This is a genomic window from Streptomyces sp. NPDC019396, assembly GCF_040632375.1.
GTDB lineage: Bacteria > Actinomycetota > Actinomycetes > Streptomycetales > Streptomycetaceae > Streptomyces.
In genome coordinates this window covers 57,672-169,701 of sequence record NZ_JBEYBS010000004.1, presented here as the reverse complement: position 1 = coordinate 169,701, position 112,030 = coordinate 57,672, and the positions used below count along the sequence as shown (strand labels likewise).

103 protein-coding genes, 1 tRNA gene and 4 pseudogenes (1 of these 108 running past the window's edge) are annotated in these 112,030 nt (G+C 70.9%); 49 read left to right on the top strand and 59 right to left on the bottom strand.

Translation table 11 applies throughout. The features are described 5' to 3' along the window. Together ABZ532_RS06220 and ABZ532_RS06215 are read left to right on the top strand one after the other, a co-directional pair. Positions 1-825, top strand: the 3' end of a protein-coding gene (locus ABZ532_RS06220) for a transporter (protein WP_361279937.1). It extends 831 nt beyond the left edge of the window; the window shows 825 of its 1,656 coding nt (coding positions 832-1,656); its start codon lies off the left edge, out of view; it ends in the stop codon at positions 823-825. A 478-nt stretch (positions 826-1,303) separates the two neighbouring features. Beyond that, on the top strand, positions 1,304-1,735 hold the full coding sequence (locus ABZ532_RS06215; protein WP_361279936.1) for a subtilase-type protease inhibitor: 432 nt from the start codon (positions 1,304-1,306) through the stop codon (positions 1,733-1,735). 112 nt (positions 1,736-1,847) lie between these two features. Here ABZ532_RS06215 and ABZ532_RS06210 read toward each other — a convergent pair whose 3' ends face one another. Both ABZ532_RS06210 and ABZ532_RS06205 read right to left on the bottom strand, forming a co-directional pair. Beyond that, positions 1,848-2,717 (bottom strand): alpha/beta hydrolase, encoded by an 870-nt coding sequence (locus ABZ532_RS06210; protein WP_361279935.1) that lies wholly within the window; start codon positions 2,715-2,717, stop codon positions 1,848-1,850. Between the two features lie 481 nt (positions 2,718-3,198). Continuing rightward, complete coding sequence (locus ABZ532_RS06205) at positions 3,199-3,891, bottom strand: metal-dependent transcriptional regulator (RefSeq protein ID WP_361279933.1); 693 nt, start codon at positions 3,889-3,891, stop codon at positions 3,199-3,201. A 185-nt stretch (positions 3,892-4,076) separates the two neighbouring features. Here ABZ532_RS06205 and ABZ532_RS06200 point away from each other — a divergent pair, with 185 nt between their 5' ends. Further along, positions 4,077-4,832: an SIS domain-containing protein gene (locus ABZ532_RS06200; RefSeq protein ID WP_361279931.1), complete on the top strand. Its 756-nt coding sequence runs from the start codon at positions 4,077-4,079 to the stop codon at positions 4,830-4,832. A 112-nt stretch (positions 4,833-4,944) separates the two neighbouring features. Here the strand turns inward: ABZ532_RS06200 and ABZ532_RS06195 are convergent, their stop codons facing one another. Further along, on the bottom strand, positions 4,945-6,336 hold the full coding sequence (locus tag ABZ532_RS06195) for a PAS domain-containing protein (RefSeq protein ID WP_361279929.1): 1,392 nt from the start codon (positions 6,334-6,336) through the stop codon (positions 4,945-4,947). A 422-nt stretch (positions 6,337-6,758) separates the two neighbouring features. Next, positions 6,759-7,451 carry a pyridoxamine 5'-phosphate oxidase gene (gene pdxH, locus ABZ532_RS06190; protein WP_361279927.1) on the bottom strand — a complete coding sequence of 231 codons (693 nt, stop codon included), beginning with the start codon at positions 7,449-7,451 and terminating at the stop codon, positions 6,759-6,761. A gap of 237 nt (positions 7,452-7,688) precedes the next feature. Between pdxH and ABZ532_RS06185 the strand changes: the two genes are divergently transcribed. Beyond that, positions 7,689-8,789, top strand: a complete 1,101-nt coding sequence (locus tag ABZ532_RS06185; RefSeq protein ID WP_361279925.1) for a citrate synthase 2 — start codon at positions 7,689-7,691, stop codon at positions 8,787-8,789. Between the two features lie 26 nt (positions 8,790-8,815). On the opposite strand, the gene ABZ532_RS06180 is transcribed toward ABZ532_RS06185, so the two are convergent. From ABZ532_RS06180 to ABZ532_RS06135, 10 genes are all read right to left on the bottom strand, one after another. Then, the gene (locus ABZ532_RS06180; RefSeq protein ID WP_361279923.1) at positions 8,816-9,859 is read right to left on the bottom strand and encodes a 2-oxoglutarate and iron-dependent oxygenase domain-containing protein; all 1,044 of its coding nucleotides are present in this window, start codon (positions 9,857-9,859) and stop codon (positions 8,816-8,818) included. Positions 9,860-10,190: 331 nt separating this feature from the next. Then, complete coding sequence (locus ABZ532_RS06175) at positions 10,191-10,769, bottom strand: TetR/AcrR family transcriptional regulator (RefSeq protein WP_361279922.1); 579 nt, start codon at positions 10,767-10,769, stop codon at positions 10,191-10,193. Then, on the bottom strand, positions 10,757-11,500 hold the full coding sequence (locus tag ABZ532_RS06170) for an enoyl-CoA hydratase family protein (protein WP_361279921.1): 744 nt from the start codon (positions 11,498-11,500) through the stop codon (positions 10,757-10,759). The genes ABZ532_RS06175 and ABZ532_RS06170 overlap by 13 nt, the downstream gene beginning before the upstream one ends. Continuing rightward, complete coding sequence (locus tag ABZ532_RS06165) at positions 11,497-13,101, bottom strand: 4-coumarate--CoA ligase family protein (RefSeq protein ID WP_361279920.1); 1,605 nt, start codon at positions 13,099-13,101, stop codon at positions 11,497-11,499. Before ABZ532_RS06165 ends, ABZ532_RS06170 begins: the two co-directional genes overlap by 4 nt. A gap of 68 nt (positions 13,102-13,169) precedes the next feature. Then, positions 13,170-14,333 carry an acyl-CoA dehydrogenase family protein gene (locus tag ABZ532_RS06160; protein WP_361280111.1) on the bottom strand — a complete coding sequence of 388 codons (1,164 nt, stop codon included), beginning with the start codon at positions 14,331-14,333 and terminating at the stop codon, positions 13,170-13,172. A 14-nt stretch (positions 14,334-14,347) separates the two neighbouring features. Beyond that, a complete protein-coding gene (locus ABZ532_RS06155; RefSeq protein ID WP_361279919.1) occupies positions 14,348-16,261 on the bottom strand; it encodes a biotin carboxylase N-terminal domain-containing protein in 1,914 nt (637 codons plus the stop codon). Between the two features lie 52 nt (positions 16,262-16,313). After that, a complete protein-coding gene (locus ABZ532_RS06150) occupies positions 16,314-17,912 on the bottom strand; it encodes a carboxyl transferase domain-containing protein (protein ID WP_361279918.1) in 1,599 nt (532 codons plus the stop codon). Between the two features lie 49 nt (positions 17,913-17,961). Further along, positions 17,962-19,656 (bottom strand): acyclic terpene utilization AtuA family protein, encoded by a 1,695-nt coding sequence (locus ABZ532_RS06145; RefSeq protein WP_361280110.1) that lies wholly within the window; start codon positions 19,654-19,656, stop codon positions 17,962-17,964. A gap of 72 nt (positions 19,657-19,728) precedes the next feature. Then, positions 19,729-20,517 carry a TIGR03084 family metal-binding protein gene (locus ABZ532_RS06140; protein ID WP_361279916.1) on the bottom strand — a complete coding sequence of 263 codons (789 nt, stop codon included), beginning with the start codon at positions 20,515-20,517 and terminating at the stop codon, positions 19,729-19,731. Between the two features lie 96 nt (positions 20,518-20,613). Beyond that, positions 20,614-21,546, bottom strand: a complete 933-nt coding sequence (locus tag ABZ532_RS06135; RefSeq protein WP_361280108.1) for an EamA family transporter — start codon at positions 21,544-21,546, stop codon at positions 20,614-20,616. A gap of 196 nt (positions 21,547-21,742) precedes the next feature. Between ABZ532_RS06135 and ABZ532_RS06130 the strand changes: the two genes are divergently transcribed. Together ABZ532_RS06130 and ABZ532_RS06125 are read left to right on the top strand one after the other, a co-directional pair. Continuing rightward, positions 21,743-22,600 (top strand): LysR family transcriptional regulator, encoded by an 858-nt coding sequence (locus ABZ532_RS06130; protein WP_361279915.1) that lies wholly within the window; start codon positions 21,743-21,745, stop codon positions 22,598-22,600. A gap of 138 nt (positions 22,601-22,738) precedes the next feature. Continuing rightward, complete coding sequence (locus ABZ532_RS06125; RefSeq protein ID WP_361279913.1) at positions 22,739-23,293, top strand: hypothetical protein; 555 nt, start codon at positions 22,739-22,741, stop codon at positions 23,291-23,293. A 159-nt stretch (positions 23,294-23,452) separates the two neighbouring features. On the opposite strand, the gene ABZ532_RS06120 is transcribed toward ABZ532_RS06125, so the two are convergent. From ABZ532_RS06120 to ABZ532_RS06110, 3 genes are read right to left on the bottom strand one after another with little or no spacing between them, the layout of a single operon-like run. Beyond that, complete coding sequence (locus ABZ532_RS06120) at positions 23,453-23,935, bottom strand: hypothetical protein (RefSeq protein WP_361279912.1); 483 nt, start codon at positions 23,933-23,935, stop codon at positions 23,453-23,455. 8 nt (positions 23,936-23,943) lie between these two features. After that, positions 23,944-26,001 (bottom strand): Hint domain-containing protein, encoded by a 2,058-nt coding sequence (locus ABZ532_RS06115; RefSeq protein ID WP_361279911.1) that lies wholly within the window; start codon positions 25,999-26,001, stop codon positions 23,944-23,946. Next, positions 26,001-26,558: a hypothetical protein gene (locus ABZ532_RS06110; protein ID WP_361279909.1), complete on the bottom strand. Its 558-nt coding sequence runs from the start codon at positions 26,556-26,558 to the stop codon at positions 26,001-26,003. The genes ABZ532_RS06115 and ABZ532_RS06110 overlap by 1 nt, the downstream gene beginning before the upstream one ends. 171 nt (positions 26,559-26,729) lie before the next feature. On the opposite strand from ABZ532_RS06110, the gene ABZ532_RS06105 reads away from it, so the two are divergent. The 3 genes from ABZ532_RS06105 to ABZ532_RS06095 all read left to right on the top strand — a co-directional run bounded on the left by ABZ532_RS06105 (position 26,730) and on the right by ABZ532_RS06095 (position 31,352). Then, a complete protein-coding gene (locus ABZ532_RS06105; RefSeq protein WP_361279908.1) occupies positions 26,730-29,729 on the top strand; it encodes a BTAD domain-containing putative transcriptional regulator in 3,000 nt (999 codons plus the stop codon). 86 nt (positions 29,730-29,815) lie between these two features. Next, the gene (locus tag ABZ532_RS06100) at positions 29,816-30,619 is read left to right on the top strand and encodes a Cof-type HAD-IIB family hydrolase (protein ID WP_361279907.1); all 804 of its coding nucleotides are present in this window, start codon (positions 29,816-29,818) and stop codon (positions 30,617-30,619) included. A gap of 139 nt (positions 30,620-30,758) precedes the next feature. Continuing rightward, positions 30,759-31,352 carry a hypothetical protein gene (locus ABZ532_RS06095; protein WP_361279906.1) on the top strand — a complete coding sequence of 198 codons (594 nt, stop codon included), beginning with the start codon at positions 30,759-30,761 and terminating at the stop codon, positions 31,350-31,352. Between the two features lie 359 nt (positions 31,353-31,711). Here ABZ532_RS06095 and ABZ532_RS06090 read toward each other — a convergent pair whose 3' ends face one another. Then, positions 31,712-34,600, bottom strand: a complete 2,889-nt coding sequence (locus tag ABZ532_RS06090; RefSeq protein ID WP_361279905.1) for an FAD-binding and (Fe-S)-binding domain-containing protein — start codon at positions 34,598-34,600, stop codon at positions 31,712-31,714. Between the two features lie 238 nt (positions 34,601-34,838). Here ABZ532_RS06090 and serC point away from each other — a divergent pair, with 238 nt between their 5' ends. Together serC and ABZ532_RS06080 are read left to right on the top strand one after the other, a co-directional pair. Continuing rightward, positions 34,839-35,957 (top strand): phosphoserine transaminase, encoded by a 1,119-nt coding sequence (serC, locus tag ABZ532_RS06085; RefSeq protein ID WP_361279904.1) that lies wholly within the window; start codon positions 34,839-34,841, stop codon positions 35,955-35,957. 300 nt (positions 35,958-36,257) lie between these two features. Continuing rightward, entirely contained in the window at positions 36,258-36,923 is a 666-nt protein-coding gene (locus ABZ532_RS06080) for a DUF4360 domain-containing protein (RefSeq protein WP_361279903.1), read from the top strand. A gap of 417 nt (positions 36,924-37,340) precedes the next feature. On the opposite strand, the gene ABZ532_RS06075 is transcribed toward ABZ532_RS06080, so the two are convergent. Further along, positions 37,341-38,360: a WD40 repeat domain-containing protein gene (locus ABZ532_RS06075; RefSeq protein ID WP_361279902.1), complete on the bottom strand. Its 1,020-nt coding sequence runs from the start codon at positions 38,358-38,360 to the stop codon at positions 37,341-37,343. Positions 38,361-38,430: 70 nt separating this feature from the next. On the opposite strand from ABZ532_RS06075, the gene ABZ532_RS06070 reads away from it, so the two are divergent. Then, positions 38,431-39,132, top strand: a complete 702-nt coding sequence (locus tag ABZ532_RS06070) for a GDSL-type esterase/lipase family protein (RefSeq protein WP_361279901.1) — start codon at positions 38,431-38,433, stop codon at positions 39,130-39,132. On the opposite strand, the gene ABZ532_RS06065 is transcribed toward ABZ532_RS06070, so the two are convergent. After that, the gene (locus ABZ532_RS06065) at positions 39,099-39,371 is read right to left on the bottom strand and encodes a DUF2087 domain-containing protein (protein WP_361279900.1); all 273 of its coding nucleotides are present in this window, start codon (positions 39,369-39,371) and stop codon (positions 39,099-39,101) included. The two genes, ABZ532_RS06070 and ABZ532_RS06065, sit on opposite strands and share 34 nt — an antisense overlap. A gap of 114 nt (positions 39,372-39,485) precedes the next feature. On the opposite strand from ABZ532_RS06065, the gene ABZ532_RS06060 reads away from it, so the two are divergent. Then, positions 39,486-39,692: an antitoxin gene (locus tag ABZ532_RS06060; protein WP_361279899.1), complete on the top strand. Its 207-nt coding sequence runs from the start codon at positions 39,486-39,488 to the stop codon at positions 39,690-39,692. 36 nt (positions 39,693-39,728) lie between these two features. Next, the gene (locus ABZ532_RS06055; RefSeq protein ID WP_361279898.1) at positions 39,729-40,169 is read left to right on the top strand and encodes a CBS domain-containing protein; all 441 of its coding nucleotides are present in this window, start codon (positions 39,729-39,731) and stop codon (positions 40,167-40,169) included. A gap of 81 nt (positions 40,170-40,250) precedes the next feature. Here the strand turns inward: ABZ532_RS06055 and ABZ532_RS06050 are convergent, their stop codons facing one another. Then, on the bottom strand, positions 40,251-41,309 hold the full coding sequence (locus ABZ532_RS06050) for an FAD-dependent monooxygenase (protein WP_361280106.1): 1,059 nt from the start codon (positions 41,307-41,309) through the stop codon (positions 40,251-40,253). Between the two features lie 249 nt (positions 41,310-41,558). On the opposite strand from ABZ532_RS06050, the gene ABZ532_RS06045 reads away from it, so the two are divergent. Together ABZ532_RS06045 and ABZ532_RS06040 are read left to right on the top strand one after the other, a co-directional pair. Continuing rightward, positions 41,559-42,551, top strand: coding sequence for a GntR family transcriptional regulator (locus ABZ532_RS06045; protein ID WP_361279896.1), 993 nt, complete (start codon positions 41,559-41,561; stop codon positions 42,549-42,551). Continuing rightward, complete coding sequence (locus ABZ532_RS06040) at positions 42,551-42,991, top strand: NUDIX domain-containing protein (protein WP_361279895.1); 441 nt, start codon at positions 42,551-42,553, stop codon at positions 42,989-42,991. The genes ABZ532_RS06045 and ABZ532_RS06040 overlap by 1 nt, the downstream gene beginning before the upstream one ends. A gap of 39 nt (positions 42,992-43,030) precedes the next feature. Here ABZ532_RS06040 and ABZ532_RS06035 read toward each other — a convergent pair whose 3' ends face one another. The 3 genes from ABZ532_RS06035 to ABZ532_RS06025 all read right to left on the bottom strand — a co-directional run bounded on the left by ABZ532_RS06035 (position 43,031) and on the right by ABZ532_RS06025 (position 45,933). Beyond that, positions 43,031-43,738 (bottom strand): class F sortase, encoded by a 708-nt coding sequence (locus tag ABZ532_RS06035; RefSeq protein ID WP_361279894.1) that lies wholly within the window; start codon positions 43,736-43,738, stop codon positions 43,031-43,033. A gap of 122 nt (positions 43,739-43,860) precedes the next feature. Then, positions 43,861-44,985 carry a hypothetical protein gene (locus ABZ532_RS06030; protein WP_361279893.1) on the bottom strand — a complete coding sequence of 375 codons (1,125 nt, stop codon included), beginning with the start codon at positions 44,983-44,985 and terminating at the stop codon, positions 43,861-43,863. Positions 44,986-45,402: 417 nt separating this feature from the next. Then, positions 45,403-45,933 (bottom strand): carboxymuconolactone decarboxylase family protein, encoded by a 531-nt coding sequence (locus ABZ532_RS06025; RefSeq protein WP_361279892.1) that lies wholly within the window; start codon positions 45,931-45,933, stop codon positions 45,403-45,405. Between the two features lie 15 nt (positions 45,934-45,948). Here ABZ532_RS06025 and ABZ532_RS06020 point away from each other — a divergent pair, with 15 nt between their 5' ends. Both ABZ532_RS06020 and ABZ532_RS06015 read left to right on the top strand, forming a co-directional pair. Then, complete coding sequence (locus ABZ532_RS06020; protein WP_361279890.1) at positions 45,949-46,488, top strand: MarR family winged helix-turn-helix transcriptional regulator; 540 nt, start codon at positions 45,949-45,951, stop codon at positions 46,486-46,488. Between the two features lie 99 nt (positions 46,489-46,587). After that, positions 46,588-47,577 (top strand): aldo/keto reductase, encoded by a 990-nt coding sequence (locus ABZ532_RS06015; RefSeq protein ID WP_361279888.1) that lies wholly within the window; start codon positions 46,588-46,590, stop codon positions 47,575-47,577. A 226-nt stretch (positions 47,578-47,803) separates the two neighbouring features. On the opposite strand, the gene thpR is transcribed toward ABZ532_RS06015, so the two are convergent. Further along, a complete protein-coding gene (thpR, locus tag ABZ532_RS06010; RefSeq protein WP_361279887.1) occupies positions 47,804-48,373 on the bottom strand; it encodes an RNA 2',3'-cyclic phosphodiesterase in 570 nt (189 codons plus the stop codon). Between the two features lie 39 nt (positions 48,374-48,412). Then, the gene (locus tag ABZ532_RS06005; protein ID WP_361279886.1) at positions 48,413-49,024 is read right to left on the bottom strand and encodes a DUF2867 domain-containing protein; all 612 of its coding nucleotides are present in this window, start codon (positions 49,022-49,024) and stop codon (positions 48,413-48,415) included. Positions 49,025-49,134: 110 nt separating this feature from the next. On the opposite strand from ABZ532_RS06005, the gene ABZ532_RS06000 reads away from it, so the two are divergent. After that, the gene (locus tag ABZ532_RS06000) at positions 49,135-49,692 is read left to right on the top strand and encodes a TetR/AcrR family transcriptional regulator (RefSeq protein ID WP_361279885.1); all 558 of its coding nucleotides are present in this window, start codon (positions 49,135-49,137) and stop codon (positions 49,690-49,692) included. 27 nt (positions 49,693-49,719) lie between these two features. Here the strand turns inward: ABZ532_RS06000 and murQ are convergent, their stop codons facing one another. Next, positions 49,720-50,676 carry an N-acetylmuramic acid 6-phosphate etherase gene (gene murQ, locus ABZ532_RS05995; RefSeq protein ID WP_361279884.1) on the bottom strand — a complete coding sequence of 319 codons (957 nt, stop codon included), beginning with the start codon at positions 50,674-50,676 and terminating at the stop codon, positions 49,720-49,722. A 35-nt stretch (positions 50,677-50,711) separates the two neighbouring features. Continuing rightward, on the bottom strand, positions 50,712-51,623 hold the full coding sequence (locus ABZ532_RS05990) for a MurR/RpiR family transcriptional regulator (protein WP_361279883.1): 912 nt from the start codon (positions 51,621-51,623) through the stop codon (positions 50,712-50,714). Positions 51,624-51,689: 66 nt separating this feature from the next. Between ABZ532_RS05990 and ABZ532_RS05985 the strand changes: the two genes are divergently transcribed. After that, positions 51,690-52,046 (top strand): hypothetical protein, encoded by a 357-nt coding sequence (locus tag ABZ532_RS05985; RefSeq protein WP_361279882.1) that lies wholly within the window; start codon positions 51,690-51,692, stop codon positions 52,044-52,046. 25 nt (positions 52,047-52,071) lie between these two features. Next, positions 52,072-52,353, top strand: coding sequence for a DUF4031 domain-containing protein (locus ABZ532_RS05980; RefSeq protein WP_361279881.1), 282 nt, complete (start codon positions 52,072-52,074; stop codon positions 52,351-52,353). Between the two features lies 1 nt (position 52,354). Here ABZ532_RS05980 and ABZ532_RS05975 read toward each other — a convergent pair whose 3' ends face one another. Then, positions 52,355-53,017 (bottom strand): HD domain-containing protein, encoded by a 663-nt coding sequence (locus tag ABZ532_RS05975; protein WP_361279880.1) that lies wholly within the window; start codon positions 53,015-53,017, stop codon positions 52,355-52,357. Between the two features lie 153 nt (positions 53,018-53,170). Here ABZ532_RS05975 and ABZ532_RS05970 point away from each other — a divergent pair, with 153 nt between their 5' ends. Continuing rightward, a complete protein-coding gene (locus ABZ532_RS05970) occupies positions 53,171-53,593 on the top strand; it encodes a DUF6479 family protein (protein WP_361279879.1) in 423 nt (140 codons plus the stop codon). 12 nt (positions 53,594-53,605) lie between these two features. Beyond that, a pseudogene (locus ABZ532_RS05965) lies at positions 53,606-54,311 on the top strand (copper homeostasis protein CutC). A 38-nt stretch (positions 54,312-54,349) separates the two neighbouring features. On the opposite strand, the gene ABZ532_RS05960 reads toward ABZ532_RS05965, so the two are convergent. After that, positions 54,350-56,296, bottom strand: a complete 1,947-nt coding sequence (locus ABZ532_RS05960; RefSeq protein WP_361280105.1) for a UvrD-helicase domain-containing protein — start codon at positions 56,294-56,296, stop codon at positions 54,350-54,352. Between the two features lie 385 nt (positions 56,297-56,681). Here ABZ532_RS05960 and ABZ532_RS05955 point away from each other — a divergent pair, with 385 nt between their 5' ends. Next, on the top strand, positions 56,682-56,873 hold the full coding sequence (locus ABZ532_RS05955) for a hypothetical protein (protein WP_361279878.1): 192 nt from the start codon (positions 56,682-56,684) through the stop codon (positions 56,871-56,873). 164 nt (positions 56,874-57,037) lie between these two features. Here the strand turns inward: ABZ532_RS05955 and ABZ532_RS05950 are convergent, their stop codons facing one another. Together ABZ532_RS05950 and ABZ532_RS05945 are read right to left on the bottom strand one after the other, a co-directional pair. Next, positions 57,038-58,549 carry a membrane-associated oxidoreductase gene (locus tag ABZ532_RS05950; RefSeq protein WP_361279876.1) on the bottom strand — a complete coding sequence of 504 codons (1,512 nt, stop codon included), beginning with the start codon at positions 58,547-58,549 and terminating at the stop codon, positions 57,038-57,040. Positions 58,550-58,604: 55 nt separating this feature from the next. Next, complete coding sequence (locus ABZ532_RS05945) at positions 58,605-60,251, bottom strand: DNA repair helicase XPB (protein ID WP_361279875.1); 1,647 nt, start codon at positions 60,249-60,251, stop codon at positions 58,605-58,607. A gap of 435 nt (positions 60,252-60,686) precedes the next feature. Here ABZ532_RS05945 and ABZ532_RS05940 point away from each other — a divergent pair, with 435 nt between their 5' ends. The 5 genes from ABZ532_RS05940 to ABZ532_RS05920 all read left to right on the top strand — a co-directional run bounded on the left by ABZ532_RS05940 (position 60,687) and on the right by ABZ532_RS05920 (position 64,515). Continuing rightward, positions 60,687-60,992: a WXG100 family type VII secretion target gene (locus tag ABZ532_RS05940; protein ID WP_361279874.1), complete on the top strand. Its 306-nt coding sequence runs from the start codon at positions 60,687-60,689 to the stop codon at positions 60,990-60,992. Then, positions 60,992-62,767 carry an RNase A-like domain-containing protein gene (locus tag ABZ532_RS05935; protein ID WP_361279872.1) on the top strand — a complete coding sequence of 592 codons (1,776 nt, stop codon included), beginning with the start codon at positions 60,992-60,994 and terminating at the stop codon, positions 62,765-62,767. Before ABZ532_RS05940 ends, ABZ532_RS05935 begins: the two co-directional genes overlap by 1 nt. A 76-nt stretch (positions 62,768-62,843) precedes the next feature. After that, positions 62,844-63,518 (top strand): hypothetical protein, encoded by a 675-nt coding sequence (locus ABZ532_RS05930; protein WP_361279871.1) that lies wholly within the window; start codon positions 62,844-62,846, stop codon positions 63,516-63,518. A 28-nt stretch (positions 63,519-63,546) separates the two neighbouring features. Beyond that, positions 63,547-63,846, top strand: a complete 300-nt coding sequence (locus ABZ532_RS05925) for an RNase A-like domain-containing protein (protein WP_361279870.1) — start codon at positions 63,547-63,549, stop codon at positions 63,844-63,846. A gap of 12 nt (positions 63,847-63,858) precedes the next feature. Then, positions 63,859-64,515, top strand: coding sequence for a contact-dependent growth inhibition system immunity protein (locus tag ABZ532_RS05920; protein WP_361279869.1), 657 nt, complete (start codon positions 63,859-63,861; stop codon positions 64,513-64,515). Positions 64,516-64,519: 4 nt separating this feature from the next. On the opposite strand, the gene ABZ532_RS05915 is transcribed toward ABZ532_RS05920, so the two are convergent. Continuing rightward, the gene (locus ABZ532_RS05915; protein ID WP_361279868.1) at positions 64,520-64,948 is read right to left on the bottom strand and encodes a WXG100 family type VII secretion target; all 429 of its coding nucleotides are present in this window, start codon (positions 64,946-64,948) and stop codon (positions 64,520-64,522) included. A 358-nt stretch (positions 64,949-65,306) separates the two neighbouring features. Here ABZ532_RS05915 and ABZ532_RS05910 point away from each other — a divergent pair, with 358 nt between their 5' ends. Then, positions 65,307-65,954, top strand: a complete 648-nt coding sequence (locus ABZ532_RS05910) for a hypothetical protein (protein WP_361279867.1) — start codon at positions 65,307-65,309, stop codon at positions 65,952-65,954. Positions 65,955-66,138: 184 nt separating this feature from the next. Here ABZ532_RS05910 and ABZ532_RS05905 read toward each other — a convergent pair whose 3' ends face one another. The 3 genes and pseudogenes from ABZ532_RS05905 to ABZ532_RS05895 all read right to left on the bottom strand — a co-directional run bounded on the left by ABZ532_RS05905 (position 66,139) and on the right by ABZ532_RS05895 (position 67,755). Next, positions 66,139-66,333, bottom strand: a complete 195-nt coding sequence (locus ABZ532_RS05905) for a hypothetical protein (RefSeq protein WP_361279866.1) — start codon at positions 66,331-66,333, stop codon at positions 66,139-66,141. 112 nt (positions 66,334-66,445) lie between these two features. After that, a pseudogene (locus tag ABZ532_RS05900) lies at positions 66,446-67,045 on the bottom strand (AAA family ATPase); the annotation flags it as partial. 2 nt (positions 67,046-67,047) lie between these two features. Continuing rightward, positions 67,048-67,755 carry a response regulator transcription factor gene (locus tag ABZ532_RS05895; RefSeq protein ID WP_361279864.1) on the bottom strand — a complete coding sequence of 236 codons (708 nt, stop codon included), beginning with the start codon at positions 67,753-67,755 and terminating at the stop codon, positions 67,048-67,050. Positions 67,756-68,059: 304 nt separating this feature from the next. Between ABZ532_RS05895 and ABZ532_RS05890 the strand changes: the two genes are divergently transcribed. After that, on the top strand, positions 68,060-68,887 hold the full coding sequence (locus tag ABZ532_RS05890; protein ID WP_361279863.1) for an ATP-grasp domain-containing protein: 828 nt from the start codon (positions 68,060-68,062) through the stop codon (positions 68,885-68,887). Between the two features lie 149 nt (positions 68,888-69,036). On the opposite strand, the pseudogene ABZ532_RS05885 reads toward ABZ532_RS05890, so the two are convergent. After that, a pseudogene (locus ABZ532_RS05885) lies at positions 69,037-69,306 on the bottom strand (leucine zipper domain-containing protein); the annotation flags it as partial. 101 nt (positions 69,307-69,407) lie between these two features. After that, a complete protein-coding gene (locus ABZ532_RS05880) occupies positions 69,408-70,607 on the bottom strand; it encodes a sensor histidine kinase (RefSeq protein WP_361279862.1) in 1,200 nt (399 codons plus the stop codon). 177 nt (positions 70,608-70,784) lie between these two features. On the opposite strand from ABZ532_RS05880, the gene ABZ532_RS05875 reads away from it, so the two are divergent. Further along, complete coding sequence (locus tag ABZ532_RS05875) at positions 70,785-71,741, top strand: SAM-dependent methyltransferase (RefSeq protein ID WP_361280104.1); 957 nt, start codon at positions 70,785-70,787, stop codon at positions 71,739-71,741. A gap of 58 nt (positions 71,742-71,799) precedes the next feature. Further along, a complete protein-coding gene (locus ABZ532_RS05870) occupies positions 71,800-72,942 on the top strand; it encodes an NADH-quinone oxidoreductase subunit D (RefSeq protein WP_361279860.1) in 1,143 nt (380 codons plus the stop codon). 84 nt (positions 72,943-73,026) lie between these two features. Here the strand turns inward: ABZ532_RS05870 and ABZ532_RS05865 are convergent, their stop codons facing one another. After that, the gene (locus ABZ532_RS05865; RefSeq protein ID WP_361279859.1) at positions 73,027-74,025 is read right to left on the bottom strand and encodes a hypothetical protein; all 999 of its coding nucleotides are present in this window, start codon (positions 74,023-74,025) and stop codon (positions 73,027-73,029) included. Between the two features lie 156 nt (positions 74,026-74,181). Beyond that, positions 74,182-75,294, bottom strand: a complete 1,113-nt coding sequence (locus ABZ532_RS05860; RefSeq protein WP_361279858.1) for an alpha/beta hydrolase-fold protein — start codon at positions 75,292-75,294, stop codon at positions 74,182-74,184. Positions 75,295-75,530: 236 nt separating this feature from the next. Here ABZ532_RS05860 and ABZ532_RS05855 point away from each other — a divergent pair, with 236 nt between their 5' ends. The 6 genes from ABZ532_RS05855 (at position 75,531) to ABZ532_RS05830 (ending at position 80,501) form a co-directional block, all read left to right on the top strand. Next, positions 75,531-77,366, top strand: coding sequence for a phosphatidylglycerol lysyltransferase domain-containing protein (locus ABZ532_RS05855; protein ID WP_361279856.1), 1,836 nt, complete (start codon positions 75,531-75,533; stop codon positions 77,364-77,366). 53 nt (positions 77,367-77,419) lie between these two features. Continuing rightward, entirely contained in the window at positions 77,420-78,283 is an 864-nt protein-coding gene (folP, locus tag ABZ532_RS05850) for a dihydropteroate synthase (protein WP_361279854.1), read from the top strand. Further along, on the top strand, positions 78,280-78,765 hold the full coding sequence (locus tag ABZ532_RS05845) for a nuclear transport factor 2 family protein (protein ID WP_361279853.1): 486 nt from the start codon (positions 78,280-78,282) through the stop codon (positions 78,763-78,765). The genes folP and ABZ532_RS05845 overlap by 4 nt, the downstream gene beginning before the upstream one ends. Positions 78,766-79,002: 237 nt before the next feature. After that, entirely contained in the window at positions 79,003-79,362 is a 360-nt protein-coding gene (gene folB / locus ABZ532_RS05840) for a dihydroneopterin aldolase (RefSeq protein ID WP_361279852.1), read from the top strand. Beyond that, complete coding sequence (gene folK, locus ABZ532_RS05835) at positions 79,359-79,946, top strand: 2-amino-4-hydroxy-6-hydroxymethyldihydropteridine diphosphokinase (RefSeq protein ID WP_361279851.1); 588 nt, start codon at positions 79,359-79,361, stop codon at positions 79,944-79,946. Before folB ends, folK begins: the two co-directional genes overlap by 4 nt. A gap of 57 nt (positions 79,947-80,003) precedes the next feature. Continuing rightward, positions 80,004-80,501, top strand: coding sequence for a DUF3180 domain-containing protein (locus ABZ532_RS05830; protein WP_361279850.1), 498 nt, complete (start codon positions 80,004-80,006; stop codon positions 80,499-80,501). A 64-nt stretch (positions 80,502-80,565) separates the two neighbouring features. Here the strand turns inward: ABZ532_RS05830 and folE are convergent, their stop codons facing one another. The 6 genes from folE to dacB form a co-directional block, all read right to left on the bottom strand. Further along, positions 80,566-81,171 (bottom strand): GTP cyclohydrolase I FolE, encoded by a 606-nt coding sequence (gene folE, locus ABZ532_RS05825; RefSeq protein ID WP_361279849.1) that lies wholly within the window; start codon positions 81,169-81,171, stop codon positions 80,566-80,568. 125 nt (positions 81,172-81,296) lie between these two features. Then, the gene (gene ftsH / locus ABZ532_RS05820; protein ID WP_361279848.1) at positions 81,297-83,333 is read right to left on the bottom strand and encodes an ATP-dependent zinc metalloprotease FtsH; all 2,037 of its coding nucleotides are present in this window, start codon (positions 83,331-83,333) and stop codon (positions 81,297-81,299) included. A 172-nt stretch (positions 83,334-83,505) separates the two neighbouring features. Beyond that, positions 83,506-84,045, bottom strand: coding sequence for a hypoxanthine phosphoribosyltransferase (gene hpt / locus ABZ532_RS05815; protein ID WP_361279847.1), 540 nt, complete (start codon positions 84,043-84,045; stop codon positions 83,506-83,508). Positions 84,046-84,121: 76 nt separating this feature from the next. Continuing rightward, positions 84,122-85,183 carry a tRNA lysidine(34) synthetase TilS gene (tilS, locus tag ABZ532_RS05810; RefSeq protein WP_361279845.1) on the bottom strand — a complete coding sequence of 354 codons (1,062 nt, stop codon included), beginning with the start codon at positions 85,181-85,183 and terminating at the stop codon, positions 84,122-84,124. Between the two features lie 154 nt (positions 85,184-85,337). Then, a complete protein-coding gene (locus ABZ532_RS05805) occupies positions 85,338-86,471 on the bottom strand; it encodes a zinc-dependent metalloprotease (RefSeq protein ID WP_361279843.1) in 1,134 nt (377 codons plus the stop codon). Positions 86,472-86,563: 92 nt separating this feature from the next. After that, positions 86,564-87,970 (bottom strand): D-alanyl-D-alanine carboxypeptidase/D-alanyl-D-alanine-endopeptidase, encoded by a 1,407-nt coding sequence (gene dacB, locus ABZ532_RS05800; protein WP_361280103.1) that lies wholly within the window; start codon positions 87,968-87,970, stop codon positions 86,564-86,566. A 241-nt stretch (positions 87,971-88,211) separates the two neighbouring features. On the opposite strand from dacB, the gene ABZ532_RS05795 reads away from it, so the two are divergent. Further along, complete coding sequence (locus tag ABZ532_RS05795; protein ID WP_019888410.1) at positions 88,212-88,706, top strand: inorganic diphosphatase; 495 nt, start codon at positions 88,212-88,214, stop codon at positions 88,704-88,706. Positions 88,707-88,808: 102 nt separating this feature from the next. Then, a complete protein-coding gene (locus ABZ532_RS05790) occupies positions 88,809-90,458 on the top strand; it encodes a threonine/serine exporter family protein (protein ID WP_361279842.1) in 1,650 nt (549 codons plus the stop codon). A 75-nt stretch (positions 90,459-90,533) separates the two neighbouring features. On the opposite strand, the gene ABZ532_RS05785 is transcribed toward ABZ532_RS05790, so the two are convergent. Next, positions 90,534-91,244, bottom strand: coding sequence for a VTT domain-containing protein (locus ABZ532_RS05785; protein WP_361279841.1), 711 nt, complete (start codon positions 91,242-91,244; stop codon positions 90,534-90,536). 166 nt (positions 91,245-91,410) lie between these two features. Between ABZ532_RS05785 and ABZ532_RS05780 the strand changes: the two genes are divergently transcribed. Then, a complete protein-coding gene (locus ABZ532_RS05780; protein WP_361279840.1) occupies positions 91,411-91,779 on the top strand; it encodes a YbjQ family protein in 369 nt (122 codons plus the stop codon). A gap of 102 nt (positions 91,780-91,881) precedes the next feature. Here the strand turns inward: ABZ532_RS05780 and ABZ532_RS05775 are convergent, their stop codons facing one another. Beyond that, positions 91,882-92,643, bottom strand: coding sequence for a MerR family transcriptional regulator (locus ABZ532_RS05775; protein ID WP_361279839.1), 762 nt, complete (start codon positions 92,641-92,643; stop codon positions 91,882-91,884). Positions 92,644-92,771: 128 nt separating this feature from the next. On the opposite strand from ABZ532_RS05775, the gene ABZ532_RS05770 reads away from it, so the two are divergent. Together ABZ532_RS05770 and ABZ532_RS05765 are read left to right on the top strand one after the other, a co-directional pair. Continuing rightward, entirely contained in the window at positions 92,772-94,043 is a 1,272-nt protein-coding gene (locus ABZ532_RS05770; RefSeq protein WP_361279838.1) for an ion channel protein, read from the top strand. A 27-nt stretch (positions 94,044-94,070) separates the two neighbouring features. After that, on the top strand, positions 94,071-95,498 hold the full coding sequence (locus tag ABZ532_RS05765; protein WP_361279837.1) for a glutamate decarboxylase: 1,428 nt from the start codon (positions 94,071-94,073) through the stop codon (positions 95,496-95,498). Between the two features lie 352 nt (positions 95,499-95,850). On the opposite strand, the gene ABZ532_RS05760 is transcribed toward ABZ532_RS05765, so the two are convergent. From ABZ532_RS05760 to ABZ532_RS05745, 4 genes are all read right to left on the bottom strand, one after another. Further along, entirely contained in the window at positions 95,851-96,084 is a 234-nt protein-coding gene (locus ABZ532_RS05760) for a hypothetical protein (RefSeq protein WP_361279836.1), read from the bottom strand. A 111-nt stretch (positions 96,085-96,195) separates the two neighbouring features. Beyond that, entirely contained in the window at positions 96,196-96,744 is a 549-nt protein-coding gene (locus tag ABZ532_RS05755; RefSeq protein WP_361279834.1) for a DinB family protein, read from the bottom strand. 109 nt (positions 96,745-96,853) lie between these two features. After that, positions 96,854-98,311 carry an aldehyde dehydrogenase family protein gene (locus tag ABZ532_RS05750; protein ID WP_361279833.1) on the bottom strand — a complete coding sequence of 486 codons (1,458 nt, stop codon included), beginning with the start codon at positions 98,309-98,311 and terminating at the stop codon, positions 96,854-96,856. An 86-nt stretch (positions 98,312-98,397) separates the two neighbouring features. Beyond that, on the bottom strand, positions 98,398-99,231 hold the full coding sequence (locus ABZ532_RS05745) for a helix-turn-helix transcriptional regulator (RefSeq protein WP_361279832.1): 834 nt from the start codon (positions 99,229-99,231) through the stop codon (positions 98,398-98,400). A gap of 371 nt (positions 99,232-99,602) precedes the next feature. Here ABZ532_RS05745 and ABZ532_RS05740 point away from each other — a divergent pair, with 371 nt between their 5' ends. Further along, positions 99,603-100,112, top strand: coding sequence for an ATP-binding protein (locus ABZ532_RS05740; protein WP_361279831.1), 510 nt, complete (start codon positions 99,603-99,605; stop codon positions 100,110-100,112). Positions 100,113-100,164: 52 nt separating this feature from the next. Here ABZ532_RS05740 and ABZ532_RS05735 read toward each other — a convergent pair whose 3' ends face one another. Continuing rightward, positions 100,165-100,446, bottom strand: a complete 282-nt coding sequence (locus tag ABZ532_RS05735) for a DUF397 domain-containing protein (protein WP_361279830.1) — start codon at positions 100,444-100,446, stop codon at positions 100,165-100,167. Between the two features lie 618 nt (positions 100,447-101,064). Here ABZ532_RS05735 and ABZ532_RS05730 point away from each other — a divergent pair. Beyond that, entirely contained in the window at positions 101,065-101,592 is a 528-nt protein-coding gene (locus ABZ532_RS05730; RefSeq protein WP_361279829.1) for a hypothetical protein, read from the top strand. A gap of 345 nt (positions 101,593-101,937) precedes the next feature. Here the strand turns inward: ABZ532_RS05730 and ABZ532_RS05725 are convergent, their stop codons facing one another. Further along, complete coding sequence (locus ABZ532_RS05725; RefSeq protein ID WP_361280102.1) at positions 101,938-103,122, bottom strand: DUF2786 domain-containing protein; 1,185 nt, start codon at positions 103,120-103,122, stop codon at positions 101,938-101,940. Between the two features lie 317 nt (positions 103,123-103,439). Between ABZ532_RS05725 and ABZ532_RS05720 the strand changes: the two genes are divergently transcribed. Together ABZ532_RS05720 and ABZ532_RS05715 are read left to right on the top strand one after the other, a co-directional pair. After that, a complete protein-coding gene (locus ABZ532_RS05720) occupies positions 103,440-104,000 on the top strand; it encodes a sugar O-acetyltransferase (protein ID WP_361280101.1) in 561 nt (186 codons plus the stop codon). 176 nt (positions 104,001-104,176) lie between these two features. Continuing rightward, entirely contained in the window at positions 104,177-105,874 is a 1,698-nt protein-coding gene (locus tag ABZ532_RS05715) for a bifunctional 3'-5' exonuclease/DNA polymerase (RefSeq protein ID WP_361279827.1), read from the top strand. Between the two features lie 35 nt (positions 105,875-105,909). On the opposite strand, the gene ABZ532_RS05710 is transcribed toward ABZ532_RS05715, so the two are convergent. From ABZ532_RS05710 to ABZ532_RS05700, 3 genes are all read right to left on the bottom strand, one after another. Beyond that, the gene (locus ABZ532_RS05710; protein ID WP_361279826.1) at positions 105,910-108,042 is read right to left on the bottom strand and encodes a VCBS repeat-containing protein; all 2,133 of its coding nucleotides are present in this window, start codon (positions 108,040-108,042) and stop codon (positions 105,910-105,912) included. A 448-nt stretch (positions 108,043-108,490) separates the two neighbouring features. Next, complete coding sequence (locus tag ABZ532_RS05705; RefSeq protein WP_361279825.1) at positions 108,491-108,700, bottom strand: hypothetical protein; 210 nt, start codon at positions 108,698-108,700, stop codon at positions 108,491-108,493. 332 nt (positions 108,701-109,032) lie between these two features. Further along, entirely contained in the window at positions 109,033-109,761 is a 729-nt protein-coding gene (locus ABZ532_RS05700; protein ID WP_361279824.1) for a hypothetical protein, read from the bottom strand. Between the two features lie 98 nt (positions 109,762-109,859). On the opposite strand from ABZ532_RS05700, the pseudogene ABZ532_RS05695 reads away from it, so the two are divergent. After that, positions 109,860-110,284, top strand: a pseudogene (locus ABZ532_RS05695) (tyrosine-type recombinase/integrase); the annotation flags it as partial. A gap of 47 nt (positions 110,285-110,331) precedes the next feature. Here the strand turns inward: ABZ532_RS05695 and ABZ532_RS05690 are convergent. Next, positions 110,332-110,405 (bottom strand) — tRNA-Thr (locus ABZ532_RS05690). A gap of 99 nt (positions 110,406-110,504) precedes the next feature. Next, positions 110,505-111,989 (bottom strand): alpha/beta hydrolase, encoded by a 1,485-nt coding sequence (locus ABZ532_RS05685; RefSeq protein ID WP_361280100.1) that lies wholly within the window; start codon positions 111,987-111,989, stop codon positions 110,505-110,507. Positions 111,990-112,030: the final 41 nt, after the last annotated feature.

Below are 112,030 nucleotides of genomic sequence, written 5' to 3'. Positions count from 1 at the left end.
CGGCTGATGACCGCCCCCGACGGCTCCACCCTCGCCGCGGCGTCGGAGCCGAGCCGCCGTCCGGGCTCTTCGTCCGCCACGGGGTGGCAACGGCTGCTGCCGGTCGGCCGTACGGGCGCCGCGATGCAGCGCTCCCTGCGCTACATCCGGCGTGATCCCAAGACCAAGGCGGCGTGGGTGACGTCGCTGGCCATCGGCCTGATCGTGCCGCTGTTCAACGCCCTCCAGGGCACGGGTTCGATCTACTTCGCCTGTTTCGCCTCGGGCATGCTGGGCGTGCAGATGTACAACCAGTTCGGGCAGGACTACTCCGCGTTCTGGATGGTCGCGCAGACCATCTCGACGCCTCGGGACGCGTACCTCGAACTGCGCGCCCGGGCGCTGGCATCGCTCCTGATCACGCTCCCGTACACCGTCCTGGTCACGGTCATGACGGCAGCGGTGCTGGACAACTGGCAGGCGCTGCCGGAGGCGCTGGGGCTCGCGCTGGCGCTGCTGGGCACGATGATCGGGACGGGTGCGGTGGCCTCCGCGCGATTCCCGTACTCGATTCCGCAGGAGGGGCACAAGAACGTCGCCGCGGGACAGGGCGGGCTCGCCTGGATCTCCATCGTCGGCGGAATGTTCGGCTCCGCGCTGCTGTGCGCACCGGTGATCGCCCTCACGATCTGGCTGAACGTGGCCGACGCCGAGTCCGCGCTGTGGCTCCTGCTACCGCTGGGTCTCGTATACGGCGCGGTGATGACGTGGGGCGGCCTGCGGCTGGCCGGACCGCGGACGGCAGAGCGGCTGCCCGAGATCCTGGCGGCGGTCAGCAAGGGTTGAGTCGCCATGGGGTGAACTGCCGTGCGAGTGGCGTTCTGTGAAGACTTCACCCGTCATCTACCCACGGGCGGACCCGCGTTCACGCGGGTCCGCCCGTGTGCGTGTACGAGCCCGTGACTCCGCAGCCGCGAACACCCGGGCATCACCGGATCCCGCGGGGGTCGCCTTGGCACGTGTCGAACGAGCCTGCGGCCGACGGTTTCCGGTCGAACGGGCCCAGGGAGGGTTAGTCTCGTTCGAGAACCATCTTCACCAAGTAGCAGGTCATACGGTTGTTTTCGATTGGACCACCTGAATAAGTCCAGATACCGGACGGCCGTTCACCCTCCCCGCGCACCCCTTCCGAGCTGCCCGAACGACCATTCGGTTGAGTAATCGGATCGTATGCGGCCGGAAACGGGTCATCGATGTGCGATCACTGTGCGCATCAGCAAGACTCCCGACCGCAATCACCGCTCAAGCGAAAGGGAATTCACCAATGCGTTACACCGCCACCACAATCGGCGCCACGGTCTCCATCGCCGCCCTCCTGCTGGCCGCAGGCGCCGCCAACGCGGCGCCCACCTCGCCGACGTCGCTCTACGCGCCTTCGGCTCTGGTGCTCGCGGTCGGCCACGGCGACGATGCCGCGACCGTCACCGTCGAGCGCGCGGTGACCCTCAGCTGCGCGCCGACCCCGACTGGCAGCCACCCGGCCCCCTCCGCCGCCTGTGCGGAACTGAATGCGGTCGACGGCGAGTTCGGTCTGATCGGCAGCACTCCCACCACTCCCTGCACCCGCCAGTGGGACCCGGTCACGGTCACCGCGGCCGGAGTCTGGAAGGGCAAGCAGGTCAGCTGGTCGACCACGTACGGCAACTCCTGCGAGATGCGCGCGCGTCTGGCCGACAGCGCGGTCTTCTCGTTCTGACCGGCCTGATCGGCCCGACGAGGCGCCGACCAGGGCCTGCTACGCCGGGGGAAGCCGGGTCACTCGACGACCCGGCTCCGCCCCGGCGGGCTCACGGTCACGGCCGGCCCGCTCAGGACCGGGCCGCCAGCACACCGTCCAGGAACGGCTCGATCGCGGCGCGCCAGGCGGCCGGCTGGTCGTAGTGCACGAGATGACCGGCGTCCGCCACCTCCGCGTACTGTCCGCGCGGGAGCACCCGCACCATCTCCTGCGCCTCCGCCCGCCCCAGCTCTCCGTCGAGACCACGCACCACCAGGGTCGGGCACTGCACCTGCGCCAGGGAGTCCCAGTGCGCGTCATGGACCCAGGTCTCACGGGAGACGAGCATCTGGCGACGGGAGAACACCGGACGCCAGCCGTCCGGGCCCTCGGCCATCACCTCGGCGAAGAACTCACCGCGGCCAGGGCTGGGCCGCTCCACCCAGGGGTCGTCCGCACCGAACCACCGGCGCACATCGGCGAGCGTCGCGAACGGAAGAGGCCAGGTGCGGAACCAGTCCTCCCACTCTCGCTGGGAGGCCGCGCCCAACGCGGAGGCCCGCATGTCGCAGATGACCAGCGCCTGCACCAGGTCCGGCCGCTCGGCGGCCAGCTGCCAGGCCGTGAGCGCGCCCATGGAATGCCCGATGAGCGTCACCGGGGCGAGGCCCAACTGCTCGACGGCGGCAGCGGCGTCGTGTACGTACGCCTCGCGTACGAACAGATCGTCCGCGGGCTTCTCACTGCGGCCGTGCCCGCGCTGGTCGAGCGCCACGGCGCGATGGCGTCCGGCGAGCCAGCGGGCCGTGGACGCCCAGTGCGCGGCGCGGCCCATCAGCCCGTGCAGCAGTAACGCACCCGGCACGCGGTCCGTTTCACCGCGATCCTTGGGTGGATCGGCGAACTCCCACGCAGCGAGGCGCAGTCCGCCCGCTCCGGTCACGTCGACGCGCCGCACCATGGTTGGCACCCCCTTGGATCCCCCACGGGTCTTCGAATGATGCGAGAGACTATCGAACTTCTATTCGAAAACGCGGCCGCACCCAAGACCCCTCGTTCGAGTGACCGCGCTCAAGGATTGACGCCCTTCGAGGCGGGGAGATCTTCAGCGGGAGGCGGGCCGCTCGGGGAAGACGGTCCGAGGGGATTGACCCTGGGAGCTCGGGGCTCCGGGTCAGCACCGGGGAGGACAGGCCCCGGCGCCCTTCGGCGCCGGGGCCCCTTGTGTGCGACATGCCGCACACGTGCGGGACGGTGTGCGTGCACGACGGGTACCGGCGCGGTTCGCGGACGTACGACATCTGCCCACCCCCAGTCATATGCCTCAGCCACAGCGTGGCACGCGCAGCGCCCGGGCGCTGCCGTTCCGGCCGGAAAACGCCCGCAAGAGGCTGACTCAGGAGGTCAGTACAGGAGGTCGGTGACAGAGGGCCCGGAAGACCTCAGCGCTTCGCCACGAACACATGCGAGGCGACCTCCGCCTCCAGCTCCGCCGCCTCACCGCCGCTGCCCACCAGCACTCCGCCCGCGGACTCCGTCACGCTCACCACCGAACCGGGCTGCACACCCGCCCGGCGCAGCGTGTACATCAGCTGGGCGTCGGTCTGGATCGGCTCACCGATCCTGCGGACCACGACCGTCTTGCCCTCCGTGCCCGCGTCGAGCTCGGCAAGGCTGACCATGGAGTCGTCCAGGAACGGATCGGCCTCCGTCTTCTCGCCCAGCTCCTCGAGACCCGGGATCGGGTTGCCGTACGGGGACTCCGTCGGGTGGCGCAGCAGCTCCAGCACCCGCCGCTCGACGGCCTCGCTCATCACGTGCTCCCAGCGGCACGCCTCGGCGTGCACCTGCTCCCACTCCAGGCCGATCACATCGACCAGCAGGCACTCGGCCAGCCGGTGCTTGCGCATCACACGGGTGGCGAGCCGACGGCCCTCGTCGGTCAGCTCGAGGTGCCTGTCCCCCGCGACCGTCACCAGACCGTCGCGCTCCATCCGGGCAACGGTCTGGCTGACCGTCGGGCCGCTCTGGTCCAGGCGCTCGGCGATCCGGGCGCGCATGGGGACCACGCCTTCCTCTTCAAGCTCGAGGATGGTGCGGAGGTACATCTCCGTGGTGTCGATCAGTCCGGACATACATGCCCCTCGATGCTGTGGCAAAAAAAATCGTGCGATGGCCCTGACTCAATTCTGACGCATGCCGCTGACAACCGGGCCCACCCGGGCGAAGCCCGTATTGACAGAGCAATGGTCCAGACCTCACCGTGATCCGCGAGACGACGGGAAGACCACGGGCACACAACGAGATTGGGGCCACCGTCATGGGCGAGACCACCCCCGCGGGGCAGTTCCTCGACGCCGCGATCGGCCTGCTGGAGCGGGTCCGTGAGGAGGAGGCGGCCACGGTGGCGGCCGCGGGTGCCGCCGTCGCGGACACCGTCGCGGCAGGCGGCCGGCTCTTCGCCTTCGGCGCGGGCCACTCCTCGCTCGCCGCACAGGACGTGGTCTACCGTGCGGGCGGCTTCGCCCTGATGAACCTGCTGACGGTGCCCGGCACCGTCGGCGTCGACGTCATGCCCGCGACCCTCGGCTCCGCGCTGGAACGGGTGGAGGGGCTCGCGAGCGCCGTCATCGAATCCAGCCCGGCGCGCGCGGGCGACCTGCTGATCATCGTCTCCCTCTCGGGCCGCAACGCCCTCCCGGTCGAGATGGCGATGAAGGCCCGGGCTCTCGGGCTCACCGTGATCGGCGTGACCTCGGTGGCGTACGCGAGCGGGACAGGCTCACGGCACGCCTCGGGTACGTACCTCAGGGACCACTGCGACATCGTCCTCGACTCCAAGATCGCGATCGGCGACGCGGAACTGACGGCGGACGGCATCGGGGCGCCCTTCGCCCCCGCGTCGACGGTCGTCACCAGCGCGCTGATGCAGGCGACGATGGCCTCGGCGGCGGTGGAGCTCGCCTCGCGGGGCCTGGAACCGCCGCTGTTGCGGTCGGGGAACGTGGACGGGGGCCACGAGTGGAACGAGCGCGTGATGTCGGATCACGCGGCCCGTGTCTTCTACCGGTCGTAGCGGACCGTGCCTTCTTCGGGTCGTAGGGGTCTCCGGCGTGCCGCGCCCTGTGCGCCTCTGACCTCCCTGACCTCGTAGCGGGCCGTGACGGGCCGGGCAACCGGGGCTGCCGTCAGCCCCGCTCGCCGCTCACCCCCGCGAGGTCCAGCGCCGCCGCCACGCGCATCGCGACGTTCTCCGCGTACACCGCGTCCGGGCGTTCGAACGCAGGACGGTTCACGGCGCGGACGAAGGTGAGCACGCCGAGGGTGCGGCCACGGCTGCGGAGCACCGTGCACAGGGCGTGCACCGCGTCGCGGGGCCACTGGCGTTCCGCTGCCCAGGTCTCCGCGCGGGCGTTGGCACTGGCGCTCACCAGAACCGTGCCGACGCGGTCCAGTGCCTGGAGGGCCGGGTGTCCGGGGGTGTAGCGCACCGGGATGCCCGCCCCCGCCACCCGCGCGACCGGTCCCGGTGCGCCGGACGGGGTCGCGGCGGCGCGTACCAGCCGCTCGCCAGCCGCGACATCGAACAGCGCATGGTCCGCGAAGCCCGCCAGGGCGAAGTCCACCTGGGCCGTCGCCGCCTCCATCGGGTCCTCGCACTCGGCGACCGCACGCGCCGCACGGTGCAGCTGGCTGTAGCGGAATCGCAGCCGGTCCGCCTCCTGTTCCCTGAGCTTGTCCTCCGTCACGTCCTGGAAGAGCCAGGCGGCACCCAGGGGCACGGGTTCCTCGGCGAGCGGCGAAGCCAGCCGCAGGAAGCCGCTGCGCCAGCACCGCCTGCGCTGCTCGCCCGAGCGCAGGGTCACCCACAGTTCGGCCGGGGCGCCGGGGGCACCCTCGGCGAGCACATGGTGCAGGGCGCCTTCGAGTTCCTCCACGCCCTGGACGATGAGCTCGCCGAGCGGCCGGCCGAGCGACGCGGTCCGCCCACCGGTGTCGAGCATCCGTGCCGCGCGCCGGTTGACGACCGTCGGCCGCAGATCCACGTCCACCAGGACGACCCCCCACGAGGCGTCGTCGAACAGGGCCTCGCTGAGCGCGATCGAGCGCTCCAAGTCGATCTGCGCGTGGACCTCGCTGAACGCGCAGTACACCCCGGCCGGCCCGCCGTCCGCCCCGCGTACCCCCGCGGACTGGGTGCGTACCAGCACCCGCCCGCCGTCCTTGCGCAGCAGCGCGAACTCGTGCACCTGACGCCCGGGCGCGTGCATCGAGGCCATCAGCCGCCCCTGCACCTCGTCGGCATCGGCGCTACGGACCGCCCAGCCCGCGAATCCGGGACGTCCCACGGCCTCCGCAGGCGACCACCCGAGGATCCGTTCGGCCTCACGGTTCCAGTGGGTGAGCACGCCTTCCGCGTCGAACGCGCACAGCGCCGCGTCCATGCCGTCCAGCAGCGCGGCGAGCAGATCCGAGCCAGGTCCGGGTCCGTCCCGTTCGGGTCCGCGGGCGCCCGGGCCGTCCCGCCCTGGCCCGTCAGGTCCCAACGCGCTGGTGATCTCGCTCCTGGAAGCACTCATCCTGGCCCCCTGCCGGACGTGTCCGCGCGTGTCCGCGGTCCGTTGCCGCTCCGTGGGCGGCACCCCGGCCATTCAACTGGAACGTGACACACGACACATGAATTTCGGGGAAATCGATGTGCCGTGCAGCCGGTCTCAAAAATGGGTTGAGCGTGGCTCCGGAGGTTCCTAATGTGGGTCACACGTTGGAAAGGAGGTGGTTCGGAAGTGATTTCTTACCGGACAAGCGAGGTGGCTGCGGGCTGACAGCCCGTTGTCGCACTCAGTGCACCGCGGCGGGTAGTCCTGCCGGAATCCAAGCAGTCACCGACCCGCGGGCTCGCCGGTATGTCCGGCCGGCCTCCTCCACGGAGGAGACCAGAGCCCGCGGGTTTCTGCGTTTGCCGCCGTCTCACCATCCCGCGGTCAGGAGCGGGCCGGGGTCAGGGCGCCAGGCGTTCCACCCGCCAGCGCGGACCCCTGAGCGGGTCTTCGCCCGAGGGCGACCCCGCCTCGCGCACGTACCGCAGCCGGTCGTGCAGCCGGTTCTCGTGCCCCTGCCAGAACTCCACCGTCTCCGGGGTGACCCGGTAGCCGCCCCAGTCCGTCGGTACCGGCACCTGCTCTCCCTCCGGATAGCGCGCCGCCAGCTCCTCGTAGCGCCCCAGCAGATCGGCGCGGGAGGGGATCACTGAGGACTGGGGGCTGGCCCAGGCTCCGAGCTGGGAGCCGTGCGGCCGGGTGCGGAAGTACGCGGCCGTCTCGTCGCGGCCGACCCGGGCCGCGGTGCCGCTGACGATGACCTGGCGGGTGAGCGGATGCCAGGGGAAGAGCAGCGAGACCCGCGGGTTGGCGTCGAGGTCGCGGCCCTTGTGGGAACCGTAGTTCGTATAGAAGACAAAACCGCGGTCGTCGAAGTGCTTGAGCAGCACCGTGCGGGACGAGGGACGGCCGTCTGGGGTGGCCGTCGACACGATCATGGCGTTCGGCTCGTGCAGATGGCCGGCCGCGGCGTCCTTGAACCAGCGGACGAACTGTTCCATCGGTTCCGCGGGCAGGTCCGCCTCTTCGAGGGGCGTCGAGCGGTAGTACTCACGCATGGCTGCGGGGTCCAGAGCGTCGGTCACGGAAGTCATCCTGCCGCAGCGGCGCAGTTTGCCCGGCACCGAGTGCCGCTAATCCTAGGATCCAAATCGGCGCGGTGTGCCGGATGTCACGCTTCCCCGCGCCAGGGTGATCGATCAAAATCGGATGCTGGGCCGCTGAGGCCTCCCTACGACGCGGTGCGGGTGACCACCCACCGCGCGGGGCATCACCCGGGTGACCCTCCCGGGCCGAATCCTGTCTCGCACAACCTCATGAGGAGCCGCCTGATGTCCGACTTCGTACCCGGACTCGAAGGAGTCGTCGCGTTCGAGACGGAGATCGCCGAACCCGACAAGGAAGGCAGCGCGCTCCGCTACCGAGGTGTGGACATCGAGGACCTCGTCGGCCACGTCTCGTTCGGAAACGTCTGGGGCCTGCTGGTCGACGGGGCGTTCAACCCCGGCCTCCCGGCCGCCGAACCGTTCCCCATCCCGGTCCACTCCGGTGACATCCGTGTGGACGTCCAGTCGGCGATGGCCATGCTGGCACCGGTGTGGGGCCTGCGGCCCCTGCTCGACATCGACGTGGAGGAGGCCCGCGACGACCTGGCGCGTGCCGCCGTGATGGCCCTGTCGTACGTGGCACAGAGTGCACGCGGCCAGGGGCTGCCGATGGTGCCGCAGCGCGAGATCGACAAGGCCGAGTCCGTGGTCGAGCGCTTCATGATCCGCTGGCGCGGCGAGCCGGACCCCAAGCACGTCAAGGCCGTGGACGCGTACTGGACGTCCGCCGCCGAGCACGGCATGAACGCCTCCACGTTCACCGCCCGGGTCATCGCCTCCACCGGCGCGGACGTGGCCGCCGCCCTCTCGGGTGCCGTCGGCGCCATGTCGGGACCGCTGCACGGCGGTGCGCCGTCCCGTGTGCTCGGCATGATCGAGGAGATCGAGCGCACCGGTGACGCCGTGGCGTACGTGAAGAAGGCCCTCGACAAGGGCGAGCGGCTGATGGGCTTCGGTCACCGTGTGTACCGCGCGGAGGACCCGCGTGCCCGGGTGCTGCGCCGTACGGCCAAGGAGCTCGGCGCGCCGCGCTTCGAGATCGCCGAGGCGCTGGAGAGGGCGGCCCTGGAGGAGCTGCACAACCGCCGTCCGGACCGGATCCTGGCGACGAACGTGGAGTTCTGGGCCGCGATCATGCTCGACTTCGCCGAGGTCCCGGCGCACATGTTCACGTCGATGTTCACCTGCGCGCGTACGGCGGGCTGGTCGGCGCACATCCTGGAGCAGAAGCGCACCGGGCGGCTGGTGCGGCCCTCCGCCCGGTACATCGGCCCCGGCTCCCGCGACCCCCGCGACATCGAGGGCTACGCCGACATCGCCGGCTGAACCCGGCGCTGACACCCCGACGGGTTCTACGCCGCCCGCTCCACCAGCTCCGCGTGGTGGCGGGCGGCGACCAGCGGGTGCGCCCGCAGCTTGCCCTTGAGCTCGTTGCGCCCGTACTCCGCGAACAGCGGATTGGCCGGGTCCGCCGTGACACCCGGCGCGCCCGACGCGTACGGGAACGGCAGCGGGGCGATACGGGCGTCGAGCCGCGGGTTGTAGAAGAACGGCACCGAGTAGCGCTCGACGGCGCCGGGCGGGCTGACCACCCGGTGGTTGGTGGCGATCAGATAGCCGTTGGTGGCGACTTCCAGCAGCTCGCCGAGGTTCACGACGAACGCGCCGGGCATCGGCGGTACGTCATGGAAGGCACCGTCCTCCCGCTGCACCTGGAGGCCACCGACCCGGTCCTGGTGCAGCAGGGTGAGGAAGCCGTAGTCCTTGTGGGCGCCCACGCCCTGATCGGCCCCGTCGCCCGAGCTGCCCGGGTAGCGCACCAGCTTGAGGTGCAGATGGGCCTGGTCGCCGAAGATGTCGTCGTAGAAGTCCGGCGGGGCACTGATCGAGGCGAGCAGCTCGTGCAGCAGCTTGTGCGCGACACCGCTGAGCCGGTCGATCCACCCGAGCGCTGCGGTCCGCAGCCCGGGCAGCGCGTCGGGCCACTGGTTGGGTCCCTCGAGCCACCAGTACGCGGGCTCGCCGGGCGCCGGTACGTGCGCGGGCCGCTCCGCGCCGATGTCCATCTGGTCCCGCCAGTCGCGGCTGCCGCCGGTGCGCTCGTCGCCGATGCGGGTGTAGCCGCGGAAGTGCGGCGAATTGACGTTGTCGATGGCGAGCCGGTCCGCCTCGGGCAGCGCGAAGAAGGCTTGCATGGCGTCCGTCAGCGCATCGGTCTCGGCCTGGGTCACCCCGTGCCCGACGAGCTGGAAGAAGCCGACGTCATGGGCCGCACGGTGCAGCTTGGCGTGCAGCCCGGCGCGGGCTTCGGGGCCGCGGTCGGCCGCTGACAGGTCGATGACCGGGAGCTGCGCGTAGTCCTGGGAGCTCTGCGAGTGGATCAGGGAGAGAGACATGGGTGCGTCCGCTGTGGTGTGTTCCGGCCACGGTCCCGTGATGTCGGGTGACTCGTACGACCGGCGGCGCCAGGATGTGGCGGGGCCGGAGGGCCGGAGAGGGTGGAGAGGGGCTTGGATCAGGCTGGGTCAGAGGTAAGCCCGACAGCCCATGCTCGTGACGCGGAGGAAGTCCACGTGGCGGCGTCGTACGAGCGGAAGCATGCGGCAAGGATACGCCGTGCCCGGGGCGCACGGCGGTGACCCGGGTCACACCCCCTGGCGGGCCCCGGCCGGCGTCCTACGAGCTGCGTGCTGCGCCCTGTCGCCGGCAGGCCCACCCGCCCCAGGCTCAGACCAGAACCTCTTCCAGCAGCGCCGCCCACTGCCCCACCACCCGCTTGCGCCGCGCCCGGTCATCCGTCAGCAGATTCGCGAGTCCCAGGCCACGCGCCATGTCCAGCAGGCCCTGGACCGTCTCCCGCACACCCGGGACCGACTCGTCCGCGCCGAGCAGCTCCACCGCGATGCGGTGGGTCTCGCGGCCGACGCGGGCCTCCAGTTCCGTGACACGGTCGCGGAGCTGGTCCTCACTGGAGGCGGCGACCCACAGATGGAGGGCGGCGCGGAACAGGGGGCCCGTATAGAGGTCGACCAGGGCCGCGACGACGGCCGGGCGGTCCGTGACGGGCAGGGCGCGCAGAGCGCTGGAGCGCTGTTCGGCGACGTATTCGACGGCCGCGGTGAAGAGGTCCTCCCGGGTCGGGAAGTGGTGTTGCGCCGCGCCCCGCGAGACCCCGGCCCGCTCGGCCACCACCGAGACGGTCGAGCCTGCCCAGCCGCGTTCGGCAAGGCAGGCCACCGCGGCCTCCAGAAGCCGCTGCCGGGTGACCCGGCTGCGGTCCTGCTTGGGGGAGGTCACAACACCCATGCGGGGTCCCGTCGTTCGAGAAAGGCCGTCATCCCCTCGCGCGCCTCCGCCGAGGCGAAGAGCGACGCCGAACGCTGGACCAGGTCCTCCGCGTCTCGGTCGAAGGTCCCCCGCACCCTAGCCGTGAGCAGCTGTTTCGTCGCCTCCAGGGCCACCGGCGAGGCCTTCCGGAAGCCGTCCAGTATGGGGGCGAGTGCCGTGACGGCCGTGTCGTCTTCCTCGTCCACAGCGGTCAGCAGCCCCATCCGGGCGGCTTCGGCGGCGCCGAAGACCTCGCCGGTCAGATAGTGGCGGGCGGCGGCACGCGGCTCCAGGCGCGGCAGCAGCGGCAGCGAGATCACCGCGGGCGCCACCCCGATCCGGACCTCCGTGAAGGCGAAGTCCGACGCCGACGACGCGACGGCGATGTCGCAGGCGCCGACCAGGCCGAGTCCACCGGCCCGCACCCGGCCCGACACCCGGGCCACCACCGGCTTGGGCAGCTCGATGATCTGCCGCAGCAGGGCGACGAAGGTGTACGGGTTCGGCGGCTCCTTCAGGTCGGCGCCCGCGCTGAAGGTCGTACCGGTGTGGGTCAGGACCACGGCCCGTACGGACGGGTCCTTCCCGCACGCCGCCAGGGCGTCGGCGAGCTCACCGACCAGCCGGGCCGAGAGTGCGTTGCGGTTGGCCGGTGAGTCGAGGGTCAGCGTCGCCGTCCCTCGCTCGGACGCCTTGGCGACCAGGGTCATGTGATGTTCTCCTTCTCACGGTCTTCGCGGTCGCTTTCGCGGGTGCGCAGTTCGCGCCGGAGGATCTTTCCGGACGCGGCTCGTGGTATCTCGCCGGTGAACTCGACCCGGCGGACCTTCTTGTACGGGGAGACGCGTTCGGCCACGTATCCCATCACGTCGTCGGGGCTGAGGTCGTCGGCGCTCGGCTGACGTACGACGTACGCCTTCGGGATCTCGTTGCCGTCGTCGTCGTACACCCCGATCACGGCCGCGTCGGCGATGCCCTCATGGGTGAGGAGCAGGGCTTCCAGCTCGGCCGGGGCGACCTGGAAGCCCTTGTACTTGATGAGTTCCTTCACCCGGTCGACCACGAACAGCCAGCCGTCCGCGTCGACCCGCCCGATGTCGCCGGTGTGGACCCAGCCGTCGGGGTCGATCATCGCGTCGGTGGCGTCGGGCCGCCCGAGGTAGCCCTTCATCACCTGCGGGCCGCGGATTGCGATCTCGCCTTCCTCACCGGGCCCGGCGTCGCGGTCCGGGTCGTCGAGGGACAGCAGCCGCATCTCGGTGTTCGGCAGCAGCTTGCCGACCGTGCCGGGCGGCGGCGCCGGGGCGTCCAGGGGTACGACATGGGTGCCGGGCGACAACTCGGTCATGCCGTAGGCCTGGAGCACCGGCGGAAGACCGAGCCGGGCCGCGCAGGCCTGGGCGAGCTGGGCGTCGAGCGGGGCGGCGGCGCTGACGATGTACTCCAGGGAGGACAGGTCGTACCGCGCCACGGCCGGGTGCTTGGCGAGCGCGAGCACGATCGGCGGGGCCACGTACAGCCCGTTGATGCGGTGCTTCTCGATCGCCGCGAGGAACTGGTCGAGGTCGAAGCGCGGCAGCACGATGACGGTGGCGCCGTGCTTCAGCGGGGCGTTCATCAGGGCGGTGAGGCCGTAGATGTGGAAGAACGGCAGCACGGCGAGTATCCGGTGGCCGGGCCTCATCGGGATGAGCGGCTCGAGCTGGGCGAGGTTGGTGGCGATGGAGCGGTGGGTGAGCATGACGCCCTTGGGGACGCCGGTGGTGCCCGACGAGTACGGGAGGGCCGCGAGGTCGTCGGCGGGGTCGATGGCGATGTCCGGCTCGGGCGCGGTGGAGCCGAGCATCCCGAGGATCGAGCGGTGCCCTTCCGCCTCGTCGCAGACGAAGATCTCCTCGATGCCGCCGACGAGTTCGGCGGCTCTGCGGGCGGTCTCGATCAGCGGGGAGACGGTGACGATCCAGCGGGCGGAGGAGTCACGGAGCTGTTTGGCGAACTCCTCCGCCGTGGCGAGCGGGTGCACGGTGGTGACGGCCGCACCGGCGCGGGTGGCGGCGTAGAAGACCGCCGGATAGGCGACCGTGTTGGGGCTGTGCAGGGCGAGTACGTCGCCCTTGCGCACACCGGCCTCGGCGAGTGCCGCGGCGATGCGACGGTGGAACGTGTCGAGCTGTGCGTAGCTGATCGTCATGTCGCCCGCGCCGTCGATCAGCGCGGGTGTGTCCCCGTACTCGGCCGCGCGGCCCAGAACGGCGTCGTGGATGGGGAGGGAGACGACCGGGACGTTCGCGTACTCGCTGCTGAACACCATCACAGCCCCTTCGCTCGGCATCGACTCCACGTTGAGTCGACAGGTCGTGGCCGCCAGAATGTCGCCTCTCAGTAGGACTTGGGGAGACCCAGGGACTGATGGGATACGTAGTTGAGGATCATTTCCCGGCTGACCGGTGCGATCCGGGCGACCCGGGAGGCCGTGATCAGCCGCGCCAGGCCGTACTCGCGGGTGAGGCCGTTGCCGCCGAGGGTGTGCACGGCCTGGTCGACGGCCTTCACACAGGCCTCGCCCGCCGCGTACTTGGCCATGTTCGCCGCCTCACCCGCGCCCGCGTCGTCGCCCGCGTCGTACAGGGCCGCCGCCTTCTGCATCATCAGCCGGGCGAGCTCCAGCTCGATGTGCGCCGTGGCCAGGGGGTGGGCTATGGCCTGGTGGGCGCCGATGGGGGCTTTCCAGACCTGACGCTCCTTGGCGTAGGAGATCGCCCGCGCGAGCGCGTAGCGGCCCATGCCGATGGCGAAGGCGGCGGTCATGATCCGCTCGGGGTTGAGCCCGGCGAACAGCTGGAGCAGTCCGGCGTCCTCTCCTCCGTGGCCTTCGGCGTGGGAGGGGCCCCCGCCCACCAGAGCGTCCGCGGGCAGGACGACATCGTCGAGTACGAGCTCGAACTGCTTCTCGTGGGACTCCAGCTGCATGTCGATCTGCGAGCGGCTGAAGCCGGGGGCGTCCCTCGGGACGATGAAGAGGCAGGCCTTGAGCCTGCCGGTGCGGGCGTCCTCGGTACGGCCGACGATGAGCGTGGCGTCGGCGATGTCGACGCCGGAGACGAACACCTTGCGGCCGGAGAGCACCCAGCCGTCCTCGGTCCTGCGCGCGGTGGTGGTGATCCGGTGGGAGTTCGACCCGGCGTCGGGCTCGGTGATGCCGAAGGCCATGGTGCGGCTGCCGTCGGCGAGTCCCGGCAGCCAGGCCTGCTTCTGCTCCTCGGTGCCGAAGCGGGCGATGACCGTACCGCAGATGGCGGGAGAGACCACCAGCATCAGCAGCGGGCAGCCGGACGCGCCCAGCTCCTCCAGCACGATGGACAACTCGGCCATGCCGCTGCCGCCGCCGCCGTACTCGGCGGGGAGGTTGACGCCGAGGTAGCCCAGCTTGGCGGCCTCGGACCACAGGGCCTCGCGGTCGTAGGCCGCTCCGTGGCGCTGCCCGAGTGCGGACACGGCGGCTCGCAGTGCGGCCTGTTCTTCGCTCTCGATGACGCTGCTCACGTTCAGGCTCTTGCTCATGAGGTTTCGTCCTCCTGTACGACGGCGAGAAGGGCGCCGACCTCGACCTGGAGACCGGGGACGGCGTGGAGCGCGGTGAGCGTGCCGGTGGCGGGAGCGGAGATCCGGTGCTCCATCTTCATCGCCTCCAGCCAGACGAGCGGCTGCCCTGCGGTGACCCGCGCGCCGGTGGCGAGGCCATCGGCGACACGGACCACGGTGCCGGGCATGGGTGCCAGCAGCGAGCCGGGCTCGAGCTGGGCGGTGGGGTCGGGGAAGCGGGGTGCTTCCGTCAGGGTGTACGCCGCTGTCGCGGTGTCCACATGGATACGGTCTCCGTACCGGCTGACCTCGAACACACGGCACACGCCGTCGACTTCGAGGTGTACGGCATCAGGTGCCGCGTCGGCGACCCGCACCCCGGGGAGGTCGACGGCCTCGGTGCCGGTGTGGGTGGTCCGGTAGCTGACCTCGTGTTCCGTGCCGTCAGCCACCGCCAGATAGCGCTTGGTCTGCGGCTGGGACGGGAGGTTGCGCCAGCCACCGATGCGGCCGGTGACACTTCCCGCGTCGCGACGCGCCGCCGCGTCCGCCAGGGCGGCGGCGAGCGCGGCGGTCTGCGTGCCGTCGCCGGTGGTGGTCAGCCCGGGCAGCCGGCGGTCGTAGAAGCCGGTGTCCATCCGCGCCTCGCGGAACTCGGGGTGCCGCAACGACCGCACGAGCAGCTCGCGGTTGGTGACCGGTCCGTGCACCCGGGCCCGCTCCAGTGCCCCGGCCAGTTTGCGTACGGCCTCGGCGCGGGTCGGGGCCCAGGCGACGACCTTGGCGAGCATGGCGTCGTAGTGGACACCGATGGCGTCGCCGTCCGTGAACCCGGTGTCAAGGCGGACTCCCGAGTCGGCGGGCAGGGCCAATCTGTGCAGGGTGCCGGTCTGCGGGGCCCAGCCCCGGGCCGGGTCCTCCGCGTAGAGGCGGGCCTCGACGGCATGGCCGTGGGCGGTGGGCTGCTCGGCCGGGAGCGGCTCGCCTTCGGCGACCCGGATCTGCAGGGCGACCAGGTCGATCCCGAAAACCGCTTCCGTGACGGGGTGTTCGACCTGGAGGCGGGTGTTCATCTCGAGGAAGTGCGCCGTGCCGTCGGCGATCAGGAACTCCACCGTGCCCGCGCCCCGATAGTCCGTCGCGCGGGCGGCGCGTACGGCCATCTCGGCCAGGGTGGAGCGAAGCTCGTCGTCGAGTCCGGGAGCGGGGGCCTCCTCGATCACCTTCTGGTGGCGGCGCTGGAGGGAGCAGTCGCGGGTGCCGAGTGCCCAGACGGCGCCGTGTGCGTCGGCGAGTATCTGCACCTCGACATGGCGGCCGTTCTCGACATACGGCTCGACGAAGACCTCGCCGTCGCCGAAGGCGCTGAGCGCCTCCGCCCGAGCTGCCGCCAACTCGGACTTGAGGTCGTCCAGTTCGCGTACGACCCGCATTCCGCGACCGCCACCGCCCGCCGCGGCCTTCACCAGCACCGGCAGTTCGGCTTCGGTGATCGCGTCCTCGGCCAGGGGGGCGATCCCCATGAGCTGCTTGGCCCGGGTCTTGGACGCCATCGCCTCGATGGCCTGCGGCGGGGGACCGATCCACACCAGTCCGGCGTCGATGACGGCACGGGCGAAGCCGGCGTTCTCGGAGAGGAATCCATAGCCGGGGTGCACGGCGTCCGCGCCCGCCGCGAGGGCGGCCTTCACGATCAGGTCCCCGCGCAGATACGTCTCCGCGGGGGTCGACCCCGGCAGCCGCACGGCCGCGTCGGCCTCCCGTACGTGCAGGGCGTCGGCGTCCGCGTCCGAGTACACGGCGACGGTGGCGATGCCCAGCTCACGGCAGGTGCGGAAGACGCGGCAGGCGATCTCGCCGCGGTTGGCGACGAGCAGTGTTTCGATCATCGGAGATTCCGAGGTCATCGGGGTCTTGGGGGTCATCGCGGTCATCAGGGCCTCACATCCGGAAGACGCCGAAGCCGCCGCGGGCGCCTTCGACCGGGGCCGTGTGGACGGCGGACAGGCAGATCCCGAGAACGGTGCGGGTGTCGCGCGGATCGATGACACCGTCGTCGTAGATGCGCCCGGACAGGAACGCGGGCAGCGACTCCGCCTCGATCTGCTGCTCCACCATCGCCCGCAGGGCGGCGTCCGCCTCGTCGTCGTACGGCTGCCCCTTCGCGGCGGCCGACGCCCGGGCCACGATCGACAGCACACCGGCGAGCTGCTGCGGGCCCATGACCGCGGACTTGGCGCTGGGCCAGGCGAAGAGGAAGCGCGGATCGTAGGCCCTGCCGCACATGCCGTAGTGCCCGGCGCCGTACGACGCGCCCATGAGGACGGACAGGTGCGGGACCTTGGAGTTCGACACGGCGTTGATCATCATCGCGCCGTGCTTGATGATCCCGCCCTGCTCGTACTCCTTGCCGACCATGTAGCCGGTGGTGTTGTGCAGGAAGAGCAGGGGGATGTCGCGCTGGTTGGCGAGCTGGATGAACTGCGCGGCCTTCTGCGACTCGGCGCTGAACAGCACACCCTGCGCGTTGGCGAGGATGCCGACGGGGTAGCCGTGCAGCCGGGCCCAGCCGGTCACCAGGCTGGTCCCGTAGAGGGGTTTGAACTCGTCGAAGTCCGAGGCGTCCACAAGCCGGGCGATCACCTCGCGCGGGTCGAAGGGCGTCTTGAGGTCCTCGGGGATGATGCCGAGCAGCTCCTCGCCGTCGTACTTGGGCGGCTCCGCGACGGCCGGGTCGGGGTGCGCCTTGCGGTGGTTGAGCCGGGCGACGATCCGACGGGCGTGGCGCAGGGCGTCGAGCTCGTCGACGGCGTAGTGGTCGGCGAGCCCGGAGGTGCGGGCGTGCATCTCGGCGCCGCCGAGCGACTCGTCGTCGCTCTCCTCGCCGGTGGCCATCTTCACCAGCGGCGGCCCGCCGAGGAAGACCTTCGACTGCTCCTTGATCATGACCGTGTGGTCGGACATTCCGGGCACGTACGCCCCGCCCGCGGTCGAGTTGCCGAAGACCACGGCGATGGTGGGGATTCCGGCGGCGGACAGCCGGGTGAGGTCGCGGAACAGCGCGCCGCCCGGGATGAAGATCTCCTTCTGGCTGGGCAGGTCCGCGCCACCGGACTCGACCAGGCTGACGAGGGGCAGCCGGTTGGCGAACGCGACCTCGTGTGCACGCAGGATCTTCTTGAGGGTCCAGGGGTTGCTTGCCCCGCCGCGCACGGTCGGGTCGTTCGCCGTGACCAGGCACTCGACGCCCTCGATGGTGCCGATCCCGGTGACGATGGAGGCGCCGACGGGATAGTCGCTGCCCCAGGCGGCGAGCGGTGACAGCTCGAGGAACGGTGTGTCCGGGTCGAGCAGCAGCTCGATGCGCTCCCGGGCGAGCAGCTTGCCGCGCCCCCGGTGCCGGGCGATGTACTTCTCGCCGCCGCCCGCGAGGGCTTTGGCGTGCTCGGTGTCGAGTGCGTCCAGCTTGGCGAGCATGGCGGCGCGCTGGGCGGCGTATTCGGGAGACGCGCTGTCCAGTGTGCTGGCGAGTACGGTCACGGGGTCACCTCCGGTGCGGGGGTCGACGCGGGAGTCTTCTCGGGTGCGGTCACAGCAGGGACTCGGGGATCTCGACATGCCGCGCCCGCAGCCACTCCCCGAGGCCCTTCGCCTGAGGGTCGAAGCGCGCCTGGGAGGCGACGCCCTCGCCGAGCAGCCCGCGGACGACGAAGTTCAGCGCCCGCAGGTTGGGCAGGACATGTCGTTCGATGGTCAAGTCAGCTGTTTCCGGGAGGAGTTCATGAAGGCGCGGCACGGTCAGCTCATGGGCGAGCCAGCGCCACGCGGCATCCGTGGCGACCCACACGCCCACATTGGCGTCCCCGCCCTTGTCGCCGCTGCGGGCCCCGGCCACCAGGCCCAGCGGCGCGCGGCGCACCGGACCGGGTGGCAGCGGCGCGGGCAGCTCCGGCTCCGGTACCGGCGCCAGCTCCTGGGTGCGGTGCGGTGCACTGACGGCCAGCCGCTGCCCGTCCGGCAGTACGGCGGTGTGCTCGACCGACCCCGCGTCCGCGTAGGCCGCGTCGAACACTCCGTACGGCGCGCCCTTGCCGGGCGGAGCCGTCACATGGAAGCCGGGGTAGCTGCCGAGCGCCAGCTCGATCGCGGCGCCGCTGACCACCCGGCCGACGGCCGCCGCGTCCGGGTCCCGGACCACGAGCCGCAGCAGCGCGCTGGCCGTCTCCTCCGTGCCCGCGTCCGGCTGGTCGGTGCGGGCCAGCTCCCAACGGATCTGCTGGGGGCGGGACTTGGCCCGGTCGAAGGCATCCTCGACCTGTGCCCGCACCAGCTCCGCCTTGGCCTCGACATCGAGACCGGTGAGCACGAACACCACTTCGTTGCGCCAGCCGCCCAGCCTGACCAGACCGGTCTTCAGCGTGGGCGGCGGTGCCTCGCCCCGCACCCCGGAGACCCTGACCCGGTCGGGTCCTTCCTGCGTGAGCCGTACGGAGTCGAGGCGGGCGGTGACGTCGGGGCCGGCGTAGCGGGCGCCCCCGGTCTCGTACAGGAGCTGCGCCGTGACGGTGCCGGTGTCCACGACCCCACCCGTGCCGGGGTGCTTGGTGATCACGGACGAGCCGTCGGCATACAGCTCGGCGACCGGGAATCCGGGTCGCCGCAGATCATGCCCCTGGGAAAGTCCGGCGAAGAAGGCGTAGTTGCCCCCCGTCGTCTGGGTCCCGCACTCGAGCAGATGCCCGGCGATCACGGCGCCCGCGAGCGCGTCGTCCTGTCCGGGGTCGCCGGGCCGCCAGCCGAAGTGCCACTGGGCGGGCCCGGTGACGAGGGCGGCGTCGGTGACCCGGCCGGTGACGACGACATCCGCCCCGGCGCGCAGGCACTCGGCGATCCCGCCGCCGCCGAGGTAGGCATTGGCGGCGAGCGCGTCCGGGAAGCGGGCGGAGAGGTCGTCGCCCTCGACATGGGCGACACGCACCGGCACCCCGACCCGGCGGGCCAGTTCACGTACCGCGTCGGCGAGCCCGGCGGGGTTCAGCCCGCCCGCGTTGGCGACGATCCGCACCCCGCGCTCGTGGGCGAGCCCGAGGCCCTCTTCGAGCTGCCGCAGGAAGGTCTTCGCGTAGCCGAGGCGGGGGTCCTTCATCCGGTCGCGGCCGAGGATGAGCATGGTGAGCTCGGCGAGGTAGTCGCCGGTGAGGACGTCGAGTCCGCCTCCGGTGAGCATCTCGCGCACGGCATCGAAGCGGTCACCGTAGAAGCCGGAGGCGTTGCCGATCCGCAGCGGCTCCCCCGATGCTCCGCGTGCGGGCTGTCGTGCGGGCTCCGCGGGCTCTCGTACGGGCTCCCCCACCGTTCAGGCCCCCTTCGGTGTGCGGCCCTGACCGGCTGGCCCCGCGAAGGCCTGCGCGATGTCCAGCCACGCGTCGGCGTCCGCGCCCTCCGCCCGTACGGCGAGATCGGCGCGGTGCGCCCGCTGGGTCACCAGCAGGCAGAAGTCCAGGGCCGGGCCGGTGACCTTCTGGGGCGCGTCATCCGGCCCGTATGTCCACGACTCACCACCGGGCCCGGTGAGTTCCACCCGGAACTCCCCTTGCGGCGGCTCGGTTCCGCGTACGAAGTAGGCGTAGTCGCGGGCGCGGACCCCGATGTGTGCGATATGCCGCAGCCGGGCGCTCGGTTCGCGTACGACCCCGAGGGCGTCGGCGATGTCCTGGCCGTGCGCCCAGGTCTCCATCAGGCGGGCGGTGGCCATCGAGGTGGCGCTCATAGGCGGTCCGTACCAGGGGAAACGCGACCCGGGAGGAGCGGCGCGCAGCGCCTGCTCCAGCCGCTCACGGCCCTCGCGCCAGCGGGTGAGCAGCTCGGCGGGCGGCTGCCCCGCTCCGGCCTCGGCCGCGCGGTCGACGAAGGCGTCGGGCTCGGTGAGGGCCTTCTCGACATGCTTGGCGAACGCGCCCGGGTCGGTGACGGCGAGCAGCGCGACCTCGTCGGTCCAGGCGAGGTGGGAGATCTGGTGGGCGATGTCCCACCCGGGGGCCGGCGTGGCCGCGGCCCAGCGTTCCTCACCCAAGTCGGCGACGATCCGGTCGAGTTCCTCGCTCTCCGTACGCAGGTCGTCGAGCACGACGGCAGGGTCGGACACAGTGCGCTCCCCTCGGGACATGTCCCTCGGCCTCCGGCATGGGACCAGTGCCCCGGAGCATGGCAGTGCGCACAGAAACAATCAAGCGTGCTTGCTTTACTTTTTTCCCCGGTTTTCCGGAGCCGCTTCGCGGGGTTCTCCCCGATCGGCCTCGCGGGCACGACGCGTCTGCGTCCGCACCGCCCCCATGCTGGCCGCGATGACCAGCCCGATCGCCAGTACATCTGCCCAGGACAGGGCCTGGTCGAGCAGCAGGAACCCGGCCGTCGCGGCGACCGCCGGTTCCAGGCTCATCAGCACGGCGAAGGTCTGCGCGGGGAGCCTGCGCAGCGCGAGCAGCTCCAGCGTGTACGGCAGCACGGACGACATCAGCGCGACCGCGAGCCCGAGCCCGATCGTGGACGGCACCAGGAGCGCCTCACCCGCCACGGCGATCCCGAGCGGCAGGCTGAGCACCGCCCCCACACCCATGGCGAGGGCCAGCCCGTCCGCCTGCGGAAAGCGGCGCCCCGTGCGGGCGCTGAAGACGATGTACGCGGCCCACATCACGCCCGCCGCGAGGGCGCAGGCCACTCCGACCGGATCCAGACCGGCCCCGCCGAACCCTCCGCCGCCGAGCAGGGCGACACCGCCGAGGGCCAGCCCGGCCCACAGGAGGTTGATGAGCCTGCGGGAGACCAGCACCGAGAGCGCGAGCGGTCCCAGCACTTCCAGGGTGACGGCCACCCCCAGCGGAATACGCTCCACGGCCTGGTAGAAGACCATGTTCATGGCCGCCATGGCGGTACCGAAGGCGAGCACCGTCCCCCAGTCGGCCCGGCCGTACCCACGCAGCCGGGGCCGGCAGACCAGCAGCATGACGGCGGCGCCGAGCACGAGCCGCAGGGTGACCACACCTACGGCGCCCGCGACCGGCATCAGCATCACGGCGATGGCTGCACCGAACTGCACGGACAGCGCCCCGGCGACGACGAGGGCGACGGGCCCGAGCCCACCGGCCCCGCGGCGCCCACCCGGCGCTCCGGCCAGCGAGCCCGCGGCCTCGGGCAGCGCGACGGTGGCGGCGGCAGCCTGTTCCGTACCGGTGCCCGTACCCGGGCCTCCACTCACCGCTTCCACCGGTCCCCGATCCCTTCGCGCCACGTACAGGTTTCCCTCCTCCACGCTACGCACCTCCCGCGTCGCGTGTGAAATGACTTCTGGTCTGCGGTTATGCTCCGCACGCATGAGCATCGAGCTGCGTCATCTGCGTTGCTTCCTCGCCATCGCGGAGGAACGGAACCTCACCAGGGCAGCCGCCGCACTGCACCTCACCCAGCCCGCCGTCTCACGCACACTGGCCGCCCTGGAACACCATCTCGGCGTCCGGCTCGTCGACCGCTCCACCCACCACCTCGACCTCACCCCCGAAGGCCGCGCCTTCCGCGACAAGGCCGCGGCGGCCGTCATCGCCTTCGAGTACGCCATCGACACCAGCCTGCTGGGCCGCCGTCCCCTACGGCTCGGGCACGCCTGGGCGGCACTCGGCCCGTACACCACCCCCCTGCTGCGCCGCTGGCAGCAGGAGCACCCGGACACCCCGCTGGAGCTGCTGCGCATCGACGACCGCACGGCGGGCCTCGCCCGTGGCGAGGTGGACGCGGCGGTGCTGCGCGGGCCGGTCGACACGCCCGGCCTCGTCACCGAACTGCTCTTCACCGAGCCGCGCGTGGCGGCCATCACCTCCGACGGCCCGCTCGCGGAAAGCACCACGCTCACCCTCGCGGACCTGGCCACCGAGCCCATCGTGCTCAACCCTGTCGCAGGAACGACGACGCCCGACCTGTGGCCCTCCGGCGCCCGCCCGCCGTCGGCCGTGACCGTCGCCAACACCGACGACTGGCTGACCGCCATCGCGGCGGGCCGGGGAGCGGGGGTCTCATCGACCTCGACGGAGTCCCTGTATCCGCACCCCGGAGTGACCTACCGCCCCCTGACCGACGCGCCGACCGTCCCGGTCCTGCTGGCCTGGCGGGCCGGCGCACCCCATCCCTCGGTCGGAGCACTGGTACGTCTGGCCCGCGAACTCGTCCGCCGGCACTGAGCCGTGACGCACCCGCAGGCCCCGTCCGCCGGTCCCTGAGGGGCTGTCACCTGTATGGCCACCCGAAGTCGCGGCGTCCTGCCGCTCACAGGAAGCTGGCCTGGCAACCGACCGCCTCCAGCCCCTGGGAGCCCCATCGTGCCTCGCCTCAAGCAAGCCGCCAGGACCGTGGGCGCGGGACTGGCCGTCGCCCTCCTGATGGGCGCTCAGCCCGCCTCGGCCGCCGATGACACGGGGGACCCGTCCGGACGCGAGCGACACGGGCGGGACAACGCTTCGTCCGGGCGGGACCGGCTGGACAAGGGTGAGGAGGTCTTCGTCCTGCTGGCACGGACGGCGCAGAACAGCTTCATCGATGTCGACGGCTCCGGCGAGCTCTCCCAGGGGGACGAGTTCATCAACGGCGGCGCGCTGCTCCGGGACGACGACGAGGTCGGCACGTACGGCGAGGTCTGCACATTGACCAGGACGGCTCCCGGTGACGAGTACGACATGCAGTGCCTGGCCACCCTGAAGCTCTCCAAGGGCACCCTCACCCTCCAGAGCCTGATCACGTTCACCGGGACCGACGCCGGAGAGATCACCTTCGCGATCAACGGCGGCACGGGCAGGTACCGCAAGGCCCGGGGCTTCGTCGATGCGGTCAACATCAGCGATACGGAAACCCGGCTCACGGTCCACCTCAGCGACTGACCGCGGCCCGCCCCAGCCACCCGGGGCGGGCGTGGGTTGGTCACCGGATGGTGAGCCCACCTGTGCGGTGCCTTTCGAACCACGCCGCGGCACTGTCGGGTCGGGGACGGTGGCATGGAGGACCGCGTAGCCGACACACACCCGACTGCGCGGACGCCCCTATGCCTCAGCCCCCGGACCCACCTCCTCCGCCAGCGCACACGCATGCTCGTTCCCGGCGAGTGCGGGGTACTCCGCCATCACCCGCCCTAGTTCCCTGCGAATGAACTCGGCGCCGGCCGCGACGAATTCAGCCACAGAACAGCGCAGTTCGGATTCCCGGTAGGTCGGAACCACCCGGAGTGAGCCGTTCCGCTCCAGCTCGAAGCCGATGGACTCGTCGTTCTCGGTGAAGTCGATCCGCCCGAGCGCCTCTCCCCCCTGGGCGAAGACCACCACCTGCTGCACGCAGTACATCGCGTCGAACAGCGGCACCCAGCCCCACGGCGGCCCGATCTCGGTGCCCGAGTGGGAGATCGAGAGGCGTCCGAGGAAGTAGTGCCACCTCAGATCGGCCCTGGACACGGCGGCCAGATCGGCCCCCTGCCTGCGTTCGCGACCATGAGCGGCGTAGTCGTCGCTCGGCGAGAAGGAGATCTCCATCGGGGGACTCACTTCACCGGGAAGGCGTTGCGTACGTGGTTGAGGTCGGGGTCATAGTAGACACGCATCGTGTAGAGCGGAGTCCTGTTGCGGTCCCGTGCGTGCCCGATCGGCTTCTTGTACCTGAGTTCCTTCACGACTCCATTGCGGTTCTGGGTGTTCGTCACGATATTCCCCCGCTTCAGCACTTCGTTGATGACGGCGGCGCGTGACGCCCTGGTGGTCCGGGGCAGCCATTCCGTCTTGGAGCGGTCGGTCGAGAACATTCCTTCGGGCGTGTGGTTGTTCACGATGTGATCGTCGTCGACGGACGGCCCGCACCGCTTGCCGCCGCTGTTGTGGACCAGGACAGGAGCCGGCCCTGCCAGTACGTAGTACGTGTGGAAGCCGCCCACCGTGAGGTCGTGCGTGCGCCGGCGGCCGTGCTGTTCGTGGATCCCGCTCACCGGCAGGGTCGTGCCGTCGGGGCGGCGCAGGCCGTCGCCTGGACGGAGGTCCTTCGCGTCCTTCCACCGCTGGTCGCCGGGCAGCCAGAACGGGTGGTTGTCGGTCGCCGTGACCGTGGCGGCGCCCCGGTCGGTGGTTACGGTGAGCCGGGTGAAGTCCTTGTCGCCCTCGGTGGTGATGGTGTTGAGCACCGGCCGTGCGGCGGTGTGCCCGCGCTTCGGATCGGTCGCGGTCACCAGGTCGCCGACGCGGATCTCCTCGATGGCCCGGTGGGTGCCGTCGGCGAGGAGGACCCGGGTGCCGGGCGGGAAGCTGTGGGGGCGTACGCAGTCCGCGGCGTCCCGCTCGCGGCGTACGCCGTCGACGAGTCGGCTCACCTCGACCGCCGCGAGCGCGCGGGCGTCGATCAGCGTGTTGGCCCGCAGGGGGATGCTGTAGCGGACCGGCTGGCCGCCGCCGGCCCGGGACTGGGCCTCCGCCTGTGCCTTGTACCTGGCGGCGACCGAGGCGTAGACGGGCCCGGCGCCGGGGTTCGAGCAGGTCAGCGAGCCGGATACGCGGTTGCCGCGGACCGGGAACGTGCCGCGTGGGCTGGTGCAGCGGCCCGCGGGCTGGCCGCCGATGGAGAAGTCGGCGCTCAGGACGGCACTGACTTCGCCGCGGGTGATACGTCCCTTCGCCCTGCTGGAGACCTCCCCGGTGAACCGCTGGCTCGCGGTGCAACCCGACGCACCGCAGTTCATCCGGCCCGAGCCGTCCAGGGTGAAGTTGATGCCGTGGTCGGTCGCGGCCCCCAGCTGCCTCGTGTACTGGAGCAGGGCGTCGAACATGGCGTCGACGGCGTCACCGACGATCGGTGTCAGATCCATCCCCTCGGACTCGCCCGACGCCAGCGGCCCGGTGGTCACCCGGGGGATCCCGGTCGGCGCCGCCCCGTTGCGGAAGCTGTCGGCCGTCTCCGCCAGGTCGTAGGGCTCCAGGCGCAGCACCCGGTGCGGCTGCCGCTCGGACACCAGCAGCCGGCCGGCCGGTGTGTCGACCGCGAGCGCGGGTGTGCCCGCGACGCTCAGGGGACGCTGCCGCGAGCCTTCGGCCGAGGGCGCGTTCCGGACCTGGTCCAGGGCCTTCGACAGCACGGCCGCCAGCGCGGACGGGCTCGGCATACGGCCCAGCGCCTCGTCCAGCAGTCCGGAGCCGTCGTCGAGTCCGACCGTCCACTCGCTGGGGATCCTCGCGCCGGGCCTGGCCGCGGCCTTGGCCGAAGGAGCCGGAGCCGGGTCGTCCTGCCAGCGGGTGAAGGTCCTGCCCCCGACCCGCAGCACGTCCCGGCCGTGCTCCTTGATGCCGGATCCCGTGGTGCCGAACTGGCTCCCGCCGGCGGTCACGGTGATCTCGCTCTCCGTGATACCTGCCAGCGATGTGTCCTCGTAACGCAGCCCCGGAGCCTGGGCCAGTGCATCGACGGCCCGCTCGAACGGCTTCAGGTCACGTTTGGTTGCCGACGTGCCGGAGCCGGGTCCCGGGCCGTACTGCCAGGCCAGCAGCCCGGCGATCAACGCCACGACCAGCGCGCCGATTCCGCCGAAGAGCAGCACGCGCCGGCGTGCGGTCGTCCCCATCAGTCGGCCCTGACGAAGCTGAGCAGAGCACCGGTGCCAAGCCATGGTTCGACACCGCAGCACTTCCAACCCGAGCTCTCCACCGCCCGGATCGCTTCGTCGACCCCCCGGTCCACCCGCCTGACGGCCCGTTTCCCGTACACCGGACGGTTGAGGTAGAGCTGAACCGTGTGCGTCAACTCCCCTGCTTCCAAAGCCCTGCGGGCCTCTCGGGCCAGGCCCCAGAGGTGGCGCCGCTTCATGCTCGTCATCGGGTACCTCCGCTTTGTCCCACGTGATGTCCCGGCGGGCCGGACCTGTGCCAGGTCCTCCCACTCGGCGTGATCGGCGACCGCGCACACCGCCGCGTTCCGGCTGGGCAGATCGGTGGCGATCAGGACCTGGCGACCGTCGTGCCGCCGCGCCCAGGCGCTCCACGCGCCCGCGCCGCCTCCGACCCGGCCGACGTCCGGACCGGCATACCGGCCTCCTGCCAGGCGGATCCGGCATCCGCCGTCCTCCAGGCCGTACAGAACGAGGCCGCAGCGGCCCAGGAGCAGCGCAACCTCAGGGGTCATGCCGCCTCCACGGGTGGTCGGGGCGCACACGGCGCCGTTTCGCGGGAACGGAGCGTGCGGTGCCGTGCCGTCCCCCGGACAGCACGGCACCGCGACGCCCGTGTCCCTGCGCTGACTTGCCAACCGTGGTGCCCGCCGCTGCAATAGCGATGAAATCCTGATGATCCGTGGATGACCCTGGGAGCCCAGATGGCAGTTGGGGCGCCGGATGACCTGCACCTGCGCATCTCGTTACTCGGCCCCGTGCAGGCATGGCGAGGCGGAGGAGAGACACCGGTCGGCCCGGCCCGACGGCAGGCGGTGCTGGTGGCGTTGGTACTGCGCGGTGGCCGGTTGGTCAGCCATGAGCAGTTGATCGACGGGGTGTGGGGCGACGAACCGCCGCCGAGCGGACGTCGCGTACTGCCGAGCTACGTGTACGCGCTGCGGCGCACCCTGGACATGCCGGGGACGGGACAGGGCGGTTCGGTGATCAGGGGCGGAGCGGGCGGCTACCGGTTCGCGGCCGCGGTCGACCTCGACACGGCACGACTCTCCGAACTCGCCGCGGCCACAAGCCGGTTGCTGGACTCCGGTGACGCCTCTGGAGCACTGGACGCCGCCGAACGTGGCCTGCGCCTGTTCCGCGGGGAACCACTCGCCGGACTGCCCGGACCGTACGCGAGCGGGGAGCGGCAACGGCTGGTGTTGCAACGCCGCTCGCTGCGGCAGCGGCGGCTGGACTGCCTGCTGCGGCTCGACCGGTGCGGTGAGGTCCTCGCCGAGCTGGCAGCCCCGGAGCCGGAGGCCGCCGCCGATCCGCTGGACGAGACGGTGCTGGCGCTGCGGATCCGGGCGCTGTACGGCGCGGGCCGGCAGGGTGAGGCGCTCGCCGCGTACGAGGGGCTGCGGCGTCGGCTCCGGGAGGAGTTGGGGACCACTCCGTCGGCGGCGCTGCGGGAGCTGCACGCGGCCGTGCTCCGGCACGATGACACCGCGGTCACCGGCCGCCGCCCCGTCGTCCCGGTCGCGTTGGCCGCGCCGGCGCCGAAGCGGGCCCGTCCATCGCGCACCGTCAATGAACTTCCCGGCAACGCGGGCACGTTGGTCGGACGGGCCGCCGAGGTAGCCGCACTCACCGCGTCCGGGCCCGGCGACACCGTCACCATCGCCACAGTGGACGGACCGGCCGGGGTCGGCAAGACCTCGCTGCTGGTGCACGCCGCGTGGACGCTCCGTCCCCAGCACCCGGACGGGGCCCTGTTCCTCGATCTGCGCACCCACCACTCACCGGACGACGGCGGCCGTGACCGCCGCCCCTCCACGGCACAGCTGCTCCAGCGGCTGCTACGCACCCTGGGCACGGCCGACTCGGACGTCCCCGAGGAACGCGACGACCTGATCGCCGCCTGGCGCGGCGCCACCAGCGGACTGCGCCTCTTGTTCGTGCTGGACGACGTGGAAAGCGCCGCGCAGGTGCGGCCGTTGCTGCCGGCCGGTCCGGGCAGCCGGGTGCTGGTGGCAGGACGGCACCGGCTGACCGGGCTGGACGCGGACCGCTGCGTGACCCTGGAACCGCTGCCGACCGCCGACTCGGTCGGTCTGCTGCGCCGCCTCATCGGGGAGGCGCGCTCCGCGGCCGACCCCGACGCGGTCACCGACCTGGCGCGGCTGTGCGCAGGCCTGCCGCTGGCTCTGCGGATCGCAGGCGCGCGGCTACAGCACCGGCCGTCGTGGTCCCCGGCCCACCTGGTGGCGCGGATGGCACGCGAGGAGCGGCGACTTGGTGAGCTGAGCGCCGGGGACCGCAGTGTGGAGGCCGCGTTCCTCATGTCGTACGAGCAGTTGGGCGAGGACCGGCAGCGGGCGTTCCGGATGCTCGGGCATGCGCCCACGCCGGAGTTCGACGTGTGGACGCCCGCGGTGATGCTCGGTGTGGGCGTCGACGAGGCCGAGACCGTGCTGGAGGAGCTGTACGACGCCAGCCTGGTGCTGCAACCGGGCCCGGGGCGGTACCGCCTGCACGACCTGGTGCGGGTGCATGCCCGGAAGCTGGCCGACGCCCGGCCCGACGAGACGGCGCGGGCCCGTCGGCGGGCGCTGGAGCTGTATGTGCGGGCGGGATGGCTCACCAGCGATGACAGCCGGGCACCGGCAGGAGTGGACGAGGCGCCGAGCTGCGGGTCCGGGTGCTTCGGCTCCGCCCGGGACGCTGAGCGCTGGCTGACGGAGGCCAGGGCCGATCTGGCGGACGTACCAGGGTTCGCGGCGGCGCACGGCGAGGACGCGCTGGCGGCGCGGCTGGGAGTGGCGCTGCGGGACCACTTCCTCCATCACGACCGCTACGACGAGGGCCGTACGGCACTGACGACCGCGCTGCACGCGGCCGAACGCAGCGGGAACCCCGCACTGCGGGTCGCGGTGGCGTGCTCGCTCGGGCTGCTGGACTACCAGCAGGGCCGGATCACGCCGGGGGGCGACTGGTTCCACCGAGCCCTGGAGTACGCCCACGACAGCGGTGACGATTCCCTCGCGGCGTACCCGCTGACCGGTCTGGCCGTCCAGGACTACATCCGGGGACGGCACGACACGGTGTCGGCCACCGTGGCCGAGGTGCTGCCGGTGCTTGAACGGGCCGGTGACGCCTGGGGGGTGTCGCTGGCGCTGTCGCTTCGGGCGATGAGCCGGTTCGCGCAGGGGCTGGCGGACGCGGCGCGTACCGACGCGCTGGCGGCACTCGCCTGGTCCGAACGCAATGGCAGACCCATCCCGGTCAGCCAGCGCCTGGTGACGCTCGCGGACGGGTATGCCGCGCTGGGCGACCGCGCGGAGGCACGTGCGGTGCTGCTGCGCGGCGAGGCGCTGCTGCGGGAGTCCGGCGATCCGATGCTGCTGGCGTTGACGCTGACCCGGCTGGGGACGCTCGCCGACGAGCTCCCGGAAGCGGAACGCCGCCATCGCCAGGCACTGGCGCTGCACGCGCGCATCTCGCCGCGTTCGGAACCACACCGCACACGCCTGGAGATGGAGATCCGGCGCCGCCTCGGGCAGTCGTACGCGGCGGCGGGGGCGTGGTCTCAGGCACGGCGGGAGTTCCGTGCCGCGCTGGCCGTGCCGCGGGCCGCGGAACACCCTGAGCTGCGCACGGAGTTGGCCAACGCGCTGGCGCAAGTTGGGGCGGACGGGGAGTGAGCGGGCGCCACCGGCAGTTCCCGCGGACGGCCTTCGACCTCGCATTCTCCCCAGCCGCGGCCCGTCACCCCTCGATACGATGAGCCATGCTCCACCCCCGACTGATCGCCACCGACCTCGACGGCACCCTTCTACGCCGCGGCGGAAGCGTCTCACCGCGCACCGTGCGCGCCCTGCGCACCGCCGTGGACGCCGGGGCAGAGGTCGTCATCGTCACCGCCCGCCCGCCGCGCTACATCGACGCCGTCGCCGCCGCGACCGGGGTGACCGGGACCGCGGTGTGCAGCAACGGCGCGCAGCTGTACGACATCGCGCCCCGTACCGTCATCAGCTCCCGCGATCTGTCCCTCCTCACCGCCCGCCGGGTGGCGACGGTGCTGGCCGAGTCCGCTCCCGGCCTCGGCTTCGCCGTGGAGACCGGCCACCAGATCCGGTACGAACCGACCTACCAGCTCCGCCACGGGGAGCACCCCGGCGCCGAGTCCCCCGTGGCCTCGCTGGCCGACCTGTGGCTGCTGGACACACCCATCGTCAAACTCCTCGCCCACTCCACCCGGTTCGAGGCGGAGGCGCTGGTCGTCCTGGCCGAGCAGGCGGCCGGCGGAGAAGCCCAGTTCACCCACTCGGGCGGGCGCGGCCTCCTGGAGATCAGCGCGGCGGGCGTCACCAAGGCCGACGCCCTCGCGGCCCTGTGCGCCGAGCGCGGCATCAGCGCATCCGAGGTCGTCGCCTTCGGGGACATGCCCAACGACCTCTCGTTCCTGAGCTGGGCGGGCACGGGGTACGCCATGGGCAACGCCCACCCGGACGTGCTCACGGCCGTGGCCCGGCACACGGCGACCAACGAGGAGGACGGTGTGGCGCGGGTCCTGGAACAGCTCTTCACCTGAGCGGACTCGACCGCCCCCCGCCCAGCTACCGTGTGGGAAAACACTCGACCGCGCGTCAACGGGGGGAACTGTGACGAGGGTGGACTACGTCAGACGGGGGCGCCTGCATCCCTGTCCCGGATGCGGGCTCACGGACCGCGTGACGGCGGTGCCCGCCGTGTACCAGTCCGGCCTGGACACCGTGGCCGAGGTGTCGACCGACAGCGAGGGGCACCGCACGGTGCGCTCGGTGAGCACCGGTCTGACCAAGGGACTGGCGCCCGCTCCGCCCCCGAGCCCCAACGGCTGGGGCTGCCTTGGCCTGGTCGCCGTCCTCGCGGCCATCGGCACCTTCGTCGGCGGGGCCCTGGGCGGTGAGTGGTTCGAGGACGAACCGGCCCCGCCCGACGACTTCTACGGTTCGGGGTTCGTGAACGGCTCGGCACCCGAGCCCACCTCGCACCAGCCCGAGTTCCTGTTCCTGGCCTGGATTTCGGCGATCGCCCTGGTCGCCGCGGCCCTGCTGCTCCTCAGGGCCGCCCGGCACCGCGCCGCCTCCCGCCGGATCGCAGCCGGCCAGCCCGCCGCGGAGGCCGTGTGGTCGGACGCCTGGTACTGCGCGCGCTGCGGCACCGTCCACTTCCAGGACGGTCCCGGACTGCCACGCGGCACCCTCAGCCTGCGCGAGTTCCGCGTGCTGGTGTGGGATGCCGGGGGATACGGGCACCTGGTGGGGCAGCATCCGGTGCTGTGAGACGTGCGTGGCCGGCCCGGAGGCGGGCTCAGCCTCGGGGGAACTCGTCGGTCGTGAGGACGAGTTCCACCGGTGTTCCGCTGAGGTCGACGTCCGTACCGAAGAGAACGGTCGTCTGGATGGCGTAGTCGCCGTCCTTGGGTTCGGTGTAGGCGTGGCACTTGGCGACGCAGGGGTCGGCGATGGGTAAACGGGAATCCCGGCCGTCGCGTAGGCGGCCTTCTTGGGCCCGTAGTCGTGGGCCCCGGCACCCTTGGACATCACTTCGACCACGAGCACGACGTCCTCGTGGCTCCAGAGTCCCTTCGCGTTCCTCTCGGCGTCCGGGGCACCGCACCCGGATTCCGACCGGAGTCGGCTCAGCGGTCGATCCCCTCGCCAGGGTCCTCCACTTCCAGTTGCTCCGCCAGTACCTCCGCCAGGTGCCGCCCCCTCAGTCCCGCCAGCTGTTCCAGCTGCGTACGGCAGGAGAAGCCGTCCGCCAGCACCACCGCAGCGTCCCCCGCCGCCACGGCGGCCCGGACCGAGGGCAGCAGCTGGTCCTCGGCGCAGGCCACCGACACCGCGTAGTGGCCGCGTTCGAAGCCGAAGTCGCCGGCGAGGCCGCAGCAGCCGCCGCTCAGCTCTCCGGTGAGGCCGGCGCGGTCGCGCAGACGGCGTTCCGGGGCGTCGCCCAGGACTGCGTGCTGGTGGCAGTGGGTCTGGCCGGCTACCGGGCGGTCGACGCGGGGCGGGGTCCACGAAGGGGCGCACTCCTCCAGGGCGCCCGCGAAGGTGCGTACGGAGTCGGCCAGGGCGCGGGCGCGCGGGTCTTCGTGGAGCAACTCGGGCAGGTCGGTCCTGAGCGTCGCCGCGCAGCTCGGTTCGAGTACGACGACGGGGGCTCCGCGTTCCAGGGCCGGGGCCATGGTGTCCAGGGCGCGGCGCATCACGGTGCGGGCGCGGTCGAGTTGGCCGGTCGAGACGTAGGTCAGTCCGCAGCAGACCGGGCCCGGTGGCAGGGACACCTCGAGGCCGGCCGCCCCGAGCACGGCGACCGCCGCGCGGCCCACCGAGGGCGAGAGGTGTTCGGTGAAGGTGTCGGGCCACAGCACTGGACCGCCGGCGGTCCCCTCCGGCGCCGCGCCTTCGCCACCGCGCCACCAGGACGTGAAGGTGCGGCGCGCCAGGACCGGCAGGTCGCGCTCGGGCGCCACGCCCGACAGGCGCTTCACCAGCGCGGCCAGCGGCGGGATCCGGGCCGCGGCGTTGAGGGCCGGGGCGTACGGGGCGGCGGCGCGCAGCCACTGCGGCAGGCGTCCCATCGTGTAGTGCGCCGCGGGCCGTCTGCGGCCCGCATAGTGGTGGTGCAGGAACTCCGCCTTGTACGTGGCCATGTCGACGCCGACCGGGCAGTCACTGCGGCAGCCCTTGCAGGACAGGCACAGATCGAGCGCGTCCCGCACCTCCCGCGACCGCCAGCCGTCCGTCACCACCTCGCCGGCCAGCATCTCGTGCAGCAGCCGGGCCCGGCCACGCGTGGAGTGCTGCTCAGCGCCGGTCGCACGGAACGAGGGGCACATCACGCCGGGCCCAGGACCGCCGTCCGCCACACGGCATTTGGCGACACCCACACAGCGGCGCACCGCCCCCGCGAAGTCCCCGCCGTCCTGCGGATAGCCGAACTCCACGTCGACCGGCGTCCCCGGCAGCACGGCGAACCTGAGGTTCTCGTCCAGCCGGGCGGGCCGGACCAGCATGCCCGGGTTGAGCCCGCCTGCCGGGTCCCACAGGTCCTTGAACCGGCCGAAGAGGCCCACCAGTTCGTCCCCGTACATCCTCGGCAGCAGCTCCGCCCGCGCCTGTCCGTCCCCGTGCTCGCCCGACAGTGAGCCGCCGTGCGCCACCACGAGACCGGCCAGGTCCTGCGAGAAGTCGCGGAAACGCCGTACCCCCGGCGGGCTCAGCAGGTCGAAGTCGATACGCACATGGATGCAGCCGTCGCCGAAGTGCCCGTACGGCGTGCCGCGCAGGCCGTGCTGTGCCAGAAGTGTCCTGAAGTCCCGCAGATAGGAGCCGAGCCGGGCCGGGGGCACCGCGCAGTCCTCCCAGCCGGGCCAGGCCTCGGTGCCGTCCGGCATACGGGTCGCGGTGCCGGCCGCGTCCTCCCTTACCCGCCACAGCGCCCGCTGCCCGGCCCGGTCGGTGACCACGGCGCCGTCCAGCGCGTCGGCGCCCCGCAGGATCTCCTCCGCGTGCGTCCTGGCCTCGGCGGCGGTGGCGCCGCCGGTCTCCACGAACAGCCAGGCACCGCCCCGGGGCAGCGCGTCCGGTTCGGGCACGAGGTCGGCCGCCATGCCCTCCACGGTCAGCGGCCGGAAGGGCAGCAGACCGGCCGCCGCGTCGGCGGCGGCGGACTCGTCCGCATAGCCGATCACCGCGAGAGCGCGGTGCGGCGGGGACTCGACGAGCCGTACGGTCGCCTCCGTCAGCACCGCCAACGTGCCCTCACTGCCGCAGAAGGCGCGGGCCAGGTCGGCGGCGTTCTCGGGCAGCAGGGCGTCAAGCGCGTAGCCGGAGATGCGGCGGGGCAGTCCCTGGGGGAAGCCGGTCCGCAGCAGGGCCAGATGGCGGTCGACCAGCTCCCGCAGCCCGGTCGGCGCGGACCCGGGATCGTCCAGGCCACCACCGCCACCGCCGCGCCCGAGGCGCAGGCGCCTGCCCCCGTAGGTCACCACCGACAGCTCGTGGACGTTGTCCGCGGTGGTCCCCCAGGCCACCGAGTGGGAGCCGCAGGCGTTGTTGCCGATCATCCCGCCGAGCGTGCAGCGGCTGTGGGTGGAGGGATCGGGCCCGAACGTCAGCCCGTGGGCACCCGCGGCGGCACGCAGCGTGTCGAGCACCGCGCCCGGCTGGACCACCGCCGTGCGGAACTGCGGATCCACGTCGACGACGGCGTTCATGTGGCGGGTGAAGTCGAGCACCACACCCGTGCCCGTGGCCTGCCCGGCGATCGAGGTCCCGGCGCCGCGCGGCACCACCGGCACCTCGTGGCCGCGGCAGACGGCCAGCGCGGCGGCGACGTCGTCCGCGTCGCGCGGGGCGACGACACCGTCGGGGACGCGGCGGTAGTTGGACGCGTCCATGGTCATCAGCGCCCGCGCGGCCGGGGTGAAGTCGACCTCTCCGCGCAGGGCGGCTCTGAGGTCGCGTTCCAGCGCCCCGCGGTCCCGCTCAAGCCCCGCAAGGTCCCGCGCCAGGCCCGCCATGAGCCTCCTCCTCTGCTACCGCCCTACCACCATGCGCCCAGCCTGCCCCTGCTCACGCCTTCCCGCCCGCACGATCGGGTGAACCCCCTCCGTGCACGGCGCCCGTCCCGGCCCACGCGTCGCCCGTCCCGCCCCTGCGCACGCCCGTGCACGCCACGGCGTCCCGACCCGTGATCACTTGTCTCATCCGCCGGACAACGCCCCCTGCGACCTGGCAGAACCGACTAGGCTCCGGATCGTGGCCGATATCCAGATTCCCGCTGACATCAAGCCCGCCGACGGCCGTTTCGGCGCAGGCCCCTCCAAGGTGCGGACGGAGGCGCTGGACGCCCTGGCCGCCACCGGTACGTCTCTGCTCGGTACGTCCCACCGCCAGGCCCCGGTCAAGAACCTGGTCGGCGCGGTGCGCGAGGGAGTGTCCGAGCTGTTCCAGCTCCCCGACGGCTACGAGGTGATCCTCGGCAACGGCGGCTCCACCGCCTTCTGGGACATCGCGACGCACGGTCTCATCGAGAACAAGTCGCAGCACCTCACCTTCGGCGAGTTCTCGTCGAAGTTCGCCAAGGCCGCGAAGCTGGCCCCCTGGCTGGCCGAGCCGACCGTGATCTCCTCGGACCCGGGTACGCACCCGGAGCCGCGTGCCGAGGCGGGCGCCGACGTCTACGCCTTCACCCACAACGAGACCTCGACCGGTGTCGCCGCCCCGCTCAAGCGGGTCGCGGGGGCCGACGACGGCGCGCTGGTGCTGGTGGACGCCACGTCCGGCGCCGGTGGTCTGCCGGTCGACATCGCCGAGACCGATGTCTACTACTTCGCGCCACAGAAGTCCTTCGCCTCCGAAGGCGGCCTGTGGATCGGTGTGTTCTCGCCCGCCGCGCTTGAGCGCGCCGAGCGGATCCACGCCTCCGGGCGGCATATCCCGGAGTTCTTCAGCCTGCCCACGGCGATCGACAACTCCCGTAAGAACCAGACCTACAACACCCCGGCGCTGTCGACCCTCTTCCTGCTCAACGAGCAGCTCAAGTGGATCAACGGCCAGGGCGGTCTGGACTGGGCGGTGCGCCGCACGGCCGCCTCCGCACGGGCGCTCTACGGCTGGGCCGAGGAGTCGAAGTACGCGGCGCCGTTCGTCGCCGACCCGGCAAAGCGCTCGCAGGTCATCGGCACCGTCGACTTCTCGGACGACATCGACGCGGCGGCGGTCGCGAAGGTGCTGCGCGCGAACGGGATCGTGGACACCGACCCGTACCGCAAGCTGGGGCGCAACCAGCTCCGGGTCGCGATGTTCCCGGCGATCGACCCGGCGGACGTCCAGGCCCTGACGGCCTGCGTCGACTACGTCATCGAGAAGCTGTAGACGGCGACGTACGACTCCACCCGTACCGAGGGCCCGGCCGCACATGGCCGGGTCCTCGTCGCGTTCGCCGTGCGCACCGGGTGCCAGTTACGTGTAGGTAGCGTGTAGGCCGCGTGTGCGTACGGCTGATATCTGCCCTATCGGGCGCCCTGCTCCCTCCCTACGATCGGCAGCGATCCGACGCAGTGCCATGCGCGTCATGGGATCGGCTGGACCCCCCACGGTTCACCACGTGCATCAACTGCATCGCGTGCACCACCGATAGGCCACCGACCACCATCACCGATCGGAGCGCTCAGCATGCCCCGTGCCTTACGCACCGGCGCCGCCGTCACGGCGGTACTCGCCTCCACACTCGTCGCCGGCAACGCCGGCAACGCCAGCGCATCGAGTGCCACCATCGTCGCGCCCCCGGACAAGATCGTCATCGAGATCGCCACGGTGAACGGATCAGGGTGCAAGGAAGGGACCGCCGCGGTCGCGGTCTCCCCGGACAACACCGCGTTCACCGTCACCTACAGCGACTACCTGGCCAAGGTCGGGGGCAACGCCGACCCCACCGACTTCCGCAAGAACTGCCAGCTCAACCTGATCGTCCATGTCCCGTCGGGCTTCACCTACGCCGTCGCCAGCGCGGACTACCGCGGCTACGCCGCCCTCCAGCGCGGCGCCAGCGCCATCCAGAAGGCCTCCTACTACTTCCAGGGCTCGCCCGACACGGCGGCCAGGAACCACTCCTTCGTCGGACCGTACGACGACAACTGGCAGGCCACCGACACCACCGAGTGGGGGCAGCTGGTCTGGGCTCCCTGCGGTGTGAAGCGCAACTTCAACATCAACACCGAGCTCCGGGTGAAGGCGGGCACGTCCAGCCCTTCGCAGGTCAGCTTCATGACGATGGACTCGACGGACGGCGAGATCAACACCGTGTACCGGCTTGCCTGGAAGGAGTGCCCGGAGGGCTGACCTGATCTGACCCGAGCGAGCACCGCAGAGCAAGCACGGCAGAGCTAGCAGAGCTGAACGGAACCGGACAGAACACCGCACCCCGGCCCCGAGGGCCAAGGTGCGCGAACAACGGCGCGGGCCCGGGGCCCGCCCGGTCGGGACGATGTCTCCCCGCTCCCGGCCGGGCACCCCGGGCCTCCGGCTTCGGACGCCAGGGGGCGCCGCCGGACTCGCCGTACCCGCTGGCACACGTCGCGGAGCGTCACCTGTTCCGGCATCCCGGATACGGGCGACGGGCAGCTGCCGAGGAGCGGCGAATCGGCCTGGCGCAGGCGCAGTTCAGGCACCGCCCCCGACGGCGGCGGGACGCCCGGCGACGGGCCGAAGTCCTCGTCCCACGCCGGGCGTCCCCCAGCTCCGACCGTACGGGCCGCCCTACCGGGTGCCTCGTCGCCTGGCGCGAACCGCCAGCGCCACCACCGCCACGGCGACCAGCAGACCGGCAGGCACGGCCAGTTGCTTCCCGTTCCCGTCACCGTCGGCACCCGAAGCGCCGCCGCTCGCGGACCCCTGCGGCGAGTCCGTCGCTCCGCCCCTGCCGTCGCCGTCCTTGCCGGGCAGCTCCCGGCGGACCACCTCGCTCTGTTCGCCCTCCGTGCCGAACATCAGCGCCTTGCCGTCGGACGTGTACGTCACCGACTCGGACTGGCCCTGCAGCGGAGCGCTGACCGCGTGGTCGGCGCCGAGGTGTCCGCCGCTCCACTCGTAACCACGGGCACTGAAGTAGGAGCGCAGCACAAGCTCCTTGCCGTCCGGCGAGAACGCGCCGTCCGTCACCCACGGCACCTCACCGATCCTGCGGAAGACGTTGGTGCCGTTCTTCACCAGTCGCTCGGGGCCCTCGTACAGCCCTCCCCCGCCGTCCTTCTTGCTGGCGATGTAGGCCCGGCCGGTCTTCGGATGGACCATCAGCGCCTCGGCGTCGCGCGGCCCGTCGGCGTACTTCACCGTGTACTGCGTGGCGCGGACCGTGGTGTCCTTCAGCTCGCGCGGCTCGGGGAAGCGATAGATCCAGACATGATCCCAGCTTCCGTTCAGGTTGTCGCCGATGTCGCCGACGTAGACATCGCCGTCCGGGCCGACCGAGACGGCCTCCATGTCGCGGGGTCTGCCGACGCCCTGGAGGGTGACGGTGGCCACGGTCTCTCCGGTCTTCGCGTCGACGGCGAAGACCCTGGGCTCGTCCTGGTCGTTGTGCGTCCAGTAGATGCCCGGGTGGGCACGGCTCGCGGCGAGGCCGCTGGATTCGGTGATCCGGGGGTCCTTGATCGTGAAGCCCCCGCCGTCACCGTCGTCGGCCACCGCCGGGGCGGCGGGCACGGCGGCGGCGCCGCCCACCAGCAGGAGGGCAGCGGCGGCGGCAGCGGAGATCGGAGTCCTACGCAACGAACGCATGCCCCCAAGTGTCCATCGTCACGTCACCGGCCAGGACCGCACCCCGCGGGGGTCGGCGATGATAGGGCCCATGCGTTTCATGTTCGTCGGTGACTCCATGACCATCGGACGCGCCGGCGACTACACCTGGCGCTATCGGATGTGGCAGCACCTCAACCGGTCCTTCGGCGGACCGTACAAGATCGTCGGACCGCGCTCCGAGCTGTACGACGTCACCGCCGACGCCGCCGTCTCGACGGACTACGCCGATCCCGACTTCCCCGCCCACGCCCGTCGGCATCTGGCCGGCTGGGGCGAGGGCTGGCTGCACATGGCTCCGCTGATCGCGGACGCGGTGCGCAAGGCCCGCGCGGACGTGCTGCTCGTCTCGCTGGGCCTGATAGACCTCGGCTTCTACACCAACAGCGTCCAGACAGCCCAGAATGTCCGCGCCTTCGTCGATGCCGCCCGCACCGCGAATCCGCACATCAGGGCCGTGCTGCTGCCCGTCATCCCCAATGTGCGGGCGCTGACGGACGCCCCCTTCGCCGTCGAGTGCGCACGCTTCAACGAACTGCTCGCCAAGACGGTGGCCGACGTGGACTCCGACACCGCCCCGCTGCTGCTGGCGTCCACGCCCGAGGCGTACGACATCGACACCGACACCTACGACGGCACCCACCCCGGCCCGTCGGGCGAGCACAAGCTTGCGGGGGCCTTCGCCGACGCGATGCACCAGGCGTGGGGCCTGGGCGATCGCTACGAGGCCCGCGACAGGGCGACGCGGCGGTAGCTGCTGCCGTCCCCGGTACGGGCCAGCAGTCCCGCGACGACCAGATAGCGGCGGAGCGCGGCGGCATCGTCGTGGACCGTGCGCAGTGCGTCGTTGACCTCGGGCTCGCTGTAGTCACGGCCCGGCTCGAACAGGGTGCGGGCGAGATGCGTGAGCAGTTGCTCGCGGCGGGCGGGTTTGCGGGGGATGGTGGTCAGTCGCCCGTGCGAGTAGAGCGCGGCCACGTCGTTGCCGGACATGGCGGGAAGCATTCAGCACCGCACGCCGGGCGGCAACGGATTTGCACCGAAGGTGCGGGCGGCGGGACGGGAGGTGACCCTGGAAGGCGGGGGCTCATCTCAAGGAGGTCGTCCATGTCCATGATGGACAAGATCAAGCAGATGCTGAAGGGTCACGAGCACCACGCCTCGCAGGGCGTCGACAAAGCCGGCGACATGGCCGACGAGCGGACCCAGAGCAAGTACAGCAGGCAGGTCGACACCGCCCAGGACAAGCTCAAGGAGCAGCTCGGCGGCGACCAGCCCGGCCAGACGGGCCAGGACAGGCCCCCGCAGCGGTGACGGACAGGACAGAACGCAAGGGAACGGAAGGGAACCATGACCCGGACATCCCAGCTCACCGCCAAGGACATCATGACCAGCGGCGTCCAGTGCATCGGCGCGCACCAGTCCCTGCTGGACGCGGCGCGCATGATGCGCGACCTGGACGTCGGGTGCCTGCCCATCTGCGGTGACAACAACAGACTCACAGGCCTGATCACCGACCGCGACATCGTGGTCCGGTGCTGCGCCGAGGCAATAGACCCCGCCACCGTCCAGGCCGGTTCCCTCTCCGGAGAGCTCCACTGGATCGACGCGGGTGCGGCCGCCGACGAGGCCCTCGCGATGATGGAGCAGCACCAGATCAAGCGCCTCCCGGTAATCGACGTCGCGCACGGCCACCAGCTCATCGGTATGATCACGGAGGCCAACCTGGCCAAGAACCTCACAGACGCGCAGATCGCGGAGTTCGCGACCCGGGTGTACGCGAACGTCTGACGCATCCGAACCGGCACCGTCAGGGCGGCGCCCCCACACGTCCGGGCGCCGCCCCGCCTGTGCCCTGACGTGTCCGCCGTCTCACACGTCGAGCGTGATCGCGTTCTTGGCCCGGGCCATCGACTCCTCGCTCGCCGGACCCTCCGGATTCTCCGTCGCCAGCGCCTGGTTGAGTGCGACGAACGGACGCATCCGCTCCTCGTAGCGGTCGAACGCCGTGCCGTGGTCGCCGGGTGTGCGTCCGAGTTCCCCGGCGAGGACGTAGGCGCCCACCAGCGCCAGACTCGTGCCCTGGCCCGACAGTGGGGACGGGCAGTGGGCGGCGTCGCCGATCAGTGCGGTGCGGCCCCGTGACCAGCGGTCCATGTGGATCTGGGCCATCGCGTCACAGAAGAAGTCAGGGGCCTGCGCCGCGGCCTTCGCCAGTCGGGGGCCTTCCCAGGGCAGCGGGACGAGGCCGGCGACGACCCGCTGCCGCAGGGTCTCCGTGTCCTGGTCGGCGAGGGGCTCGGAGCGGAAGCCCGCGGCGATCCTGAGCTCGGAGTTGTCCCGCACGGGCATGAGGCCGAATCCGGTGTCACCGTCCCGCAGCCAGACCTGCCAGTTGTCCAGGTCCAGGAAGTTGTCGGCGCTGAAGACGGAGAGATACGTGCCCAGGTGCCGGATGAAGTCCTGCTCGGGGCCGAAGACCAGTCGGCGCACCCCCGAGTGGAGACCGTCGGCCCCCACGACCAGGTCGAAGGTCCGGGAGGGGCCGTTGGTGAAGTCCACGTGTATCCCGGCATCGCGCCCGTGCTCGTGCTCGTGCAGGGCGGAGATGCTGTCACCGTAGATGAACTCGGCGCGGTCGGAGGCCTGTTCGGCGAGCAGGCGCACCAAGTCCTCGCGCAGCACCTCGATATCGGGGCTGTCGAACCGGCCGCTGCTGTAGGCGCCTTCGGTCGACCGGTGGATCTCGTTGCCGTCGCCGTCGAGCACCGACATGCCTCGCATGCGTGTACGCAGCTCGCGGGCCCGGTCCAGCAGGCCCATGCGGTCCATGACATCGAGGGCGACGCCCCGGATGTCGATGGCCTGGCCTCCGGGGCGGGGGCGTGGGGCGCGTTCGAGGACGGTGGGAGTGAGGCCGTGGCGGTGCAGCCATTAGGCGAGCGCGGATCCGGCGATTCCGCCGCCGGAGATGAGGACAGTCGTCATCGGTGAACTCCTTCATACGGTGTACGCAGACTGAATGTACGACGTACATGCAGCCCTGCCGACTGTACTTTTCTCGCAACTGCCCTAGATCAGCCGGGAGTTGGGCGGGCTTTGCGCTGCTAGGCTCTGAGCTAGTACAGCGAGAGATCCGCGAGAAAATCTCGGAAGAACCACCGACCGACAGGCGGGCCCATGCCTCCACCCACCGAGCCGCCGTTCCGGCGCATCGCCGCCGAGATCGGTCGCCGCATCTCCAGTGGCGAGCTGGCACCGGGCGACCGCGTGCCGTCGACGCGGCAGATCGCGCGGGAGTACGGGGTCGCGCTCGCCACCGCGACCAAGGCACTCACGGCTCTGCGGCTGGAAGGACTCGTGGAGGCCCGCCCCAGAGTCGGCACGGTCGTCACCGGGGAGGCCGGCACCCGAGCGGGCATGTCAGCCACGCCGGCCGCGGAGGCCCCGGCCCGTGAACTGACCCGCGAGCGGATCATCCGCGCCGCCATCGAGATCGCGGACACCGAGGGCCTGGCCGCACTGTCGATGCGCGGGGTGGCGGCGCGCCTGGGGGTCGCCGCGATGTTCCCGTACCGCTACGTCACCAGCAAGGACGACCTCGTTCTGCTGATGGCCGACACCGCCTTCGGCGAGGAGACGTACCCCGACGAACCCCCGGACGGCTGGCGGGCCCGGCTGGAGTTGGGCGCACGCACCTTCTGGGCACTGTTCCGCAGGCACCCCTGGCTGGCCCAACTGAGCCCGCTCACCCGGCCGCTGCTGCTTCCCAATCTGATCGTCCACGCCGAGTGGCTGCTCAGCGCCCTGGACGGGCACGGCCTCGATCCCGTCGCGATGTTCGACCTGCACGTGGTGTTCTACAGCCATATCGAGGGCCTCGCGGTCAACCTGGAACGCGAGGCACAGGCCGCGTCCGCCACGGGCGTGTCCGACGACCAGTGGATGGACGGCCAGGGCTCCTCGCTGCAGGCCATCGCCTCGTCCGGCAGATATCCGGTGTTCAACAAGGTCCTCGCCGCCTTCGAAGCCCAGGGAGGGTACGACCTCCACCTCGACGCCCTCTTCGAGCTGGGGCTGCGGTCACTCCTCGACGGCTTCGCCGGGCGACTGGGCGACGAGGGCGGGGCCGAATCCGAGGCCGGCGGGCGGGCAACCCGTAGGGTGGTGTGATGCGAAAGTCCCGCCGCGCAGCGAGAGTTGCCGTACTCGACCCCGAGGGTGCCGTCTTCCTCTTCCGGTACGACAACGAGGAGGTCGGCGTCCACTGGGCCATGCCTGGCGGTGGTCTGGAGCCGGGCGAGACTCCCCGCGAGGGTGCCTTGCGGGAGCTCCGCGAGGAGACCGGCTGGACGGATCTGGAACCGGGCGGCCTTCTGTGCACCTGGGAGCACGACTTCACCCGCGCGGGCATCCTCGTACACCAGCACGAGCACATCTACGTGGCCCACGGCCCCCGGCGTGATCTGACGGACGACCTCACCGCCTCCCATGCCGCGGACAAGATCCTCGGCTGGCGCTGGTGGACCCCCGACGAGCTGGCTGCCTCACCCGACGCCCTGTGGCCGCCGAACCTCGCCGCCCTGCTGGCCGGGCCCCGGGAGCGGGCGTAGCGGCGCCCCTCCCCCGACCGCCCCGCCGCGGACCGCCCGTCAGGCCTTGCGCGAGGATTCGAGGTGGGCGAACACCACGACGTTCTCCTTGTAGTCCTTGACCTTGTGGTCGTACTGGCCCCCGCAGGTGATCAGCCGCAGTTGGGCGGTCGAGGCGTCGTTGTACACGCGGGCGTTGGGGAACTTCGCCTTGCTGAACGACTCCACCGAGTCGACCTTGAACGTGGCGACCTTGCCGTCCGCGCGCGTGATCTCGACCTTGCTGCCCTTCTTGAGTGCGCTGAGGTTCACGAACACGGCCGGGCCCGTCTTCGTATCGAAGTGGCCCGCGACGATGGCCGTGCCGCGTTCACCGGGTGTGGCGCCGCCGTTGTACCAGCCCACGAGGTTCTTGTCGTTGGACGGTGGAGCGTTGAGCTGGCCTGATGCGGCGAGCGTCAGCGGAGTGAAGGGGGCGTTCACGGAAATGGTGGGGATCCGGATCCGCAGCGGGATGGAACGGACCAGCGCGGGTCCGGGCCCCGTGGGTGCGGCGGCCGAGAGCGGGTTGGGGCCGATGAGGCTGGGGGTGACCACCACCACGGGGCGGACCGGCTGGAGTTGGAGCGTGGAGGCGTTGAAGGAGCCGTAGACCAGGAGCGCGCCCGCACTCACGGTGGCGGCGGGCCACAGCACGGCCTGCCGAAGAGTCGTGAGCGAGCCGATGAAGGAGTGGGCGGGCTCATCGGACGGCTGCCGGAAAGTCATGTGTCTGCCTTTCAGTGCGATGGACCGGCCTGGTGCGGCGGGGAAACGTCGGCGCCGCGGCCGCCGTCCGGTCCGGACGGCGGCCGCGACAACGCGGCGAAACGGCTGGAGAGGGGGCCGTCTCAGGCGCGGGCACCACCAGAGGCGTTACGACGACGCAGCTTGTACACAGCCGCGCCGATGCCACCGAGCATCAGGATCGACCCGGCAGCCAGACCGCTGCCGTTCGAGGCAAGGCCACCGCCACCGGTGTGGACGCCACCGTCAGGCTTGTCGCCCTTGTCGTAGTCGCCCTTGTCGCCCTTGTCGTAGTCGCCCTTGTCTTCCTTGTCGCCCTTGTCACCCTTGTCGTAGTCGCCCTTGTCGCCCTTGTCGTGACCACCCTTGTCGTGGTCACCCTTGTCGCCCTTGTCCCAGTCCTTGTCGCCCTTGTCACCCTTGTCCCAGTCGTCGCTGCTCACGACGCCGGAGAGGGCTCCGCCACCAGCCTTGACGCCACCGTCAGGCTTGTCGCCCTTGTCGTAGTCGTCCTTGCTGTAGTCGTCCTCGTAGTCACCCTTGTCGTGACCACCCTTGTCACCCTTGTCGTGGCCGCCCTTGTCACCCTTGTCGTGGCCGCCCTTGCCGTGGTCCTCCTTGTGGCCACCCTTGTCGTGGTCACCCTTGCCGTGCTCGTCCTTGTCCCAGTCACCGTTGGCTACGACACCGGCAAGTGCGCCGCCGCCGGTCTTGACGCCACCCTCGGGCTTGTCGCCCTTGTCGTAGTCGTCCTTGCTGTAGTCGTCCTTGCTGTAGTCGTCCTTCTCGTAGCCGCCCTTGTCGTGGCCGCCCTTGCCGTGGTCACCCTTGTGACCCTTGTCGTGGCCGCCCTTGTCCCAGTCCTTCTTGCCGTGGTCTTCCTTGTGGCCACCCTTGTCCCAGTCCTTCTTGCCGTAGTCGTCCTTCTCGTAGTCGTCCTTGCCGTAGTCGTCCTTCTCGTAGTCGTCCTTGGAGTAGTCGTCCTTGCCTTCGTCGCCCTTGCTGTAGTCGTCCTTGCTGTAGTCGTCCTTGCTGTAGTCGTCCTTCTCGTGGCCACCCTTGCCGTAGTCGTCCTTCTCGTAGTCGTCCCCGTAGTCGCCGTCGCGGCTGGAAGCAGAGCCGGCGGCGCCACGGTCGTCAGCGACGGCGATGGCATAGGCGGCGGGAGCGGTAACCGACAGGACCGCGGTGACCGCGGCCGAAATCCACAGGGTGCGGGCAGAGCGCATGGATCCATTCCTTTCGCCGCGACTGCGACGGCCGACACATCATCGGCTCATCGGTTCGCAGCAGCGACTGCCTTCACCGTCAGCCGGATTCCGGGGACGCACCATTCGAGAACGCCGCATTCGAGCTACACCGTGGGCTTTTCGGGTGGCGATCGGCCCGATAATCACCCATTGGACGGCCCCCCGAATCGCACCCCCGCACCCGGGCCCGACGAGGGGCCGGCGCTTTCGGACACCGACCCCGGGCTCCCGGAGCACCCGTCAGAGCCCCGCAAAAGCCCGGCAAAAACCGGGAAAGCCCGGCCAGCTCAGCCACCACCTCGGCCTAGCACGCCGGCCGGCGTGACCTGACGCTGCGACGGACTCCGGCGTGTCGCGGATCGTCGGCGTGTCGCGCATCATCGGCGTGTCGCGGAGTCAGATCCCGAGCCCCGCGCCCGTCAGACGGTTCGCGTACGTGGACATCGTGTACACGCCGACGCCCAGCACGACCTCCAGGGCATGGCGCTTCGTGAAGCCGTGCGCGAAGAACCGCCGCAGCTCGTCGTCGTCCACCGCACCGGCCCCGGCGAGTACGGCGAGAGTGAACCGCCGGACCCCCTCGAGTCGCTCCACGGGCAGCGGATGCTGGTCGGTCAGTGCCGCGACGAGCTGCTCTCCGTCCGCGCCGCCCAGCGCGCGGAGCTTGTTCGTGTGCATCACCACGCACACATGGCAGTCGTTGCGCACGGCGACGGTCAGGATGACGACCTCACGCGCCACCGGCTCCAGCGTGCTGCGCTCGAACACCCCGCTGACGTGGAGGAATCCGGTGAGCAGCTCGGGTGACTCAGCAAGCCGGGCCACGGCTGACACGGTTTCGGGCAGTTGACCGGGGTGGCGCACCACCGCCTCCATGGCCTTGCGGGACGCCTGCGGAGCGGTCTCCAGGGTGTGCTCGACGAACATGTCTCCCCCTCTAGAATGGACAATGTGGTTGACGAAAATAAAGTAAACCAGGTTGTCGAATCCGGCAAGGGAAGCCAGGGACAGGGCGGTAGGGGCTACGAGCTGCCGCTGCTCCTCTTCGCGGGCTTCCGCACCCTCATCGACCGGCTGCACGCCGAGCTGGCCCGCCAGGGCCACCCGGACCTCAGGCCCGTGCACGGCTTCGCGCTGCAGGCGATCGCGGCACCTGGAGCGGGCCACCCCACGGCGAGCGAGGTCGGGCGGCGCCTCGGGGTGTCCAAGCAGGCGGCCGGCAAGACCATCGACCGGCTGGTCGCGCTGGGGTACGCCGAACGCACCGACGACCCCTCCGACGCCCGCCGCAAGACGATCCGGCTCACCGCGCACGGCGTGGACGCTCTGACCCGGTCAGCCGCCGTCTTCGACGAGTTGCACGCGGACTGGGCCCGGACCCTGGGCGCGGGGCGGCTGGGGCAGCTCGAGGACGGGCTGCGGGCGGTCGTGGCGGCGGACTCGTTCCGGCTCGACGCGGCAAGCTGGTTCGGGGGGATGTGAGCCCGGCCGGTTCGAGGGGATGTGAACCCTGCTGCTTCAGGGGCGGCGATCAGGTGAGCGCTCTTGCCCGGAGCGGACCCCAGGGAGTTGGCTGGGCCCATGAAGTACACGCAGCTCGGACGCACGGGACTCAAGGTCAGCCGACTCGTCCTCGGCACGATGAACTTCGGACCGCAGACCGACGAGGCGGACAGCCATACGATCATGGACGCCGCGCTCGACGCGGGCATCAACTTCTTCGACACGGCCAACGCTTACGGCTGGGGCGCGAACAAGGGCCGTACCGAGAAGATCATCGGCAACTGGTTCGCCAAGGGCGGCGACCGCCGGGACAAGGTCGTGCTCGGCACCAAGGTCTACGCCAACATGGGCGCGGACGGCGCCGCCTGGCCCAACCACGACAAGCTCTCGGCGCTCAACATCCGCCGCGCCGTGGACGCCAGCCTCAAGCGGCTCCAGACGGACTACATCGACCTGTACCAGTTCCACCACGTCGACCGGGACACCCCCGTCGAGGAGATCTGGCAGGCCGTCGACGTCCTGATCAAACAAGGCAAGATCCTTTACGCGGGCTCGTCCAACTTCCCCGGCTGGAAGATCGCCCAGGCCAACGAGAACGCGACCCGGCTCGGCATGGTGGGTCTGGTCAGCGAGCAGTGCCTGTACAACCTGGCCGAGCGGCGCGCCGAGATGGAGATCGTCCCGGCCGCCCGTGAGTACGGCCTCGGGGTCATCCCCTGGTCACCGCTGCACGGCGGACTACTCGGCGGCGTGATCAAGAAGGAGGCCCAGGGCGGACGCCGCACCGAGGGGCGCTCCGCGGCGTCGCTCGCCGACACGTCCGTACGGGAGAAGGTGCAGGCGTACGAGGACCTGCTGGACAAGCACGGACTCGCACCGGGCGAGGTGGCTCTGGCCTGGCTGCTGACCCGCCCCGGGGTGACCGGGCCGATCGTCGGGCCGCGCACGGTGGACCAAGTGGCCTCGGCGCTGCGGGCGGTCGAGCTGGAGCTGGGCGAGGACCTGCTGGGCGAGCTGGACGGGATCTTCCCCGGGCCGGGACCGTCACCGGAGGCCTTCGCCTGGTAGCCGGGATCCCGGGTACGGCCGACCGGGATGCCGGTGCCGGGACTGGCAGTCGCGGTCGGTCGTCAGCCTCGGTCAGCGGCCGAGCGCGGCTGCCACCGCCACGATCGCGAACATCAGCACGAGCACACCGGCCATGATCCGGTTCCTGGTCTTCGGGTCCACTCTTCGAGCGTAACCGGCGCGCCGGAGTGGTCGGCCCACGGGCCCCTCTCCGGAACGCCTCCGCTCAGTCCCCGGTGCCCAGCGGCCAGCTCCCGACGACGTCGTAACGGGGCTGGGCCCCGGGGACACCGCCGCCCGGCAGGTTGCTGCGGATCAGCAGCAGCTCCGACACGGTCCACGGGGAGCCCTCGAAGAGACTGAGCTCGTCCACGTACGGCACGAGATCCACATCCGCACGGGCCCTGGCGATGGTCAGATGGGCCTGGTAGCGGCGGTGCTCCTCCATCGACACACCCGCCCGCCTGGCCGCCGCGTCCGCACGCTCGGCCAGCATGCGCATGGCGTCGATCCCGCCCGCAGCACCGACCCAGAGGGCCCGCCGGCCGAAGTGGCCGCCTCCGTGCAGACGCATCCGGAACGCCTCGCTGCGGTGCGCGGCGCGGCCGAGCCGCTCCCGCAGATCGGGCAGGATCGAGTCGTCGACCTCTCCCATGAAGGCCAGGGTGAAGTGCCATCCCGGGCGCGACGTCCAGCGCAGGCCCCCGGAGCCGGGCAGGTCGTGCAGCCGGTCGACGGCACGGCCGAGCTCGCTGAGGGCGTCCGCGGGCGGCACCAGGCCGGCGAAGAGTCTCATACGGCGAGTCTGGCAGCCCGGCCGCGCTCGCGAGCGCCTTTATCCGCGCTGCCCAGCGGCCCTTTCGGCGGCAGTCTCCTGCCACTCGCGGCCCATGGCCCGAAGCAGCGCCGGATACACACCCACGTACCGGAACGGCTTGATGCAGGCCATGTACACGGCGCCGAACAGCCCGTTCGGCTTCACCATGACGGCCAACTGACCCCGGTGACCTCCGCCCTCAGCCGGCACCCAGCCGATGTGCATCACCGCGTGCACGGTGCGGTTGGCCGCCTCGGCCGCCCACTCGTCGTGCAGCTGGTAGACGGAGGTGAAGGGGACGGACACGGCGTCGGGCCCCCGGGGCGCCTCGCGCAGATCCGCCGGCAGCCGGTCGCGCAGGGTCCGCACCCGGGAGTCGATGCCGTCGCGGTCCTTGTCCCAGCCGAGCAGCCTGCCGAGGTACCAGCGGATGGCGAAGAGCGCGCGGTACACGGGGGACGGGACACCCGCCTTGTCGTTCGTGCCGCTGGTGATCTGCTGCACCAGGTAGTGGAGGTCGTCGGGACCGCCTGGCGTCGGCAGCGCCCAGACGTCCTCCAGCTGGAAGTCCCCGGCGATCTCGTGGATACGCCACGGGCGGGAGGTGTGCGCGGTGCTGGGGAGTCTCATGAGCGTGCCCCTGTCTATACGATGCCGTATAGACAGCAACCTAGACCGTTTGCGCGGTTCCGTCCATACGGAACCGTATAGACCGGGTCCGACGTGAGGGGAAACACACCATGGCCCTGGCCCGCACGCCTCGCGGCAAGTGGATCGAGGAGGGGCTGCGGGCGCTCTCCGCAGGCGGCCCGGAGGCCGTCCGGATCGAGCCGCTGGCACAGTCACTCGGCGTCAGCAAGGGCGGTTTCTACGGGTACTTCCGCAACCGCGCCGCACTGCTCGCCGAGATACTCGACACCTGGGAGCGCGAGGTCACCGAGAACGTGATCGAGCAGGTCGAGAGCGGCGGCGGTGACGCCAGGACCAGACTGGACCGGCTGTTCACCATCGTCGGGGCCGGGGAGAACATCATGACCGCCGCCACCGCCGAGCTCGCGATCCGCGACTGGGCCCGGCGCGACGAGGCCGTGGCGGAGCGCCTGCGGCGCGTCGACAACCGCCGCATGGAGTACATGCGTTCGCTGTACCGATGCATCTGCTCCGACGAGGACGAGGTGGAGGTGCGCTGCCTGATCACCTTCTCGCTGCGGATCGGCAACGACCTCATCACCGCCGACCACGGCACGCGTGACCGTGCCGAGGTGATGGCGCTGACCAGGAAGTGGCTGCTGCGGTAGGCCCGCACCAGCCACTTCGCACCGGTCTCAGTCCCGCAGCGCCTCCCGAAGATGGCCGCCCGCCTTGTCGAGGCGGGCCGAGGCCGTCGCGGCGTCCACATCCGCGAGCAGCATCAGGATCGCCGTCTTCACCTCACCGTCCGCCGCGGTCAGCGCCGCCTCCGTCGCCTCGTCCGGCGCGCCCGTCGCCAGTGCGACGATCCGGCGCGAGCGGGCGCGCAGCTTGTCGTTGGAGGCGCGGACGTCGACCATCAGGTTCCCGTAGGTCTTGCCCAGTCGGATCATGGTGATGGTCGAGATCATGTTGAGCACGAGCTTCTGGGCCGTACCCGCCTTCAGCCGGGTGGATCCGGTGAGGAGTTCGGGGCCCACCACGACCTCGATGCCGTGCTCGGCGGCAGCGGTCAGCACGCTGCCGGGGTTGCAGGACAGACCGATCGTCAGCGCCCCTGCGGCACGGGCATGTTCGACCGCCCCGACGGCGTACGGGGTGCGGCCGGAAGCCGAGACCCCGACCACCGTGTCGTCGGCGCCGAGGCCGATGCCGTCCAGGTCCCGCGCCGCGAGCTCCGCGGAGTCCTCCGCGCCCTCGACGGCGTTCACCAGCGCCGCCGGGCCGCCCGCGATCAGACCGATGACCTTGTCGGAGCCGGTGTTGAAGGTGGGCGGGCACTCACTGGCGTCCAGCACACCGAGCCGGCCCGCCGTGCCCGCGCCCGCGTAGACCAGTCGTCCGCCCCGGGCCATACGCTCCGCCGCCGCGTCGATCGCGGCGGCGATGGCGGGGAGTTGTACGGCGACCGCGCCGGGGACGGTCCGGTCCTCGCCGTTCATGATCCGCGCGATCTCGGACGTGGGCAGCCGGTCGATGTCGGCGAGCTCGGGACGGAACGCCTCCGTGGTGAGGATGGCGAGCTGGGCCCGGAGCTGCTCGATGTCGTGCGCCAGCTCTTCTGCGTCTTCTGCGTCGTACGGGGAGGTCATGGCTGCGTCGGCTCCTTCGACGGACGGAAGTCGGGTCAGCGGGCGGTGCTGCGCGGCGCATGGCGGTGCGCCAGTGCCTCGTACGAGGCCGACAGCGCGGGCGCCGCCGTGTCGTAGGTGCGCTGGGCGACCCCGACGAACAGACAGTCGACCACGAGCAGCTGGCTCGTGCGCGACGACATCGCAGCCGGGCGCAGTTCACTCTCCCGGGCCGTGGACGTGGTCAGCACATGGTCCGCGTACTGCGCGACCGGCCCGTCGGGGCGGCCGGTGATCGCGACGGTCGTGGCGCCGTGGTCGAAGGCCACCCGAAGCGGCTCGATGATGTCGCCGGTCAAGCCGGAGTGGCTGATCGCCACGGCCACATCGCCGGCGCGCAGCAACACGGCGTTGGTGACGGCGAGGTGCGGATCGCTGTGGGCATGCGCGATCAGGCCGATCCGCAGCAGCTTCTGCGCCAGGTCCTGCGCGACCAGACCGGATGCGCCGACACCGTACACATCGATACGCCGGGCACCGGCGAGCGCGCTGACGGCCGCGGCGAGCTGGACGGTGTCGAGCCCGGCGGCGGTGTCCGCGAGAGTCTGCTGCTCGTCGTACGCGAGCTTGGCGACGACGTCGGCGATCGGGTCGTCCACGGCGATGTCGGCCGTGACGGCCGGGGCGCGACCCGACTGCTGCTGGGCGGCCATACCGGCGAGTGCGAGCCGCAGATCGCGGTAGCCGGGGTAGCCGAGCAGCCGGGCGGTACGCACGACCGTGGCCTCGCTGGTGCCCGTGAGCTGGGCGAGTGCGGTGACCGTGAGGGCGGCGCACCCGGCCGGGTCTCCGGCGACGGCTTCGGCGACGCGCTGCGTGGAGCGGGTCAGGGAGGGGGCCAGCGTGCGCACCTTTGCCGCGAGCGCGGCGGGCGCGATGGTGAAAGTTTCCTTCACATCACCTGTCACGATGGAAAGGTATTTTCGGATCAAGGGGCCCGTCAACCCGTCCGGCCCCCGGGAGACAATGGCGCCATGGACGACGTGGAACCGCTGGAACAGGCCCTGCACACGGCCCGCGCCCTCGTGCTCGCCGACCTCGCGGCCCGCGATGTCGCCCATGCCGAAGTCGTCTCGCTGGTCGAGGAAGCGGTCAGGCAGCGCCGCTGGTGGGTGGAGCAGTGGCCGCAGGGGGCGGAGTACGTCGCCGGGCTGATAGCGCAGGACGTCCAGGACGCGCTGCTGGAGCGGTACGGACGCTGGCCCCTGTGCCCCGTCTGCGCGTCGGGCGAGCCCCACGCACTCGAGGTCGAACCGGAGCTCGGCCCCGACCCCCACTGGGTGTGCGGCGAGGCGGGCATCGTGGTCGCCCCGGTCGGGGAGCTGCCGTGACGGGCCCGTCCGTGAGGGTCCGCTCATGACGGTCTACATCGACCCGCCGAACTGGCCGGGCCACGGACGCATGTGGTCGCACCTGGTCAGCGACGTGTCCTTCGACGAGCTGCACGCCTTCGCCGCGTCGATCGGCTGCCCGCCGCGCGCCTTCGAGCGCGACCACTACGACGTACCCGAGCAGCACTACGCGGAAGCGGTGCGGGCGGGCGCGGTGGAGATCGGCTCGAAGGAGCTCGTCCGCCGCCTCACACGGGCGGGGCTGCGGCGGCGCAAGAACGGCGACGGCGGCAGAGCCGGCGGGTAGGTCACCCGGCTCCCAGAAGCTCAAGCTCCGTCGACAGATTGTGCCGGGCGGCGGCCTCCCACTCCCGCTCCCCGTACGGCGTACGGAAGAGGCGGGGCAGGGCGAGCAGGTGCCGCAGCACGTCCGCGCGCCCCACGCGGAAGGCGTCGTCCGGGACGAAGCCGTACTCCTCGCGGACGGCGGCGGCATAGGCGGCGTACGCCTCCGGCGCCGAGGCCAGGATCGCGAGGTCGGCATCGCACAGGACCATGCCGTTGCGGTCACTCTCCTGGGCGGCGTGGCCGACCGTGAGGCGGACGAGCCTGGCGACCTCGTCGGTGCCCTGCCGCGTCAGTCCGGCCTCGGGCAGCGCCTTCTCGGCGAGCCGTGCGCTGCGCTCCTCGTTCAGGGAGCGCTCGGGGTCGTAGACGGCGTCGTGGAACCAGGCGGCGAGGCGTACCAGGTCGGGGTTCTCCGCGTACTCGGCGAGCGTGTCGACGTGGTCGAGCACAGCGGCCAGATGGTCCACGGTGTGGTAGCGCCGCTGCGGCTCCGACCAGCGGCGGAGCAGATTGTCTGCGTACGGGAGCGGATCGGGGGAACCCGCGCCGGAGAGGAGGGGTTCCTCGCGGACGGCGAGCAGCGCGAGCTGCCAGCGGTCGCGGAGGTCCTTGAGGTCGGCCATGGGTCCCATTCTCAGGGCCGCTCCCCCGCTTCCCGGGGGTCTCGTCCTGCTTTCCACACCGCCCTCCTCGCTCGTTCCAGTCATATCGGACGATAATGGGCGCGTCAGGCTTGTGTTGCCGTTGTGCCGACGTGAAGGCCGGAGGCAGACCTCATGAACTCCTTGACGATCACCGATCAGGCAGCCGCGTCGCAGCTCGCCGGGATCGGTCCCTTCATCATCGGACTCGTCCTGATCGCCCTGCTCGCGGGCGCGATGTGGTACGAGGGGCGGCGGCGGGCCCAGGAGAAGGCACCACTTCCCGAGGAGCAGCCGAAGGCGCCGGACCACCCGACGCATATCGAGGAGGCCCGTGAGCCGGACGCGGACGCCTTCCCCACGGACGGCGCCCGGCTGCTGCCGTACAACATGAAGACGCACAGCAGCCATGCGGCACCCGCCGCTGAACCGCCGACGAAGCCAGGCGAGCCTGCGCAGTCCACCCAGCCCGCGCAGCCGTCGCAGTCCACCGGGTCCGAGACCGGGACCGGGACCGGGACCGGTAGGTCCACCTCCGCAGGAGGAGGCTCCTCATAGGTGGGGGTACCCATGGGCAACCGCAACCGTGCCCTCCTGGAGGTGATCGCCCTCGACGCGCTGGACGCGGTGGCGGCGGAGGCCTCAGGGGCGGACCGTGTCGAGCTGGTCAGCGACATCGCGGCCGACGGAATCACCCCCGCGCCGGGCACCTTCGCGTCGGTGCGCGCGGCGGTGGACATCCCGGTGCGGGTGATGCTGCGGCTAACCGGCGCTTCAGGCCGGTGACGCGCGCGACATCGAGAGACTGGTCCGTGCCACGCAGGTGCTGCGGGCCGGGGGTGCCGACGAGTTCGTGCTGGGATTCCTGGACGGGTACGGCAACCCCGACCTCGTGACCGTCGAACGGCTCGTCTCCGAGATCGAGGACTGCCGGTGGACGTTCCACCGGGCGATCGACCGTGCCGCCGACCGCGACACCCTGCGCAAACACGTCGCGGACCTGCCCGGGCTCGACACCTTCCTCACCGCCGGGTCCCCGGCCGGCGTGGACCAAGGGCTGCCGGTCGTCCTCGCCGAGGCGGCCAGGCAGGGCGAGCCGGGATACGAGGCGCGGCTCATGGTGGGCGGTGGCCTGCGCCTCGACCATCTGCCCGCGCTGCGCGCCGGGGGCCTCGACGCCTTCCACATCGGCAGCGCCGCCCGCCCCGGGGGGTGGGCCACACCGGTGGATCCGGAGGCGGTGCGGGAGTGGCGGCGAGCCCTCGACACGGCCTGAACAGCCAGTCCCTGTCCGGGTGACGCGATCCTCGCTGATCAGCCCGCGAGCTGTACGGGCAGCGGTGCGCCGTGCAGCACCGTCAGCCCGGACACCGCACGGGTCAGCGCCACATAGAGCCGGCGCAGCCCGGTGCGTTCGTCGGGCTCGCCGTCCACGATCGCCGCCGGCTCGTCCAGCACCACGTAGTCGTACTCCAGGCCCTTCGCGAGCGACGCCGGGACCAGCGTCAGCCGTGCGTCGGCGGTCGTCTCCTCACCCGGCGACAGATACGGCATCCCCGAGCCCACCAGCGCCGCCTCCAGCTCCGGCAGCCGCGCGTCGGCGGCGATCAGCCCGATCGAGCCTTCGTGGCGCAGGGCAGCCACACACGCGGCCAGCACATCCCCGGTGCCCGAGGACTCCAGGATCTCCAGGGACCCGGGCGACTCACGCACCGAACGGACCTCCGCGAGCCCCGGGGACATGTGCGGCAGCAGCCGCGAGGCGTACGCGATCACCTCACGCGGCACACGGAAGCCCGCCGTCAGCTCCTCCACCGCCGCGTCCGGCTTGCCGAGGTGGGCCAGCGCCTCGGTCCAGCTCCCGGTGGCCCAGGGCGTGGTCCCCTGCGCCAGGTCGCCGAGCACGGTCGCGGAGCCGGTCGTACAGCGCCGCCCCACCGCCCGGTACTGCATCGGGGACAGGTCCTGCGCCTCGTCCAGGACGACATGCCCGAGCGAGTGGGTGCGCGCCACCAGATCCATCGCCTCGTCGATCAGCACGGCGTCCGCCAGGGACCACGTGGCGGCCCTTGCCGAGCGCGGCGGCCTGGTCCACAGGATCGTCTTCTGCTCGTCGGCGCTCAGCACGCCGTCCGCGTGCGCGGCGAGGAAGTCGGGGTCCGAGAGCAGCCGCAGCACCAGCTTCACCGGGTCGACCGCGGGCCAGATCTGCTTCACCGCCGCCTTCACGGCCGGGTTGCGCGCCACCGCGTCCTGCACCCGGTCGTCGGGGGCCTCACCGGCCTGCTCCATCCGTACGAGCACGGCGTGCGCGATGCGCTGCGGAAGGGCGTCGCGGGCGGCGCCGTAGCGGATGTCCCGCTCAAGCAGCTCCCTGACGATCTCCTCCACTTCACAGGCCGGTACACGCCAGCGGCGCGAGCCGCGCACCACCATCAGGGCCTCAGCCGGCATCGCCACATGAGCCCGGACCGCCCGGCGCAGCACCTCGGCCATCCGGGCGTCACCCTTGACGATCGCGGCGTCCGCGCTGTCCTCGCCGCATACCTCCACGTGTCCGACGAGATCGTCGACCGTGGCCTGCTTGACCTCCAACTCGCCGAGCGCGGGCAGGACCTGCTCGATGTAGTGGAGGAAGGAGCGGTTGGGCCCGATGACGAGGGTGCCGGTGCGGGCAAGCCGTTCCCTGTGCGCGTACAGCAGATACGCCACCCGGTGCAGACCGACCGCCGTCTTCCCGGTGCCGGGGCCGCCCTGGACGCACACGGTGCCGGACAGGCCCGAGCGCACGATCTCGTCCTGCTCGGGCTGGATCGTCGCCACGATGTCCCGCATCGGCCCGACGCGCGGGCGCTCGATCTCCCGCTGGAGCAGCCTGCTGGTGCGTTCCGCCTCGGCGGGGTCGGTGAGGTGCTCGTCCTCGTACGCCGTGAGGTCCCCGCCCGTGTAGCCGAAGCGGCGGCGCAGGGCCACGTCCTGCGGGTCCTTCTTCGACGCCCGGTAGAACGGCTGGGACACCGGTGCACGCCAGTCGATCACCATCGGGTCGCCCCCGGCGTCATGGACGTGCCGCCTGCCGATGTAGAAGCGCTGCCCTTCCTGCGTGGAGTGCAGATAGTCGAGCCGCCCGAAGAACAGCGGGGTGTGGGCGAGGTCCGCGAGAGCCTTGATCCGCTCCTCGATCTGCGCTTCGAGGACGGCGGCGTTGACCCAGTTCGCGGTGACATCGCGGATGTCGAGTGACTGGACGTCCTCCCGCATGGCGGTCAGCGCGGTACGTGAGGCGGCCAGATGGGCGCGCTCGCGGAAAAGAGGATCGGGCGTATCGGGATCGTGCGCAGGCACGGGACTGCCTCCGGAAGGTACGGCGAAGAAGCGGCGAGGGTACGTGTCATCTACAGCGAGCGGTACTGCTCATCTGCAGCGGTACTGCACGGCCGGTTTCCGTCCGGACGGCGGCGCTCCTCGGAGGGAGGCGGGCAAGACGGGCGATTCTAGCCACCCCCGCAGGCCCGGGCGAACGAATTACCCGGCTGGCGTGCCCACCTCAAGAAGGAGGCCGTCTGCCGAAAGTCGTACGGGCAGGGACGAAGAGACGGGACCTTGGGCCGATGTGCTTCGCGCGCGGGAGCACAACCATGGACTCATGAGCACAGCGACCTTCACCCCAGCCGCCCGCCCGGGCCGGGGCGCCACCGCGACGGGCGCCGCGAACCGTCACACCCACCTCGTCGGCGATGCGCTGCGCGCGGTCAAGGTCTTCGCGGAGGCGGCCGTCGGCGTCGTCGTCCTCGGGGAGTACGGGGAAGAGGCCGGGGTCGCCCGCCGCCGCCACTGAGCGCCCGGCCTCACCGCGACCGCCGCCCCACACGGGAGCGTGATCGTCCGCGCACGGACCCTCACCCTGCCGTCCAGCACGTGCCGCTGATCGGCCCGCCGCTGATCGCGGCGCCGGACCGGCCGGATCGCACCCGCCGCCGGATCTCCGCTGACGGCGGATCGCTACTGACGGCGGAGGGAACGGCTGACACCCGCCGCGGTCGTCGTGGCCAGGATCCAGCCGGTGACGATCAGCAGATACGACAGCCACTGGTACCAGCCCTGCGGTGCGAACGCCCCCTCCTGCCCGAACCCGATGATCGGCAGCAGCAGGTCCAGCGTGAAGAAGACCGGGTTGAAGCCGGGCGCCTCGTCCGCCTTCAGTGGAGGCGGTCGCTCCAGCGCGAACGCCGCACTCCCCACCAGCAGCAGGGCCACCAGCCACCCGGCCGCCCGCAATGGACGGAAGCCGTAGCCGACGGTCACGTCCTGCAGGTGCCCCCAGAACCTGGCCAGCCGCGGCAGCGTCCGCCGGTGCCGCCGGAGCTTCGCGAGCTGGACCGTACGGGCCCCGGACTCATCCCCGACCGTGCGGTACGCGGCAGCCAGCTGCTCGTACGCGAACGGCAGGTAGCCGGTCTCCTCACGCTCCAGCAGCGGCAGCCGCTCCTCGGGCGGGACATGCGGAGCGAGCACGCGGTAGCCCAGACCGTCCAGCCTCAGCCGGCCCGGCCACACCCCGGTCGGCACGTGCAGCACATCGATCTGGGCGCGGCGCATGTTCACCATGCCCTCGACCGGAGCGGCCTCACGCAGCCACAGTTCCCCGATCACCGCGCTGCTGGTGCGCAGCGCCTGACCACCCGGGTGCGACAGCCGGGCGTACGCGAGGTTGAGCTGGCGGGGGATCCGGGCACCGCTCAGGTTGACCCCGCCACGGGTACGCAGCCGCATGGCGCGCAGGTCTGAGCCCACCGACACGTTCTCGGCGTGCAGCGCGTAGTCCCCGCCGCCCCCGTCCCCGCCCCTATCCGGGTACGCGTACAGCTCGGCGTCGTCGAGGTTCACCTGACCGCCGACGGAAGCGTCGTTCAGCCGGACCTGGCCGTGTGCGACGAGGCCCACGGCCCACACGTCGGTACCGAAGACCGCGTGGTTGAGGTACAGCACCGGGTCTCCGTCCGGCTGCTCCTCCCCCGGCGGCGCGACCTGCGAGCCCAGCCGCGCCCCGTTGACGAACAGCGCCCGCACCTGGGCGCCGGGCAGCCGCACCGCACCCGCGATGCGGCAACACGTCAACCGCAGCACCAGATCCGCGCGGAGCGCCCCGCCGCTGAGGCCCGGCAGCACCGAGTCGCTGAGCACCAGGGCACGGACCGTCGCCCCGTACAGCTCCGGCGTCCGCTCGAAGTAGCAGGACCGCAGCCGGATGCCGTGCTCGACCGTCCCGTACTTGAGGTTGAGCTGCCCGGTCACCCGGACACCCCACACCTTCAGCCCGGCTATCTCCCCCTCGCGTGACGGCCCGTCCAGCAACAGGGACCGCAACACCTCGGCCCGCACTGTCCGTTCAGGACCCCAGGAGGCACCGGCGCCGGGGTCCTCGTCCGGGCTCTCGCGGAAGTCGACGGCCTCGTCGCGCGGGAACGCCTCCCAGACACGGCGCTCCGCCTCCGTCAGATCGTTGATCTCCATCGGACCGGATGGTGTCCCTCGCCCATCCGGGTGTCAACTACATCAACCGCGCCGACTACACGCTGCCGTCCATCAGTTCGTCGGCGTCGATGATCCGGTACGCATACCCCTGCTCCGCCAGGAACCGCTGCCGGTGGGCCGCGAAGTCCTGATCGATCGTGTCGCGCGCCACCACCGAGTAGAAGTGCGCCTTGTGCCCGTCCGCCTTGGGCCGCAGCACACGGCCGAGGCGCTGGGCCTCCTCCTGCCGGGAGCCGAAGGTGCCGGAGACCTGGATGGCGACGGTGGCCTCGGGCAGGTCGACGGAGAAGTTCGCGACCTTCGACACGACGAGCACGGAGATATCGCCGTTACGGAAGGCGTCGAAGAGCTTCTCGCGCTGCGCGTTCGGGGTCTCACCCTTGATGACGGGGGCGTCCAGATGCTCGCCCAGCTCGTCGAGCTGGTCGATGTACTGCCCGATCACCAGCGTCTGCTGCCCCCGGTGCTTGCGCACGAGCGCCTCCGTCACCCTGCGCTTGGTATCGGTCGTCGCACAGTAACGGTACTTCTCCTCGGTCTCCGCCGTCGCGTACGCCAGCCGCTCGGACTCGGTCAGATTGACCCGCACCTCGACACAGTCCGCGGGCGCGATATAGCCCTGCGCCTCGATCTCCTTCCAGGGCGCGTCGAAGCGCTTCGGCCCGATGAGCGAGAACACATCCGACTCCCGCCCGTCCTCGCGCACCAGCGTCGCCGTGAGCCCGAGCCGTCGACGGGCCTGGAGGTCGGCGGTGAACTTGAACACCGGCGCGGGAAGCAGATGCACCTCGTCGTAGACGATCAGCCCCCAGTCACGGGAGTCGAACAGCTCCAGGTGGGGATAGATCCCCTTCCGCTTGGTCGTCAGCACCTGGTACGTGGCGATCGTGACCGGCCGGATCTCCTTCTTCGCTCCGCTGTACTCGCCGATCTCCTCCTCGGTGAGCGAGGTCCGCTTGATCAGCTCGTGCTTCCACTGCCGGGCAGAGACGGTGTTGGTGACCAGGATCAGCGTGGTCGCCTTGGCCTGCGCCATGGCCCCCGCCCCGACCAGCGTCTTCCCCGCCCCGCAGGGCAGCACCACGACCCCGGACCCGCCGTGCCAGAACCCTTCGACCGCCTGCTTCTGGTACGGCCGCAGCGCCCAGCCTGCCTCGTCCAGGTCGATGCGGTGAGCCTCGCCGTCGACGTAACCGGCATGGTCCTCGGCGGGCCAGCCCAGCTTCAGCAGCGTCTGCTTGATCTGCCCGCGCTCGGAAGGATGCACGGCCACCGTGTCCGGGTCGATCCTGGCCCCCACCAGCGGCTGGATCTTCTTGGACCGCAGGATCTCCTCCAGCACCGGCCGGTCGGTGGTGGAGAGCACCAGACCATGGGTGGGGTGCTTGGCGAGGGTGAGCCGCCCGTACCGTGCCATCGTCTCGGCGACATCGACGAGCAGCGCGTGGGGCACCGGATAGCGCGAGAACTCCACGAGCGCGTCCACGACCTGCTCGGCGTCATGCCCCGCGGCCCGGGCGTTCCACAGCCCGAGGGGCGTGATGCGGTACGTGTGGATGTGCTCGGGCGCCCGCTCCAGCTCCGCGAAGGGAGCGATGGCGCGACGGCAGGCGTCGGCCTGGTCGTGGTCGACCTCGAGCAGCAGAGTCTTGTCGCTTTGGACGATGAGTGGTCCGTTCACCCGTGTGCCCTTTCCTCGCGGCGCCCGTGCGGTCGCGTGCAGCCAAACCTCCAGTTTGCCTCATCGGGCGGCGGGGCGGGGCGACGCTGGTCCACGAGGTGCGGGACCCCGCGATCTGCCAGGGGAAGGAACCCGGGCCCGAGAATCCGGACGCGTGCCCCCGGACGCATGGGTACCGGTGGATGTTCCGGCGTCGCCGACCTTCTTCCGTAGGGTCCCGGTCGCCAAGGGTGACAGGACGTGGAGGTCGACGGCGGGTCCGGTCCGCACCCGGTCTCCGGTGTCGTACGGCCCCGGGGTGCACCGCCTCTCGGTGAAGGCCCCTGGCCCGTTCACGAGTTGGGAGCGGACACCACACCGGCCGGAACAACCGCCTCCACTACAGTGAACACCGGTACGCTTGCGAACGGCTGAACCACGGGGGATCAGTAGCACATGCAGGACGAAGACCGGATCACTGTCAGTTTCGCCACGCTTCAGCACATGTCAGGGAGCCTGGAGGACATCCTCCGGCAGCTCAACGAGGGACTGGACGCGCTGTACAAACGTGCCTCGGCAGTCGTCCTGAGCTGGGACGGGGAGGCCCGTGAAGCCTTCATCGACGAGCTCGACAAGTGGAGCCACTCGGCCGATGACCTCAAGGCCGCCCAGGCGTGGCTGCACGAGGTCGTGACCAAGGGCCACATCAACTACGCCGCGGCGAACAGGTCCGTACTCGAGGGCTGGGGAGGCGGCTCCTGATGGCCGGCGGCTCGCCCAGCACTCCCGCACAGTCGCCCGACGGCAGCGGCACGATCGACGTCAAGCCGAGCGACCTGTGGAGGGTCTCCGGCCAGGTCGCCGGGTCACAGGACATGCTCATACGCGGTGCCAACAAGCTCCTGGACGAGCTGGGCAAGTATCCCGACGCCGGAGGCGCAGGCACCGAGGCCGAGAAGTTCGCTCAGTCGTACAAGAAGATCGGCAACCGCTGGCTCGACGTGTGGGGCCGGTCCGTACTCAGCGTCGGCGGTGTCGCCGTCGGGTTCACCGAGACGGCCAACGCCTACTCCAAGGCGGACGCGGCCTCCAACCCCAAGCCCGGCAAGGCGGCGGAACAGCGCCCGCTGCCTGCGGTCGTCGACAAGGAGCCGAACTTCGGCTCGGTGCCCGACATCAAGTGGGGTGACGACGACGGCGGTGACGACTTCCTGCGCGGCCTGATGGAGGGGATTCCCGAGATCGTCCGGGACCTCATCCACCCCCTGGTCAAGAACGTGTTCCGGATGGGGAAGGTGGCGGACGTCTATCCCTTCCCCCAGCAGCACTACCTCAACTCCCTGTGCCACAGCTGGATGGGCGTCTCGATCGTCGGGACGACCGCGGCCGACAACCTGACGATGGCCGTCGGCGGCATCACCAACCACCAACAGGCCGAGTGGGAAGACGCCATGCGGACCTTCTGCAGCGCTCTGTGGGGCGCGACGGCCTGGGGCAAGTCCCGGCACAACTACCAGTGGGGGCAGACGGCCAACTCCGGCCCTGGCACGCCCCGCGTCGCCACGGGCAGCGAGCCGGTGATGACCGTGCTGAAGGACACCGCCGACGAGATCGCCACCCTCCTGCGCGAGTACGCGGAAGCCGCCGTCGACCTGAACCGCGAGGTCTGGGAGGAGCTCCGGCGGGCCATGCTGAAGGCCGCCAAGGAGATCGTCGAGGACCTCGAGAAGCCCAAGGACGTCAAGAGCGTCATCAGCACGGTCACGAACGTGGTCAGCAAGGGGGTGGGGCTGGTCCTGTCGTTCGACGTCAAGACCGTCCTGAACATCAACACGGCCAAGCTGAACCGGATCGTCAACACGTACACCGGCATCGTGGAGGGCCTGACCACGCGCATGGACGCGCTGAAGGAGCCCCTGGACGAGGCGCACCGCAGCGCTCCCAAGTACGAGGCCGGCGTCGCCCGGGCCCATGGCTTCGGCGCCCGTGCCCTGGAGGAGTTCAAGGACTCGAAGGTCTGGCTGAAGGTCGACTCGGCCGGCGCGTACGACCTGAACCTCGCCGCCAACGAGTACATGGCCGACGGCCACACCCTGGACAAGCACGTCGGCAAGACGGACGAGCAGCTCGCGCAGCGCCTGCGCGACCAGCAGTCGAACGGCCCGACCCAGGCCTGGCCGCACGGCAAGCCGATGCCCAGCGGTTCTTCGGCCTTCCCGAACTACCAGCGGGCGGAGCAGCTGACCGAGCACAACCTCAACCAGAACAAGGCCGCCATCGAGGCGTGGATCAAGGGCCCGCCCCCGCCGGAGGAGGGAAAGGTCAAGGACTTCCATGCGACCGCGCCGAACGGCGAGACCAGTGGCCGCAGCGTGAGCAAGCAGCCGGTGGACCCCGGCGACCCCCTGTCCGGGTACAAGCAGGGCGGCATGAACGCCAAGGCGTACGACGTGACCGGAATCGACACTCGGATCCGGTACGACAGCAGCCGCACCCCGCCGTTCACCGTCATGACGTCGATGCCCTCCAAGGCCTAGGGCGTGTTGCGAAGGTCCCGCCTGGCACGCACACTCGCTGCGTTGTCGGACTCATCCGAGTACGTCCAGTACGAGGATGACCCTCCGTCTTGCGATCGCACGCACCAGACGCCGCGAGCCCCGCCATCCGGGCGGACGGCGCTACTTTCGCAAGACGCCCCAGCACCCCGCCGAGAGAGGCCAGTACCACTTGTCCGTCGACCAGACGTCCTGGGAAGCCGCGGTACGCCACCTGTACGAGGACGCGTACCCGTACGACGCCACGGGCCCGCGCCGACACGAGGACTGGGTCCTCGACGTACTCGCGCTGATGGCGCGGGTCCCGGACCCGCGGGGCTGGGCCGGACTCGACGATGCGGCGCAGAACCCGGAGCGCGAGGGGTTCCCCACGTTCCCGTTCGCCGTCCACCCTCCGGAATACGTCGCGCGGCGTCTCCAGGAGATCGACCGTGACAGCGCCGAGAACCTTCTCCTGGCACTCACGGACGACCGCTGCACCCTGTCCAACCTGGCGCGCTTCACGGAGAGCGAGGAGGAGTTGCGGGCGATGGCGCGCACGGTCCTCGCGCGGTACGGGGACGGGGCCAGCTATCACACCAACGTCAACAAGCCCGGTCATGTGCGCGGCACGCTCGATTTCACGTCGTCGGGCTGGGCGTACAGCCCGCTGAGTGTCTACTCGGAGGACTACGGCCTGATCGTCGTCTCGGACACCGAGGTGGGCATGTTCTGGAACTTCTCCGACTACTGATCACCAGTGGGTTTGAAAGGATGCTCCCGTGCTGACCCGTTCCGCTTCCTACCCCGACCGGGAGACCGCCCAGTGGGCCACCCAGCAGGTGGTGACCGCCAATGAGCAGGTCATCCACCGCTGGCTCGCCCAGGGCACCCGGGCCCGTCTCACCATCGAGGCCGCCTGGCCCTCCCGCGAGGAGCCCGTCGGCCGGGTCCAGCTGGAAGGCGACCTGCTGGCCGGACGCGGTCCCGCCGACGTCCGCGCCGCGCGGGTCGTGCTGCGCCGCGAGCCGTCGAGCCCGCACGGCTTCGTCGTCCAGACCACCCTCCCGTTCTATCTGTAGGGGCCCGCGACCGTGACCATGAAGCCTCTCGAACACGACCGGCGCTACGGCGAGCTGGACCAGGTGGTGCGCGCCTACCTGGGCCAGCGGGCCGACGACACCCCGGAGCAGCGCAGCCGCGCACTGGACGCCTACCTGCGCCACACCTGGCACACCCGTCCCTGGGCCATCGCCGAGGCTGAGCGCCAGCTGCGCGAGTACAGCCGCAACCCTCCGGGCCGGCTACGACTCGAACTGGGCGAGTTCTACTCGGTCCCGGACACCGGAATGCCCCAGGCCGCGATCCAGGACTGGCTCCTGCTGCTCGCCGACCACCTGAAGAAGAGCATCGAGGAGGGCGAGGTCCCACCGCCGTCGACCCCACAGACCCACTGGGAGTGGCACGCCCGTTTCCCGGAGACCGCGCAGCTGCTCGGCGGCTGGTTCTCCCAGGACGTCGTCGAGGAGTTCCCCGACCACGACGCCGCCGTGGCCGACTACGCCGCCACCACCGACCCCCAGCTGGTCGCACGACTCGTCGGCGAGATCCAGGAGTTGCTCGCGCTCCCCCTGGACGAGGCGGACTACGCCCTGGCCACCGCCGAACTCGGCATGGAGGTCGGCCCACCCGAACCGTTCTCCTACGGCGCCTGGCTCCAGTCGGTGGCGTTGACCCTGTCGAGCACCTGATCCCTCAGAACGAGTGGAAGCTGCTGCGCGGCGCCGGCACACTGCCTGCCCCGGCCGCCGTGTTGGGCGTGGAGAGCCCGTCCGCCTCGCTGTTGATGTCCACCTGGACCCCGCGCATCTTCGTGAGCACGTCGATCTCGTCCGCGGTGAAGCCGTCCCGGCTCATCCGTACGGCCTGCTCCAGCAGCTTCATCACTTCCCGGATACGCACGGCGTCCTCGGCCACCCCCCGGTGGACCTCGCGGTACGCCGTCGCAGCCGGGCCGTGCCAGCCGCCCTCGATCCGGTCCACGATCGCGTCCATGTCCTTGACCTGCTTGGTCAGATGACTCTGCATGTCGTCAAGGTCGTCCGCGAGTTTCGTCAAGTCCGTGGACGAAACTCGCAGGTCGGAACCCCCCGACTCGCCCTCGCCCGCGCCGGGCACTGCCATGCCGTATCCCCCGTCCGATCGACATCTCGTGTCCGAACAGCGTAGGGCAACGACGCACGAGGCGACCGGAGTCGTCAGCCGGCGAAGTCGTAGGCCAGGACATCCGCGGTGGGACGAAGGATCACCGCAGAGCCCACGACCGTCGCGACAGCTCGCTCCATACCCCTCATCCGCGCAGGCTATCGGCGGCACGGAGACCGGCGCACCGCCGATTCCGAGCACTCCGTACGGCGAGTGCAAAGCGGTCTGAGCGGTCTGAGCGGTTCAGAGAACCAGCCCGCGTCACGGCCCGGGGAAGGCAACCATCGGCTCGAGAACAGGTTCCCTGACGCCGGATGACCATTGGTACGGTCCCCCCATGGCTGAAGCAAAGGGATCACCGAGCGGCCCGGTTACCGCGGCCGATGTCGAGCAGGCCGTCCGGCTGGCGCTCGGAACGCTGCGCGGGGCTGAGGCGCCGGACTGGAGCGTCAAGGCCGGTTCCCTGGAGTGGGACTGCTGGGAGACCATCGAGCACCTCGCCGACGACCTGTTCGCCTACGCCGTCCAACTGGGCCCGGCCAATCCGCCGCTGGACAGCGACGTCCCGTTCGTGTGGAGCCGGAATCGGCCGGGCGGCCCGGCGAACGCCGTCTCCGCGGACCGCGAGGCCGGTCCAGCCGGCCTGCTCCACGTACTCGACGCCTGCGGCGCGTTGCTGACCGCGATCGTCCGCACCACTGCGCCCACGGTCCGGGCACACCACGTCTTCGGCGCGGCCGACCCCGAAGGCTTCGCCGCGATGGGCGTCGTCGAGACCCTGGTGCACACTCACGACGTCGCAGAGGGCCTGGGCATCGGCTGGACCCCGCCCGCCGACCTGTGCGACCGCGTGCTGGCCCGGCTTTTCCCCGACGCCCCGACCGATACCGACAGGTGGCGAACCCTCCTCTGGGCCACCGGCCGCGCGGAACTCCCCGGTCGGCCGCGCCTCACCAAGTGGCGCTGGTACGGCACACCCCGCTGAGACGCAGGGCCCGCGGACGGCACCCGCCCGCTGCGACCAGTACGCGCAATCCCCTTTACGTCCAGGTGTGTCCGGGCGATCTACTCGGGCGCGGGACGCCTGGCCCGGCAGCTTCCCCTTCACTACGACGGAGAGTTGCGCGAGCGGGCGGGCCAGAACCGGAGCTGACCGATCCGGGGGCGCCCTAGTAATCCATGGCCACCACAAGGTAGAGGCACGTGAGAATCGCGACCACACCGACAGCGGCCATGGCGATCAGCGCGCAACCGCACCCTCCCGCAGTCCCGGCGATCGCTGCCCAGCCGAACCGTGTGGCTCGTTCGGCCCGCTGGACTGCGTCGTGGGGGTCACTGTCGTCGTACCAGCTGCGATCAGCCACGATCACCCTTCTGGTCCCTACGAAGCCCGGCCGTCTCGTCCTGAAGCGCCGACGGCATGGGCCCGAAGGCGAGGCGATGGCCTGATCGCCCGGTCAGGGCCTGGTCGGCCTGGTCGAACCGGATGTGCGCCAGCCCGATCCTGATCCGCCGCAGTCTGTGCCGCAGCGGGCCGTACGTGTCGGGTGCCAGCCGCAGCCCGGCCGATCCTGCGATGTGCTCGGCCACTTGGGGAACCGTCAGCCGGTCGGTACGGATGTGCTCGGCGAACCGGGGTCCGGCGAGGCGCTCCAGGCAGTGGTCCAGCTTCCGCACAGCGAAGCTCTCCCGCTTCAGTCCCCGGCCGAGCCCCCGCTCGCTGAGCCTGCGCAGCACCGTCGCGCGCTCGGCGAGCAGCGCGAAGTGGCGCACCTCGTGACCCGAAGACCGGAGCCGTCCCACGATCTCGTCGAAGTAGCGCGGCTCCACCAGGGTCATCGGAGCGATCAACACGCCGTCGTGGGAGCGCAGAGCCAGATCCAGCACCTCGTACACCCCCTGCCGCCAGGCGGCCAGGTCCTGGAAGTCGCCGCGCAGCGCGGGCGGCAGCATCCGGTGCAGCCCGAACCCCACGTGCTCCGGGTCGCAGACCACACCGCCCGGGATCCTGCGGGCCAGCTCGTAGGCGGTCTGTGTCTTGCCGCCCCCGAACGGGCCGTTGATCCAGAGCAGCACGCTCACGCGCCGGCGCCACCGCCCGCCCGCACCAGGCCGGACTCGTACGCGAGCACCACCACCTGCACCCGGTCCCGCAGATCCAGTTTGGTGAGGATGCGGCCCACATGCGTCTTGACCGTGGCCTCGGACAGCACCAGCCGCCCCGCGATCTCTCCGTTGGAAAGCCCCTGCGCCACAAGCAGCATCACTTCGCGCTCGCGCTCGGTGAGCTTGCCGATCTCCTTGTGCTGCGCCGGCTCTCCCGGAGACGGCAGCATCGGCGAGAAGCGGTCGAGCAGCCGCCTGGTGGTGGACGGGGCCACGACCGCGTCACCGCTGTGCACGGAACGGATGGCGGCGAGCAGCTCGCTCGGCGGCACGTCCTTGAGCATGAACCCGCTCGCGCCCGCCTTCAGCCCCGTGAAGGCGTACTCGTCGAGGTCGAACGTGGTCAGGATGAGCACCTTCGGCGCGTCCGGCTCCGCGCAGATCCGCCGGGTCGCCTCGACCCCGTCCATCCGCGGCATCCGGACGTCCATCAGCACCACGTCGACCTTGGTGGTCCGAAGCAGCTCGATCGCCTCGACCCCGTCCCCGGCCTCCGCGACAACGTCCATGTCCGCCTGCGCGGCCAGCACCATGCGGAAGCCCGTACGCAGGAGTACCTGGTCGTCGACGAGCATGACTCTTACATGTCCTACCGAGGACTCTTCCGGCGCGTACGTCATACGGCCAGCGTACGCAACGAGGGCGTCGTCCCCGGCCTTCCGCCGCCCAGGAGCCACGACGAAGCCCGTTCCCGACCGCTCGGGGCCTAGGGTGCGAACGCGGCTCGTCGGACTTCCGCCCGGCCTCGGCCGTGACCGCCGCCATTGAGGGCTGATACGGCGCGCGTTGGGGCAGCACGGCGACCTGGCGGCGCAGCGCTGCACCCGGCCGTCGACGACGGCTTTCCCTGCGGTCGTCGACTGCCTCATGGCCGGCACGAATACCGTGGACCGCGCGACCGAATCGGTGGCAGGGTCAAGAATCATGGACGAACAGGGTTTCCTGGCGGTCGCGCCGCAATACACCACGACCCGTGAGCTGCTCTCGGCGGCGGCGCGGGGGCGGGACATGCGCGTGGAAGTGCTTCCGGTCCACGGCGGTGCGGGCACCGGGCCGGGGGAAGGTGGCGGCCACTACTACGGCGGACCAGCCTTCGCGGCGCGCGCCGTGGACGGCCTCGGGGTCGCGCTCCTGGAGCCGTCTGACGAATGGCTGGCCACACTGCCCCATGAGCACACGGGACGGCGCATCGCCTTGGCGACCCTGCGCGAGGCGCGCTGTCTGACGAAGCCCGCGTTCATCAAGCCGCCGAGCGACAAGAGCTTCCCGGCCGCTGTCTACGGCGGCCCCGGCAGGGGCTTGCCCGAGCTGCCCGAGCTGCCACCAGAGGCACCGGTTCTGGTCAGCGAAGTGGTGACGTGGGCGGCGGAGTTCCGCCTGCACGTCCTCGATGGCGAGGTCCGCACGGGATCGCAGTACGCCACCTACGGCCGCCTCGACGCGCGACCGCTGACCGGGCACCGCCATGAAGACGCCGTCATGGAGTTCGCGGGCGAACTCCTGGCCACGGCCGGCGGTGGCCTGCCGAGCGCGGTGGTCGTGGACGTGGGGCTGCTGGCCGCACCCGCGAACCGGGCCCCCGGCCGGTGGGCCGTGGTCGAGGCGAACATGGCCTGGTTCAGCAACTGCTACGCCGCCGACCCCGACCGGGTGCTGGACGTCGTCCTGCGCTCGGCCGGTCCCCGGGCACGGGTGGCAGGGCGGGACCTCCGGTTCTGCCGGCGGTCGCGGACATCGGCGCCCCTGGTCTGATGCCGCACAGGCCGCGGATCGGAGCAGAGCGGAACCGCGGATCGGAACCGACGCGAAGCCGGACCCGCCCGGTCCTAGGGCGTGCTTCGAAAGTCCCGCCTGCCCCGCGACGCCTGGCACGCACGCTCGCAGCGTTGTCGGAATCGCCCCCGGGCAGGCCCGAGTTTGCGGGTCCGCCGCAGCTCGCAGACCTGTTCTTCCACCGCGGACGGAGTCCGGTGCGGGGTCGCGACGGGCCTGCTGGGCCGGTCGGCCAGGCCGGCGTCGCCCTCGGTCTTCCAGCGCCGGATCCATTTGTGGGCCGTGGGGCGGGATATGCCCATCTCGGCCGCCACATGCGCGACCGGTCGGCCGGCACGGACACGTTCGACCAGCAGCCGCCTGCCGTGAACGGTCAGGCGGGCATTACGGTGGGACACGAAGACCTCCGTGCGGTGTAGTCCTAGACACCTCCACCACACCGGAGGTCTTCGCCATGATCAAGACCCGGCACTGTTAACAACGCTCGTGGTCAATACACCTAGTGCGCGGGTTTGAGCGGGAGCAGAGCGCTGATCCGGAAGCCGCCGCCCGGCCGGGGCCCCGCGTCCAGCGTGCCGCCGACCATGCCCACGCGTTCGCGCATGCCGATCAGGCCGTGGCCCTTGCCGTCGGCGCCGCCGTCCTCGTACATCTCGTGGGAGGCGCCCCGGCCGTCGTCCTCGACGAGCAGGCCGAGGCCGTCGTCGAAGTACACCAGCCGGACGCTGGCCCCGGCGTCGGGGCCGCCGTGTTTGCGGGTGTTGGTGAGGGCTTCCTGGACGATGCGGTACGCCGTGAGTTCGACGCCGCTCGGCAGCGGGCGGGGGGTGCCCTCGATCCTGAAGTCGACCGCAAGGCCGGATTCGCGGACCCGTTCCACCAGGTCCTCGATCTGCTGGACGTCAGGCTGCGGCACGTACTCCCCGCTCTCCGGGGCGTCCGACGTACGCAGCACACCCAGCAGCCGGCGCATCTCGGCGAGGGCCTGGCGGCCGGTGGTGGAGATGGTCTCCAGGGCCTGGCGGGCCTGGTCGGGTGCGGTGTCCATGACGTAGGCGGCGCCGTCGGCCTGGACCACCATCACGGAGACGTTGTGGGCGACGACATCGTGCAGCTCACGGGCGATCCGGGCGCGCTCGGCGGCCACGGCGACCTTGGACTGCGCCTCGCGCTCCTGTTCCAGCCGGGCCGCGCGCTCCTCGAGTTGCGCGAAGTAGGCGCGGCGGGTGCGCAGGGAGTCGCCCAGGACCCAGGCGAGGGCGAAGGGGACGGCCATCACCGTGGTGACCACGATCCGCTGGCCGATGCCCATGTTCCCCTCGGGCCAGCGGAGCTGGGCGAGCGGGGCAGCGGCGAGGCCACCGGCGAGCGCGAGGCGCGAGGCCCAGCGGGGGCCCTCGTTTGCCGCGACCGTGTAGATGATCACCAGCATGGCGAAGTCCGCCGCGTTGACCTGGATGTCCAGCGCGAGCTGGGCGGCCCCGACGGCTGCCACGAGCAGCAGCATCTTCTCGGGGGCGCGGCGGCGCAGCGCGACTGCGAGGCAGAGCAGGAGCACGAGGACGGCCGCCAGCGGGCGCGGCTGGTTGCCCTCGGTGTCCTGGACGACCCACAGCATGGAGAACCCGAAGAGGACGACGGCCCAGAAGGTGTCGACGCCCGTCGGGTGTCTGCGGATGAAGTCATAGAGGCGCTGCACGTAACCCAGCGTAGGGACAGCGGAAAGGTGCCGGAGTCAACCGGAGGGTCGATCCGCTCGCTGACCGCCTACTCCGCAAGGTGGACACTGACACACGTGACGTATGAGGCAGACGAACACAGTCCAGGCACAGCGGGGCACCAGGACGCGGCGGGCTGGGTTCCCTGGCGGCTCGCGATGGAGCGGGCGCTGTACGGGTCGGCCGGGTTCTTCCGGCGTCCGGAGGGGCCCGCGGGGCACTTCCGGACCTCGGTGCATGCCACGCCGCTGTACGCCGGGGCCGTGGCCCGGCTGCTGGCCGAGACGGCCGAGGCCCTTCCGGACGTGTCCGAGATCACACTGGTGGACATGGGTGCCGGGCGCGGGGAGCTGCTGACCAGCGTGCTGGCGGCGCTGCCGGACGCCGGGCGGCTGCCGGACGGGCGGCCGGTGCGGGCCTGCGCGGTCGAGCGGGCCGCACGCCCCGGGGGGCTCGACCCGCGCATCGAGTGGTCGGAGCGCCCCCCGGCGGGTGCGAGCGGACTGCTCTTCGCGAACGAGTGGCTGGACAACGTCCCGGTGGATGTCGCCGAGGTGGACGAGGCCGGCTTCGCCCGCTACGTCCTGGTGCGCCCCGAGGACGGTGCGGAGCGCCTCGGGGAGCCGGTGAGCGGGGCGGACGCGGACTGGCTCGAGCGGTGGTGGCCCCTGACCGGGCCTGGCGCCAGGGCCGAGATCGGGCGGGCGCGCGACGAGGCGTGGGCCGCCGCGGTGGCCACGCTGGACGCCGGGCTCGCCGTCGCCGTCGACTACGCGCACACCGCCGACACCCGGCCGCCCTTCGGCAGCCTCACCGGCTTCCGCGACGGCCGTGAGGTCCGCCCGGTCCCGGACGGCGGCTGCGACATCACGGCTCATGTCGCCCTGGACGCGTGCACGGGACCCGGCGCCGAGCTGCTGAGCCAGCGCGAGGCGCTGCAACGCCTCGGCGTCTCGGGCGGGCGGCCACCGTTGTCGCTGGCCGCCTCCGACCCCGCCGCGTACGTCCGGGCGCTCGCGGCCGCGGGCGAGGCCGCCGAGCTGACCGCGCGGGGCGGGCTCGGAGACTTCGTTTGGCTGCGCCAGCCCGTGCCGGGACGGGGCGGCAGCAGCTGAGGTGTCCGCTCTTCGGGCCAGCCCTCCGTCACCCCGGCGGCCGGGGGATACTGTCGCCATGACGGAGACGACGGTCGGCATCGGCGGCGCGGCGGAGAGCACCGACATGGTGCTGAACATCGGACCGCAGCACCCTTCCACGCACGGCGTGCTCCGGCTCAAACTCGTCCTGGACGGGGAGCGCGTCGGGCACGCCGAACCCGTGATCGGCTATATGCACCGGGGCGCGGAGAAGCTCTTCGAGGCGCGCGACTACCGGCAGATCGTGATGCTGGCCAATCGCCACGACTGGCTGTCCGCGTTCTCCAACGAGCTCGGTGTGGTCATGGCCGTCGAGCGCATGCTGGGCATGGAGGTGCCGGAGCGTGCCGTCTGGACCCGGACCCTGCTCGCCGAGCTGAACCGCGTGCTCAACCACCTCATGTTCCTCGGGTCGTACCCTCTCGAACTGGGTGGAATCACCCCGGTGTTCCACGCCTTCCGTGAGCGCGAGGAGCTCCAGGCCGTGATGGAGGAGATCTCCGGCGGCCGGATGCACTACATGTTCAACCGGGTCGGCGGGCTCAAGGAGGACATGCCCGCGGGCTGGACCGGACGCGCCCGGCAGGCGGTCGCGGATGTGCGTTCCCGGATGGATGTGTACGACCGGCTCGTCCTCGGCAACGAGATCTTCCGGGGCCGCACCCGCGGCGTCGGCGTACTGACCCCGCAGACGGTCCACGCGTTCGGGGTCTCGGGGCCCATCGCCCGCGCCTCGGGGGTCGACTTCGATCTGCGGCGCGACGAGCCGTATCTCGCGTACGGGGCGCTCCAGGACACCCTGAAGGTCGTCACCCGGACCGAGGGGGACTGTCTGGCCCGCTTCGAGTGCCTGCTGGAGCAGACCCACAACGCGCTCGATCTGGCGGACGCCTGCCTTGACCGGCTCGCCGAGCTGCCGCCCGGGCCCATCAACCAGCGGCTGCCGAAGGTGCTGAAGGCCCCCGAGGGCCACACCTACGCCTGGACCGAGAACCCGCTGGGCATCAACGGCTACTACCTGGTCTCCAAGGGGGAGAAGACGCCGTACCGCCTCAAGCTCCGCTCGGCCTCGTACAACAACGTCCAGGTGCTGACCGAGCTGCTGCCGGGCACTCTGGTCGCGGACATGGTGGCGATCCTGGGGTCGATGTTCTTCGTGGTCGGCGACATCGACAAGTAGAGCCAAGCAGCCCCGGCTGCGATGGGACGTGAAGCGGGGGCCGTCCGGCTGATGCCGGACGGCCCCCGCTTCACATGCCATCCCTCAGGAAATCGCGGTCCGCAGCTCCGTGACGTCGAGCTGCTCCGTCTCGTCGTGCTCGGTCAGGTCGATCACCTCACCGACCGCCCGCTCCCCGGCAGCGCCAGCGTCCCGGGTCTTCGCGCGGGCGGCCTCGGCGGCGTGCGCGAGCGCCTCCTCGCCCACCACGTCCGCGAGGTCCTCCCCTTGGACCGACTCGAGCTCGGCGGCGGCGACACGGCCGGCGCCGAAGAAGTCGAAGCCGCCCAGGGGACGGGGCTGGCGTGCGACGTACGGGACGACCGCCGCTGCGGGCGTCGGCCTGCGCGCGGGAAGGGCGGACGACGGGCGGGCGTGCTGCTCTTCCCCGGCGACCGCCGCGTGCTTCCCCTGCGGCTCGTCCGCCTCACGCGCCCGGTCTGCGGCATCGCGGGGGCGGGCCTCGTCGACGGTGCGCCCGGCCTCCTGCGCCGCGGCGTTGCGCGACAGGTTCTCCAGCGCCTTGGCGGCCCGCAGATACGCGGACGGCGTCGGCGTGGAACCGGCAGCGGGCAGCTCCTTCGGCGCGGAGGCTTCGATCGCGAGCTGTCTGCGGCCTTCCAGCGCGCTGGCCCGCTCGGCCTCCGCGGTCGCGTAACGCTTCAGCAGTGCGGCGTGCTCATTGCGCAGCTTGGCCAGCTCGACCCGTTTGGCGCGGAGCTTGCCGTCCAGCTTGGTGCGCAGCTCGCGGGACTCGTCGAGGTCGGCCTCCAGCTCGGCGACGCGCTCCTCGGTCTTCCAGGCGTCGCTGGCGCGGGCGCGGGTGAGCTCGGCGACGCGGCGGCCCGCGTTCCGGTCCCAACTGCGCATGAGCACCGCGCCGGTGACCGCGGCGGCGGCCGCCCCCGCGACCATGAAGCGGAGCACGAGCGTATCCGCGAAGAGCCAGGCACCGGCGGCACAGAGAACCGAAGCCCCGGCGACCGCGGAAGGCGGCATGAGCCGGTGCAGTGGTGGGGAATGGCGGTGGCGTCCACGTGGCATGGCCTGAAATTTACCGTGCGTAGGTGACGAATGGGGGGTCGGCCGGGCAATCTCTTCGTTCAGTTCGAGCGGACCGCCCGGAGACCCGTCGCCGCCGGTCGTGCAGGGCGGCCACGTCCCGAAGTCGCCCTGGGAGAAATGCCGGACGTACACGGGTCACACGGCGCTGAGCCGCCCGCTCAGCCACACGAGCGCCGGGGACACCTCGCGGCGCCAGGTGTTGAAGTTGTGGCCGCCGCTGTTCAGCATGATCGAGGACACCCGCGCCGGGGACTTGACCCTCTTGATGAACTCCAGCGTGCCACCGAGGTTGCTCTCGCCCTGCTTCGACGAGGTCACCAGGAACGAGGACGCGCCCTGCGGGCGGTTCTTCAGGCTCCACAGGAGATTCGCCCGCTTCCGCTCGTCGTTGTCGCCGTGGAAGAGATCACCGGTGGTCGCGTCCTCCGCGGCCTTGTAGTACGCGGACAGGCCCACCCCGGCGGCGAACCGCTCCGGGTGGTGCAGAGCGATCTTCAGCGCGCAGTAGCCACCGGTCGAGTTCCCCATGAAGCCCCAGTTGCGGGGCTTGCTGCCGACGCGGTAGGTCGCCGAGATCGCGGTCGGCAGATCCCTGGCGAAGAAGGTCTCGCTCTTCGGACCGCCCGGGATGTCGACGCACTCGGTGTCGCGCGGCGGAGCGACGGTCGGGCGCAGCATCACCAGGATCATCGGCTGCATCTTCCCGCTCTTGGCGTGGTCGTACGCCGTTCTCGGGTACCTGAGGCCCTTGATCAGGTTCTCCGCGGTGCCCGGGTAGCCGGTCAGCACGACCGCGGCGGGAAAGGTCCTGGCGGCGTACGCGGGCTGGAAGTACTCGGGCGGCAGATAGACGTAGGCCGGGCTGTCGACACCGGACTTCTCGCCCTTGATGACGACCTTGTGGATCTGCCCGCCGACGGCCGGCCGTGAGCCGCCCGGGGCGCCGGTCTTCTGCTTGCCGACCACCATGACGTGCTTGCTGCTCGCCGCGTGGTCGACCACCACGCCCATCTCCTGTTCCTGGCCGAGGAGATCGGACCAGGAGCCGTAGAACAGGAAGGACTTGTTGGCGGCGAGGCCCACCGAGGCGAAGATCGCCAACTGGGTCGCCAGCAGCAGCCCGATCCGGCCGAGCACGCTGCGCCACCCGGTGCGGGACAGCCGCGGCCAAAGCCAGATCGTCGCGGCGAAGAAGGCCGCGGCGGCGAGGACGGCCAGCGCCAGAACCTTGTTACTGGTGAGACCCATGAGGTGATCAAGCTACTTCCGTGAGACGTGGGCAGGGCGTGTGCGTGGAGTTGGACGCGGACGTGTGGACGTGCGGACATGGACGTGAAGACAGACGCGGACGAGGGCCGGGAACCTGAGAATTTCCTGAGGGCGGATGAACCCGCTGCCCGGAAGTGCCGTCCTAGAGAGCGCACTGTCCGCGCCGACGTTTCTGCGGCGAGGGACTCACACCTCTCTCGGAGTCACGGGAAGCGATGTCTGTCACGGTAGATGGGGACAAGTCAGGGTTGGTTCCGGTTCGGGTACGCCGGATCCTCAGTGGGCCGCGCGCCGAATCCGTACCCACACTGGTCGGGATGGCCTGTACCTTCATCGGCCTGATCGACATCGCCGCAGGCGTGTTCCCGCGCTTCCGGCACAGCCGGATGCACGCACTCGCCGAGGTGCTCCCGGGCGCGCTCGGACCGTTCGCCGCGGCGCTGTCGCTCAGCGCGGGCGTGCTGCTCCTGCTGCTCGCACACGGCCTCAAGCGCAACAAGCGGCGGGCCTGGCGGGCCGCGGTCGTGCTGCTGCCGGCCGGAGCGGTCGCGCAGTTCATGTACCGCAACTCGGTGATCGGGGTGCTGCTGTCACTGGCGCTGCTCACCCTGCTGCTGCGGCACCGGGACCAGTTCGCCGCGCTGCCCGACCCGAGCAGCCGCTGGCGGGCACTCGCCAACTTCGTTCTGATGGGCGCCGGTTCGATCGGCCTCGGCCTGGTCATCGTCAGCGCCCACCCGAACAAGGTCATCGGCAGCCCCGGCCTCACCGACCGGCTCGAGCACGTCCTCTTCGGGCTCTTCGGCATGGAGGGCCCCGTCGGTTACGAGGGCGGGGTCGACTGGACCGTCGGCTACTCGCTGGGCGCCCTCGGCCTGCTCACCGCCGTCACCACCATCTATCTCGCCTTCCGTCCCGAGCAGCCGGCCGCCCGGCTCACCGAGGACGACGAGGCCCAGCTGCGCGAGCTGCTCGCCCGGCACGGCAGCCGCGACTCGCTCGGGCACTTCGCGCTCCGCCGCGACAAGGGCGTGGTGTTCTCCCCCAGCGGCAAGGCCGCCGTCTGCTACCGCGTGGTCTCCGGTGTGATGCTCGCCAGCGGCGACCCGATCGGCGACGTCGAGGCCTGGCCGGGTGCGATCGAGCGCTTCATGGACGAGGCGAAGGCCCACTCCTGGACCCCGGCCGTGATGGGCTGCTCCGAGACCGGCGGCCAGGTGTGGACCCGGGAGACCGGTCTGGACGCCCTCGAGCTGGGCGACGAGGCGGTGGTGGACGTCCCGGATTTCTCGCTGAGCGGGCGCGCCATGCGAAATGTGCGCCAGATGGTGAAGCGCATCGAGCGCAACGGTTACGAGACCCGGGTACGCCGCGTCCGTGACCTCTCGGACGGCGAGCTGGAGCGGATACGCCAGGCCGCCGAGGACTGGCGCGGCACCGAGACCGAACGCGGCTTCTCCATGGCACTCGGCCGCATCGGCGACCCCTCCGACGGTGACAGCGTGATCGCCACCGCGCACAAGGAGGACCCGGACTCCCCGTACGGCGACCTGAAGGCCGTGCTCCACTTCGTTCCCTGGGGCAAGGACGGTATGTCCCTGGACCTGATGCGCCGCGACCGGTCGGCCGACCCCGGTATGAACGAGCTGCTGATCGTGGCCGCTCTCCAGGACGCCCCGAAACTCGGCGTCGCGCGGGTCTCGCTGAACTTCGCGATGTTCCGCTCGGCGCTCGCCCGCGGCGAGAAGCTGGGCGCGGGACCGGTGCTGCGCACCTGGCGCGGGCTGCTGGTGTTCCTGTCCCGCTGGTTCCAGATCGAGTCGCTGTACAAGTTCAACGCCAAGTTCCAGCCTCGCTGGGAGCCGCGCTTCGTGGTGTTCCGCAACACCAGGGACCTGCCGCGCATCGGATTCGCCGCGATGCAGGCGGAAGGCTTCGTGACCTTCGCCCTGCCGCGCCCGTTCCGCCGCCGCAAGGCCCGTCCGCCGCGGCCCTGCGTCCACCACATCCGTCCCGCCTCGGTCGGGGACGGCGAGGCCCGCGCGGCGTAGGTACTGTCCGGCATACCGGCAGGACTCACCGCTCACCGCACTAGGCTGGACGCATGAGTACGTCGTTGTGCGGCCGCGGCACGGTCAGGGGCCTGCCGGAGTGGGACCGCTGTGCGGTCATGGGGGTCGTCAATGTGACCCCGGACTCCTTCTCCGACGGGGGCCGCTGGTTCGGCACCACGGCCGCCGTCAAGCACGGGCTCGACCTGGTGGCCGCGGGGGCGGATCTGATCGATGTCGGCGGTGAGTCAACCCGCCCCGGCGCCACCAGGGTCGACGAGGACGAGGAGCTGCGGCGGGTCATCCCCGTCGTTCGCGGGCTGGCCTCCGAAGGCGTCACCGTCTCCGTCGACACCATGCGCGCCTCCGTCGCCGCCCAGGCCGTCGCGGCGGGCGCCGCTCTGGTCAACGACGTGTCCGGCGGGCTCGCCGACCCCCGGATGATCCCGGCCGTCGCCGACGCGGATGTGCCCTTCGTGGTGATGCACTGGCGCGGCTTCAGCGCGGACATGAACAACCGGGCGGTGTACGGGGACGTGGTCGCCGAGGTGCTCGCCGAACTGCGCGAACGGATGGACGCGGTGATCGCGGGCGGGGTCGCCGCCGAACGGATCGTGCTCGACCCCGGCCTCGGCTTCGCCAAGCACGCCGCACACGACCTGGCGCTGGTCGCCCATCTGGCCGATCTGCGCACACTGGGCCGCCCGCTGCTGGTCGCGGCCTCCCGTAAGCGCTTCCTCGGCCATGTGCTCGCCGGCGGCGCCGCCAGCCCGCCCCCCGCACGGGAACGCGACGCGGCCACCGCGGCGGTCTCGGCGATCGCGGCACACGAGGGCGCCTGGGCGGTCCGGGTGCACGAGGTACGCGCCACGGCGGACGCCGTACGGGTCGCACGCGCCGTCGAGGGAGCCCTGTGAGCGACGCCGACGCCACGCCCCATACGGATATCGAAGAGGTCGAAACGGCCAACACCGCCTTCTACGAGGCGATGGAACGCGGCGACTTCGAGGACATGTCCATGCTCTGGCTGGACGGGCCGGACAACGACGGGGACGAGGTCATCTCCTGCGTGCACCCGGGCTGGCCCGTGCTGTCGGGGCGGGGCGAGGTGCTCCGTTCCTATGCGCTGATCATGGCGAACACGGAGTACATCCAGTTCTTCCTCACCGATGTACGGGTCAGCGTGGCCGGCGACACCGCCGTGGTCACCTGCACCGAGAACATCCTCAGCGGAGGGCCGTCGGAGGAGGCGGGCGAGCTCGGGCCCCTCGTGGGGCAGCTCGTGGTGGCGACGAATGTGTTCCGCCGCACACGGGACGGCTGGAGGATCTGGTCACATCACGGGTCACCCGTGCTGACCGAAACCGAGGACGAAGAGGACGGCGAATCCCCCGCCTGAGGGATCCTGGGGGCACCTGCGAGGGCCCGAGGGAGTGGGCCCCGGGGCAGGCAGCTGATTCCGGGGATTGATCCAGGACCACCTGGGTAGGCGCCGCTTCCAGTCCGCTGCCGGTGTCGCCCATGCCCCCCGTGGCGCGGTGCTGCCGGACCCCGCAGGTAGATTCAGGACTGTGCGCTTGCCGCACCACCACTGCCCGGCCAGCGGGCCGGACCAACGACAGCAGGAGTGATTCGCGTGGATCGTGTCGCGCTGCGCGGCCTCAAGGCCCGCGGGCACCATGGTGTCTTCCCCCGGGAGCGGGAAGAGGGCCAGACTTTTATCGTCGACCTGGTGCTCGGCCTCGACACCCGCCCCGCCGCGGCCGACGACGACCTGTCGAAGACGGTGCACTACGGCGTGGTGGCGGAAGAGGTCGTGGCCCTCGTCCAGGGCGAGCCGGTGGATCTGATCGAAACCCTGGCGGAGCGGATCGCCCAGCAGTGCCTCAAGCACGACGGCGTCCAGCAGGTCGAGGTGGTCGTGCACAAGCCCGACGCCCCGATCACCGTCCCGTTCGACGACGTGACCGTCACGATCACCCGGAGCCGAGCATGAGCGACCCCACAGTGCAGCCGGTGCCCGCCGCCGTCGTCGAGCAGGTAGACGCTGCGGACATCACCCTCTCCAACCCGAAACGGGCCGTGATCGCCCTCGGCTCCAACCTGGGCAACCGGCTGGAGACCCTCCAGGGCGCCGTGGACCTCCTGGAGGACACCCCGGGCGTGCGGGTGAAGACGGTCTCGCCGGTCTACGAGACGGAGCCCTGGGGCGTCGATCCGGGCTCCCAGCCCTCGTATCTCAACGCCGTGGTGGTGGTGAAGACCACCCTGCCGCCCAGCTCCCTGCTGGAGCGCGCGCACGCCATCGAGGAGGCCTTCGACCGAGTGCGCGACGAGCGCTGGGGCCCCCGCACCATCGACGTGGACATCGTGTCGTACGCGGAGGTGGTATCCGACGACCCCGTCCTCACCCTGCCGCACCCCCGCGCCCATGAGCGTGCCTTCGTGCTCGCCCCGTGGAACGACGTGGACCCCGCCGCCCAGCTCCCCGGCCGCGGAGCGATCGCCGAGCTGCTCACGGCTCTCGGCCGGGAGGGTGTCGTGGCGCGCGCCGACCTGGAACTCCGGCTGCCTGAGTAGTCGTTAGGCTCTACAGGACTGCGAGCACGACGGACACAAGGGACACAAGGACACTCGGTGAAGCAACTGCGGCTTGGGGTACTGGCCGGGCTCTTCGTGGCGGCGGGGGTGCTGTCCTGGGCCGCCGCGCGCATGTGGGACGCGTTCGGCACGCTGCCGAGCGTGCCGCTGGCCGCGCCGATCGTCCTGGCCGCGATCGCCGCCGTCCTCTCGGCCACGGCCCTCTCCCTGCGCGCCCGCCTCCGCGCCCAGCGCGAGCGCCGCCCCGGCGCCAAGGGCGTGGAGCCCATGATGGCCGCCCGCGCCGTGGTCTTCGGCCAGGCCAGCGCCCTGGTGGCCGCTCTGGTCAGCGGGATGTACGCCGGCACGGGGGTCTTCCTGCTGGGCTCCCTCGACATCCCGGTCCGCCGCGACCAGGCGATCTACGCCGGCTTCGCCGTGCTCGCGGGCTTCGCGGTGATCGCCGCCGCCCTGTTCCTCGAGCGGGTCTGCAAGCTCCCGGAGGACGGCGACAACGCCCACAACGGCGGCACGGGGCGCGTCCCGACCGCCTAGGGCGTGGCGTCGGCCAGGGGGCTGGCCGGGCCGCTTCGGCGGCCCGGACGGCGACCCGTGGCCGTCAGTTCGCCATGATCAGGCTCATCGCCTCGTTGCGCGTCGCCACATCCCGAAGCTGTCCGCGGACCGCCGAGGTGATCGTCTTGGCACCGGGCTTACGGATACCGCGCATCGACATGCACATGTGCTCGCACTCGATCACGACGATCACGCCGCGCGGCTCCAGGATCTTCATCAGGGAGTCGGCGATCTGCGTCGTCAGCCGCTCCTGCACCTGCGGACGGCGGGCGAACACGTCCACGAGCCGGGCCAGCTTCGAAAGGCCGGTGATCTTGCCGCTGGTGGACGGGATGTAGCCGACATGGGCCACGCCCCTGAAGGGCACCAGATGGTGCTCGCAGCAGCTGGTCACCTCGATGTCCTTCACCAGGACCATTTCGTCGTGGCCCAGGTCGAACGTCGTGGTCAGCACGTCCTCGGGCTGCTGCCACAGGCCCGCGAATATCTCCTTGTAGGCCCTGGCCACCCGTCCCGGCGTCTCCCGCAGACCCTCGCGGTCCGGGTCCTCGCCGACCGCGATGAGCAGCTCGCGCACCGCGTTCTCGGCGCGCTTCTCATCGAACACGCCGATCGTGCCCTCGCCGTCCAGCGTCACCGGGTCGGTCATGTGTGCCTCGTTCCTGTCCTGCCATCGACGTGAAAAACGTGCATAACGCAGCACTCCCCAGGCTAGAACCTGGGGAGTGCCGTGTTCATTCCGAAAATCGGACCTCTCGGGCGGAAACCGCCAGGTCAGGCCTCCGGTCGATCCTCCGCGACCGGCTCGGTCGCGGTCTTGGTGACATCCGTCACCGTGCTGCCCGTGCCGGTGGCGGTCCCGTTGGCCGCGCCGTTGGTCAGTGCCAGCTCCTTGGGGGAGAGCACCGGCGGGCGGGTGGACGGGGTGCGTCGGGCGGAGCCGGTCCACGCCGGCCGGGCCGGGCGCTTCACGATCGTGGCGAAGACCTCGGCGATCTCCTCCTTGCCGAGGGTCTCCTTCTCCAGCAGGGCGAGGACGAGGTTGTCGAGCACGTCGCGGTTCTCGACCAGGATCTCCCAGGCCTCGTTGTGCGCGGTCTCGATGAGCTTCTTGACCTCTTCGTCCACCAGCGCCGCGACCTCTTCCGAGTAGTCGCGCTGGTGCCCCATCTCGCGGCCGAGGAACGGCTCGGTGTTGTCACCGCCGAACTTGATCGCGCCGAGGCGCTCGGTCATGCCGTACTGGGTGACCATGGCGCGTGCCGTGGCCGTGGCCTTCTCGATGTCGTTCGCCGCGCCCGTGGTCGGGTCGTGGAAGACCAGCTCCTCGGCCGCGCGACCGCCCAGCATGTACGCCAGCTGGTCGAGCATCTCGTTGCGCGTGGTCGAGTACTTGTCCTCGTCCGGGAGCACCATCGTGTAGCCGAGGGCCCGGCCGCGGGACAGGATCGTGATCTTGTGCACCGGGTCGGAGTTCGGGGAGGCCGCCGCGACCAGGGCGTGTCCGCCCTCGTGGTACGCGGTGATCTTCTTCTCCTTGTCGGACATGATCCTGGTCCGCTTCTGCGGACCCGCCACGACGCGGTCGATCGCCTCGTCCAGCATGTGGTTGTCGATCAGCTTCATGTCGCTGCGAGCCGTCAGCAGGGCCGCCTCGTTCAGCACGTTCGACAGATCGGCACCGGTGAAGCCGGGGGTCCGGCGGGCGACGGCCGCGAGGTCGACGTCCTGCGCGACCGGCTTGCCCTTCTGGTGGACCTTGAGGATCTCCAGACGGCCCTGCATGTCCGGGCGGTCGACCGCGATCTGCCGGTCGAAGCGGCCCGGGCGCAGCAGCGCCGGGTCGAGGATGTCGGGCCGGTTGGTGGCGGCGATCAGGATGACGCCGCCCTTCACGTCGAAGCCGTCCATCTCCACGAGGAGCTGGTTCAGGGTCTGCTCGCGCTCGTCGTGTCCGCCGCCGAGGCCCGCGCCGCGGTGCCGGCCGACGGCGTCGATCTCGTCCACGAACACGATGGCCGGGGCGTTGGCCTTGGCCTGCTCGAAGAGGTCACGCACCCGGGAGGCACCGACACCGACGAACATCTCGACGAAGTCGGAACCGGAGATCGAGTAGAACGGGACGCCCGCCTCGCCCGCGACGGCGCGCGCGAGCAGCGTCTTGCCGGTGCCGGGCGGGCCGTACAGCAGCACACCCTTGGGGATCTTGGCTCCGACGGCCTGGAACTTCGCGGGCTCCTGGAGGAACTCCTTGATCTCGTGGAGCTCCTCGACGGCCTCGTCGGACCCCGCCACATCGGCGAAGGTGGTCTTGGGGGTGTCCTTGGTGATCAGCTTGGCCTTGGACTTCCCGAAGTTCATGACCCGGGAGCCGCCGCCCTGCATCTGGTTCATCAGGAACAGGAAGACGACCACGATCAGCACGAAGGGCAGCAGCGAGAAGAGCACCGACAGGATCGGGCTCTGCCGCTCGGGGGAGACCGTGTAGCCGTTCTTGATCTCGCCCGCGTCGTACTTCTGCTGAAGAGTCTGGGCCAGCGCGACGCCCTGGTCGCCGATGTAGCTCGCCTGGACCTTGTCGCTGCCGTTGACCTTCTGGCCGTCATTCAGCTCGATCTTGATGATCTGCTCATCGCCGGTGGTCAGCTTGGCCTGCTTGACCTGGTTCTTGTTGATCGCCTGGACAACCTTGGCGGTGTCCACCGTCTTGTAGCCGCCCGACGAGCCGACAACCTGCATCAGCACGACCACGGCGAGGACGGCCAGCACGATCCACATGACCGGCCCACGGAAGTATCGCTTCACGTCCATCCATACGGAGCGGTGTCGCTCCGTCCCTCCTGCCCGTAGGTAAATGCTGCTATGAGACTCAACTGAAAAGACTGTTCTTCGGACGGTACCCCAGCTTTGTCACCCATGACCGCCTTCCCATGCTCCAACGGCGGGAAGGCGGCACGGGTTCCCGTGCCGCCCGCGGTTGCCGTCAGCCGCCGTAGACGTGCGGTGCGAGAGTGCCCACGAACGGCAGATTGCGGTACTTCTCGGCGTAGTCGAGACCGTATCCGACGACGAACTCGTTCGGGATGTCGAAGCCGATCCACTTCACGTCGATGGCGACCTTCGCGGCGTCGGGCTTGCGCAGCAGCGTGCAGACCTCGAGAGACGCCGGCTCGCGCGAGCCCAGGTTGGACAGCAGCCACGACAGGGTCAGCCCGGAGTCGATGATGTCCTCGACGATCAGGACGTGCTTGCCCTTGATGTCCGTGTCCAGGTCCTTGAGGATGCGGACCACTCCGGACGACTGGGTGCCCGCGCCGTACGAGGACACGGCCATCCAGTCCATCGTGACGGGGCTGGACAGCGCACGCGCCAGGTCCGCCATCACCATCACGGCGCCCTTCAGCACCCCGACGATCAGCAGGTCCTTGCCCGCGTACTCAGCGTCGATCTTCGCGGCCAGCTCGGCCAGCTTCGCGTCGATCTCTTCCTTGGTGATGAGTACCGATTTGAGATCGGTCCCCATGTCCTTCTCGTTCACCCGCGTCGCTTTCTGTCGCTGCCCGGCGTCCCGATCGCCCGGCCCTGTCGGCAGGACCGGCTCAGCCCTGCCGGATGACCAGTCTGCCACCCTGCCGACGGGCCTCGACGCGGCCGGGCAGGTTGATGGCCCGCTGGCCGCGCCAGCCGGTGATCAGCCGCTCGACCTCCTCGACATGCCGGGCGAACAGCGAACCCGCAGGTGAACCGGCTGTCACCAGCGCACGCCTGAGCACGCGGCGGCGCACCGCGGGAGGCAGCGCGTAGAGCTTCGTGCAGTCGAGCAGCCCGGACTCGTCCCGTACGGAGGCGTCGACATCGGCGGCCCAGGCGTCGAGCGCGTCAGCGTCGTCGCGGGACAGTTGGGCGGTACGGGCCAGGGCCTCGACGACACCTTTGCCGAGGGCCTTCTCCAGCGCGGGCAGGCCCTCGTGGCGCAGCCGGGAGCGGGTGTACGCCGGGTCGGCGTTCATCGGGTCGTCCCACACGGGGAGCTGCTGTACGAGGCAGGCCTTGCGGGCGGTCTGGCGGTCGAGCTGGAGGAAGGGGCGACGGTAGCGGCCGGTCGGGGACACGGCGGCCATACCGGAGAGCGAGCGGATACCGGAGCCGCGCGCGAGGCCCAGCAGAACCGTCTCCGCCTGATCGTCCCGGGTGTGCCCGAGCAGCACGGCGGCGGCCCCGAGCCGGTCGGCCGCCTCGTCCAGGGCGGCGTAGCGGGCGTCCCGGGCGGCGGCCTCGGGCCCGCCGTCGCGGCCGACCGAGACGGCAATGGCCTCCACGGGGTCGAGCTCCATCTCCCTGAGCCGGGCGGCGACCTCGGCCGCCCGCAGGCCGGAGCCGGACTGGAGGCCGTGGTCCACGGTGATCCCGCCGGCGCGCACGGACAGCTTGCGGGCCTCGAAGGCGAGGGCGGAGGCGAGGGCCATGGAGTCGGCACCACCGGAGCAGGCGACGAGGACCAGCGGCGGCTCGGCCGTCGCCAGCCGCGCGCCGGTATGGCCGCAGCCGGGGCGACCGCGGCCGACCGTGGCGCGCGGGAGCTCGATGAGTTCGTTGAGCACGTCGTGGAGTACGCGGCGAACCGCCAGGCGTATCGCCGCGACCGCAGGATGGGGACCCATGTCCGATGCCCTTCGTGAAGTTTGGGGGTGCCTCGGTCGGAGTCGGGACGGGAGTCCGTCACTCAGAGTGCGTCGATGGTGACAGAACCGGGCCGTTCCCCGAGCATTGCACGCCTATCCATGGGCCACGGTCCCTCGGATGGGTGATTACGGCTCAGTCTGCCTTACGGTGCACCCGCGCGATCCAGTCCGCCGGTTTGGCGATCTCCGCCTTGGTGGGAAGGGTGTTCGGCGAGGTCCACACCCGGTTGAACCCGTCCATCCCGACCTCGCCGACCACGGCGCTGACGAACCGTTCGCCGTCCCGGTACTGGCGCAGTTTGGCGTCCAGCCCGAGCAGCTTGCGCAGCGCGAGGTCGAGCCGGGACGCGCCACGGGCCCGGCGGGCCTGGAACTTCTCGCGGATCTCACCCACGGACGGCACGACCTGGGGCCCCACCCCGTCCATCACGAAGTCGGCATGGCCCTCCAGCAGGGACATCACGGCGGTCAGCCGGCCGAGGATCTCGCGCTGCTGCGGGGTCTGCACGAGCTCCACCAGAGAGCGGTTCTCACCCTCCTCGCCTTCGGGGCGTCCCCCGGCGAGCGCCTGTGCGGCCTCACGCAGGCGTTCGAGCACGGCCATGGGGTCGACGTCCGTCTCGGCGAGGAACGCCTGGATCTCGCCCTCCAAGTGGTCGCGGAGCCAGGGCACGGCGGTGAACTGGGTGCGGTGGGTCTCCTCGTGCAGGCAGACCCACAGCCTGAAGTCGTGCGGCGCGACGTCCATCTCCCGTTCGACATGCACGATGTTCGGCGCGACGAGGAGGAGCCTGCCGTTGCTGCCGGCGGCCCCGGGCAGCTCACGGGTGACGGGGGCGAAGGTCTCGAACTGGCCGAGCACCCGGGAGGCGAGGAACGACAGCAGCATGCCCAGCTCCACACCGGTCACCTTGCCGCCCAGGGCACCGAGCACGGCGCCGCCCGGGGTCGCCGACCTGCGCTCCTGGAGCTTGTCCAGCAGCGGCTTCAGCAGCGCGCGGAAGCCCGCGACGTTCGCCTTCACCCAGCCGGGCCGGTCCACGACGAGGACCGGGGTGTCCTGGGGCACATGGTCGTCCGGGATCATCCGGGTGAACGCGCGGACGTGCTCCTCCGACGCCTTCGCGTGCCTTCGCAGCTCGGCGACGACGGCACGCGCCTCGTCCCGGCTGACGTCGGGGCCCGGCCGTACGAGCCGGGTCGCGGTCGCGACCGCGAGGTTCCAGTCGACCATCCCAGGAGAAGCGGCACCACCGATGCTCGTCATGCGTCAACCGTACGTGGTCGGCGGCCCGCTGCCAGTAGGTCGCGCACGGCCGGTGCCAGGGCTCATGGGGCGTCTCATGCCTTGGGGGCGCCTCAGGGGATGAGCGCCGACGCCATCCGGTCCAGGGCCGGGCGGCCCGCCCCGTAGGACGGGGTGCTCCCGGCCATGAACGCGAAGGCCAGCAGCCGTCCGTCGGCGGACACCGCCGTGCCCGCCAGGGTGTCCACACCGGTGAGGCTGCCGGTCTTGGCGCGTACGAGCCCGGCGGTGCGGGCCTCGGAGCGCTCCGTGAGGGTCCCGGTGAAGCCCGCGACGGGCAGCCCGGTGAGGACGGGGCGCAGCTCGGGATGACCCGGGTCGGCCGCACGGGCCAGCAGTCCGGTAAGGAGCGCGGCCGAGACCCGGTCGGCCCGGTTCAGTCCGCTGCCGTCGGTGAAGCGGGCCTTGGCGACGGGGAGCTTCAGCCGCTTGAGCCGTGCGGTGACGGCGGCCTGGCCGCCCGCGAAGCTCGCAGGGCGGCCGTCGGCGATGGCGGTCTGCCGGGCCAGCGCCTCCGCGATGTCGTTGTCGCTGTTGGTCAGCATCCGTTCGACCAGCGCGGCCATGGGCGCCGAGAGGGTTCTGGCGACGGTGACGGCCTTGGCGGGGCGCTTGCCCCGGTCGGGACCCGCCTCGGTGTTGATGCCGCGCTTGGCGAGCAGCGCGACGAACGCCGAGGCGGCGTCGTGTGCCGGGTCCTCCACGCGGTCCGCCGGGCCCCTGGTGGAGCCGTCGAGCCTGCCCTCGTCCAGCATCAGGGGGGTGACCGGCGCGATGTTGTCGTTGGGGCTGATGGGGTGCAGCACAGGGCCCTCGTAGAGCGAGGTCTCGTAGCTCAGCCTGATCGTGCTGACCCCGTGGTCGCGCAGGGCACGCGCGGTGCCGTCGGCCAGCGCACCGAGCCGGACCTGGTCGAGGGTGGGGTCACCGCCGCCGATCAGCGTGACGCGCCGGTGGTCCGGGGCGGCGACGACCGTGGTCGGGATGCGGTGGGTGGGGCCGGTGGCGGAGAGTGCGGCGACCGCCGTGGCGATCTTGATCGTGGACGCGGGGGTCATGGGGGCGCCCGCGTTCTTCGCGTAGAGCTGCTTGCCGGTGGTGAGGTCCACGACGGACGCGGTGAGCACCGGGCCGAGCCCGGGGTCGGTCATCAGAGGTTCCAGCGCGGGGGCGATGGCGGCGGGCGCGGCGGCGGGGGCACGGGGTACGGACAGCACGCCGGGCGCACTGGGCGCGGGCGCCGGCTCATTCGGACCATCGGGCGCCGAGGGCCGGTGATGTACGCCACCTGTCCGGCTGAGCGCCGCCGCGCGGTCGCGCTCGGCCTTACGCTGACCGGAGTCCCAGGGGCCTGCCGCGGAGACCGCGACGGCCGCGACGGCGAGGCCGGCCACGGCCGCGCCCGCCGTGAGCCGCCAGGGCTGCCCGGCCCTCCGGCCGGCCGGCCAGGTCTGGCCGATGTGCTTGAGCCGCTTGATCGCCGAACCCGCCCTGAGCTGCCATGTTCTGTGGTCAGGCACCCTGGACCAGCCCCTTTCGCGATCACACAGTTGCGTAGGGGACACTTAATCACTGCGTCTTGCCGCGAGCATGGCACCCCGTCCAGCACCGGGCCCGTCCGGCCGGAGCCCCGGGCGGCCCCGTCTCACGAGCAGTCGTACCATCACCTACATATGTGTTGATCATGGAGGAGTGCCACCCGTGGAGTTCGACGTCACCATCGAGATCCCGAAGGGGTCGCGGAACAAGTACGAGGTGGACCACGAGACCGGCCGGATCCGCCTGGACCGTCGCCTCTTCACCTCGACCAGCTACCCCGCCGACTACGGCTTCGTCGAGAACACCCTCGGCGAGGACGGCGACCCGCTGGACGCCCTGGTCATCCTGGACGAGCCGACCTTCCCCGGCTGTCTGATCAAGTGCCGCGCCATCGGTATGTTCCGGATGACGGACGAGGCAGGCGGCGACGACAAGCTGCTGTGCGTGCCCGCGTCCGACCCGCGCGTGGAGCACCTGCGGGACATCCACCACGTCTCCGAGTTCGACCGCCTGGAGATCCAGCACTTCTTCGAGGTCTACAAGGACCTGGAGCCGGGCAAGAGCGTCGAAGGCGCGAACTGGGTCGGCCGCGCCGAGGCCGAGGCCGAGATCGAGGCCTCCTACAAGCGCCTCGAGGCGCAGGGCGGCGCGCACTGACGCGTTGCCTGGCAGCCTCACCGGGCGGTGCACTCCCACACGGGGTGCACCGCCCGTCGCATACTGGCTGACCACAGCCTGAGCGAAAGGGGACAGGGAGCGGTGGCGGAGCCGGGAGGTCCTGCGGAGGACCGCAAACCGCAGTCGGACGAGGCGCACAGCGCGTTCGCCCCTCCCAAGGGCGTGGAACCGCCGCTCGGACCTCCGGAAGAGGACCACCCCTCCTCCGAGTTCGCCGTCCCCGAGGGTCTGAACCCCGAGCCCCCGCCCGTGCCGGAGGGGTCGGCCTTCACCCTTCCGTCGACGTACCGCACGAGCGACGCGCCCCCGGTCTTCACCCCCGCCTACGGAATTCCCGTGGTGCAGCTGTCCAAGGACGCCCCCTGGCAGGACCGGATGCGGGCGATGGTGCGGCTGCCGGTGAGCGAACGCCCGGCCCCGGAGCCGGTGCAGCGGCAGGACGATTCGGGGCCCGCCGTGCCGCGCGTACTCGACCTGACCCTGCGTATCGGCGAGCTGCTGCTCGCGGGGGGTGAGGGCGCGGAGGACGTCGAAGCGGCGATGCTCGCCATCACCAGCTCGTACGGCCTCGACCACTGCGAGCCCACCGTCACCTTCACGCTGCTGTCGATCACGTATCTGCCGTCACTGGTGGACGATCCGGTGACGGCGAACCGCACGGTACGCCGGCGGGTCCCGGACTACACCCGGCTGACCGCGGTCTACCAGCTCGTCGCGGACATCAGCGCCGAGGACAGCGACATCAAGCTCGACGAGGCCTACCGGCGGCTGGCGGAGATCCGGCGTAACCGCCACCCCTACCCGGGCTGGCTGCTCACGACCGCCGCCGGCGTACTGGCCGGGGCGGCGTCCGTGCTGGTGGGCGGAAACGCGCTGGTGTTCCTGGCGGCCGCGGTCGGCGCGATGCTCGGTGACCGGCTGGCATGGCTGTGCGCGGGGCGCGGGCTGCCGGAGTTCTACCAGTTCGTGGTGGCGGCGATGCCGCCCGCGGCGATAGGTGTGACGCTGAGCGCGCTGCACGCCGGGCTCCAGCCCTCCGCCGTGATCACCGGTGGGCTGTTCGCGCTGATCCCCGGGCGTGCGCTGGTGGCGGCGGTGCAGGACGGGCTGACCGGCTTTTACATCACCGCGTCGGCCCGGCTGCTGGAGGTCGCGTACTTCTTCGTGGCGATCGTCATCGGGGTGCTCACGATGCTCTACGTGGGCGTGCAGTTCGAGGCGAACCTCAACCCGGAAGGGGCACTGAGCACGGTCGAGCGGCCCGTGGTGCAGATCCTGGCGTCGATGGTGCTGTGCCTGACCTTCGCCGTGCTGCTCCAGCAGGACCGGTCGACGGTGCTGATCGCGGCGCTCAACGGCGGGGTGGCCTGGGTGATCTACGCGGCGATCGCCCTGACGGCGGGAGGCTCCTCCGTGATGGCGACGGCCGTCGCGGCGGGCCTCGTGGGCCTTTTCGGGCAGCTGGTCGCGCGCCTCCAGCACACCTCGTCGCTGCCCTATGTGACGGCGGCGATCGGGCCGCTGCTGCCGGGCAGCGCCACCTACTTCGGGGTGCTGCACATCGCGCAGAGCAACATGGACCTGGGCTTCGCCTCGCTGGCACGGGCGGCGGCCCTGGCCCTGGCGATCGCGATCGGGGTGAACCTCGGTGGTGAGGTGGCCCGGCTGTTCCTGCGCAGCCCGGCCGCGGCGGGCCAGCGCCGCGCGGCCAAGCGGACACGCGGCTTCTAGACCGTGTGGGAGAAGACCCGCCCGGGCCCGGACAGGGCCTGGTGATCCGGACGGGCCGGTGCCGCTGTGCGGGGCTCAGCGCTTGGCGTGGCGACCGCGCTGCGTGGGCTGGTCGTCCGTACCACCCGGCAGGCCGGCTGCCGGACGGGCCGCCGCGGCCTGCTTCTTGCCCTTGGAGCGGGCCCGCAGGAACTCGATGGCGATCGGGACCACGGAGAGCAGCACGATCGCGATCAGGATCATCTCGATGTTCTTGTGCACGAACTCGACCTTGCCGAGCGCGGCACCGAGCAGCGTCACGCCCGCGCCCCACAGGACGCCGCCGATGATGTTGAAGGTGATGAACGAGCGGTAGTTCATCCGGCTCACACCGGCGATGATCGGCGTGAACGTGCGCACGATGGGCACGAAGCGGGCCAGGACCAGCGACTTCGGGCCGTACTTCTCGAAGAACTCGTGCGCCTTCTCCACGTTCTCCTGCTTGAACAGCTTGGAGTCCGGACGCCGGAACAGGGCCGGTCCCACCTTGCGGCCGAAGAGATAGCCGACCTGGTCACCGAGGATCGCGGCGAACACGATCATGGTGCACACCGCCCAGAGCGGCAGGTCGATCTTGCCCGTGGTGACCAGCAGACCCGTCGTGAACAGCAGGGAGTCACCCGGCAGGAAGAACCCGATCAGCAGGCCGGACTCGGCGAAGACGATGACGAGTACGCCGATCAGACCGAAGGTGGTGATCAGGTAATCGGGATCCAGCCAGCTCGGTCCGAGCGCAAGAGTGTTCACGAGGTCCGGGCTCCTGTGGTGTGGATGGGTCGGGCGGCGGGCAAACCGGCACCTCGGCCGGCCAGTCCTGTCGACTGCCCAAAGTTACCAACGCATCCGGGTGACGCCCGGTTCCAGCGGCCCTCTCCGGATGCGGGACGAACGGGCGGCAACGAAGCTGTGCCCCATGGGCATCGATGATTACGGCGGCGGCCAGACCGCGCACGCGGATGTGCTGGTTGTCACAACGAACGACGTCCCCGGCTACGCCGTACAGCAGGTGATCGGCGAGGTCTTCGGCCTGACCGTGCGCTCGCGGCACCTGGGCAGCCAGATCGGCGCGGGCCTCAAGTCGATGATCGGCGGCGAACTGAAGGGCCTGACGAAGACCCTCGTGCAGACCCGGAACCAGGCGATGGAACGCCTGGTGGAGCAAGCCAGGGCACGCGGCGCCAACGCGGTGCTGATGTTCCGGTTCGACGTCACGGAGGCGGCGGACGTGGGCACGGAGGTGTGTGCCTACGGCACGGCCGTCGTCATCGCGCCGCGCAACTGAGCCTTCCGGGCCCCGTTCACTGGTGCGGGCGGACTTTCGCGGTGCACCGCCCCCGTTCGGCACACCACGGAGCCCGCCCGCACCACAGGTGACCGCGGGCCGTCAGGCCGGCACCCTCGCCGCGTTCGCGTGGATCGCCTCGCGGAGGTGCTCGGCCAGCCCCGGCCTGATGGAGTCGTAGAGCTCCTTGAAGCGGGGGTCCGCCACGTACATGTCCCCGAGGCAGCAGTGGATCTCGTACGTGCACGCGTAGAACCAGTCGGTGATGTGCCGGCGGTGCTCCTCCGCGAGGTCCATCGCGGACTCACCGGCTGCGGGCTCCCCCTCCGCCATCAGCGCGGCGTAGCGCCTCCCCCAGTCGGCGGACTCGGACTGCATCCGCTGCCAGTCGTCCTTGGTGTAGCGGGCGACACGCCGCTGGGATTCGGCGTACTCCTCGGTATCACCCCAGCGTTCCTCGACCTCCTGCGCGTACTGCTGCGGGTCCCGGCCGCCGAAGACCTCGAACCTCTCCTCCGGCGTGAGCTTGATTCCCAATTTCCGTGCCTCCATGGCGTGCTCGACGGCCTCGGCCATCCTCTGGAGCTCGGCGATCCTTCCGGTCAGCAGTGCGTGCTGGCGCCGCAGGTGTTCCTGCGGGTCCACGTCCGGATCGTCGAGCAGGGCCAAGATCTGGTCGAGCGGGAAGCCCAGCTCCCGGTAGAAGAGGATCCGCTGGAGCCGGTCGAGATCGCCGTCGTCGTAGCGCCGGTGGCCGGCGTGGCTGCGACCGCTCGGTGAGAGCAGCCCGATCTCGTCGTAGTGGTGCAGCGTCCGCACCGTCACGCCGGCGAGGCCCGCCACCTGACCCACCGAATAGCTCATCGGTTCCCGCTCCCCGCTCTCGTACTGGTACGCACGTCAGCCTGGCTCCTCACGCCACGTGAGGTGCAAGCCCCTCCTTTCGAGAGCGCTTGCCCGTTTTAAACTGATATCGCCGATATCGTGAGCCCGTGACCACGACCGACCGCGGCCTGCCGGCCACTCCGGCCCGTGCGCTGCTGCCGCTGATCATCCCCGCACTGGTCGTCGGCGTCGGTTCGAGTCTGCTGCTGCTCGCCCTGACGGCGATCTCGGAGCAGCTGAAGAAGGTCCTGTGGACAGTGGTGCCCGACGCCCTCGGCGTGGGCTCCTACTCGTCGCTGTGGATGTTCGCCGTACTCACGGCCACGGGCCTGGCGGTCGGGCTCGTGGTGTGGAAGGTGCCAGGGCACGCCGGCCCCGACCCGGCCACGGTGGGGCTCGTGGATCCCCCGATGCCGCCCCTGGTGGTACCCAGCCTGCTGCTCACCGCCGTGCTCGGACTGGCCGGCGGGGTGAGCCTCGGCCCCGAGAACCCGATCACCATGGCGAACATCGCACTCGCCGCCTGGCTCGGCGGCAGGGCGATGCGGGGCACATCGGCCGACATGTGGGCGGCGCTCGCCGCAGCGGGCACGGTGGGCGCCCTGTTCGGTACGCCCGTCGCCGCCGCGCTGATCCTCACCGAGAGCCTGGCGTCCCGCCCCGGCCCCGGCGCGCTGTGGGACAAGCTGTTCGCCCCCCTCATCGCCGGGGGCGCCGGGGCCCTGACCACCGTGCTGATCGCCCATCCGACGTTCGACCTCGCCCTGCCCGAGCTGGCGCGGGCGCGTTGGGGCGACATCCCCGCCGCGTGGCTGGTGGCCTGTCTGGGCGCTGTGGTCGGCCTGGCGGCGGTGTACGCGCTCCCGTACCTCCACGCGGCCTTCCACCGTCTGCGGCACCCGGTGCTCATGACCACCGCCGGCGGGCTGGTGCTCGGACTGCTGGGGACGCTCGGCGGAAGCCTGACCCTGTTCAAGGGCCTGTCCGAGATGAAGGTGCTGGCCTCCGACCCCACCGGCTGGACGGCGGGGCAGTTCGCGGTGATGGCCTTCGTCAAACTGGCCGCGCTCACCGTCGCCGCGTCCTGCGGCTTCCGCGGCGGGCGGATCTTCCCCTCGGTGTTCATCGGGGTCGCCCTCGGACTGGGTGTCAGCGCCCTCGTACCCGCGGTGCATCCCACGCTCGGGGTGGCCTGCGCGGTACTGGGCATCCTGCTGGCCGTCACCCGGCAGGGCTGGCTGAGCCTGTTCACCGCGGCCATCCTCGCCGCCGACCCCCATGTGTTCCCGCTGCTGTGCATCGCCGTGCTGCCGGCCTGGCTGCTGGTGACGGGACGCCTCCAGATGCAACTCGACCAGCACGGTTCCTCACTGCGTTGAACTCTGAGATCGGAAAGGCGACCTGACATGGCACCACTACACAAGGGCGGCACGGGCCGCGAGGAGAGCCAGGAGCGGCGCAGGCTCTCGCTCAACCCCTTTTTCGGGGAGGCCGATCCGACCGGTTCGATGACCCTGGCGCCGCCGAAGCACCAGCTTCCGGACGGACCCATGCCGCCCATGACGGCCTACCAGCTCGTCCATGACGAGCTGATGCTGGACGGCAACTCCCGTCTCAACCTCGCCACCTTCGTCACGACCTGGATGGAGCCCGAGGCCGGGAAACTGATGGCGGAATGCCGCGACAAGAACATGATCGACAAGGACGAGTACCCGCGGACGGCCGAGCTGGAGCGGCGCTGTGTCGCGATGCTCGCCGACCTCTGGCACGCGCCCGATCCCTCGACCACGGTCGGCTGCTCGACCACGGGTTCGAGCGAGGCCTGCATGCTCGCCGGAATGGCCCTCAAGCGCCGCTGGGCCAAGCGCAACGCCGACCGCTACCCCGGCCCCGGTGCCAAGCCCAATCTCGTCATGGGTGTCAATGTGCAGGTCTGCTGGGACAAGTTCTGCAACTTCTGGGAGGTGGAGCCGCGGCTGGTGCCGATGGAGGGCGACCGCTTCCATATCGACCCGCAGGCGGCGGCCGAGCTGTGCGACGAGAACACGATCGGCGTCGTCGCCATTCTCGGCTCCACCTTTGACGGCTCGTACGAACCGGTCATGGAGGTCTGCGAGGCGCTGGACGCACTGAAGGAGCGCAAGGGCCTGGACATCCCCGTGCATGTCGACGGGGCGTCGGGGGCGATGGTCGCCCCGTTCGTGGACCCGGAGCTCGTCTGGGACTTCCGGCTGCCGAGGGTGGCCTCGATCAACACGTCGGGACACAAGTACGGACTGGTGTACCCGGGTGTGGGGTGGGCGCTGTGGCGCTCGCCGGAGGACCTGCCCGAGGAGCTGGTGTTCCGGGTCAACTACCTGGGCGGCGACATGCCGACGTTCGCACTGAACTTCTCCCGGCCGGGCGCGCAGGTGGTGGCGCAGTACTACACCTTCCTCCGGCTGGGCCGCGAGGGCTTCCGGGCCGTGCAGCAGACCACCCGCGACGTGGCGCAGAGCCTGGCCCGCAAGGTCGAGAAGCTGGGCGACTTCCGGCTGCTCACCCGGGGGGACCAGCTCCCGGTGTTCGCCGTCACCACGGCCCCGGACATCACCAACTACGACGTGTTCGACGTGGCGCGGCGGCTGCGGGAACACGGCTGGCTGGTGCCCGCGTACACCTTCCCGCCCAACCGGGAGGACCTGTCGGTGCTGCGCTTCGTCTGCCGCAACGGCTTCTCGGCGGATCTGGCGGCGCTGCTGGTGGAGGACCTGGGGCGGATCATGCCCAGCCTGCGCAAGCAGAGCGCCCCGCTGAGCAAGGACAAGGCGGCGGCCACGGGCTTCCACCACTGACGATCTCGTGGACAGCGGGCCGTGATGACGGCCTGATCAGCGCGAAGGTGTACGCCTCGCCCTCGATCCGCTCGATCAGACCGTGCGCCCACCGCGCACGGCGTCCGCCGAGTGGGGGCACATGTTCATGATCTCGCCGATACGGCCGGCCGCCCGGGTCCTCGGCGGCTCCTCGGCGGGCAAGCGGTCCTGGTCGCGGACATCGGCCGGCTCGCCACTCCCCGACCGCGTCCGTGCTGCCGCCCGGCCCCGGGCACCAGTAGCCGGACGGCGGACATCCGTACGCCCGCACGCCGTAGCCACCTGCCCGATTCCGGCTGGGGGACCGACCCGGGCCCGGGTCAGCGCGCCCTCAGGGCACCCACTTGTACTTTCCGCCCCCGACCCAGCGCACATCCGCGGGGTCGTCGAGGTCGATGGGGTTCAGCCCGGCGCCATGGGCCAGCTTGATCACGTCCAGCATGTCGCGGGCGGTCCCCGCCACCTCTCCGTTGATCTCCACCATCCGGAACGGCGGCTCGGCGGCCACGACGGGGAGGACCACCACGGGCGTGGGGACGAACGCCTCATGCTCATCGTTGCTCATGCCTACAGCGTGTGGCAGGGGCGAGCCTCGCACACGTCGAGCGACTCGGGCCCTGCCGACCGGATCCGGCGGGCAGGGCCCGGTGACCGCTGCGCGCGGGCCGTCGCCCGCCTACTCCCAGCTCCCGCCGCTCTCCGCCGCCACCAGCGCGAAGGAGCTCTTGCCGTCCAGCGACTCCCGCACGATGTCCGCATGCCCCGCGTGCCGGGCGATCTCCTCGATGAGGTGCAGCATCATCCAGCGCATCGAGACCCGGCCGTCCTTCGGGAACCACGGCATGGCCGGAAGCGGGAAGGTGTCGTCCAGACTCGGCACCGAGCGGATGAACTCCTCGGTCTCCTTGGCCACCCCGTCCCAGAAAGCCAGCGTGCCGGGAATCGACTCGTCTTCGACCAGCCGGAAGCCGTCCGCCCAGGTCTCCTCGTTGCGCTGGCGCTCGTTGGGCTGCTCCTGGGCCATCCGCAGCCAGTTCAGCTCGCACTCGGCCACATGCTTCAGCAGCCCGGACAGCGACAGCTCGCTGGCGCTCGGCCTGCCCGCCGCTTGGTCCTCGGTGAGGCCGATGACGGACCGGCGGACCGCTCCGCGCTGCGCCTCCACGAAGTTCAGGAGCGCGCCGCGCTCGTCGCCGCAGGTCTCCGCGGGTACGTGAGTGACCATGGTGTGCGCCTCTCGGTGGTGCCTGTTTCCTTGCTTGACACCACCCAAGCTACGGACCCTTGCGGTCAGCTTCTGTCCTCGACGTGCGGGGGAACGCCCGCATTAGTCCTCAGAGGGGAAACCTCGTACGGCCGTGCTGCACGGAGATCCACTTCTGGGTGGTGAAAGCCTCCACCGTGGCTTCGCCTCCCAGCCGCCCCAGTCCGGACAGCTTCTCGCCGCCGAAGGCGACGAGCGGCTCGTCCTGCACCGTCGAGTCGTTGACGTGGAACATCCCGGTCTCGATCCGGTGGGCAAAACGCACACCCCGCTCGATGTCCCCGGTGTGCACGGCTCCGCTCAGGCCGTACGGGCTGTCGTTGACCATCCGTACGGCCTCGTCCTCACCGTCGAACGGAGCCAGCAGCGCCACCGGGCCGAAGATCTCCTGCCGCAGCAGCGGCGACCGCTCGGGCAGTCCGGCGAGCACGGTGGGCTCCATCAGCGTGCCCCGGACCCGGCCCCGTACCAGTGCCGTCGCCCCGTCCGCCACCGCCTGGTCGACGAGTCCGGCCAGCGCCTCGGCCTGAAGGCTGTCGATTACCGGTCCGATCTGGGTCTCCGGATCCCGGGGGTCGCCGGTGCGCAGCGCCGCCACCTTGGCGGTGAACTTCTCGGTGAACTCGGCCTCCACCGACCGGTCCACGAGGATCCGGTTGGCGGCCATGCAGACCTGGCCCTGGTAGAGGAAGCGGCTGAAGACGGCGGCGTCCACGGCGTTGTCCACGTCGGCGTCGTTCAGGACCACCAGCGCGCTGTTGCCGCTCAGCTCCAGGACACAGCGCTTGAAGTTGCGGCCCGCGACCGCCCCGACATGCCGGCCCACCCGGTCGGAGCCGGCGAACGAGATCACCTTGGGCACCGGGTGCTCGATCAGCGCGTCGCCTATCTCGGCTATGTCGGTGACCAGGACGTTGAGCAGCCCCGGCGGCAGACCCGCGTCCTCGAAGATCCTGGCGATCAGGCCACCGCCGACCACCGGGGTGTGCTGGTTGGGCTTGATCACCACGGCGTTGCCCAGCGCGAGGGCGGGTGCCACGGACTTGAGCGTGACCAGGAAAGGGAAGTTGTACGGGGTGATCACCCCGACGACCCCGACGGGCAGCCGGTAGACCCGGTTCTCCTTGCCGTCGATCTGGGACGGCAGCACCCGGCCCTCCGGACGTACCGCGAGCTGGATCGCCTCGCGCAGGAACTCCTTGGCGAGGTGGATCTCGTACGCCGCCTTCAGCCGGGTCCCGCCGAGCTCCTCGGTGATCGCGTCGGAGATCTGGTCCGCGCGCTCGTCGATGATCCGCAGGGCGCGCTCGAAGACCAGCCTTCGGGTGTAGGGATTGGTCTCGGCCCAGGGCCGCTGAGCGCGCTCGGCCGCCCGATAGGCCTGGTCGACCTCGGCGACGGTGGCCACGGTGATCGCCGCGAGCTTCTCACCGTTGTACGGATTGAAGTCGATGATGTCCCATGAGCCGCTGCCGGTCCGCCACTCGCCGTCGATGTACTGGTGGGCCAGGTCGGTGAAGAAGGACATACGATCCCTTACTTCTGTGGGCGCTGAGGGAGTTGCCGGGACGGTCAGTCCTGGGTGAACTGCTGGCGCATCATCGTACTGTCGTTTCAGGTGAGTTGGAGCAGTCCGCGCAGCAGGTCACGGCTCTCGTCAGCGCCCGGCGACTCCTCGTGCAGCCGCTCCATCACCCGCTCGTACTGGGCCACTTCCTCGCGCTTGTCGAGATACAGCGCGCTGGTGAGCTGCTCCAGGTAGACGAGGTCCGAGAGGTCCGACTCCGGGAAACGCAGCATGGTGAACGCTCCGGACTCCCCCGCGTGGCCGCCGAAGCTGAACGGCATCACCTGGACGGTGACGTTCGACTGCTCGGACACCTCGATCAGATGCCTCAACTGCCCTTGCATCACTGCCCGGTTGCCGTAGGGGCGACGCAGGGCGGCCTCGTCCAGTACGACATGGAGCCGCGGGGCACGCTCGGAGACCAGGATCTTCTGGCGCTCGAGGCGCAGCGCGACCCGCTTGTCGACATCGGCGGCGCGCGCGCCGGGCATACCGCGCGAGACGACCGCATGCGCGTACGCCTCGGTCTGCAACAGACCGTGGACGAACTGGACTTCATAGATGCGGATGAGGGAGGCAGCGCCCTCCAGGCCGATGTACGTCTGGAACCAGCCGGGCAGCACATCGCCGTAACTGTGCCACCAGCCCGCCACATTGGCCTCGCGGGCGAGGGCCAGCAGCGACTCGCGCTCGGCCTCGTCGGCGACGCCGTAGAGCGTGAGGAGGTCCTCGACGTCCCTGGCCTTGAAGCTCACCCGTCCCAACTCCATGCGGCTGATCTTGGATTCGGATGCGCGGATGGAGTAGCCGGCCGCTTCGCGCGTGATACCGCGCGACTCCCTGAGCCGTCTCAGCTGTGAGCCCAGCAGGATGCGGCGCACGACCGACCCACCCCCGGAGCCTTCGGACTGGGGGTACCCCCAGGACTCCACTGGCGTCACGTCTACCAACCCTCCCAACGCTGCTGTGTCGCGGAGCCCCCGAACCCCGAGTCCCGGATTCTGCCATCAAACGCTCCACCCCGTACTCATTCGATTACGGAAATAGGAAGCCTTTGGGGAACGGTGCGAAGAAGCGCACAAGAAGAAAGGGGAGTGAACCGGCACGGGGCAGGACAGGCCGGGCGCGTGCACGTGCATCTGCCCTTGCATCTGCCTATCGCATTCGGAACCATGGAGCACGCGCACCTGCGTACTCGTTCGTGCTTGTTCGTGTTGTAGCGTCACAGCCGCGATTCCTGGGAGTGCCTCGCATGGGGACGAATGGATCGACCATGCTCGAGCCGTTACGGCAGGGCCCTCCGCCGATCGACCCCGCAGACGCCTCCAGCTCAGCCTCCTGCGCCCTGCCACCCCGCTATGAAGCGGTGCGCGGCGCAAGGACGTTCACCAGCAGGACGCTCGCCGCGTGGGATCTGAGCGAGCGCTTCGACGACGTCGCCCTCGTGGTCTCCGAACTCGTCACCAACGCCCTGCGGCATGCCATGCCCGCGGACGCCCCGCACGGCCAGGACCACCCGGTGCGACTGCACCTGATGCGTTGGACGAGCCGGCTCGTGTGCGCGGTGCGGGACCCCAGCCAGGACAGCCCGGTGGCATCCGAGGCGGAGGACTCGGCCGAGTGCGGCCGGGGGCTGTTCCTCGTGGATTCCTTCAGCGACAGCTGGGGCTGGCACCCGCTGGCCGGACAGACGACCGGGAAGGTGGTCTGGGCGCTGTTCCGGCTCCCCGGGACAAGCGGCTGCGGCCACACGGACGACTGAGCCCCCGCGTCGGATCCGCCGACGTGGGGGCCTGGTTGGTGCGCCGCGGGTTCTACGCGGGTTGACTGTCCAGACGGGCGTCGAGCCGGCCCTCGAGCCCGCCGACCAGGTGATCGAACTCCCCATCCTTCACACCCAGCAGCAGCGCCTCTATCTCGGCCGGGGTGTAGACCAGCGCCGGCCCGTCCGGGAAGCGCGAGTTGCGCATCGCCACCTCGCCGCCCGGGAGCTTCGCGAACTCCACGCACGATCCCTGCGAGTTGCTGTGACGGCTCTTCTGCCAGACGACCCCGTGAAGCTCTGCCGCCGCCATGCCGTTGTACACGTGCTGCACAGGACGCTCCCGAGTTACAAGGTGCAGATGTCAACTGTCTTGGATCATAGCTGCGTTCATATGCTGATGCATGAGCAAATGCACGTGCACGAGGGGTGGCCTCGCGGTTACAGCACCCGCGAGCAGACGGCCTCGCGCACGAGAACCTGCCGGGGTAGAGACGCGTGTCCCACCGTTTCGGATCCAGGTTCCGGGCATCCGTCCCGTCCGCGGTAGCTCGCTGGTCGGAGCAGGTGTGGTGGAGTCGGAACATCCGCTCCCGTTCGAGGAGCCGCGCTTCCGCTTCACCCCTCCGGTGCTGGGCCATGCCGGGCCCCCTCAGGGCGACCAACGAACGAAGTCCATGACGAACCGTCAGACATACGCACGAGCAGTCCGCTCATTCCATACGGACGGACACCCCGGAACCACTCATGCACATGGAGCTGGGACCGTACGCCAACGAGCGCAGTCACCTCAGGACTCCGCTACGCCGGTCGCCGGACGACGTCCCCGACACATGTCCGGGCCTCCCGGTGCAGCTCGCGGTGCTCCGGGGGACACGGTCGGCGCAGGGCTGCCAGATCCGGTCAACTGGTAGCTTGCTGTCGTCTTGCACACAACCAGGGGGACCCGATCGTGAACAAGCTCGTACGCCAGGGACTTGCCGCGGCTGGCCTGGCCGCCGCCGCCCTCATGCTGACCGGTTGCGGCAACGGAAACGACGACGCCTCCGACAAGAGCGACAAGGACACCTCGGCCTCGCCGAGTGGGGCGACAGGCGGCGGCTCGGGCGGAGCGTCCGGCGGGGCCGCGGTCGGCGAGCTCCAGGGCACGTGGTCCGCCATGGGCAGCGAGATCGTCGCCCTCTCGTTCCGGGACGACAAGGTCTCGCTGATCGCCGGTCAGCACGTCTGCACCGGAGTGGTCGCCGCCGCGGAGAAGCCCACGCTGGCCCTCAAGTGCGCGGACGGCGACACCAAGCGCACATCGGGCACGATCGAGTCCCACGACGCCAAGACCGTGGTGGTCGCCTGGGCGAGCGGCACCAAGGACTCCCTCGTCAAGACGGACACCAGCGGGGTCCCCGGTGGCCTTCCCACGAGCCTTCCGACGGACCTGCCGAAGGGTCTTCCGACGGCCGTGGCGTCCCCGGCTCCTCAGTAGTCAGCCGGATCGGTGGCAGCCGGGCGAGGCCCCGTCCGGGCGACTCGTCGGACCGGCCGGGGCTGAGTGCCGAGACTGGAAGGGTCCACGGCACGAGGCCCCGTCGGGGCGAAGGACCTGGGCCGTGCTGGAGGCCTGGCGCCGTCCGCCCGGAGGGCGGGGCTCGCGGCGTCCGGTGCGTGCCCTCGCAAGGCGATGGGGGTACCCCACCGAAGGTCGGACGACATCCTCGTACCGGGCGCACCTGGACGATCCCGACAGACGCAGCGAGTGTGCGTGCCGGGGGTACCCCCCAGGCGAAGTTCCGGGGGAGTCGCGAGCCAGGCGGGAGCTCTCACGCACGGCCTAGCCGTCGAGCTCGCCCCGCGCCGCGGACGGCCGCCCCGGCATCCGGGCCGCGTCGGCGGCCGTTCTGCCGTGCTGCCAGCCATCGGCGTCGGTGGCACCGCGGACCCGCGTCCTGACCGTCTCCGGGAAAAGCCGCTCCGCATGGGCCGTGACCGCGACATCGCGGGCGGCGAGCACCGGGAGCAGCTCCTCGTCGGAGCCTCCTTCCCCCGCGCCTCCCGAGGCGACCTGGGAGGCGACCCCAGAAGCGGTCTCCGCGAGCCGGCTGCCCAGCCGGTCCGCGTAAGCCAGCAGGAAGGACTGGCGGAAGGTCTTGGTGCGTTTGCGGCCCCCCGCACGCTGCGCGGCCTCCGCCCGGGTCATCGCCGCGGTGCCCTGCACCAGCAGCGAGGTGAAGAGCAGTTCGACCGCGTCCAGGTCGGGCTCGAAGCCGACCACGGTGGAGAAGCCGAGCCCGCTGTTCCAGACGGCACGGCAGCGGTTCGCCGTGGCCACGGCGTCCAGCAGGATCGCCTTGGCCTGCTCGTACGGCGCGTCCACCCCGACACGGCAGGCGCCAGGCAGGTCGGGGCGGTGGGTACGGGCCGCGAGCAGCGCCTCGTCGATGCTGTACCGCGCCATCAGCTCCTGCGCCTTCGCTGTGAGGGCCTCGGCCTCTTCGGGGAAGCCGGTGGCCTCGGCCTTGGCGAGCAGCCCGCGGATCCTGACCAGCATGCGGGGCTCGTCCCCCGCCGGCGCCGCGCGGTGGAAGGCGTGATGGAGAGGAGCACCGGGGACCGGTCCCGCCGGTTCGAGCGCGGGAAGCCGCACGAGCAGCCGGTAGAGCTCCAGCGCGGCCGTCATCCGCGTGAACCTGTCCCCTGGTCGTTCCCCGGACGCGTCGGCGGGCAGCGCGGTGAGCTGGGCGGCCCAGCGAGGCGGCAGGTCCTGCCCGTACCGCCGTGTCTCGCTCGTGATCAGTGTGGCGAGCAGCCGCACATGGGTGTCGCCGAGGTCGCGGCGCACGATCCGTACGAGATCCGCTGGCTGCCAGCCGCGTTCCCAGGCGCGGCGCACGAACTCCTCACCGCGCCTGGCCACTTCCGCGTCGGCGGCCGGGGGTGCGGCGGCCAGCAGTGAGGCGGCCGTGTCGAGTGCGTCATCGTCATCGGCGTACAGCGCGCCGCCGAGTGCCTGCTCCATAGCGTCCACGCCGTTCACGTCGATTGAGCCTACGCGAGCCCGGGGGCGGAGCGGGCGGGTCGTGGCCATGGGGGCACGGACGCTCGTCACACCGGTGGGGCGGGACCGAACACGGCCGCGCTGTCATGGTCGCTACCCGTCCACAGGCTGTGGATATCGAACTGCTGAACGCCGGAGCTCGGGCAGGGCCGCGCGAGGTGCGCCCTGATCGCCGTCACAGCCGGGGTCGCACCGGTGCTGGCCGGAGGAGGCGGAGACGGGAGGTGATCCAGGTGACGGACGGCGCTTATGACGGGGACTGCGCCTACGGTGGGGTCATGGGCGAGAACAAGGAGCGCATGCTGGCCGGTGACTGGTACCTGCCCGACGACCCCGAGCTCGCCGCGGACACCGAGCGGCGCTTCGTCCTCTGTGCCGCCTACAACGCGAACGGCGGCGCCGCACCTGCCGACCGGGCCGGGATCCTCGTCGAACTCCTCGGCTCCGTCGGCGCAGACGTACGCATCCGGCCGCCGTTCCAGTGCGACTACGGCCGCTACATCAGCATCGGCACGGGTACGTTCGTCAACTTCGGCGCGGTCTTCCTGGACGCCGCGCCCATCACCGTCGGGGCACACGTCCAGATCGGACCGAACGTCCAACTGCTCACGCCCACGCACGAACTGGACGCGGAGCGGCGGCGTGACGGCTGGGAGAAGGCCGAGCCGATCACGATCGGGGACAACGTGTGGCTGGGCGGCGGAGTCATCGTCTGCCCGGGGGTGACGATCGGCGAGAACACAGCGGTGGGGGCGGGAGCCGTGGTCACCCGCGACCTGCCGGCGGGGGTGCTGGCGGTGGGGAACCCGGCCCGGGTGGTGCGCCGGCTCACCGAGTGAGTCCGGCCAGGTCGCCGGCGGTCGCCAGGCCGGCGCCCGGCCCGGCAACGCCGGCCGCCGGTCAGGGACGGGCGGCCGGCCGGCCCTGCTCGCCATGCCATCGCAGCGCATCCCCTGCTCGCCATGCCATCGCCGCGCGAGCGCCGCTGTCAGTGGCGGCTGCCAGACTCGCACCCATGACCGACCGCTGGGCACTGGCACCGGCCGAGGGTGGCGGGGCTCTGCTCGTCCCCCTGGGCCAGGACGGGCTGCCCGCAGGACCGGTGCTGGCCGAGCCGGATCTGGTGGCGGCGGTCAGGGCACGCCCTGAGGTCGGGCAGGAGGGCCGCTGGGTGTGGCGTTCCACCGCGGAGGTCTATCCCCGGCTGCTCGCCTCCGGTGTCCGGGTCGAGCGGTGCTACGACATCGAGGACGCGGAGTCGCTGCTGCTCGGGCACGAGGGGCGGCTGGGCGAGCCACGGTCGGCGGCGGCCGCCTTGGCCCGGCTGCGGCACGCGCCGGTGCCGCCCGATCCGCCGCTGCGGGCAGCCGTACCGGGCTCGCAGTCCTCGCTCTTCGAGCCCGAGCCGGTCCCCGTACCCTTCGAGGGGCTGCTGGAGGTGTACGCGGAACAGCAGCGAAGACACGAGGCCGCCGAGCACCCCGGGCGGATGCGGCTGCTCACCGCGGCCGAGTCGGCGGGGATGCTGGTGGCCGCGGAGATGCACCGCGCGGGGCTGCCCTGGCGGGCGGACGTGCACCGGGAGCTGCTGCACGAGCTCCTGGGCGAGCGGTACGCGGGCGGCGGCGAGCCGCGGCGGCTGGCCGAGCTGGCGGACCGGGTGTCGGCGGCGTTCGGGCGCCGGGTGCGTCCCGATCTGCCCGCGGATGTGGTCAAGGCGTTCGCCCAGGCGGGCATCAGGGTCCGCTCCACCCGGCGCTGGGAGCTGGAAGGCATCGACCACCCCGCGGTCGAGCCGCTGATCGCGTACAAGAAGCTGTACCGGATCTGGACGGCACACGGCTGGAGCTGGCTCCAGGACTGGGTGCGCGACGGCCGGTTCCGGCCCGAGTACCTGCCTGGCGGCACGGTCTCGGGCCGATGGACGACCAACGGCGGCGGTGCGTTGCAGATCCCCAAGGTGATACGACGCGCCGTCGTCGCGGACGACGGCTGGCGTCTGGTCGTCGCGGACGCCGACCAGATGGAGCCGCGGGTGCTGGCCGCGATCTCGGGTGATCCCGGGTTGATGGAGGTCGCGGGCCATGAGGGCGATCTGTACACCCGGCTCTCCGACCGGGCGTTCTCAGGCGACCGCGCCCACGCCAAGCTCGCCCTGCTGGGCGCGATCTACGGCCAGACCAGCGGGGACGGTCTGAAGAACCTCGCCGCGCTGCGCCGCCGCTACCCGCTGGCGGTGGCGTATGTGGACGACGCGGCCCGCGCGGGCGAGGAAGGCAGGCTGGTGCGCACCTGGCTCGGGCGTACGAGCCCGCGGGCGGCCGGCGGTGGCGATGACGACGAGGCCGGCATCCCGCAGGAGGCCGCACCCGGGGACGAGCCGGCGCTTGGCGAGTTCGTCCCCGGCTACGCGTCCACCAACGCCCGCGCCCGCGGTCGTTTCACCCGCAACTTCGTGGTGCAGGGCAGCGCTGCCGACTGGGCGCTGCTGATGCTGGCCGCGCTGCGCAGGGCCATCGCGGGGATGCGTGCGGAGCTGGTGTTCTTCCAGCACGACGAGGTCATCGTGCACTGCCCGGCCGATGAGGCGGACGAGGTGGTCCGGGCGATCCGGGCGGCCGGGGAGCTCGCCGGCCGGATCGCGTTCGGGGAGACACCGGTGCGGTTTCCGTTCACGACGGCGGTGGTTGAGCGTTACTCGGATGCGAAGTGACGCGAAGTACCGCGAAGTGAGCCGGGGCCGGGCGGTCAGCCGAGGGATTCCCAGCTCTTCCAGTAGGTCGGCGTCTCCCCCGCGGGGACACGGTTGGCGAAGAACCCCGTCCCCTTGCCCGCGTTCAGCCAGAGGCGGTCGGAGGTGTCACGGGAGACCAGATCGTGCCTGCCGTCGCCGTTGACGTCCCCGGCGCCGATGACGTCCTCGTAGGACCCGCCCCAGTCCTTGAAGACCAGGACGCGGTCCTTGAGCCGCCCGGTACGCAGACCGTCGTACCGCCAGAGCTCACCTGACCTGTCGAGGGCGAGGACATCGCCGATGCCGTCGCCGTTCAGGTCGCCGGCGCCGATGACCCGCTGATAGCCGGTCCAGCCGGAGCGGATCCGCACCCGGGGCTGGAAGCCGCCCTTGCCGTCGTGCGCGTACAGGTAGAGATCGCCGCTGACGGCATCACGGGCCAGCAGGTCAGGACGGCCGTCGCTGTTCTGGTCACCGCTGGCGAGCAGGGTGTCGTACTTGCGCCAGTCACTGGCCAGGCGCTTGTACGGGGAGCCGGGCGTGGGCAGCCCGCCGCAGACGGGGGTGTAGAGGCGGGTCTCGCCACCCGGCAGCCGCACGATCAGGTCGTTGCAGCGGTCGCCGTCGAAGTCCCCGAACGGCACTGCCCTGGTCCCGTCGGCCCACGGTCGCGTCTGGAAGGTGCGCAGCGGGTTGGCGGTGTCCTGGGTGAACAGGTTCATGCTGTCGCTGCGGCTGAGCCCGAGGATGTCCGCGCGGGTGTCGTCGGCGTAGTCATGCCACTTCGGCAGGCTCCGCGTACCCGTGGTCGCGGTGAACGCGGCCGTCGAGCCGTCGGCGGCCGTCTGCGTCCACACCGCCAGCGGGCGCCCCTTGTCGTCGACGGACACACGGCCCACGCTGGTGGTCCCGTTGGCCGGCGTGCTGAGGGTGCGCGGCTTGGACGCGCTGCCCGCGGCGACGGTCTGGGTGACGAAGTCCCGGCGGACCGTACGGCTGCTCTCGAACCGTTTCTGCGTATAGGTGACGACCAGCGCCCCGGACGGGGTGAGGCCACTGCTGAGCGACCCTGACTCCACGTAAGAGCCGAGCCCGAGCCGGGCGCCCCAGGTGCCGGTCGCCGCCGACCTCGTGGCGACGGTCGGGCCCCCGCCCCAGCCGACCGCCGTGACATCGCCGTTCGGGGCCGTGAGCAGTTCGGCGGGAGCGGTGTCGCCCGAGATGCCCACGCTCTCGGCCGGACCCCATTCCGCGGCGCCGGCCGCCTTGCGGGCGTAGCTGTCCCTGGAGAGCAGGTGGAAACCACCCTGCGGGTGGGCGACCAGTGTGACGGTCCCCGGCTTCCCGCCCAGCTGCGGAAGATCGCGCGGAGTGGTCCAGGAACCGGCTCCGGCGGGCTTCTCGAGGTACTTGTAGTACCACTGGTACGCCGACTCGTCCGGGTCGACACCATCGCCGGTGTAGTAGCTGTTGCCGCCCCAGATCACGCCCAGGGCTCCGTCGGCGGCGACGGCGAGGCGCAGGTCGCGGAGCCGGTAGTCGTAGGTGTTGTCGGGGCGGACGATCGGCTCGGGGAGCTGGTCCAGCCGCGCCGGCTCGGACCAGGCCGCCTGCGGACCGGACCGCTCGACCACCGTCAGCCGCCGCTCCCCGTCCATCCAGGCAACGGCCTGCCGGCCCGAGGCACTGGCCGCGAGGGTGACGCTCTGGGCCTTGGGCACGCCCGTCGCGATGTCCTCGGCGGGCCCGAAGACGGTCCCGTCCGGTGCGAGGTGGGACATGCGCAGTGTGCCCTCCGCCCACCACACCAGCGAAAGCGCACCGTCGTCCGTCCGCTGGAGCACGGCACCGGGCGCGGACACAACCGTGGCCGTCTGCCAGGCAGCGCCCCCCGCGGCCCTGACCGCTAGCACGGTCTCGCCCCCCTGCTTGAAGAGCCCGGCCACGGTGCCGTTCCCGGACGACTTCAGATCCATGACCTGGCTGACACCCGCCAGCCCCTTCGGCGCACCCCACGGCCCCAGCCCGACGGCAGCAGTGCCGGACACCGCCGACGCGGCATGAGCACCCGAAGCGCCCACACCACCGGCCAGCACAAGCACGGGCACGAGCGCGCCGCCCAGAAGCGTGCGGAAACGCATGGTCATGTGTAGGCCCCCCCGGGCGTGATCTTCGACTATCGCTCGGCAGCGTATATCAGTGGTCCCGGTGTCCTTCCGCCACCGAACGCGGTACGCCCGTCCGCCCCGGTGAGCTCCCCGAACGTGGCACGCGCCCCTGGCACGCTCCCGGCACCGGTGAAGCCAACCGTCAGATCCACCGGAGCAGTTCGGGCAGCCGCCCGCCATTCATCGGCCATCGCACGCCAGCCCTGCGCCCCGCCCCCTGGGACGCACCACGCCTGAACAACAAAAACCCCAGGTCGAACCCGAGACCTACGCATGGCAAGTTGTCCGACCTTGACCGCGCAGCTACCGAAGGTCGGAGGCGCGCCGGCATCTGGTCAGATCGGTGATCAGGCACGGACGGACGGCGGCGGACAGTCACGGATGGAGCACAGTTCGAGACGACGATCGAGACCCTGCACCGCTCGGGTCACGCCGCATCCCACTCGTGCGCGTGCCCTCCCTGCCACTCGACCCAGTTCGGATCGTCGAGAAGATCCCACGCGTCCGGGAGGCCGGCGCGGCGCAGGAACTCGATCACGTCCTTGTCGTCGTGAGCCAGGCCGAGGATCTCCCCACGCACAGTGACCCGCCGACCACCGGTGGGCGACGGCCGGTGCACGACGATCGGCTCAGCCATGAGTCCACTGTGCTCCACACCCGGATTGATCGCAGCCGATCACGCCAGAGGATGACCCTCGTCGCTCCTACATTGCTCGAACAACTTCGCGTGCATCGTGTACGCCGACGTCAGAGACGGGATCGGCGAGAGCGCAGTGGGGGCGGTGCTTGGAGTCGCACCCCTGGTGTTCAGGGCGTGGTCAACCCGTTCAACGAGAGCACGTACGTCCGTCCGCCGCAGACGAACCCGCGGGGACGACGCAGTGAGTTGATCACATGGACCAATCCTGTGCTGAGGCTCCGCGGAGACGTCGCGCGCTGTGTCTCAGGGCTGCGGCGGCGTACCGCCGCTCACACTGACCCCGTGCCGTTCCTCGAAGGCGCTTGCCGTGACAGCGCGCTGTTCTTCGGCTCTGGCATCGACCACGCTGGCAGATCCGGGACCTCCGCAGAAGCAAGCTTCAACACTACGGCTGCTTGGAGCTGGGAACGGAGCAGCGGTTCCTCTACTTCGCCAATGAGGCGGATTGATGCCTCCAGCTCACGTTCGCGCCGCATGTCAGCCCGCAGAGATTCGGTCTGGAGGCGCATGTGTTCCATGGCCTTATCAGCCCGCCGGTGTGCCAGATGGCCGATCACGGCTGCCACGGCCCCGGAAGTGCTCGTTGCCGCAGCGGCGTACAGCTCGCCGGTGGACTCCGCCCTGATGATGCCCATCGCTACACCCGCGAGCAGCACCAGGACACCAAGAGCCGAACATGTGAGGCTCAGAACGGTGGCGCTGCGAGCCTGCGTAAGCCCCCACGCGTAATACTCAATCAGGACTTGTGCGAACCTGTCGTCATCAACGCGCTGAGTCCCTGCACTGGGCAGGGTGTTGATCCCACCGCGCTCGTCCGAAGGCAGTCCGCTGACTTGCCCGGTGGCTGCTTCCCCGGCGTCCTCACGCAGGATTGCGCGCAACCGCTTGCCCTCCGAGTCAGCCTCAGAGGCAAGACGTTTCCGTAACAGTGATGCGATCGAGGTAGCGGCGGTTCCCGCTACCGCCATGACCACGGGCAACAGAAGTTCAATGCCCACTCGCTCAACTCCCCCTCAGCCGGACTACGCCAGATCCTAGGAGCCTGGGCCACTCCACCGTGAGCGATTCGAGCGGTGGAGCCTGGTGGGATTTCCACAAGGCCCCGTGGGAAGCGAGGCAGTCCGCCGCCAGGTAGCTGGCAAGACACGATGTCGTGTTCTCACGGCCAGACGGAAGCCCGCTCGACCCGCGGGCCGGCTACGAGGAATTCGAGGAACGGCCCAAGGAGGCCGGAATCAATGACCGTCGCCTGTACAACGGAAGCCGCCACACGGCGGGAACGATCCTGAACGAACTGGGGTGGACATGCCCACGGTCATGGAGATCCAGCGGCACACCCAGATCAGCCAGAGGAGCCGCTACGTCAAGGGCCGCTCGCATCCCGCGAAGGACGCGATGCGCCGGATGGGAGACGTCTTGCTGCCCGCCCCTGCACCTGCGTCCGAGCCCGCGACTGAGACTAGAACTGAGACCGGGGACCGCCGCGCGGCCCGCGCCCGGCGCCGCCGCCGTATCCAGTAAAAGCAAAAGCCCCAGGTCACGGCGAGTGAGTCCTGGGGCTTCCACAGAGCCGCCTTCGGGATTCGAACCCGAGACCTACGCATTACGAGTGCGTTGCTCTGGCCATCTGAGCTAAGGCGGCAAGCTGCCGACATGCATGATCCGGTAGGGACCAGGCTCGCATCAGCAGCGGCGCTAAGTCTACAGGGTTAAACAGTGTGCCCCGGACAAGCCCCAATGATCACTGGCAGCGCTTGTTCGGCGGGGGCGGGGTGCCCTCCAGGAGGTAGGTGTTGACGGCTGTGTCGACGCAGTCGCTGCCGCGGCCGTAGGCGGTGTGGCCGTCGCCGTCGTAGGTGAGGAGCTTTCCGGAGGAGAGCTGGCCCGCGAGGGCCTTGGCCCACTTGTAGGGAGTGGCGGGGTCGCGGGTGGTGCCGACGACCAGGATGGGAGCGGCGCCCTTGGCCTCGATGGGGTGGGGGGTGCCGGTGGCGTGGGCGGGCCAGTAGGCGCAGTTCAGCGAGGCCCAGGCGAAGCCCTCGCCGAAGACAGGCGAAGCGGTCTCGAAGTCGTCCACCGCGGCGGAGACGTCGGACGGGGAGGCGAAGGCGGGAGGTGCGTCGAGGCAGTTCACCGCGGCGTTGGCGTACATGAGGTTGGCGTAGCTGCCGTCGGGGTCGCGCTCGTAGTAGGAGTCGGCCAGTGCCAGCAGGCCGGCGCCGTTGCCGTTGTTCGCCTGGCGGAGGGCATCGCGGAGCTGGGGCCAGGCGGCCTCGTCGTACATCGCGGCGATCACGCCGGTGGTGGCCAGGGACTCGGTGAGTTTGCGGGTTTCGCCGGTCGCGACCGGCTGGGCGTCGATCTTGGTGAAGAAGGCCTTGAGGTTCTTCGCCGCGTCCGCGGCGGATGCGGTGCCCAGGGGGCAGTCGGAGCGCTGCACGCAGTCCGTGGCGAAGGACTGGAAGGCGGTCTCGAAGCCCGCCGTCTGGTCGCGGTTCAGTTCACGGGCGGAGATCGAGGGATCCATCGCACCGTCCAGCACCAGGCGCCCGACCCGGTTCGGGAAGAGCTCGGCGTAGGTCGCGCCGAGGAACGTGCCGTAGGAGGCGCCGACGTAGGACAGTTTCTCGTCGCCGAGCACAGAACGCAGGATGTCCATGTCACGCGCCGTCTCGACGGTGGAGACGTGCGGCAGGACCGCGGCGGACCGCTGCTGGCAGCCGGCCGCGAAGCGCTCGTACTGCGCGCGCAGTTTGGCGATCTCGGTCTGGTCGTCGGGGGTCTGGTCGGTCTGCGTATAAGCGTCCATCTGCTTGTTGTCGAGGCATTCGACGGGCTCACTGCGGGCGACACCCCGCGGGTCGATGGCCACGATGTCGTACCGCGCCCGCACCGGGGCGGGGTAGCCGATTCCGGCGTACCCCTGGAGGTAGTCGACGGCCGAGCCGCCCGGGCCACCGGGGTTGACCAGCAGCGATCCGATGCGCTTGCCGGGGCCGGTCGCCTTCACCCGGGCCACCGCGAGCTTGATGGACTGCCCGTCCGGTTTGGCGTAGTCCAGCGGGGCCTTCAGCGTGGCGCACTCGAAGCGCGGGACACCGCACTCCCGCCAGCTGAGCCGCTGCCCGTAGTACGACTCCAGATCGGCCGCCGGGGCCGCCGCCGGAGTCCCCGACCTCTCAGCCCCCACAGGGAGGACGCTGCCGCTACAGCCCGAGAGCAGCATCCCAACAGCCGCGGCGCAGGCGAGGAGAGAGATACGGAGGC

Excerpts from the sequence above, each read along its gene's own strand:
- ABZ532_RS06215 (WP_361279936.1), top strand. The coding sequence starts at position 1,304 with ATGCGTTACACCGCCACCACAATCGGCGCCACGGTCTCCATCGCCGCC.
- ABZ532_RS06210 (WP_361279935.1), bottom strand. The coding sequence starts at position 2,717 with ATGGTGCGGCGCGTCGACGTGACCGGAGCGGGCGGACTGCGCCTCGCT.
- ABZ532_RS06205 (WP_361279933.1), bottom strand. The coding sequence starts at position 3,891 with ATGTCCGGACTGATCGACACCACGGAGATGTACCTCCGCACCATCCTC.
- ABZ532_RS06200 (WP_361279931.1), top strand. The coding sequence starts at position 4,077 with ATGGGCGAGACCACCCCCGCGGGGCAGTTCCTCGACGCCGCGATCGGC.
- ABZ532_RS06195 (WP_361279929.1), bottom strand. The coding sequence starts at position 6,336 with ATGAGTGCTTCCAGGAGCGAGATCACCAGCGCGTTGGGACCTGACGGG.
- pdxH (WP_361279927.1), bottom strand. The coding sequence starts at position 7,451 with ATGACTTCCGTGACCGACGCTCTGGACCCCGCAGCCATGCGTGAGTAC.
- ABZ532_RS06185 (WP_361279925.1), top strand. The coding sequence starts at position 7,689 with ATGTCCGACTTCGTACCCGGACTCGAAGGAGTCGTCGCGTTCGAGACG.
- ABZ532_RS06180 (WP_361279923.1), bottom strand. The coding sequence starts at position 9,859 with ATGTCTCTCTCCCTGATCCACTCGCAGAGCTCCCAGGACTACGCGCAG.
- ABZ532_RS06175 (WP_361279922.1), bottom strand. The coding sequence starts at position 10,769 with ATGGGTGTTGTGACCTCCCCCAAGCAGGACCGCAGCCGGGTCACCCGG.
- ABZ532_RS06170 (WP_361279921.1), bottom strand. The coding sequence starts at position 11,500 with ATGACCCTGGTCGCCAAGGCGTCCGAGCGAGGGACGGCGACGCTGACC.
- ABZ532_RS06165 (WP_361279920.1), bottom strand. The coding sequence starts at position 13,101 with ATGGTGTTCAGCAGCGAGTACGCGAACGTCCCGGTCGTCTCCCTCCCC.
- ABZ532_RS06155 (WP_361279919.1), bottom strand. The coding sequence starts at position 16,261 with ATGATCGAAACACTGCTCGTCGCCAACCGCGGCGAGATCGCCTGCCGC.
- ABZ532_RS06130 (WP_361279915.1), top strand. The coding sequence starts at position 21,743 with ATGAGCATCGAGCTGCGTCATCTGCGTTGCTTCCTCGCCATCGCGGAG.
- ABZ532_RS06120 (WP_361279912.1), bottom strand. The coding sequence starts at position 23,935 with ATGGAGATCTCCTTCTCGCCGAGCGACGACTACGCCGCTCATGGTCGC.
- ABZ532_RS06115 (WP_361279911.1), bottom strand. The coding sequence starts at position 26,001 with ATGGGGACGACCGCACGCCGGCGCGTGCTGCTCTTCGGCGGAATCGGC.
- ABZ532_RS06110 (WP_361279909.1), bottom strand. The coding sequence starts at position 26,558 with ATGACCCCTGAGGTTGCGCTGCTCCTGGGCCGCTGCGGCCTCGTTCTG.
- ABZ532_RS06105 (WP_361279908.1), top strand. The coding sequence starts at position 26,730 with ATGACCCTGGGAGCCCAGATGGCAGTTGGGGCGCCGGATGACCTGCAC.
- ABZ532_RS06100 (WP_361279907.1), top strand. The coding sequence starts at position 29,816 with ATGCTCCACCCCCGACTGATCGCCACCGACCTCGACGGCACCCTTCTA.
- ABZ532_RS06090 (WP_361279905.1), bottom strand. The coding sequence starts at position 34,600 with ATGGCGGGCCTGGCGCGGGACCTTGCGGGGCTTGAGCGGGACCGCGGG.
- ABZ532_RS06080 (WP_361279903.1), top strand. The coding sequence starts at position 36,258 with ATGCCCCGTGCCTTACGCACCGGCGCCGCCGTCACGGCGGTACTCGCC.
- ABZ532_RS06075 (WP_361279902.1), bottom strand. The coding sequence starts at position 38,360 with ATGCGTTCGTTGCGTAGGACTCCGATCTCCGCTGCCGCCGCCGCTGCC.
- ABZ532_RS06070 (WP_361279901.1), top strand. The coding sequence starts at position 38,431 with ATGCGTTTCATGTTCGTCGGTGACTCCATGACCATCGGACGCGCCGGC.
- ABZ532_RS06065 (WP_361279900.1), bottom strand. The coding sequence starts at position 39,371 with ATGTCCGGCAACGACGTGGCCGCGCTCTACTCGCACGGGCGACTGACC.
- ABZ532_RS06060 (WP_361279899.1), top strand. The coding sequence starts at position 39,486 with ATGTCCATGATGGACAAGATCAAGCAGATGCTGAAGGGTCACGAGCAC.
- ABZ532_RS06055 (WP_361279898.1), top strand. The coding sequence starts at position 39,729 with ATGACCCGGACATCCCAGCTCACCGCCAAGGACATCATGACCAGCGGC.
- ABZ532_RS06045 (WP_361279896.1), top strand. The coding sequence starts at position 41,559 with ATGCCTCCACCCACCGAGCCGCCGTTCCGGCGCATCGCCGCCGAGATC.
- ABZ532_RS06040 (WP_361279895.1), top strand. The coding sequence starts at position 42,551 with ATGCGAAAGTCCCGCCGCGCAGCGAGAGTTGCCGTACTCGACCCCGAG.
- ABZ532_RS06035 (WP_361279894.1), bottom strand. The coding sequence starts at position 43,738 with ATGACTTTCCGGCAGCCGTCCGATGAGCCCGCCCACTCCTTCATCGGC.
- ABZ532_RS06030 (WP_361279893.1), bottom strand. The coding sequence starts at position 44,985 with ATGCGCTCTGCCCGCACCCTGTGGATTTCGGCCGCGGTCACCGCGGTC.
- ABZ532_RS06025 (WP_361279892.1), bottom strand. The coding sequence starts at position 45,933 with ATGTTCGTCGAGCACACCCTGGAGACCGCTCCGCAGGCGTCCCGCAAG.
- ABZ532_RS06020 (WP_361279890.1), top strand. The coding sequence starts at position 45,949 with ATGGACAATGTGGTTGACGAAAATAAAGTAAACCAGGTTGTCGAATCC.
- ABZ532_RS06015 (WP_361279888.1), top strand. The coding sequence starts at position 46,588 with ATGAAGTACACGCAGCTCGGACGCACGGGACTCAAGGTCAGCCGACTC.
- thpR (WP_361279887.1), bottom strand. The coding sequence starts at position 48,373 with ATGAGACTCTTCGCCGGCCTGGTGCCGCCCGCGGACGCCCTCAGCGAG.
- ABZ532_RS06005 (WP_361279886.1), bottom strand. The coding sequence starts at position 49,024 with ATGAGACTCCCCAGCACCGCGCACACCTCCCGCCCGTGGCGTATCCAC.
- ABZ532_RS06000 (WP_361279885.1), top strand. The coding sequence starts at position 49,135 with ATGGCCCTGGCCCGCACGCCTCGCGGCAAGTGGATCGAGGAGGGGCTG.
- murQ (WP_361279884.1), bottom strand. The coding sequence starts at position 50,676 with ATGACCTCCCCGTACGACGCAGAAGACGCAGAAGAGCTGGCGCACGAC.
- ABZ532_RS05985 (WP_361279882.1), top strand. The coding sequence starts at position 51,690 with ATGGACGACGTGGAACCGCTGGAACAGGCCCTGCACACGGCCCGCGCC.
- ABZ532_RS05980 (WP_361279881.1), top strand. The coding sequence starts at position 52,072 with ATGACGGTCTACATCGACCCGCCGAACTGGCCGGGCCACGGACGCATG.
- ABZ532_RS05975 (WP_361279880.1), bottom strand. The coding sequence starts at position 53,017 with ATGGCCGACCTCAAGGACCTCCGCGACCGCTGGCAGCTCGCGCTGCTC.
- ABZ532_RS05970 (WP_361279879.1), top strand. The coding sequence starts at position 53,171 with ATGAACTCCTTGACGATCACCGATCAGGCAGCCGCGTCGCAGCTCGCC.
- ABZ532_RS05960 (WP_361280105.1), bottom strand. The coding sequence starts at position 56,296 with ATGCGGGAGGACGTCCAGTCACTCGACATCCGCGATGTCACCGCGAAC.
- ABZ532_RS05955 (WP_361279878.1), top strand. The coding sequence starts at position 56,682 with ATGAGCACAGCGACCTTCACCCCAGCCGCCCGCCCGGGCCGGGGCGCC.
- ABZ532_RS05950 (WP_361279876.1), bottom strand. The coding sequence starts at position 58,549 with ATGGAGATCAACGATCTGACGGAGGCGGAGCGCCGTGTCTGGGAGGCG.
- ABZ532_RS05940 (WP_361279874.1), top strand. The coding sequence starts at position 60,687 with ATGCAGGACGAAGACCGGATCACTGTCAGTTTCGCCACGCTTCAGCAC.
- ABZ532_RS05935 (WP_361279872.1), top strand. The coding sequence starts at position 60,992 with ATGGCCGGCGGCTCGCCCAGCACTCCCGCACAGTCGCCCGACGGCAGC.
- ABZ532_RS05930 (WP_361279871.1), top strand. The coding sequence starts at position 62,844 with ATGACCCTCCGTCTTGCGATCGCACGCACCAGACGCCGCGAGCCCCGC.
- ABZ532_RS05915 (WP_361279868.1), bottom strand. The coding sequence starts at position 64,948 with ATGGCAGTGCCCGGCGCGGGCGAGGGCGAGTCGGGGGGTTCCGACCTG.
- ABZ532_RS05910 (WP_361279867.1), top strand. The coding sequence starts at position 65,307 with ATGGCTGAAGCAAAGGGATCACCGAGCGGCCCGGTTACCGCGGCCGAT.
- ABZ532_RS05895 (WP_361279864.1), bottom strand. The coding sequence starts at position 67,755 with ATGACGTACGCGCCGGAAGAGTCCTCGGTAGGACATGTAAGAGTCATG.
- ABZ532_RS05890 (WP_361279863.1), top strand. The coding sequence starts at position 68,060 with ATGGACGAACAGGGTTTCCTGGCGGTCGCGCCGCAATACACCACGACC.
- ABZ532_RS05875 (WP_361280104.1), top strand. The coding sequence starts at position 70,785 with ATGGAGCGGGCGCTGTACGGGTCGGCCGGGTTCTTCCGGCGTCCGGAG.
- ABZ532_RS05870 (WP_361279860.1), top strand. The coding sequence starts at position 71,800 with ATGACGGAGACGACGGTCGGCATCGGCGGCGCGGCGGAGAGCACCGAC.
- ABZ532_RS05865 (WP_361279859.1), bottom strand. The coding sequence starts at position 74,025 with ATGCCACGTGGACGCCACCGCCATTCCCCACCACTGCACCGGCTCATG.
- ABZ532_RS05860 (WP_361279858.1), bottom strand. The coding sequence starts at position 75,294 with ATGGGTCTCACCAGTAACAAGGTTCTGGCGCTGGCCGTCCTCGCCGCC.
- ABZ532_RS05855 (WP_361279856.1), top strand. The coding sequence starts at position 75,531 with ATGTCTGTCACGGTAGATGGGGACAAGTCAGGGTTGGTTCCGGTTCGG.
- folP (WP_361279854.1), top strand. The coding sequence starts at position 77,420 with ATGAGTACGTCGTTGTGCGGCCGCGGCACGGTCAGGGGCCTGCCGGAG.
- folK (WP_361279851.1), top strand. The coding sequence starts at position 79,359 with ATGAGCGACCCCACAGTGCAGCCGGTGCCCGCCGCCGTCGTCGAGCAG.
- folE (WP_361279849.1), bottom strand. The coding sequence starts at position 81,171 with ATGACCGACCCGGTGACGCTGGACGGCGAGGGCACGATCGGCGTGTTC.
- ftsH (WP_361279848.1), bottom strand. The coding sequence starts at position 83,333 with ATGGACGTGAAGCGATACTTCCGTGGGCCGGTCATGTGGATCGTGCTG.
- hpt (WP_361279847.1), bottom strand. The coding sequence starts at position 84,045 with ATGGGGACCGATCTCAAATCGGTACTCATCACCAAGGAAGAGATCGAC.
- tilS (WP_361279845.1), bottom strand. The coding sequence starts at position 85,183 with ATGGGTCCCCATCCTGCGGTCGCGGCGATACGCCTGGCGGTTCGCCGC.
- ABZ532_RS05805 (WP_361279843.1), bottom strand. The coding sequence starts at position 86,471 with ATGACGAGCATCGGTGGTGCCGCTTCTCCTGGGATGGTCGACTGGAAC.
- ABZ532_RS05780 (WP_361279840.1), top strand. The coding sequence starts at position 91,411 with ATGGGCATCGATGATTACGGCGGCGGCCAGACCGCGCACGCGGATGTG.
- ABZ532_RS05775 (WP_361279839.1), bottom strand. The coding sequence starts at position 92,643 with ATGAGCTATTCGGTGGGTCAGGTGGCGGGCCTCGCCGGCGTGACGGTG.
- ABZ532_RS05765 (WP_361279837.1), top strand. The coding sequence starts at position 94,071 with ATGGCACCACTACACAAGGGCGGCACGGGCCGCGAGGAGAGCCAGGAG.
- ABZ532_RS05760 (WP_361279836.1), bottom strand. The coding sequence starts at position 96,084 with ATGAGCAACGATGAGCATGAGGCGTTCGTCCCCACGCCCGTGGTGGTC.
- ABZ532_RS05755 (WP_361279834.1), bottom strand. The coding sequence starts at position 96,744 with ATGGTCACTCACGTACCCGCGGAGACCTGCGGCGACGAGCGCGGCGCG.
- ABZ532_RS05750 (WP_361279833.1), bottom strand. The coding sequence starts at position 98,311 with ATGTCCTTCTTCACCGACCTGGCCCACCAGTACATCGACGGCGAGTGG.
- ABZ532_RS05740 (WP_361279831.1), top strand. The coding sequence starts at position 99,603 with ATGGGGACGAATGGATCGACCATGCTCGAGCCGTTACGGCAGGGCCCT.
- ABZ532_RS05725 (WP_361280102.1), bottom strand. The coding sequence starts at position 103,122 with ATGGAGCAGGCACTCGGCGGCGCGCTGTACGCCGATGACGATGACGCA.
- ABZ532_RS05720 (WP_361280101.1), top strand. The coding sequence starts at position 103,440 with ATGGGCGAGAACAAGGAGCGCATGCTGGCCGGTGACTGGTACCTGCCC.
- ABZ532_RS05715 (WP_361279827.1), top strand. The coding sequence starts at position 104,177 with ATGACCGACCGCTGGGCACTGGCACCGGCCGAGGGTGGCGGGGCTCTG.
- ABZ532_RS05710 (WP_361279826.1), bottom strand. The coding sequence starts at position 108,042 with ATGACCATGCGTTTCCGCACGCTTCTGGGCGGCGCGCTCGTGCCCGTG.
- ABZ532_RS05705 (WP_361279825.1), bottom strand. The coding sequence starts at position 108,700 with ATGGCTGAGCCGATCGTCGTGCACCGGCCGTCGCCCACCGGTGGTCGG.
- ABZ532_RS05685 (WP_361280100.1), bottom strand. The coding sequence starts at position 111,989 with ATGCTGCTCTCGGGCTGTAGCGGCAGCGTCCTCCCTGTGGGGGCTGAG.